Origin of the sequence: Thalassotalea sp. Y01, from assembly GCF_012932945.1 — a bacterium.
In the GTDB taxonomy this organism is placed as follows: Bacteria; Pseudomonadota; Gammaproteobacteria; order Enterobacterales; family Alteromonadaceae; genus Thalassotalea_A.
The window spans coordinates 403,699-519,041 of record NZ_JABBXG010000001.1 but is presented as its reverse complement, the minus strand read 5'-3'; the positions used below and the strand labels follow the sequence as shown (position 1 = coordinate 519,041).

Sequence of the window (115,343 nt, the reverse complement as noted above, 5' to 3'; positions counted from 1 at the left end):
TTAGTAGGCGGATGTAAACATAACCACGATAATTGGTAAATTTGTTGCGATAAAACTGTAAAATTTTATTCACCACCGCCTAACATCACTCTGTTGGCAGCGCATTTGCGTGACTCATCTATACTTTTTCTCAAGTGCCTGTGCAAGCCACGCTGATTTGGCACCTGTCTGATCCGTTTATTGATTTTTTATCGATGTATTGGGAGTTTTAAATGACAAATATTGAATCGTTGCAACAGCAAATTATAGACGCCTTTAATATGCGACATGCAACCAAGGTGTTTGATGACAGTAAAGTCATAGCTGAAGCGCAATTTACCACCATTTTAGAAGCCGCTCGCTTATCGCCCTCATCATTTGGTTTTGAACCTTATCAATTGTTGGTGGTGCAGTCCCCACAAAAGCGCGAGTTATTTAGAGACTTTACTTGGGGCGCTAATGGCGCCTTTAATGATACCTCTGGGCAGCTTGGCACCGCGAGCCATTTTGTAATTTTTCTGGCTCATACCCAAGTTAACATGCAGCACAATTCTGACTACCTGCAAACATTCCTCAAAGATGTAAAGCAATTACCTGACGATGTGATCGCTTTTTTTAATCAGGCGTATCAAAAGTTTCAGGAGCATGATTTTAAGGTAACCACCGACCGACAAATTACCGACTGGTGCGGTAAGCAAGCCTATATTGCCTTGGCCAACATGATGACTACCGCGGCGCTTATGGGCATTGATTCGTGTCCGATAGAAGGTTTTGAACAGGATAAAACTATTGCGGTGTTAGAAGAGCACTTTGCCATTGACCCAGCGCTATACAAACCTGCGGTTATGGCTGCCTTTGGTTATCGAGTGCAAGATCCACCACGGGGCAAAACAAGACGTACAATGGCGCAGTTGGTGACTTGGTATTAAACAACAAAAAGCCCTAGTCGATGACTAGGGCTTTTATAATCTAGCTTAGATTTATGCCAATTTAAAATACCATCAGCATTAACCTTCGATGCTACATTGCGGCAGCGTATATCGCTTTGATTTCATCGTGGGTCGCTTGAATTGGATTCGTTAAACCACATGCATCGTTCAAGGCGTTTGTTGCAAGCACATCAAAGTCGCTTTCTTTTACATCCAACTCTGTCAAACCTGACGGGATGTTCACATCTTTCGATAAGCTTCTAATGGCATCTAGTGCAGCTTGTGCGCCTTGTTCTGGGCTCATCGCAGAGGTATCAACACCCATAGCTTTTGCTACATCGGTTAACCGCTCTGGGCATACTTTGGCGTTAAAGTTTTGCACATGAGGTAATAAGATAGCGTTACAAACACCGTGCGGTAGGTCATAAAAACCACCTAATTGGTGCGCCATTGCGTGTACATAACCAAGCGATGCATTGTTAAACGCCATACCCGCCATAAATTGCGCATAAGCCATTTGCTCACGAGCGTTAATGTCATCACCATTACTTACCGCGGTGCGCAGGTTACCTTGGATAAGCTCAATCGCTTTTAAAGCGACTGCGTCGGTTAATGGTGTTGCCGCAGTTGATACATAAGCTTCTACTGCATGGGTTAATGCATCCATACCGGTTGCCGCTGTCAGTGATGCTGGTTTTTCAAGCATCAGCTCAGGATCATTTACAGAAATCAGCGGTGTGGTATTTTTGTCGACGATGGCCATTTTAATGTGGCGATCTTCATCAGTGATGATACAAAATAACGTCATCTCTGAGGCAGTACCGGCTGTGGTATTAATCGCAATTAGTGGTAATTGCGGTTTTTTCGACAAGTTGACACCTTCATAATCTTTGATTTGACCACCGTTAGTGGCAAGCAAAGCGATACCTTTGGCACAGTCGTGTGGTGAACCACCACCTAAACTGATTACAAAATCACAGTTATTTTGTTGAAGAAGAGCCAAGCCGTCATTTACGTTACTAACGGTTGGGTTAGGCTGGGTACCGTCGAATACAACTGTATCAACACCCTTGTCAGTGAGTAGCTGTTGAACTTTATCAACCATGCCAATATCGACAAGAACTTTATCGGTAACAATAATACCTTTTTTAAACTCTTGAGCCTCGATATTAGCGATTGCGTCCGCTAAACAACCAGCGCCCATTAAATTTATTGAGGGAATGAAAAATGCAGCCATGTGGTGCCTCCTAAGCAATTTAATGAATTGCCTAAAGCTTACACCTATTTTGTTAAAAAAGGTGTGATTGAAATGTAAAAGATATATTAATAATGTACCTCGCAGACTAGGTGTAGAGTGAAATGGTTGAAAAATATACATATAAGTGGAATTAGTCATAAAAACACTTGCACCAAAAAAAATCTTCCCTATAATGCCTTGCATCAACTTAACGTTGAGCACGTGTTGCCGGAGTGGTGGAATTGGTAGACACGACGGATTCAAAATCCGTTGCCTTTGCGGGCGTGCCGGTTCAAGTCCGGCTTCCGGTACCATTTATTCTTGTCATTACCACAGACAAGAAAACAATAAACCAGCTTAGAGCTGGTTTTTTTGTGCCTGAAATTTGTGATTACAGTAATTGGTCCTATTGATATTTTTGGTTGAAATTTTCGAAGGTCATATTAGTCATTTAATTATTCTTGGTTTGAATTAAATCTAAGATCAAGGTGGTTTTATCTGATTGTCTATATCTGGTAGTGGTTTATTGTACATACGTAATGAATTTGAAATGGCACATTCATTGTAGAGTATCCTCGTATTAACTATTTTGTAGCATTTCCTAGCGTATTATTGCGACTCCCAAACCTTAAGTTATTGAGAGAAACTTACAATGTATAAAAATACTTTATTAAAAAAGACTCTGTTGTCTATAGCACTTACTTCAGTTTTATTTGGTTGTGATGACGATACAGAAATTGTTGAAGTTGAAAAAGAGGTTATCAAGATTGTCGAAGTACCTGTTCAACCTACTGCACCTAAGATTCCAAATGTTGATGAAATTGACTTTAATCAATATAAGATCAGTTTACTAGCAGATACTCAAGGTGGAAGTGATGAAAATGGTCAAGCTCATGTCGCTCTTCATCCAATCGCTGCAGTCGTTAAACATCAAACCGACAACGATGTAGACATGATCATCGCGGTAGGTGATTTAACGAATAATGGTTCAGATATAGAGCTTGCTTTAATTAGTAAGTAACGATTCTATTTAATGTTAGTTAAACTGAATGTTTATAACTAATGCCGTTCACTTTAAGTAGGCGGCTTTTTTATAGGTTAGATTTTGCTTTACGTGCTGCAGAACTGCGGCACTTTTATTAACTGCTGTTTTTATTTCTAACTGGTTATACTTGGAAAAGTCGATTAATACTATATTGAGTATTAATCGACTTCTTGGTCTCTACAAGGATTAATTGTAATAACTTCAATGCTTTGCGTTGAATGATATGCTTGAGTAATTCAAGTGTGGAATGGAACATCCAATCAAGTAAGGTACTAACATGAATATTTTAAAAAAAATAATCTTATTCACAAGTTTCTCTTTCATAAGCCTTTCTGCCCATGCAATAAACAGTGTATTAACTCAGTGTAATAACTGTGTTTACTCTAGCGAGTACGAAAGTATCGCTAAATATGTGGCCGATGAAGAGGGGCATGCAAACGTCTATGTATTTATTGTCAATTTGGAACGAGAAGAATTGAGAAAGTATCAGGTAGTGACGATTAAATCATTTGAACCTGGAGTAGCTGATATTAGGAATATAGTAAGCCAGCATCCGTCATCTGAAGAGGTTGCGGCCTTTAATGATATGCTTGTTATTCATCAAGAGTTGATTAATTATTTACAATATAAAACGGATATACCTAGTGAAGACGTCGGTGTCGATAGTGCTTATGACCTATCTGGCTCATCTAGTGCAAGAAATAAGGTGTCGGACTATCTGGTAAATACTCGAACTTATATCGAAAAGACGGGCGATTTATTGGCTTCTGCCGCTCAAATTTCTGGAACAATGCAGCCTTTTCCTATTATTTTTAAAGTAGAGTTTGATGATGGTTCGTCTGCTTACTTTCAAGCTTTAGTAAGTGTCGGTGATTCACTGCCACTGACTTTAATAAAAGCTGTTGATGCGGATAGAAATGAAATACCGTTAAATCAAGAACAGTTTAGAACATCTCAATCATACCAATGGACAGAACAAGGGCAAGCAGGTGTAGATAGGTTTATGGCTGCAGCTAGTCGAAATGGTGTTTCAGTGGTTTTTGATGGTGCTTCTGAGGAGCCTGTTGATACAAACTGTGTCGGTAACAGTAGTGGTGGCCTGACATGTACAATCGTGACCAAACCAAAATAAATTACCATTGCAGACTTGGCTCTCGTAAACAATAAACCAGCTTAGAGCTGGTTTTTTTGTGCCTGAAATTTTATAAGCTGCTTTTTATCGATTGTATTTTGCGCAAAAAAATAGGCTTCCCGAATCATGTCGAGAAGCCTATTTCAGGGAGAGAAGGTTTACCTTGCGATGTTGCTACAAGGTAAGTTTCACTTTAGAACTTAGCGCGTACACCAATTGAGTAGCGACGATCCGCTTCTGTGTACAACCAAGGGCTACCTAGCTCAGATAGGAATATTGAAGGTTCGCCAGTCAAGTTAGTACCATTAGCAACAACGGTGAAGTTCTCGTTAATGTCCCAGCTTGCAGAGAAGTCTAACTGACCCCTGTCATCACGGTAGTTATTGCCGTAAACCGAATCTTCATCGCCAATAGAACCTGCAGAGTTGATACCTATTACACGCTTCTCATTCTCTGTATCAAGGTACTTATCACGATAGTTATAGGCTAAGCGCATTGCGAAGCTTTCGTATTCCCAAAACGCTTGTACGTTATAGGTGTTCTCTGAAATATCCAGTAGTGGGTTACCATTTGGTTGCTCACTGTCAGCATACGTGTAGTTTAAGTTAATACCTAAACCTGACCATGCACCTGGTAAGAAATCAAAGATTTGTTGGTAACCAATTTCGAAACCTTTTACTTCACCTTCTTCACCATTGGTATCTTTTTGCGTATCGATACCCGTTAGGCCTGCATCACGCAATCCTTCAACATGAGCGAAGCCTTCCGCATCAGAGAACTCAGTGGTGCTTGAATACACGAGTTGTGAGTTATCTTCGCCAGCGTTCTCTAGTTGACAAACACTGTACCATTCGGTCACGTTTTGACCTGAAGTAGATGGGTCTGCAACACACGTTGATGACGTGCTCAAGAATGACTCTACGTCTTTGTAAAATACAGCAAACGAGATCATGTTACCTTGACCGTAGTAGTGCTCAATTGACATGTCATATTGAGTTGCACGGTATGGGTCTAGATCGATCGCACCTTGAGTAGCCTTGGTGGTATCGTTGTTTACATCAAATGCTGGGCTTAGCTCGTTAAAGTCAGCACGACGCATAACTTTTGCTGCGGCAAAGCGAACTTGCGTTTGATCTGAAATGCTGTAAGTAACGTTCAAGCTTGGTAGAAAGTCATCATAATCGTTCTCACCAGTAACCTTTTCACCGTCACGCATAACCGCAGATTCAAGATCGGTCGTTACATAACGGCCACCAACGATGGCTGTCAAATCACCAAAATCTAAATACGCTGACAAGTAAACTGCTGCGGTATCTTCGGTGATGTCACGATAAGCACCTTCATTGAAGTCTTGGTTATCACGTAAGCTGCCGGTTGTTGCCATGTTCGTACCCGCAAGCAATTGTTGTAACTCACTGTAGGTGCGACCTGGGTTTGACAAACCGTTGTATGTAGCAAAGGTAAGTAAGTCGTTTTGACCTGTCTTGCCTAATTGATCAAATGAATGATCATGGCTCAACGTTGTAAAGCTACCGCCAAAGGCTGCGTTATAATCATCAATCCAAAGTGCTGCACTTGAACCGTCGTCATTGAACGCATTCTTATAGATATCTTTGATTTCTTCTTTGTACTCTTTGTATTCGTAATCTCGTTTGGTAGCACGAACACCGGCTTTAACTTTGCTTAACCAATCAATACTAAACGGCTCATCAATTTCGATATCAAAGCGTACAGCTGTTTCTTCATTATCGGTTTCTTTTAGTTCACTTTTAAACGTACGAAGTGCTAAGTTTTCTGCAGCAGTATAGGCGTTAGGATCTGAATGAATGATGCTAGGTAGTTTGTCACCTGATTGTGAAAATTCACCATCGTAAACGTGAGTCACTTGTGATTCATCAACCAACCATGGACCTTTCTCAATTGGACGCAAGGTAAATTCAGTATCTGGACGGGTACTTTCTGATGACGCGTAAGACACTTCACCTGAAATTTTAACTGAGTCAGACAGATTCCATTCCGCACCTAAGGCGTGAGAAAATGAATCCGTTTCACGGAAATCACTGTAGGTTTTTGGAATAGCGAAATCGTTAACTAAGGTGTAATTATCAATTTGGCCATTGCTATCTTGGGTGGTGCCTTCATTGGTTTCTAATGCACCAACAACACCTAAGATTGAATTACCTGCTTGTTCACCTTCGCGCTTAGTACCGCTTAAATCAAGGTAAACCATACCATCTGCTGATTCTGGTGCCCATTGGAATGATAGGTTCGCTGCGGTGCGTTCACGTTTCTCTACGTACTGCTCTACAGTATGCTGATCACGAACGATAAAGTTACCGCTTTTGGTGTTTGCTTCCATATCGTTAATATCGATATCTTGTGGCAATACGCGACTCATAAATTGGTCTTGACGGATTTCGCGATCTTGATAAGCAAGCATAGCTATCACACCAAAACTACCTGAATCACCTAGGTCCCAATTATTACCAATTGAGCCATTGAAGATAGGTGCCCAGTTTTCAGTTTTATCGGCGTATTCACCGTCTATAGAGATGTAGCTGGTCATAGCATCCAATTCTAGAGGACGCACTGTGCGCATACTTACTGTGCCACCTAACGCGCCTTCAATCATATCGGCAGTAGGCGTTTTAACAACTTCGACCGTTTTAAGGAAGCTTGATGGAAAATCTTGCAGGCTGATACCGTCACGAGAGTCACCAATCGTAGAGCGACCGTTTAACTCAACACGGTTTTGCGGTAAACCACGGATAGATACGCCATCACCAACACCAAAATCTGTAGTAATTGACACACCGGTAATACGTTGTAGTGCTTCGGCAATGTTATTGTCTGGTAATTTACCGATATCTTCTGCGACAACGGCGTCAACAATTCGACCGTCGGTTTGTTTTAAGCGAGCGGCTTCTTTCATACTGCCAAGCATGCCTGTTACTTCGATGACTTCCATATCTTCGCTGGCGGCAGTTTGCTCTTGTTCCGCAGCAAAAGATTGTGCGGACAATAGAGTGGTAAGGGCTGCGGCTAAAGCGGCATTATTTGTTTTAAATAAATTGCTCTTTAGTGCCGACGTTATCTTGTTGAGTTTCATTTTAATCTCCCCGTGAATGCGATAACAGTTGGTTGTTTTTATGTTTTATTATCAATTGTTTTATCTTGGTAAGGCCAATTTGTGTTTTTGTTTTTATTGGCACTTACCTTTGGTCACTTCAACATTAGATTATTTATTGTGCTGTTTCAAAGGTTATTTTTACATGTTCTTTACAATTGGTCATACAATCATGCTGTGGTTCTTTATTTTTAAGTGATCTCTGACTGGTATGATGAGTTGGTGTTGAGTGGTTGTTTTTTGATTGCTTTGGTTTTACCAAGTTAGATTTGATGGGGCAGAGATTGGTTAGAAAGAATGGTGATATGTTTTGCCTGTTGGTTGCGAATCAATACGTACTATAAGACGAGAAACTGTAGCAAGTTAGCGGCATAAATTAACCACATCAATATCATATTTGAGCGATATTACGAGCTTTACAACGGCTAAAAATAGGCTCGGCTCTGGTTGTCGATTGCTCGGTAATAGTGGGGCGATGTCTGGTTATAATGGAACGCAAAAAAGTAATACAAAAAGCCACCTTAATCTAAAGACTCAGAAGAAGGTGGCTTTCTATATTTAGTATGATGACAATTGAGCTGTCAATGCAGAAGGAGGCCGCTTATTTATGCCTGTCTTCTTATCGAGTACATATCTCGTTTTTCACTGCTTTCTTTTTTTATTTTTTCTAAGGCTCTGCTTTCTTCGGCTTCAAACAAGGTGTTAATCAAGCGATCGAAATGCTCGTGCATTGCCGTTCTCGATTGACTTGCGTCACGTGATTTTAGCGCATTGTAGATGGCTCTATGCTCAGCAATTGTTTTCGCATTATCTTTGCTACAAACACTGTCATAATCTTCGATGATTTCTTTTGAAGAAGCGCGCAATTCCCATAAGCTCGCCACCAAACTCTTCATTGCTTCATTGTGAGTCGCATCGGCAATTATTCTATGAAAGTCCTTATCGGCGGCTTGCATATTCTTGCCTTCTTCCATATCGGTGAGTGTTTGATGCAGTTCATCCAGCTCTTCCTCGGTGATGGCAGCAGCAGCCAGTGCGGCGACTTCACCTTCAACAACGGCTCGTGCTTGCGTCACTTCGAAGGCATTGATTTTTTTCGATGCCTTACCGGATTTCTGAGAATCTAGTACATAAACGCCAGAGCTTGTTTTAACTTCAACACGGCCTCTCACTTCAAGCGCAATAATTGCTTCGCGAATGGTTGGTCGGCTAACATTGAATCGTTGCGCAAGTTCTCTTTCTGGAGGTAAACGACTACCCGCTGGAAACTTTCCAGAATTAATAGATGTTTCGATTAAATCGACAATGCCCCAGAACAGTCTTTTTGCTGCCATATTTTCCCTACCTCAATAGACTGAAAATGAAAACTTAACGCCAATATTCAGGCTTTAAATTTTGTCCAATAAACACAATGTAATAATTACATATCATTTGTTAATGTTCAAGATGTTATATTACCAATTTTTTTTGGGGCTTTAGTTAATTTGACATCCTTTTTAATGTTTATTTAAAAATAAGTAGAAACTCGGTAAGTACGTTAAGCCCTTTGTTTTTATGTCTTTATTGGGTTTTTAAAAGGTGTGTATGTAGGTGTTTGTTTAAGTTTTGGTAAAACTACTGTTGCTCTTATGGTTATACCAATGTGAGTGCGTTTTGTGTTTCTGATGTTTCGAAGTGGTGTTTTTAAGCGGCGTTTACAAGCGGTGTTCTTTTTATTATTTTAATAGGGCAGAGCATTCGGTTGTTAGCCGGTGCTTATATTGTGCTGATTACCTGTTATTAAGGCTCCCCTACAACGCTTAGCGGGGCTATTTTTAGGTAAAAAAAGCGCCACATTAAGTGGCGCTTTTTACTTGAGGGAGAATGTCTATTTTGTTGCTAAGTTACTCAGTAGTGACGATAACTTCAGCAGAGTTTGAATGATAAACTGATGCATCATTGCTGTCAGGGTCTAGCGATACACCGTCAGTGTAGCTTTCAAAATCATCTTCAAATGCCACGGTTGTACCGGCCATGTCAGAATAGATTTTAACCTCATCAACAAAGTATGCAGCATCAACAACCGTTGAACCATTGTCACCTAGCTTAAATATAGCGTAACGAACACCGGTCATTACGTCACTTAGAGATGACGATGCTGAAGAGAACGCATCCGTCGTAACGCTGGTACCATTGATAGTAATGGTAACAAGAGGTGCTACTGCATCGGTCGCTGCTGAGGCATCCCAAGTCATTTCAACATCAGTCCAAACACCTGGTACAAATGGAATAGCAACATCGATGTCTTGGTCACGAATCACGAATTTGTCTTCTTGGATTCGTAAGTCAACAATAGCATTACTAGTGCTGGTTGATTCACCAAATAAACCTATATACGCGTCTTTCGCACCGTCAGGGTTGGTTGAGTTATCTTGTTTAAGGAACGATACGGTCAGTTTACCCTGAGCGATGGCGGAATCTAGCTTGTAGCGAAGTTCACCGGCATCGTCGGTCATGCTGTCAGTAATTTGCGCGATTTGGTTACCCGCACTACCAGGACCCGTCGTTGGTCCAGTGTCTGTGCCGTAAAGCGCAACAACAGCTTCGGCGGTATTCGAGTGATAAGGTGATGCACCGTTATCATCATCTAACGAGTCACCAACGGTATAACCTTCAAAATCATCTTCAAATGCCACTGTTGTACCGGCCATGTCAGAATAGATTTTAACGTCATCAACAAAGTACGCAGCATCAACAACCGTTGAACCATTGTCACCTAGCTTAAAGATAGCGTAACGAACACCAGCCATTACATCACTAAGAGATGACGATGCTGAAGAGAACGCATCAGTTGTAACGCTGGTACCATTGATGGTAATGGTAACTAGAGGCGCGATTGCATCGGTTGCTGCAGAAGCATCCCAGGTCATCTCTACGTCTGTCCATACACCTGGTACAAATGGGATAGCAACATCGATGTCTTGGTCACGAATCACGAATTTGTCTTCTTGGATTCGTAAGTCAACAATAGCATTGCTGGTACTGGTTGATTCACCAAATAAACCAATATAGGCGTCTTTTGCACCATCTGGATTCGTTGAGTTATTTTCTTTTAGGAATGATACGGTCAATTTACCTTGAGAAATGGCTGAGTCTAGCTTATAGCGAAGTTCACCGGCATCATCAGTCATGCTGTCGGTAATTTTTGCTACTTGCGTCGCAGCAACCATATCAGTACCTGTGATGGTAATAACAAGGACAGCGGTACTGCCATCGGTCGACATAATGGTAATGTCATCTGTTATGGTATCTGTAGAACTTGCAAGCGAAGAAACTGTCGCATTTGCGGTATCTAATGTGTATGTCCAATCGCCATTGTCTGCGATTGAAAATGTACCGTAGGTCGTCATCACATCAGTTTGTACTTCAGCCATGTCTTCACCGGCGTCATCGTCACTGATTGCAACGTTACCACTGATAGGGTTCATAGCATTATTAGCAACAGTTGCTGCTAAGTTTTCGAATGTTGCTGGCACATTGCCTTGGTTGGCAATAATTGCAGACGTTGGTTCTGATGTCGTCACTTCATCGTAGGCATCACCATCAACGTATGATGCGGTTACAGTGATCACTTTACCAACATCGGCTTCCATGATTATGTAAGTTGCCGCAGTTTCGCCGCTGATCTCTACGCCATCGGCATACCAAGTAAATACAACGTTTTCTAGATCAAAATTATTATCATCAAGTAACGTGGCTGTTAGCAGTTTACCTACTTCCATCGCACCAGAAATAGTGATTGAACCGATAAAGTTCATTAACGTTGAGCTTGTTTCATTTGAAGTGATTCGTTCTTGATAATCATCGTTATCAATATACGAAACCGTTACACTAATTTGAGAACCGGCCTGTGCTTCCGTTAACGTAAACGAATTAGATGTCGCTTCAGGTATTACTGTGCCGTCTGCCATCCAACTGTAGTTTATCGCTGATTCATCAACACCATTAGCATCAGCTACGGTTGCCGTTAACGTTTCCCCAACCCTTGCATCACCTGAAACGGTTAGCTGGCCAAATGAATTACCATTTTTGTCTGGCAACTCATCGGTATCACAACCAGCCATTGCTAACGCAATCGCTGCCATAGCAACCGATTTTCTCATTGTTATATTTTTCATTATTATAGTCCCATTGTTTTCCTGGTAAACCAATTGTTTTTATTTTGGTTTGGTTTTTATATTAAATTGTATAGCCAATTTGTCAACCATGCTGTTGTGATTAAATTAATTTAATAGCACATATTGTATTTTCACGAGGTTAGATGTGCGTTGGTAATGGTTTATTTGGTCATCCCAATTTGCCTAACCAAGAGTGTGTTTATGTTATTGTTTGGCAACAAACTCCACTGAGATTGTTTACTTATATTAGCCGCCCTCATGGTTTGTAATTTGTATACATATTAATCTTTTATAAGGCTTGTGTTAGCTAATCGTCAACCCATAGATAGCTCACTGATATGGCGAGATATTGTATTTAACTGCCTTTTTATCACTAAGTCTCTGAACTTGTGCGGGATGTTTTTATTGGCTTGCAGGAAAATTTATCAATTATATGGTTTGTTTTTCTATCTAATTCCTAGTTCCTGTCGCGCACGTCTAATACCTTAGTGTGGCAATTCACACTGCAAATAAAAAATCCCTCAATGTGAAGCGGCAATCGAAGATATTTACCGATGATATGAATTGGTCAAAATTAACCTTGTTTAACTGTCTTTGGTGACCCTTAGCCTGAAACCGTTATTGGTTAAGGGGTTGCGATCAATTGGTAAGTTTATAAATGTTATTTTATGTTAAATTGTTTTACCAAAATGGTTGACAATGTTTTTTTATGTTGCTTGAATAAGCACAAGCTGAATATAAAAAAATTAAAATAATCGGAATATATCAATGGCTACTAACAACAAGTTAAATAAGATTAGCTGGGCAATTCGCCAACAGGGCAGCTATCCACGAAAATTCTTATGTGCTTCAACATTGCTAACAATGCTTGCATTTGGTGCAACGGCACAAGAAAACGAAACCGAAGCTGAAGTAGAATCAGATATCGAGGTGATTGAGGTCAGTGGTATGAGGGGGACCATGACTCGTTCATTGAACGAAAAGAAAAATACCACCGCAATCGTCGATGCTGTTGCGGCAGCGGATTTTGGTGAACTACCAGGTTTATCATTATCAGACGTTATTGAAAATATTACCGGTGCAACCGGTCACCGTCTTAAAGGTAGTCAAAACGAAATATCAATTCGTGGCCTTGGTTCATATTGGGGTTATTCAACGTTTAATGGTCGCACTATTACCAATGCTGGTCCTGGTCGAGCAGTAAACTTTAAGAAATTCCCATCAGAACTTGTTGATAAAGTCGTCATTTACAAATCTCAACAAGCTGACCTTGTTGAAGGTGGTACGTCAGGTACCATCGATGTGAACTCGTTACGCGCGGTAGATTACGGTAAGAGCCAGTCTACATTCCAAGCTGCCGGTATTTACAACAGCTACTACGAAGATGTAGACGGTGATGTTGATCCTTGGGGTGCAAAATTTGTTGCATCTACGGTACAGCAATGGGAAACCGATGATTTTGGTGACATGGGTTTTACCCTTGGTTTTAACTACACAGATTCTTCTAACCCGGAAGAAAACTACGGCGGTAGTTCACAAATGGGTGTATGTGCCTTGCGCGCTGCTGATGGCACACCATTAACCGGTGGTAGTAACTGTGCTACTGGTCAACAAGGTGTTAGTGCCGGTCGTGTAGGTCGTGAACCTGAATTAGGTATTGATACCGACCTTGCCGATTATGATCAAAGCAGTATCTTTTATGTACCAAATGATGCCTACTGGCGTACAGGCGAAGATGAAGATGATCGTTTTGGCGCGGTATTTACGTTCCAATGGGTGCCAAATGATCAGTTAAACATTAACGTTGATTATGAGCATTCTGATTTAGAATACACCGAAAAACGTATGGAATTGGCGCTAGATACGCGTCGCGACGACCTTGCTGATCACATTATCAGTTCAGATCACACCTTATTGTATGCAACCGGTGAAGCCCGTCCTACATTACAAGGTGAAAACCGTAACCAAGAAGATGAATATCGCGGTGGTGGTATCGAGATTGAATACACGCCTACTGATGATTTAACTCTTAACTTAGATTTATCTTACTCAGAATCTTACCGTTACCGTACGCGTCATCGTACCAAGTTCCGTTCGACTGAGCGTTACAACTACTCACTTGATTTCCGTGGTCGTAATGTTCCAACCCTCACTTGGCTTGATAGCAATCGCTTAGGCCCAAGTGATCCTGGGTTCTCTTCTTGGGAAGCGTTTGATGCTAGCTACATGGGCAACTTTGTTCATGACGGCCACGCATACGTAGAATATCGTCGTACTCATGAAGAACGTAAAGATGATATTTGGGCTATTGATTTTAGCGGTCAATATGAACTGGATAATAATTACATTTCAAGCATTAAAGCCGGTGTTCGTTACTCAGTAGAACAATTGGTTGACTATGTAAACAATGATGTATCACTTGTTATTGCCGATGGTAGCCAACGTAATGGTGCCAGCGATAACGAAGATAATAGTTGGGATGAATTAAATCCAGAAGCAAACTCAGAATTGATCAATGGCATTATCGACAATTGTCAAAACGACCATGAGAACAACATTCAATTTACCGAAGAACCAGGTGAAGGTGGCGACGCAACGCGTTATGCAACCTATGATCACAAGTGTTTTATTGGTCAAATCTTAGGCCAGTTGCCAGGCGCAACAGGTACAGACTTTTATGACATTGGCGAACGTGAAGATGGCCGTGATGGTGGTGACCGTGATGTAGAGGAAACCATTACAGCCGGTTATATTATGGCCAACATTGATACCGAAATTGCTGATATTCCAGTGTTTGGTAACGTTGGTGTTCGTGTCGTTAAAACTGAAACTCACTCTGATGGTTGGGGTGACAAGGTGTACATCACATCAACAGAAAACAATGAAGGTGACATCACTTGGGATGCGGTAATTAACCCAACCGGTGAAATCGAAGCTGTTGACTTAGATTCAGATTACACTGAGTGGTTACCTAGCTTGAACTTAACCTTTATGGTTACCGACGAGTTCTTCATTCGTACAGCAGCTTATCGCTCACTTTCTCGTTTTCAAATGAATGCGATGTCAGCCGGTGTAAGCTATGAAACCTGTGAAGATGAAGATGATACGGTATGTGACCCAGATACTAACACGGATTACTCACAAGTTATCCGTGGCGGTGAAGCAAATGGTAACCATTTAGACCCATACACTGCGATGAACTACGACGTATCATTTGAATACTACCCGTCGCAAGACGCGTTCTTTAGTGCGGCATTGTACTACAAGTCGTTCGAAGGTGGTTATGAGACCATTACAGAACAACGTGACATCACTGTTGAACTAGATGGTGAAGATTCGCTTTACCCAGATGTAAGCCATCTTGTTAAACAAACATCTGATGATGACTCAGTCATTAAAGGTGTCGAATTTACCGGTCAGAAGCACTTTAGCGAATTACCTGCACCATTCAATGGCCTTGGTACCAAGTTCGCATGGAACTACGCGGATTCAAACTTCAATACAGATGAGCCAGCAAGTCCAGGTATTGTACCAGATGCCAACTTATTTGGTTTCTCTCGTAATGTTGCGTCAGCGTCAATTTACTGGGAAGGTGAAAATACAACGGTACGTCTATTGTGGAAACACAGATCTAAGTACCTACAACCAAACAGCCTACCGTTCCCTGATCGCTCACATCGTTATGTGCAAGACGCGAACTACATCGATATGTCAGCTAAATATAAGTTGAACTCAAATGTTAGTTTTTTCTTGAAAGGTCTTAACTTGACCAACGAACCACAAGTGTACACTCGTGGTAACGACACAACGATTGCTGATTACTCTCGTTCAGGAACTAAATGGGAGTTTGGTGTTAAAGCTAAATTCTAATAAGCAACAAGACTTTGACGAGCAGTTTATGCTGCTCGTCTAAACAAACAAGACGACGTTTTTAGCCGTATCTACGATTAGAACGTTGTCCATTAACAAAGTAACAAAATTAGGTGCCCCGTTATATAAGAATGCCTCGCAATTCATTCACGGCACGCACGAAACAGTAATTTAGGAGTTTAATATGTCAAAGCCAACGATTGGTTTTATCGGCCTAGGCCTTATGGGCGGCAACATGGTCGAAAATTTACAAAATAGAGGCTATGAACTGACGGTCATGGATCTCAACAAAGATGCCGTAGACGCATGTGTTGATCGCGGTGCAAAAGCGGCAAGCTCAGCAAAGCAATTAGCAGAATCTAGTGATATTGTTATGTTGTGTCTGACTACATCTGCCATTGTAGAGAAAGTTGTTTATGGCGATGAAGGCATTCTTACTGGAATCAAAGAAGGTTCTGTATTGGTTGATTTTGGTACGTCAATTCCTGCATCAACTCGTAAAATCGGCGCTGATTTAGCCGCTAAAGGTGTTGGTATGATTGATGCGCCTCTTGGCCGTACCCCAGCTCATGCGAAAGATGGTCTATTGAACATTATGGCGTCTGGCGATATCGATACCTTCAACAAAGTTAAACCTGTATTAGAAGAGCAGGGTGAAAATGTATTCCACCTTGGCGCTCTAGGTGCGGGTCACACCACTAAACTTATCAACAACTTTATGGGTATGACCACAGTATGTGCCATGTCTCAAGCGTTCGCTGTTGCTGATCGTGCTGGTGTTGATCGTCAACAATTGTTCGACATCATGTCGACTGGCCCGTCTAACTCACCGTTTATGCAGTTTTGTAAAAACTACGCAGTAGACGATGTTAGCGACTTAGGTTTCTCAATTGCTAACGCTAATAAAGACTTAGGTTACTTCTTACAAATGGTTGAAGACTTAGGCACTCGTTCAGAGATCGCAGAAGGTTCATCGGCTAACTTGCAAGCGGCATTTGACGCTGGCATGGGCAATGGTAACGTACCTGAGATCTTTGATTACTTTCGCACTTTAAACAAGTAATCTCGATCGGTTCGCGGTCTAAAGTCCGCGAACACATGCATATAAACTCGCTCGCTGCGTATTAGGTTAAGGCTTTTTCTGACACAGAGTTGTAAAAAGCCTTAATTCTTATCCACTGACAATCCTGATGTACGGTACACACATGAAAAATCTTGCCTTGACCTTTATATCTCTACTAGTAACAACTGAGCTCTGCGCTAAAGAATATTTAGTTGATTCACCAAAAGCCTACGCTGAGATAGCTTCTTCATTAGAAGCTGGAGATACGGTGAAGCTCGCCAATGGCACTTGGCAAGACTTTGAAATTTTGTTTACCGGGCAAGGCACAAAAGATCAACCTATCACCTTGACGGCAGAGACCAAAGGTGAGGTTATCCTAAGCGGTCAATCAAACTTGCGTTTAGCAGGTCAATATTTGCATGCATCAGGATTGGTGTTTAAGCAAGGTTACACTCCAAGTAATGAAGTGATTGCCTTTCGTCGCAATAAAACAGACTTAGCTTATCATTCACGCATTAGTGAAATGGTTATCGAAGATTACTCGAATCCAGATAAGCAAGAATCTGATTATTGGGTCGGTATGTATGGTCAGTATAATCGCTTTGACTATAACTACTTGGCGGGCAAGACCAACAAAGGCGTCACCATGGCGGTGCGTCTAAATAGTGAAAATAGCCAGCAAAATCATCATCAAATTGATCACAATTATTTTGGTCCGCGCCAAATATTGGGCTCGAACGGTGGTGAAACATTGCGTATTGGCACCAGTCACTATTCTTTAACGGATTCTTTTACTCTGGTTGAAAACAATTACTTTGACCAATGTAATGGCGAGGTGGAAATCATCTCAGTAAAATCTGGCAAGAATGTATTAAAGAATAATGTCTTTTTTGAATCTCGTGGCACACTAACGTTGCGCCATGGTAACGGCAACATCATTGAAAATAACGCGTTCTTTGGTAACGGAGTTGATCATACCGGTGGTATTCGTGTTATTAACAAAGACCAAATAGTTCGTAATAACTACTTGCAAGGGTTAACGGGTTACCGTTTTGGTAGCGGTTTCACCATTATGAATGGCGTGCCAAATTCACCCATTAATCGCTATCATCAAGTCGAGAATGCGCGAATAAGCAATAACAGCTTTATCAATGTTGATCATATTCAATTGGCGGCAGGTAGTGATGCTGAACGCTCAGCCGTACCAATTAGCTCTTCGCTTACTAATAACCTCATTGTCAATGAAAGCAAGCAACCATTTAGCTTGTTTGACGATGTGTCTGGGGTGAAGTTTGCGGACAATGTCAGTAATCAGGTCGCACCGCCTGAGCTTGCATATGGCATTACGCAACAAGCTATCGAGTTAGAAAAAGGTGATAATGGTCTGCTGTATCCAAAAGGTTTAAATATCGGTGTCGATAAAAAACTTACGCCGATTAAAAAGTCTCAAACGGGGCCAAGCTGGTACCCAAAACCAGCAACAGCAACAGCCTTTGATAGCGGTAAAAAAGTTGCCGTAAACGTTGCCGAAGACGCTTTATTCAACGCGGTTAAAAACGCCGAGGATGGTGACGTACTGCTTTTACAAGATGGTCGTTTTGATGAACGAAAAATTATCACGATTGATAAGACCATAACGATACAAGCACAAACTCGCGGTAACGCACAAATCACCTTCGAACGCGGTACCTTGTTTGAAATCGTTGATGGTGGCAGTATAAAAATCGATGGGGTGGTTATCGATGGCGTAAACAGTCCAGACTCGTCTGGCAATGTGATGATTCGTTCTAAGAAATGGGGTATGACGCAAAACTATCGTTTGCTGATGCAAAATTCCGTTATTCAAAACCTTGATGTGAATCATTCATTCCACTTTTTTGAATCAGGTAAAGGCGCATTTGCAGACCAAATCAGCTTGCTTGGCAATCGTTTTGTAAACGTCACTGGCGATGTGTTGCGCCTTGATAAAGAGCACGAAGACCTCGGCATATACAATGCTGAATACGTTGTCCTAAACGACAATGAATTTAATCAAGTGCAGGGTGCATTGGTTAAGTTATATCGTGGTGGTACCGATGAAAGTACCTTTGGTCCTCATTTTGTTATGAATAACAACACCATCAAAGACCTAGGTCTTGGCAAGCGCAACAAAGCCGATGCCAGCATTTTCTTACATGGTGTGCAAGTAACCAATATAGACAGCAATACGCTGCAAGACAGTGCGCCAATTGTTATAGAACACACGGTCGGTGAACCAATTTCTTCATTGAGCAACAACGAACTGAACCAACAACCAAGCATTGTTGAATTGCGTGTTGCGGGTGAGCATACCGCTCTATTAGACAACAACAAGATTGTTCAATAGGCCGATACTATGTTTGCATCAAAATCTTTTAAATCTATACCTTTTAAATCTATTGTTAGCTCCCTCGGTTTATTACTGGTGTCGGCTCTGCAGCTTATGATTAGTGCTAATGCAGCAACTGAACTTGAGTCTCGTCAGAGCCCTCACCTAGTAATATCCCACCAAGATATCGCTGATATGCGCGTTGCACTGCAAGGTGACGGTCGCTTTTCAACAGAATTTGCTGACAGAAAATCGTCTGTTGATTTGCAAATAGCTCAGCCTATCGATGTGCCATTACCTAAAGACTCCGGTGGTGGTTTTACCCATGAGCGTCATAAGAAAAACTATAAACTTATGTATAACGCTGGCGTGGTGTTTCAATTAACCCAAGACAGCAAGTACGCCGCTTACGTGCGAGATATGTTGTTTGCGTATGCGGATATGTATCCAACGCTGCCACTGCATCCCGCTCGTCGCAAAGATAAAAACAACCCAGGTAAACTGTTTTGGCAAAGCCTTAACGAAGCGGTTTGGCTGGTGTATACCTCTCAAGCCTATGACATGATTGTTAACAGTTTGAGTGCTGTTGAAAAGCAACGTATTGAGCAAGGCATTCTGCGTCCTATCGTTAAGTTCTTGTCGGTGGACTCTCCCGCAACGTTTAATAAAGTGCATAACCATGGTACTTGGTTAACCGCTGCTGTTGGTATGACAGGTTATGCGATTGGCGAGCAAGAGTGGGTTGAGCAAGCTTTATATGGTTTAGACAAGTCAGGCAAGGGCGGGTTTATGCGCCAATTAGACGAGTTGTTTTCGCCACAAGGCTACTATAACGAAGGGCCATATTATCAGCGTTATGCGTTGATGCCGTTTGTCACTTTTGCCAAAGCTATTGAAACCAACCAACCAGAGCGCAAAATATTTCAACATCGTGATGGTATATTGCTAAAAGCTATCACCACCACGATTGAATTGAGTTATGACGGTTTATTTTTCCCAATAAATGATGCCATCAAAAGCAAGGGTATAGATACCATCGAGTTAGTGCGTGGAGTTACTATCGCCTATGGTTTGACCCAAGATACGGGCTTGTTAGATATCGCCGAACAGCAACAGCAAGTCATCCTAACAGGTGACGGCCTTTCGGTCGCTAATGCGCTCGATGCGAAGAAACAAACGCCTTATCAATTTAGATCGTTAGCCTTTGGTGACGGTGCCGATGGCAAACAAGGTGCACTTGTGGTGATGCGTGAGCAAACCTTAGGTGACAGTGCTGTGGTATTTAAACCCGCTGCGCAGGGCCTTGGTCATGGTCACTTCGATAAACTGGCATGGCAATTTTATGACAATGGTGCAGAAATTGTTGCTGATTACGGCGCCGCCAGATTTTTGAATGTTGAAGCCAAATCCGGTGGGCAGTATTTACCTGAGAACGATAGCTACGCGAAGCAAACCGTCGCTCATAATACCGTTGTCGTCGATGAACGCAGCCACTTTGATGGTAAAGTTGAAGTCGGTAATGCCAATCACCCAGAATTGATTTTCTTTGATAGTAACGAGTTCGGAAGCATTAGCCGTGGTGATATCGATAGCGCCTATCCAGGTGTTAGTCTTAGTCGCACTATGGCTCTCGTCGCTTTGCCTGACAGCGAACAGCCTTTATTAATAGACCTGTTTGATGTCAAAAGTGACGCGCAACATCAATATGACCTACCTTTGCATTATCAAGGCCAGTTGATCGACAGCAATTTTAAGCGTAATGCGTTTAGCGAATCATTAACTGCATTGGGTAAAGGTAACGGTTATCAGCACCTTTGGTTAACCGCACAATCGGCACCAAAAGCGGGGCTAGCACAAATTACCTGGCTCAATAACAATGGCCGATTTTATACGCAATCAAGTATTGTCGATGGTGACACGCAATTGTTGTTTACCCGAGTTGGTGCCAACGACCCTGACTTTAACTTACGCAATGAAGCGGGTTTTATCTATCGAAAACAAGGTGTTAAAAATCACACGTTTATTAGTGTATTAGAGCCGCATGGTGAATATAACCCATCGAAAGAATTTACTATTTCAGCGCAATCAAACGTTTCACAATTACGTTTTGAGCAGATTGGTGAAATAGAAGTGGTTGAGGTAACACTCAACAATAGTGGCCGCTACCTATTGGCAATTAATAGCCAAGGTATTGGTATGACAACATTTAATTATAAGAACAACGAGTATAAATTTGAAGGAAGGTTTACCTTATTCAAATTGCATAATCAGCTGTAACACGAGGAATTACAATGAGCGAAAGTGCCCACTTTACATTTGCCAACGAAGCCGAGATTGAAGATATTGGTGGTGGCTTAAAACGTCAGATGCTTGGTTATAACCATGAACTAATGGCCGTTAAAATTTGGTTTTCTGAAGGGGCTATTGGTTACAACCATGCTCATAGACATTCTCAAGTTACCTATGTTGTTGAAGGAGAATTTCACTTCAATATTGACGGTGTCACCAAAATCTTAAAGCCAGGTGACAGCTGTTATATTCCGCCACATACCGACCATGGTGCTACGTGCCCAACCGGTGGCATCTTGATCGATACATTTAGCCCAGCACGCGAAGATTTTTTGGAGGATAAATAATGCAAGTTAAAGGATTACGTTGGTGGGTGATTGCATTAATCGCTCTTGCCACCATTATTAACTACATTGACCGTCAAGCGCTCAGCGTTTTATGGCCTGATATCGTTGAAGATTTATTCCCAGATGAATCGGCATTAGAGCGTAAACAAATTTACGCGAATATTTCGATTGTGTTTGTATTTGCCTACGCCTTTGGTCAGGCAATCTTTGGTAAGATTTTTGACTGGATTGGTACTCGTCTAGGTTTCGTATTATCGATTGGTGTTTGGTCACTAGCAACGGTAGCACATGCGTTCGCACAAGGTATCTTAAGCTTTAGTATCTTCCGCGCTATTTTAGGTGTCGCTGAAGCCGGTAACTGGCCAGGTGCGACCAAAGGTAATGCCGAATGGTTTCCAACCAAAGAGCGTGCCTTAGCGCAAGGTATATTCAATTCAGGTGCTGCTATTGGCGGTATCGTAGCGATACCGCTTATTGCCTTTTTGACGGTGTATTTTTCATGGCAAATGGTGTTCGTTGTCGTTGGCTTAGTCGGTCTATTATGGCTTATCCCATGGCTAGTATTGGTAAAAGCGCCACCGGGTTCACATCCGTGGATCACCGAAGAAGAGCGTCAGTATATCTTAACCGGTCAACGCCCTGAGCAAACTGACGATAGTGAGCCAGAAGAGGAATACAACCCATCGACAGGCGAGTTGCTATCTCGTAAGCAAAGCTGGGGAGTTATCATCGCCTCTGCTGCAATTGATCCTATCTGGTGGTTATTTGTTTTCTGGATTCCAATTTACTTAAACGAAGTGTATGCCATGGATGTTAAATCGATTGGTATCTATGGTTGGGTTCCATATGTAGGCGCAATGTTTGGTGCTTGGTTTGGTGGTTTGCTAGCGCAAAATCGACTGAAAGCCGGTTGGAACACAGATAAAACTCGTAAGCTGACCATTACCTTAGGTTGTTTGATTATGTTGCCATCGTTACTTGCTATGGCAAACCCAGGTGAACCAGTTACTGCGGTACTTATCATGGCAGTTATTCTATTTGGTTTCCAAACAGCTATTGGTAACGTGCAAACCTTGCCAAGTGACTTATTAGGTAAAAAATCTGTAGGCACCTTAGCTGGTTTTGCCGGTATGGCTGCGAAATTAGGCGCTGTAGGTTTAACCTCGTTAGTACCTTATTTAACCGCCGATGGTAACTATACCCCTGCGTTCGTTATTGGTGCGTCTCTTGCCATCATTGCTATGTTGGCGGTTTGGATTCTTATTCCAAAAGTTGAGCCACTTAAAAGCCCAGAGCAACTTGGTAAAATGAAAAAGGCCTAATGATGAAAAGCATTTATTTACTCGGCGAATGCATGATTGAATTGATGAACAGTTCATCTGACACCATGAAGCAATCATTTGCCGGGGATGTTTATAATTCAGCCGTTTATATGAAAAGGTGCTTTCCTAAGACGCATGTAGGGTTACTGTCTGCTGTAGGGGCAGACACTCTCAGCGACAAAATGCGTCAGCGTTTTGCCAGTGAAGATATCAATACCGATTTGGTGTTTACGCACCAACAAAAAGTACCGGGTATCTATCTGATTGAGACCGATGAGACCGGCGAGCGCAGCTTTACCTATTGGCGCAGTGATTCAGCGGCAAAGAAAGTGATGCAATTCGTCGATGCTGAAGTAACTGAGCAATTATCCGGTTGTGATATGTTGTTCTTCTCTGGGATATCTTTGGCTGTTATCGATGAAGAGTCTCGCCCAGCGTTTTGGCAGAAAGTCACACAGCTAAAACAAGCGGGTGTTAAAATTGTGTTCGATCCAAACTATCGTGCTCGATTGTGGAAAAATGAGCAGCAAGCTCAACAGCAGTTTAATAAAGCATTTGAATTATCTGATATCGCACTACCTGGTGTAGATGACTTTGTCTCGTTATACCAAATTGATAGCAGTGACGGCGTACAAGCCTTTTGTGAGTCGTTTGATATCGCTGAAGTGATCATTAAAAATGGTCCTGCATCGGTTATTTCTGTGTGTGACGGACAGTCGCAACAACATGTTATTACACCGGTAGAGAATGTCGTTGATACAACGTCGGCAGGCGATGCATTTAATGGCGTCTATCTCGGTGCTCGATTAAACGGTGACTCTATTAATCAAGCGATAAGCAAGGCAAGCAAAGCCGCTGGTATCGTTATTCAACATCCCGGTGCCATCGCACCCAAACACGCAATCAACGCAACCCTCATCTAACGATGGGGTTGTGCCCAATTTTGAGAATATATTCATGAACACGTTTCGTTCTTTAATGGCCGATCAGGTCTTATTACCTATTATTCAAGCCGATACGCCAGAGCAAGGTGTTAATATTGCTCGCGCAATGCAAGCTGGCGGTATTCATTTAGTGGAAGTTGTGTTGCGCACCGATGCATCTATTGAGGCATTAAAAGCCATTAAGCAGGCTTTCCCTGAGATGGTTGTTGGTGCGGGTACGGTTATTTGCGAACAAAGCCTAGCCAAAGCCATAGATGCTGGAGCCGATTTTATCGTCACCCCAGGCATGGACAGCGTGTTAGCTAAAGCGCTACAAAATTGCGGTGTCCCGGTATTACCTGGCGTTGCTAATGTTGCCGATATCTTAACCGCGCGTCGTCATGGTTTTCATGAGTTAAAACTGTTTCCTGCCTCATTATCTGGTGGAGCCAAATTTATTTCTGCTATGTCTGGCTTGTTCAAAGATACCGTATTCTGCCCAACAGGTGGTGTATCACAAGCCAATAAAGACGATTATTTAGGACTGGCAAATTGTTTTGCTGTTGGTGGCACTTGGGTTGCAAGCCAGCAGTTAGTTGATAACCAAGACTGGCAAGCGATTAGCAAGGCCTGCGCTGAGGTATAAGGAAGATAACGATGCTTTCAAATAATTTACCCGTCGGTGTGATAACTGGTGATGAGTTAACCGCATTGTTTGCTGATGCAAAAAAAAATAAATACGCTTTACCGGCAGTTAATGTGGTGGGCACTAACTCAATTAATGCCACATTAGCCGCGGCTAAACAGGTTAATTCTCCGGTTATTATTCAGCTATCTCATGGTGGCGCCTCATTTTTTTGTGGCAAGTCGCTAGAGCTTGATGGCCAGGCGGCAGCCGTTCTTGGCGCAACCGCCGCGGCGCACTATGTGCATCAAGTTGCTGGTGCCTATGGCGTGCCGGTGGTATTGCATACTGACCATGCAGCACGAAAATTACTGCCATGGATAGACGGTCTATTAGATGCGGGTGAGCAGAACTACAAAGCCACAGGTAAACCATTGTTCAGTTCACATATGATCGATTTATCAGAAGAGTCACTAATCGATAATATTGATACTTGTGTTGCCTATTTAGAGCGCATGAGCAAAATTGATATGACCTTAGAAATCGAATTGGGTTGTACTGGCGGCGAAGAAGACGGTGTTGATAATACCGGTTTAGATGCAGCCTCGCTTTATACCCAACCTGAAGACGTAGCGTACGCTTATCAAAGGCTTTCACAGATTTCAGACAAGTTCATCATTGCCGCGTCATTCGGTAATGTGCACGGCGTTTACAAGCCTGGTAATGTCAAACTGACGCCTAAAATACTGAAAAACTCACAGGCGTTTGTCGCCGATAAATTTAATCTAGCAAGCCAACCTTTGAATTTCGTATTCCACGGTGGCTCAGGCTCATCACCAGAAGAAATCAGTGAAGCCATTGAATACGGTGTGATCAAAATGAATATCGACACCGATACTCAATGGGCAAGTTGGCAGGGGGTGTTGGATTTTTACCAAGCGAATAACGATTACTTGCATAGCCAAATTGGTAACCCTGAGGGTGACGATAAGCCGAATAAAAAGTTTTACGACCCACGAGTTTGGTTGCACAAGGCAGAACAAAGTATGGCGCAGCGATTACAACAAGCGTTTAGTGACTTGAGCTGCATCAATCGTTTTGTTTAATCCATAAAGTACATAGAGACCTTATCCAATGAAAAGATTAATTCCGGTATTGCGTGAAGATGGCGTTGATAGTGATTTAATTATGGTCATTCGTACCATACTAGCCGCGTCGAAAGAGCTTGCCTTTCGCATCAGTCAAGGGGCGTTATCGGATGTCTTAGGTTCGACTTTGGATGAAAATATTCAAGGCGAAACGCAAAAGAAGCTGGATGTCATCGCCAATCAGTTATTCAAAGAGTTGTTGCAAGATGAGCGTGATGTTAAAGCCATCGCCTCCGAAGAAGAAGACGACATCGTTGCGGTAAACGAGTCGGGTAAATATATCGTTGCGTTCGACCCACTTGATGGCTCATCGAACGTCGATATTAATGGCCAAATCGGCACCATCTTTACTATTTTTAATGGCAAAGATGAGATACCAGCGAGCGACTGGCGACAGTTCGCACAAACTGGTAATGAGCAGATTTGTGCCGGCTATGTATTGTATGGTCCATCAACATTATTGGTGATGTCTACTGGCATAGCGACCCGAGTGTATACGCTTGATTTAACTCATGGTGGATTTTTGCTGACGATTCCAGAGTTGAAAGTTCCAGAGCAGACCGCAGAGTTCTCTATTAATATGGCCAATCAGCATGATTGGTTGGAGCAAACCAAACACTATATTAATGACTTATTAACCTGTAATGACAAGCGTTATAATATGCGCTGGAATGCGGCCATGGTAGGTGATATCCATCGCGTACTGACCCGAGGTGGCGTGTTCTTGTACCCACAAGATATCCGTCCTGGCTATCAGCAAGGTAAATTGCGCTTGTTGTATGAAGCGTTTCCAATGGCGTTGTTAATGCGTGATGCCGGGGGCAGCGAATCAACTGGGGAAGGCTCTATTTTACGTCAACCATTATTGGAATTACATCAGCGTATTCCTGTGGTGATGGGCAGTGAATCGGAGGTGGTTCAATACCAAAGTTTGGCCTCATTAAATGCCTGCTCTGGTGTCGAAAATGTAGGCACTGCAATGGCAATGACCATACCTTAAATAATGACCACATCTTAATTATAGCCATGCCTGTTAGCTTTTAGCTAAACGATAACAAAAAAACAGAAAGCCGTACGTTACGAGCGGTTTTTTGATCTTTGTTGCAGGCTTTCTGCATCACTTAATGCGCCAAAAGTCATTATTTTCACTATACTTTTTCTATCTGATAGATGGAAAGGTAGGCACTATGAAAGGCTTTGCAATGGCGTTAATGATGTTGGCAGCAATGATACAATCCCCGCTAGCGTTGGCGTCGGGGCAGTACGAGTGTTTGGTTAAGGCATCAGAAAGTGTCGCTGAATGTAAGGGCAATGATGCGACTGAGTGCGCAAAAGTGCTTAAGCAAGCGGATTGTAAATGCGGTGCCGATTGTAATCAATTTATCGATACCATAGCGCAATGTCATGCTGAATTTAATCAAGGTATACATTTATGTACCGAAGGCGATTTAGTCTGTGTTAATGGTCTTAAATCGGTGCGTACCAACTGTATCGATGAAGCGCAAGGTACTACGTAGCGACTTTATTAAAAAACGCTATCAGCACAAGTAAGTTCTTGATAAAACTCACGAACAAATATCGGTTTTTTGCTGTCAATTTTGACGATTGCTAAAGGTCTGAACAGGGCTGCTGGAAATGAGCATTCTAGGTCTTCTGTGTTGGTGAATGTATAGCGCACATTGACTTGAATAAAATCTGCTCTTTCTTTGACGTTTAATATTCTTACTTGGCTCGCGCTAGTGCCTTTTACTCCCCAGTCAATAATCACGACTTGTGATACCTGAAAATCAACATTAAAACCTGGAGAGGTACCGAGTCTAGTTGTGGCATCGCTATATGTGTTCCAATCATTTATCGTCAAAACAGTTTTAGGGCTGCCGTAATTTCCTGTATCACTGTCTTGTGGATAGATTATCTCAACATTTAAGTCATTCTTTTTCTTAGCAATTGCGTCGAACGAAAATAAGCTGCTGAAAAGTAGTATAAAAGTTAAAGGCAATAGAGGTTTCATAGGCGCCCTCCCTAGCTGTTACGTGGCATATGTCCTATTAATAACTCTAGTCCATGAATTTCACTAACGCTAAGAAATAAGCGACTTCTGTGCAGTTAAAACATATATTGCCAGGCAAGGGTGATTTGTTTTGACGTTTGCAATTGCACACCATCGAAATCTTCTTCTAATGGTTCACTGTATTCAAAAGATAAACTGTTACCCATAAGTGTTGGATTACTAAAGCGATAACTGATGCCTATGGCCCAATCCCATATTTTTGCGCCACGCATGTTGGCGTCGGCAACCGGTGACATCATTGGCTTTAACCTGTCGTCACGGCCAGAATAATTATCTATGTTGCTAAAGCTTATGCGCATGCTGACATTGAGATTGTTAGCAAATAAAAAGCTTACCCAACTGTGAACTTGCAATTGATCACCAGGTTCGTAATTAGCATCATTTTCATCTAACGCTGTTTGGTAGTTAAATTGTGCGCCTAACTGATAACTATTTTCACTAAATTTGATAGTGTAGGTGGCTAAAAGGTTGGTTGTTTCACTACCGATTTGCATTGGGTAGCCCATAATGACTTTGTTGCCCATCATATTCGTCCGCGATTGGTCAATATCACCAACAGGCAAGCCAACACCAAGACTGATATGACTATCAACTTTTGTCGAAGTATAAGTGCGGTACATGGCACGGATATGAACATCGGCTAAACCATCACTGCTCATCTCAACCTCTGTTGCCATTGCAGGCATCATGCCCATCATAGGCCGCATCAGCGAAGTCATCTCCTGATCGATAAAGTTTGCCATCACCATCAAGGTCAAATCATCTGAATAACCATACATGGCACCGAGCATATGCATATCCATGCTCATTTCATCTGGCACCATCATATAGGACTCGAGCGCATAATCAGATGAAATTCGATCCTTTCCTAACTGCAAGTCTTGCATATCCATGGTCATAAAATGATAGGATATCATCCAACCGCCTTGCTTATGTAAGTGACTGCCCATGATACTGATTGGCGCAACGGCTTGGCTCATGTCCATGCTCATGTCCATGTTATCGTGCTGCTGCTCGGATGCTATTGAGAAAGTTGAACAGACAATAGCGGATAACAGCAAGCAATGAGCGATCCTATTCATATATTTTCCTGGTTTTATTCTCTCGTTTATATTAGCTCGGTTATATTATCTAGGTTAGTTTAGCTATGGTCGGTACAACAAAACATTAAAAGACTATGGTCTTATTGCCGCGGATAATCACTCTATCTTGCAAGTGGTATCTGAGGCCACGAGCCAAAGCCATTTGCTCGACGTCTTTCCCTAAGCGAATCAAATCGTGTTTATCACAACTGTGATTTACCCTAATCACTTCTTGTTCAATAATTGGGCCTTCGTCTAAGTCAGCGGTGACATAATGGCAGGTCGCCCCGATTAATTTTACGCCGCGATCATGGGCTTTTTGATATGGGTTTGCGCCAATAAATGACGGTAAAAAGCTATGGTGAATATTGATAAGTCGACCGTGATATTTATGACACATTGCTTCCGGAATGATTTGCATAAACCTAGCTAAGACAATGGTGTCAGCCTGGTATTTATTAAGCAGTTTATCCATGTTGGCAAACGCATCGGCCTTCGTATCGGCAGTCATGGTTATATGATGAAAAGGGATCTGGTAGAAACGTACCAAAGACTCAAGATTTCGATGGTTGGAAATCACTGCGGCGATGTCGCAATCTAATTCGCTACTATGCCAACGGTGCAGAATATCAGCAATACAATGTGAGGTATGGCTGGCAAACAACACCACTTTTTGCTTTTTATTCATGTCTCTGACATGCCATTGCATGGAAAACTCTTCAGCAATAGCGGCAAATTGTTGTTCAAACTGCGCTTGAGAAATATTCATTTTACTGGTGTTGATCACATTGCGCATATAAAACCAACACTCTTCAATATCAGTATGATGATTCGATTCCATAACCGAACCATTATTACTGGCAATAAAATGACTCACTTTGGCAACGATACCAATAGTGTCTGGGCACGAGATAACCAAAGTCAGCATGCTATTTCCCTTATCTTCTTAAAGTCGATTATTTTTCTTAGCTTTCTATAACTTAGCTTATATTTTGCGGTTTAAAAAGTCAGCGATTTGTTGATGCTATTTTGTGCTTAGCTATAGCGCGATTGGATATCGCAATAACGCGATTTAATAGAAGCTAAGCTGACAAAATTCTGATTACGGCGGTTATTATTTGATCTAGATCAATTTCTAAATTATAGTAACTTCTGTAATGACAGAAATTACTAAAGGTCAAATTATGAAACTTACACCGTCTATGGAAAAGTTCATCATTCATTGGGGAGAGATGGGCTCTCGTTGGGGCGTAAATCGCACCGTGGCACAAATATTTGCCTTGTTGGTGTTGTCTGAATCGCCTTTAAATGCCGAACAAATTTGCCAAAGTCTTGGTGTCGCCCGTTCCAATGTCAGTAACAGCTTAAAAGAATTGCAAGCTCTTGGCTTGGTTAATATGACGCAAAAACTTGGTGATAGACGGGATTATTTTGAAGCAGTTAAAGATTGTTGGGACATGATGCTGGTGTTGGCAGAGCAGCGCAAGAAGCGGGAAATTGATCCCACCATTGAGCTATTGCAGCAATTACAGACACAAGCGAAAAGTGAATCTGATACCCCTGATTATGTGCAACAGCAATTTCAACAAATGGCTGAATTTATGACCACAATGGATCTTTGGTATCAACAGATGAAGGCGATGAACAGGCCAATGCTAAGACGATTTTTTGGTCTTGGTGGAAAATTAGTGAGCTGGCTTAAAGGCAATTGAGGCAATATTTTCCCACTAATTTCATTAACCCCTTTGTTAACAAACCTAGGTAAAGGACTTAATGAAATTAACTTCACGAGGAAAATATTATGATAAACACAGACAGCACCAAGGCAACGCAAACGGTGTTAAATTTACCGTCTATTGCACTTGGTTTAAAAGCTCTTTTTACCGGCTACTTATTGGTGATAGGCATAGGGCTTATGGTTGCTGGTGGGCAAATACTATTGACCCATGGCATGGCCGATGGCAAGTTTGGCTTATCTGTTGATGATATTGTTTATAGTTACTATGGCGATCGCAAAAGCAGTAAATTGGAAAACAAACTAAATGGCTCTATGCAAGATAAAGCCGAACGAGTCGTGCGCCAAGATATCATTAAGTGGGTTAGAGAGGGTGCCAGTGAAACTCAGTGGGACAACAAAATTGCCGCTCATTTTGCCAACAATTGCACTCAATGCCATGGTGTTATCCCGGGATTACCTGACTTTAACCAATATCAAGGAGTGTTGCCTGTCGCGCAAGTCGATAACGGTGCGAGCATAGATTCTTTAACACGGGTTTCTCACATTCATTTGTTTGGTATTGCCTTTATCTTCTTTTTTGTTGGTCTTATATTTTCTTTAGCGGTTGGGATTGCAAATTGGCTAAAAGTGGTCGCGATCAGCACGCCATTTGCGTTCTTAATTATCGATGTGTTGTCTTGGTGGCTGACGAAAATAAACCCTCACTTTGCTTGGTTAACGATTATAGGTGGTGTCGGTTACACCATCGCCTCCGCTTATATGTGGTGTGTATCAATGCAGCAAATGTGGTGGCGCAGTAACAGCAACCCTAATCGTCATCAACCCGCATGGTAATGGACCCATGCTTGGCAAATTTTAACATCGCTTAATGGTTGCGATTTCAGTTTACAACTGTACGCCAGCGTGCGAGAATCTAACGCTCACGAAGTTCAGTGAGCGTTTTTTGTAGTAACTCGATGTCGGCAAATTCATTACTTTTTCATAAAACCATTTTAAACCCCAATTCTGACCAATGGGTTGTTTTCGTGCATGGTGCTGGTGGCAGCTCATCAATATGGTTCAAACAATTAAAAGAATATAAACAACATTTCAATTTGTTGTTTATTGATTTGCGTGGGCATGGCCGTTCGGCACCGGTTACGATTCGACAATTGCTGACCAAAGGCTACACCTTCAAAGATGTCACCCAAGATATCATTCATGTGCTTGATCACCTGAAAATACGCACGGCTCATTTCGTTGGCATCTCGTTGGGCACCATATTAATTCACAAATTGGCGGAGTTAGCCCCAAGTCGGGTTAAGTCTATGGTCTTGGGCGGCGCTGTTACGCGTTTTGATTATCGCTCTAATACCTTGGTTAAACTCGGTGATTTTTTCAAACATGTTATGCCATACATGTGGTTGTATCGTTTGTTCGCATTTATTCTTATGCCGCAGAAAGGACAAAAAGAATCACGCCATATGTTTATTAACGATGCGAAAAAGTTATGCCAGAAAGAATTTAAACGTTGGTTTAAACTGGCAGCAGATGTTAATCCGCTGATGAAGTATTATCGCGAACATGAAAGCGGTAAACCAACTTTGTATTTAATGGGGCAGAATGACTATATGTTTTTACGCCCTGTTCGCGACATTGTTGCGCGCCATCAACAGAGTCACTTGGTGGAAATTGAAGACTGTGGTCACGTCTGTAATGTCGAGCAGCCAAAACAATTTAATCAACAATCGATTGATTTTATCAAACAACATTCCTAAAATGAGTTAACTTTACTGGTAAGACCACTCAGGTCTCATAATAAGTATAACTCAATCATGCACATAGATGACATTTTAAGCGCCGTTCAACAACAGTTGGCAAATGGTGCAGATAGAGCGACGATTCAAGTTGATAAATCCTGGTCGCAAGGACGAACCTTATTTGGTGGTATTTCAGCCGCCGTTACCTATCAAGCCATTGCCATCAAAGTTGGTGAAGGTAGATTGTTGCGTTCTCTGTCTACGAGTTTTGTTGGCCCCATTAGCGCAGAGCAGCCGTTGTCTATCGACGTCGAGATTTTACGACAAGGCAAAAATGTGACACAAGTCTTGGCTAAAGCGATGCAAGATGATGCGGTTTGTATTACCGCACTGGCCAGTTTCGGCGTTGAACGAAGTTCAAAAATAAAGGTAGATAACCTGCAATTTCATGACCATCAGCTTCCTAAAAGAGCCAACTTTATTCCACAAATCCCTAAACTTGTTCCTAAGTTTTTGCGTCACTTTGATATGGCAATCATTGAAGGCAAGATGCCCTTTATGGCCAATGACGCGTCCGCAATATTTGGTTGGATGCGATTTAGTAAAGCGCCAAAACAGATCACCGATGCTCACATCATTGCCTTAATCGACAGTTGGCCACCACCGGTTTTGCAAATGCTGCGTTGGCCAGCACCGGCAAGTAGTTTGAGTTGGAACTTAGAATTTATTCATCCACATCGCGATATTGCCACAACTGATTGGTTCGCTTACCAAGTTAAAACGCGGCAGGCGGCAGATGGTTATGGTCATACTGAGGCCAATATTTGGGATGCCCAAGGCGAATTGATTGCGATATCAAGGCAGGTTTTCACTGTATTTGATAGTTAGTGATTATTTGCTTTACACCATATAGCTAATGCCCAATAGGATCAGCACAGCACCAAGAAACTTGCTGATGATATCGCCTTTGGGCATCGATTTTTCAATAATGACGACGATGGTTAGTAGTAAAATCCAGGTTAGATTCATTACCCCGCTGACAAATAAAATCGCCATTAAAAACCAACAACAGCCGACACAATAAGCGCCATTTTTTAATCCCATCTCAATTGCCGGCCAGACGCCTTGTCGCCAACCGTTACTCAAAATCGTTAATGGCGAACGACAATAATTCAAACAGGATTGTTTTAAAGACGAGAATTGATATATACCTGCGACTAAAAAGATGGCACCGCTAAATAGCGTTGAGCCACTGTCCATCATTGGCGTTAATAGTTCTAGGTGATGCAAATAATACTGAATAAAGGTGATTAGTGCAGAGTACAAGGTCCAAGCAAGTAAATAGCCGAGGGCAAAAAATAATGTTGGTGTAACTGTTTGTTGGCGTTGCAGCTTTTGTCGGTTGACCTTATCAATCAACAGGATCACAGGTAGAGCAGATGGCAGCATCATGCCTGCCATCATTATTGCCCACATTACAAATAAGTTAAATATGTCAAGTGAGCTCCACGTCTGCACCGGATCCATGTTCATGGTCATGCCATAAAACATGTAGTACCAGCTTAGGTAAATAAGCAGGGCAATAGCCGATAATATGTATATGCGATTTATTGTTGTTGTCATACGCTGAAAATATTAACCAGAGGTTGTTTCGCATCTTATGATGTTTGTGACGCTAGCCTGTTGGCCAGTTCACCACCGCATTGGCTGCAAAGGTATCTGAATATTCAAAAGCAAGATTACCGTGATTAATCTTCATCAATTTGGTTTTACCTGCAAAGCCATCGTTCCACATAAAACCACCTTCAGGAAAGCCGATATGAACACGATTTTCTTCACCGGTAACTGGGTTTATATGAGGTTCTTGCGATACGTCAACCACGCCTTCAATTTGTATGGTTGAACGATAGTCCTGTCTATCTAGTGTAATGTCGGCCATTAGTGGCCCATCAAATGAGCTAAACAAGGTACCTAGCGCTTCTACAGGCATGCCGCCTGCTTGGCCTGACATAATGGTGGCTAATGCAACGACTTGCTCTTGTGATGCGGCGTTGTCGATAAACAATGCGCCAGAACCATTACCGTCATGCATAGCGCCTGGCCAATCTGCAGCAAACACCATTTTTAAGCCGGTCAAATCAAGACCTTTGAAGTGGCCTTTAATGACGATAAAGCCAAGCACCGCCTGACAGCCGCCATTGGCACTGGTTGGGAATCCTGAAAATTGACAACCGCAACCGTGACTGCAACTGCAATTTTCGATTTGATGCATGGACAAATGCCAATCATGATCTGAAGCCATACATTATCTCCTTAACACTATCCGTGGTGGCTCAAGTATAGACAATAAAAAGCGGCTTTTCCTTTTGCAAAAGGCATAAAAAAACACCGCTTCATTGACGCGGCGTTTTCACGAATAACAAGACACTATGATTGCTTAAATAAAGCTTTTAGCAAAATCCAAGTCTTCATTTTTGGCTTTGCTGCGATTCTCGGCAAACCAGAGATAGAAAATCGGTAAAACCACTAAGGTAAAGAAGGTACCGATTAACATGCCAGCGACCAAAATAATGCCGATACTGTTGCGAGCTTCGGCGCCCGCACCGGTGACCAGAACCAATGGGAAATGACCAAAAACAGTGGCGCCTGTGGTCATAAGAATAGGACGTAAGCGAGTTGTTGCCGCCGCTTTTACGGCCTCTAATTTATTTTTACCTTGCTCTTGTACATGGTTAGCAAATTCAACAATTAAGATACCGTTTTTGGCAATCAAGCCGACCAAGGTAACCAAGCCAATTTGTGAATAAATATTGATCGTCGTCAGCTCGATAAATGGTAACAGTAGAGCGCCGGATAAAGCTAACGGTACACAACCGAGTAATACCACTAAAGGGTCTCTAAAGCTGTTAAATTGCACCGCTAAAATCAAAAACACAATCACCAATGATATTGCTAACACGGTCATCAAGGTATTGCCTTCATTGCGAATTTGCCTTGACTCACCGGCATAATCAAGTCGATAAGAACTGGGTAAAATATCTTGTGCTGCTTGTTCAATTGTTGCTAATGCTTTTTCTTTGGTTACCCCTGGCAGTACACCGCCGTATATCTTAACCGAGTTTTGTTGACCAAAAGTGGTGAGTTGTCGTGGTCCGGTGCGCCACTCTAATGACGCGAAACTTGATATTGGAATGAAACCACCGGTTGGTGTTTTTACCGTTAGATTAAGAATGTTTTCTGGTACACCACGAACCTGCTCGTTAACCATAGGGATCACTTGGTAAGCTTTACCGTTTGAGTCAAAACGGTTGACAAAGTTACTCGATAAATACACCGATAATTGTTGATTTACGTCGTTTACCGTGAGGTTCAAATCCGCAAGTTTATCGCGGTCTAGCAGCAGCTCAAGTTGTGGTAAGTCGATCTTTAATTCCGAATCGGCAAACAAGAATTGCCCTGAGGCAAACGCAGCTTGCACCAGTTTATCGGCATATAACTTCATTTCTTGATAGTCTTGCGATGACTTAAGCACAACCTCGACATCAAACTGACCAGCGGTTGGTAACGAAGGCGGCAAAATTGGCAGCGAATCTAAACCCGAATTTTGCACTAGGTTCATGTAAACCTTTGGTACCATGGTATCGATATGAAAATCCCGCTCATGAGGTTTTGCAAAGGTAATGCCGCCAAAACCACCGGTTGGGAAGATCACTTGCCACATTTCTTGAGCATTTTCGATACTCAGTAAACCTTTGGTCATTTCTAACGTCGCCGCTTCATTGTAGGCAAGAGACGATTGCGGTGGTGATTGGACAATGACAATGACGCTGCTTTGATCTTCAATCGGCGCCAGCTCTTTTGCCGATTGCAAGTAAAATGGTACTGCCAGTATCGATATCACCACAGCCATTAAAGTTACTTGGTATTTCAAGGCAAAAATTCGCTCTAATGCCTTGCCATAAAACGATTGAATGTAGGAAAAACCATGGTTCACTTTTCTGGTTAACCAGCCTTCTTGGCCGCCTTTAGGGCATACCGATGCACTCATTATTGGCGATAGCGTGATAGCGACGACGCCAGATATAACCACAGCAATCGCTAACGAAAAGGCAAACTCTTTAAATAGCATGCCGGTTAGGCCAGCTAAAAAGCCTATTGGCGAATACACCGCGGCTAAGGTTAAGGTCATCGATATAATCGGCACCAACAGTTGTCGCGAACTCAGCAGCGCCGCTTGGCGACGACCCATGCCTTCGCGCATGTAACGAGCAACGTTTTCAACCACAACAATGGCGTCATCTACCACCAAACCGACGGATAGTACAATCGCCAATACCGTTAAAAGGTTTAGCGAAAACCCCATAAGCGACATAGCGGCAATCGCCCCAAGAATAGAGATAGGAATGGTTACCAATGGCACCATGGCGGTACGAAACGAGCCCATCAGCATCAACACTACTAGGCCAACGATGACAACCGTTTCTATCAATGTGGTGATGATTTCGGTTAGGGCATCACGCATATACAGCGTGCCATCGTAGGCAAACTCCATATCCATACCATCAGGCATGGCTTTGTTTATTTCATCGACGGCCAGGTATAAGTTATCACCGATGTCGATTTCATTGGCGCCGGGTAGCGGCCATACCGATACATAAATGGTGTTACGAATATTTACCCGTGCGGTCACAGATGGTTCTTCTGAGCCTAATGCGACCGTGGCGACATCTTTTAAATAAATGATGTCACCATCTATTTTTTTGATCACCAAATTCTCAAATTCATCGCTGTTAGACAGCTGTGAGTTGGTAATAATATCAATTCGTTGGCGATCATTTTGACTGTAGCCTAAGGTGGCGATGGCGTTGTTATTACGCAACGCTTGATAGATATCGTCAGTACTTAGGTTAAATGCCGCGAGACGGTCACTATCAATATTGATTCGCATCGCAGGAATGCGACCGCCTTCAAGCTGTACTTTCTGCACCCCTTCAACACTGGTTAACAAGGGGATAACTTCGCGGTTTAAATAATCCGATACTTGCGATGAATCGCGCTCACCGAAGTTGACGTTGAGATAAAATGCGGCATACGCTCTATCGGCACGAACCACGGAAACAATAGGGTCTTGCGCATCAGCAGGTAATTCATAGCTGATTTGCGATAACTTGGTGTTCAGTTCGGCTAAGGCACGGGTGCTATCTTGGTTTAATTTCAACCAAGCGGTCACCGTTGAGCTGCCGGCGGTGGTTTTTGAATCAACGTAATCAACACCGGGAATAGTCGCGGCGACGCGCTCTACTGGTTCGGTGATAAAGCCTTTGACAACATCGGCGGATGCACCGGTATAGTAGGTGGCTATTGTCAGTGATGAGCTTTCCATTTGTGGAAATTGAATCACTGGAATCTTCATTATCGCCGCTAATCCCGCCAAACAAATGACAATAGATAGCACTATGGCAATCACAGGTTTGCGGACAAAGACATCCATAACACTTGCTTTGTTGTAGGCTTGGTTGCTCATCGATTAACCCTGCAACTGCTTAATGAATACCTTCATACCGTCGCGCAGTTTAAAGGCCCCTTGCGTGGCGATAATTTGTTGCGCTTCAATACCTGAGGTGATGATGGCTTGCGCATTTTGTCTCTCAATGACTTGCACTTTAGTACGTCTGGCGCGGTAACTGCCATTATCCTGTGGCTCTAACACGAAGACATAATCACCAAATTGATCATGGGTTAGGGCAATGTCGGCAACACTAAATTGACTGCTGGCAGCAGACACTGGCACTTCGACATTAACCAATGATTGCGGTTTTAAATTCAATGCCTGGCGAGGTAATTTTGCTCGATAGCCAAGCTGTCGAGACTGTTTATTAAACACCGGCTCGCTGGCGATAATTTTGGCGGTGAATTGTTGACCCGTGCCTAGGGTATGTATTTGTATTGCTTGATCGAGCTTTAATGGTGAAAAGGTTTGTGGCAAGGAAAACTCTACCCATATGTTTTGGTTATCGCCAAGTAAGGTAACGATATCGCTGTTACTATCAAGATATTGGCCGACCACTAATTTATGCAAACCAACGGTGGCTGTAAAAGGGGCTTTGATCACTTTTTTAGCTATTGTCGCTTCCAATAAGGCAACCTCTGATTTGGCAATCGCCAACTCGGAAATGGCTTTATCGAGTAACTCTTGTGATATTTCGTTGCCTTGCTCCAACTTACGGTAACGTTGTACGGTTTGTTGAGCCAAAGTGAGGCGCGCTTTGGCGGCAATTAATTGCGCTTTTTCATTACTGTGATCGAGCTCAATCAGTAATTGGCCTTTTTCAACTTGCTGACCAAACGGCAGGTTTAGATAGGTAATGGTACCGGACAGTTGATTGCGAAGTTGCAAGGTGGCAATCGCCACGAGTTCGCCATGAACTTTACTGGTGCGTTGAAAATTGATTTGCTGTACCTTTTCAGCATCAACGGTTGCTGCTGGTTCAAATTGTTCCGTATCAGCATCCGCTGGCGCCGTTAATGCTTGTTTATACGAAAATAAGCCAAAGACTACCGCGCTTAACATGACTAGGGTTATCAGCCATTGCATCAATTTCATCTATTCTTTCCTGCCTAACTAAGGTGTTATCAAATTGAAGGGCGCATATTCTACCGTTTTTGTTAACATTTGTCAGATAACAGTCATATTTGTTTACACTTTGTCAGCGTTTATGGTTATAACTAAAGCACCATATTAATGATTGAGAAGTGCATGAGAACCATATTGACCGCGTTATTATTGGCTAACCTTTTCGCCTGTACAGGGGTACCAGATAAGGTTGAGCCGGTGAATGATTTTGCGTTAACGCCGTATTTGGGTACTTGGTATGAAATCGCCCGCTTAGATCATTCATTTGAACGGGATTTGCATCAGGTAACTGCTACCTATGATGTCGCAAGTGATGGCAGTGTCACGGTCACCAATAAGGGACTTGATAAGCAAGATGGTGAATGGCAAACAGCAAGCGGCACTGCGAAGTTTGTTGATAGCGAGACGGTTGGCCATTTGAAAGTGTCTTTTTTTGGACCGTTTTACAGCTCTTATGTGGTGTTTTATCTAGATAGTGATTATCAGCACGCGTTCGTCAGTGGTTTTAATCATAATTATTTGTGGTTGTTGAGCCGAACGCCTGAAATTTCTCAACAATTAAAGGCACAATTTGTCACTATGGCAAAAAGCAAAGGGTTCGATACTAAACAGCTAATTTGGGTAGAGCACACGTCGAAACCGACAGCAAAAAACTGAAGATTGTTTTTAGTTGCCTTTAGGTCTAATTTTTTTATAAATATTTCAAAGCTTTAAAAAGTTTGATCCCTTTCAAAAATCTCCTCGTAGAGTTTACTGCGACATAAATTCTGAGAGGAAAATATAATGAAAAGGATCATACAGATCATTTTACCTGTGTTTTTATTAAGTGTCATCAGTGCATGTGGTGGAGACAATGATAGCGACGGCGTAAGCGCTGCGGCACAACCTGCAACAACGGTTGTTGATGCGGCAGTTGATGCCGGCAATTTTACAACTCTTGTTGCTGCGTTAGAGGCCACCGGCCTTGATGAGGCGTTAGCCGACCCAGACGCAAGCTATACCGTTTTCGCACCAACTGACGCAGCGTTTGCGATGTTGGGTGACGAAACAATCAATGCCTTATTGGCAGACCCTGATATGTTATCAGCCATCTTGTTGTACCATGTTATTGATGGACAAGTTGATGCCGCTGCAGCCGTGGGCGCAGCAGGTACAACAGTAGCCACCGTAAATGGCGCCTCTGTTGGTTTGTCATTGAGTGGTGACGACTTGTTAGTGAACACGGCGACCGTGATTACCACCGATATCGTGACCGATAACGGTATTATTCATGTCATTGACGCGGTGTTATTACCACCGGCGGAGATGGGTGAGCCAACGGCTAATGTCGTTGATACAGCGATTGCTGCAGGTAGTTTTACCACCCTAGTGGCAGCCTTGCAGGCGACGGGCTTAGACTCTGTGTTAGCAGATGAGTCACAGTCGTTTACCGTATTTGCACCAACGGATGATGCCTTCGCACTGATTGGTGCCGATACCATCAATGCCTTGCTAGCAGACACTGATGCGTTGTCAGCGGTGTTATTGCAACACGTTATTTCAGGTGCCGCGGTTGATTCAACAACAGCTTACTCGTTAAACGGTTCAATGCCAGCGACCGCATCAGGTGCTGAAATCAAACTGATGATTAATCCATACAGCGACATGCTAATGTTTGGCGCTGCCAACATTGTTATGAAAGATATTTATACAACCAATGGTGTGATTCACGTTATCGATGCGGTGATTTTGGCTGACGCTGAGTTGCCTGCACCGGCAGCAAGTATTGTTGATGTTGCTGTTTCAGCTGGCAGTTTCAATACTCTAGCAGCTGCACTGCAAGCAACTGGTCTTGACACGGTATTGGCTGACTTAGATGGCTCATTCACCGTATTTGCACCAACAGATGCTGCGTTCGCTAAATTACCAGACGGTACAGTAGAAGCATTATTGAACGATACCGATGCCTTGAGCAATATTTTGCTATACCACGTTGTTGGTGGTGAAGTATTGTCTGATGCCGCAATCGGTGTTGCCCGTTCGATGGAAAATCAAGTGATGACGGTTAACGGTAGCAATGCTGCACTGTCTTTTGTTGATTCAAGCTTATATGTCAATGGCGCTATGGTTAGCGCTGCAAACATCACTGCGGCTAACGGCGTTATCCATGTTATTGATAACGTGATTGTACCGCCTATGATGAATGAGCCTAGCGGTACCATTGTTGACGTTGCTTTAGCGGATGAAAACTTCTCAACCTTAGTTGCGGCTCTATCTGCTGCTAACTTAGTTGATGTGTTGGCAGACGAAGGTGCAATGTTTACCGTATTCGCACCAACGAATGATGCGTTTGCGATGATTGATCCAGATGTTCTCGACCAATTACTTGGCGATACCGATGCATTGACTGCGGTTCTGCTACAACATGTTGTCGCTGATGCCAGCTTGTCATCAGTGGATGCCTATGCCGCGAATGGCAAAATGGTTGAAACTGCATCTGGTGCGAAAATTGGCGTAAGCGTCATGCCTGACACTGGCATGTTAATGTTTGGTGGCGCTAATATCGTTATGAAAGATATTTACACTACCAACGGTGTGATTCACGTTATTGATGCGGTTGTGACCGGCGACCTTGAATTACCAGAGCCGCGTATGAGTCTTGTTGATGTTGCTGTTGCAAACGGTAATTTCACGACCTTAGTTGCGGCATTGCAAGCGACAGGTTTAGATGCTGTATTAGCCGACCTAGACGCAAGCTATACCGTGTTTGCACCAACGGACGAAGCATTCGCGAAGCTGCCTGATGGTACCGTTGAAGCCTTACTTGCTGACACCGACGCATTGAGCAATATCCTGCTTTATCACGTACTTGCTGGTAGTGTCGACTCAACTGCGGCAGTATCTGTTGCCACATCTATGAGCAATCAAGTTGAAGCGGCAAATATGTCGAACCTAGCTCTTTCTTCTATGGACGGCACGTTATATGTCAACGGCGCCATGGTAACGGCACCTGACGTTATGTCTGATAACGGCATCATTCACGTTGTTGATACTGTGATTGTACCGCCAGAAATGACCGATATGATGGATAAAACAATTGCTGAAATCGTGATTGCCGACAGCAACTTCTCAACCTTGCTAGCTGCTGTATCTGCTGCAGGTTTGGCTGATGCCCTTAATGATGAGTCAGCAACGTTCACCGTATTCGCGCCCACCAATGATGCGTTTGACGCATTACCAGCGGGTACAGTGGAAGCCTTGCTTGCTGACATTCCGGCACTAACAGACATTCTGGAGCTACATGTTATCAATGGTGCTGCGTTATCAGCTACCGATGCGTATGCAGCGAACGGCATGATGGTAGAAACCTTAGGTGGTGAAACGGTCGATATTGGTATCGATATGGAGTCACGAATGATCACCGTTAGTGGTGCCAAGGTTATCGTCACCAATATCTATGCGAAAAATGGTGTAATTCATGTGATTGACGCCGTCATCACTGAGTAACACCGAACAGTAGCTGTACACATCACTTTCTGCCATACAAAGTGATGTTCCAAGCCCCCGAAAGGGGGCTTTTTTTTGCACAGGGATGTGCTTATCCTCCCGAGCCATGGATGGTGGATAGGGAGGGTTCGTGCTGGGATGTGCTTAGTCGCTATTTGACATCCTGTCACCGCGACATACATGGCATCCATGCCAATATCCTCCCGAGCCATGGATGGTGGATAGGGAGGGTTCGTGTTGGGATGTGCTTAGTCGCTATTTGACATCCTGTCACCGCGACATACATGGCATCCATGCCAATATCCTCCCGAGCCATGGATGGTGGATAGGGAGGGTTCGTGCTGGGATGTGCTTAGTCGCTATTTGACATCCTGTCACCGCGACATACATGGCATCCATGCCAATATCCTCCCGAGCCATGGATGGTGGATAGGGAGGGTTCGTGTTGGGATGTGCTTAGTCGCTATTTGACATCCTGTCACCGCGACATACATGGCATCCATGCCAATATCCTCCCGAGCCATGGATGGTGGATAGGGAGGGTTCGTGCAGGGATGTGCTTAGTCGCTATTTGACATCCTGTCACCGCGACATCCATGCCAATATCCTCCCGATTTATGTTTGGCAGACAGGGGATAGTGAATAGGGTTTCGTAGCACAGCGTGCTTAGTCGCTGTTTGACAACTAGTCATCGAGACCTCAGTTTGGTGCCGTCAAAATGACAAGACTCATACAAATTGACATTTAGCAATTGATTGGTTGCAAGATGTGATCAGCAACTACGCTGCTATCGTATAACTAAACAGAGAATTTAATAAATACCGAAGAGAAACATTTATAACGATGAACATACCCGTGTTTCCATTACCTATATACTTGCTGCCTGGCGGTATTACTCGATTAAGAATTTTTGAGCAACGTTATCTCAATATGGTTAAAAATGCCCGCAATACTGATGGCTTTGTTATCAGTTTATATAGAGCTGACAAATCAGAATATGTCGGTCGTTGGGGCAGCTGGGTAGAGATAATTGATTTTCAATTAGGGCAAGATAACGTTCTCGTTATCGATGTTAAATGTAATGAATTGGTATTGATTGATAATTTTCAGCGAAACGATGAAAATTTATTATTGGCACGTAAACAAAGTATGCAGCATTGGCCAAAAACCAAGCATACCGTTGAAACTCGAATCTTCAGCGAGCAATTGAAACGATTCTTTTCCGCCAATAGCGATTTAAATGAGTTATACAAACAACAGTTTGTTGATCAGCCTAATTGGGTCTGTGCACGTTGGTTAGAGTTATTTCCTATCAGTATTGAGGACAAGAACCATTTTGCTGAAGCGCAAAGCGTTGATGATGCTATCGAGTTTTTAACTGCGGTTATTATTGACGAGAAACGTATTGAAAAATATCTGTAAATTATGATCCAAAGTAAATACGTGCTCGTAATATAGAGTGAATTGTAAGACTAATTAGGGTTTTCAATGGGCTTAACTATGCTAACATCAAGGTCATTACAGCAACGAAGTAATTCAAGACTGGTAACGATGACAAAAGAAATAGATCACAAGCAACTGGTGCAATGGTTGTTGGCGGTGGCTGAAAAGCGAGATAAGTTGGCGTTTACTAACTTGTTCAAATTTTTCGCGCCAAAGATCCAGCGTATCGCTGCAGGAAAGTTTACCAATCAGGCGATGTCGAATGAGGTTGTGCAAGAAACCATGACCAATGTTTGGCGCAAAGCCCACCTTTATAGTGCCAACAAAGGTGCCCCAACAACCTGGGTATATACGGTGATGCGGAATGTAACTTTCGACTTATTGCGAAAGCAAAAAGCGAAGAAAGAAGATAATTTGAGTGACGACATCTGGCCGATGGTAGAAGGGCATACAGCTGAAGAACATCAGTTTGATGACCACCTACAAAGCAAGAAGATCCTTGATTATCTCGATACGTTACCGGAGAACCAAAAACAAGTGATTAAAGGTTTTTACTTTATGGAGATGTCGCAAGAGCAATTGGCTGAGCATCTCGACTTACCGCTAGGAACGGTTAAATCCCGTTTACGACTGGCATTAAATAAATTAAGGCAGCAGATTGGAGAGCAGTTATGATTAAACATCATCCAACCACTGAATTGTTACAGGCCTTTGTAGGAGGTGAATTACCTGCCTCAATGTGTGCCGCTGTAGCAATGCATAATGAAATGTGTCCATTATGCCAAACCAAAGTTGCAACCATGACTGAGCTCCAAGCGGAAGACAGTTTTGAGTTACCGGCTGTTGATAATAGTCGCAACGAAGATGACGTTTTAGCGGGCTTTGACATGGAAGCGATGATCGGTGATATCACCGCCAGCGACGAGACTGCCTCTGAAACAGAAGAAGTACCGGTGTCGATTACCGTCAAAGGCAAAACCTATCAGTTGCCGCGAGCGATGCAACATATGCCACTTGGTCGTTGGAGCAATATTGGTAAATTGACTCGCTCTCGAATGGAATTAGGCGAAGGTGAGTTACATTCTAGTTTGTTGCAAATTGATGCGGGCGGTTCAGTTCCTGAGCATACCCACAAAGGTTATGAAGTGACATTGTTATTAGATGGTAGTTTCAAAGACGAGATGGGCGAATACGTCAAAGGTGACTTTATTTTGCTCGACGCGTCTCATAAACATCAACCTGTGACAGAAGACGGTTGCTTATGTTTCACCGTGGCCAATGATGCATTGCATTTTACCCAAGGTATTAACAAGCTACTGAATCCATTTGCTAATTTGATTTACTAACAGATTGAGCAATTGATAAAACCCGCTATTAGCGGGTTTTTTTGTGGCTAAATTTTTCAAATAGTAATCTTAATCAGCATTGCTGCCGTATCTTATAGCAATACCAAAACATATTGAGGTTGTAAGTATGGCTACTCCCATCACTATCGGTATCAGCGCTTGTTTAGTTGGTCAACAAGTCCGTTTTGATTCCAGTTCAAAAACATCACACTTCTGCGTTAAAGAACTAGGCAAGCACGTGCAATATAGAGCATTCTGCCCCGAAGTTGCCATCGGTTTACCCGTGCCTAGACCGACCATCCGTCAAATCAAAAAAGACGACATGATTGTTGTATCTCGACCTGACGGTAGTGGCGATGTCACTGAAGCGTTGTCTGAGTATGGCAAACGTGTTGCCAAGCTTGCGGAAAGTTTTAGCGGCTACATTTTTTGTGCGAAAAGCCCTAGCTGTGGAATGGAGCGCGTAAAGGTTTACCGTGAAGATGGTAAGGGATCAACATCGGATGGTGTTGGCGCATTTGCACGCCAAATCATGGAAGCCAATCCATTATTACCATGTGAAGAGAATGGCCGCCTTAATGATGCAAAAATTCGTGAAAATTTTGTTGCCCGAGTATTCGCCTATCGCGATTGGCAACTGCTGCAACGCAAAGGGCTGAGCAAACATTTATTGATGACATTTCATGCTCGATACAAATATACCTTGATGAGTCATGATCTTGTTGCCTACAAAAAATTGGGGCGCTTATTGGCTTCTTCGAATGTTAGCCTTGAAGATATGGCGGAACAGTATATCTATGGTCTGATGATGGCTATGAAGAAAATAGCGACGCGTAAAAAACACGCCAATACGCTGCAACATCTGCAAGGTTATTTTGCTAAAGAGCTAACCGCTGAGCAAAAACAAGAATTGTGTCAACAAATCAATCATTATCGTCAAGGGGTATTGCCGTTAATTGCACCTCTGACTTTGATCAAACACTACTTATTGGTATTTCCAAAAGAATATCTGGCACAACAGTTTTACCTGGACCCATACCCGGTTGATTTAAGGTTACGCTATGGCTACTGATATCTTGCTTTGGTTTCGAAATGACCTGAGGTTGCAAGATAATCCTGCTGTTAAATACGCACTTGATAATGGCCTGAGTAAGGCCATTTATTTTACCACTCCAGGACAATGGCAAGCGCATAACCTGTCAGCCATTAAAGTTGATTTTATGTTGCGCCACGTTGCCTTATTGCAGCAACAACTCAAAGCATTCGGCGTATCGTTGCAGGTAGTCGAAGTTGAGGACTTTGCCGAACAAGAGTTATTTTTACGAGATTATTGCCTACGTCATGACATATCTCAGGTGGTTGCAAATGCAGAGCTTGAAATTAACGAGAGACGTCGAGACCAACAATTAAAACAATCGGGGATGGCATTAACCTTGTTTGAAGCCGATGTTATCGTCAACAAAGGCGCTATTCGAAACAAGCAAGGAGAGATGTATAAAGTCTATACGCCATTTCGCCGTGCTTGGCTCGCACATTTGCTAAATCAGGGCTTCAATTATCAACCGCAAACATTGCAACTCGCTGCCATAACCGAGCAACAATTGCTGCCAATTGATACGGCTTTTAAAAGGCAGTGTTCGCTTAAATGGCCGTTGGCAACTGACATGGTGCAACACATTCTGCCAAGCTTTTTACAAGAAAAGGTCAGCGATTATGAGCAGCACAGAGACATTCCATCAGTGAAAGGAACCTCCGGGTTATCTGCCTATTTGGCGATAGGGGCAATCAGCCCTAGATACGTCTTGGCGTTGTTGTTGAGCCGCGATCCGGATTTACTAAGCCGGCAATCGGGTGGCACTTTCACCTTTTTAAATGAACTGGTTTGGAGAGAGTTTTACCGTCATCTGCTGCATCATTTCCCTAAACTTGCCATGGGTGAAAACTTTAATGGTAAATACGACAGCTTGGCTTGGCACTTTGATGAACAAAAATTACGTGCTTGGCAACAGGGTAAAACAGGGTATCCGATTGTCGATGCGGCTATGCGTCAGTTACTGCAAACTGGTTGGATGCACAATCGCTTGCGAATGATTGTGGCCAGCTTTTTAACCAAGCATTTACTGTTAGATTGGCGGCTTGGTGAAAGGTTTTTCAGTCAACAATTGATAGATGCGGATCTCGCAGCCAACAATGGTGGTTGGCAATGGGCGTCTGGCACAGGGTGTGATGCGCAACCGTACTTTCGTATATTTAATCCTATCAGCCAAAGTAAAAAGTTTGATCCGGATGGCAATTTTATCCGTAGATATTTACCAGAGCTAGCGCATGTGCCTGATAAATATATTCATTTTCCACACGATTATATAAAAGAGCAGGGCCTGACATGTTACTGGCCTGCCATTGTAGAACACAAGCAAGCACGTTTGTCGGCACTGCAATTTTATAAGCAAGCGGTTTAGTAAGCGACCAACATTTCCTAGACCAAGACGATAATTCCAATAACCGCAGAGTAGGCTACTTTTAAGTATTCTTTGTGGGCTAAGCATGTTCGTACTTTTGTTGAACATTGACTTTTGCTCATATTTGATTGTTTAGCTGATATAGCGCATTGTATTGAAATGATATTGTGAAACAATGTGTTATCTATACTAAGTTAAAGTAAGCAGTTTGCGCATAAGCTAATAATTTTGGATAAAATTATGGATAATTCAGCAACACATCAATCGCTCGACACACAAGGCGGTTACCCAGGTTGGTTAAACAACTTTGTTGAGGTATACCAGCAGTTGTCTACCGACAACCTCGACTTGCTTGAGCGCATATACCATTCAGACGTATTGTTTGAAGACCCTATGCACAAGGTACATGGTTATCAAAACCTCAATCAATATTTTGCGACTTTGTATAGCAACTTAAGTGCGTGCACGTTTCGCATCAATGAGGTCATCCCCGGTGATGAGCAAGCCGCAATCTATTGGCAAATGCAGTTCTCCCACCCAAAACTCAATGGTGGCGACTCGGTCAGCGTAGACGGTCACAGTCACATTAAGCAAGCCCAAGGAAAGGTTATTTATCATCGTGACTACCTCGATGTGGGGGCGATGTTATATGAACACATCCCTGTCGTTGGCCGCATTATCAAAGCCATCAAGCAACGAGCTGGCCAATGAAAGTACTGATCACTGGTGCAACTTCAGGTATCGGATTATCGTTAGCAAAGCTGTACGCCAAGAATGACCATTATGTCGTTGCTTGTGGTCGCAATCAGGACGTATTGTCACAAATTGGTGAGCATACTCATATCGAAGGCTTATGTTTTGATGTCACCGATGAACAGCAAACCGAACAGGCATTGTCGACTATTGATGATCTCGATTTGCTGATAATTAATGCTGGCAATTGCGAGTACATCGATGATGTTAAAAGCTTCAGCGCAAACTTGTTTCGACGTGTGCTGGAAGTAAATACCTTATCGGTGGCGACTATTTTACAAACATTATTACCTGGCTTATCGTCAGGTACGCGTATTGTTTTTGTCTCATCCAGCGTGACCAAATTGCCATTGCCAAGAGCAGAAGCATATGGTGCCTCAAAAGCGGCGATGGATTATTTGGCCAATAGTTTACGTCTTGATCTGCATCAGCACGGCATCGACGTAACTCTCGTTCATCCAGGGTTTATCAAAACCCCTTTGACCGACAAAAATAACTTCGCTATGCCGTTTTTAATGACTAGCGATGAGGCAGCAACAAGAATTTATAATGGGGTTAGCCAAGGTAAGCATTACTTGCAGTTCCCTAGACGTTTAACCTGGCTTTTGTCGTTATTATCGTTATTACCGACAAAACTAAGGACCAAAATTGCTTGCAGGAGCTAAAGCAAATGAAAAGAATCGCCGTTATTGGCTCAGGCATATCGGGCTTAACCAGCGCCTGGTTGTTATCGCAAAAACATCACGTAAGTGTGTTTGAAAAAAATAATTATATTGGCGGGCATACAGCCACTGTCAACGTCGAAGTTGAAGGACAATCATTCGCTATTGATACCGGATTTATTGTTTGCAACGACAAAACCTATCCTCATTTTTTAAAGTTGTTGGCCAATATAGGCGTCGACAAACAGGAAACAGAGATGAGTTTCTCTGTGCACAATTGCCAAAGCAAACTTGAATATAATGGCCATAATCTCGATACCTTGTTTGCGCAACGACGCAATATACTGAGACCTAAGTTTTGGTCTTTGATTCGCGAGATTTTGCGGTTTAACAAAGCATGTAAATTGGCCTTTGAAGACAATCAGCATGGTATGGAACTGACACTGGGTGAGTTTTTACAGCAACAAGGTTTCAGTGAGTTCTTTGCTGAGCACTATATTTTACCTATGGGTGCCGCAATTTGGTCAAGTTCTCTTGAGCAAATGAATCAATTCCAATTCCACTTTTTTGTCCGCTTTTTTCATAACCATGGATTACTGAATATCGCTGACCGACCGCAATGGTATGTCATCCCTGGCGGCTCACGCAATTACATTGAGCCACTTATTGCACCGTTCAAAGATAATATCCATCTTAATGCCGATATTGATTCGATTAAGCGACAACAAGACAGGGTGACATTGTTGATGGCGGATGGCAGCGAGCAGGATTTTGATGAGGTTATATTAGCCTGTCATTCTGACCAAGCGCTGGCGTTACTAGCCGATGCCAGTGATGATGAACAAAGAGTACTTGGCAACATTCCATATAGCGCCAATGATGTGGTCTTGCATACAGACCGGGCGCTGCTGCCAGACCGACGCAAAGCCTGGGCCAGTTGGAACTATCAATTATCCGCCAATAGGGATAAACCTGCCAGCGTCACCTACAATATGAATATATTGCAGGGGCTAAAAACAGACATTACATTTTGTGTCACCCTAAATCAAAATGACGACATTGATGAGGCTAAAATCTTGCGAAAATTTGTTTACCACCATCCGGTGTTTAATGTTGATTCAATGCAAGCACAACAGCAACGAGACAGCATTTGTGGGAAAAATCGCACCCATTTTGCCGGCGCTTATTGGTATAATGGCTTTCATGAGGATGGCGTAAGAAGCGCCGTGGATGTTGGTCAACGATTTGAGTGTTATTTGTAACATGATTGGGGAAAAGATGGCGCATCGTTTGCCACTTCAAAGTCAGATTTTTCGTGGCAATGTTCGCCACCGTCGCTTTGTACCTAAATCACATCATTTTAACTACACCTTATACATGCTCGGACTCAACGTTAATGAGGTTATGTGCAAGAAAAAATTTGGCCGTATTTTTGGCTATTCATGGTTTAACCCGGTTCGTTTTGTTGAAAGCGATTATGTTTGCGGTGAACCAGGTTCATTACGACAACGTATAAGCCATAAAGTGGCACAATTGGATGGTGTTATGCCTGATGGCGAGGTCATGATGTTAGTGCAAGCACGTTGTTTTGGTTTGTATTTTTCTCCAGCAAACTTTTACTTTTGTTACGACAAAAGCGACCATGGTAAATGCCGATATATGCTGGCCGAGGTGAGCAATACGCCATGGAACGAACGGCATTATTATTTAATCGATTTGCAGCAAGAAATGATCAGCGACAAGGATTTTCACGTATCACCGTTTATGGATCTTGCCATGCAATATCATTGGCGTATCAAAGCGCCATCACAAAATAGTAATAATTTACTGGTACATATTGAAAATAAACGCAGCCACGGCGAACACGTATTTGATGCAACTTTGGCACTCAAAGCAACGTCATTAAACGCCAAACATATGTTGGCGGTATGGTTGCAGTTACCGGCCATGACCGTAAAGGTGGTTGCAGGAATTTATTATCAAGCCCTGAAATTATTTTTAAAGCGGATTAAATTTGTTCCGTATCAACAGGGTAAACAACAAGCGTCAGCGTCTGAAAAACAAAATGATAAACAAGCAGATGCACAGACGATGACAAATAAATAAAGGTAGGATGAATAGTGGAAGGCATAGTTTCTAGAGAGTCAACAGCATCGTTAACCTGGATTCAAAAACGCTGTCGAAGTCTGGTATTTTCGATTTTACAACGACTCGATGTAGGCCAACTGGTGGTCATTGAAGGCGACGAAGAATATCAGTTTGGTGACAACCAAGGGCATCACTATCCTGAAACGCTCAACGGTATTGTACATATTCACGACGGCGCCGCTTACCAACGCTTTGTCAAAGGTGGCAGCATTGGCGCGGCAGAGGCGTTTATTGAGGGAATGTGGTCAAGCCCGAACTTAACAGAGGTGATTCGTTTGTTTGCCCGAGCGCAATCACAAACCGATCAACTGGAACAGAAAATGGCCTGGTTGAGCCGGATAAAAAACAAGGTAATCCACCGCAATAATCGTAATTCTCACTCAGGTTCGAAACAAAATATTTTAGCGCATTATGACTTAGGAAATGAGTTATATAGCCGCTTTCTTGACCCGTCGATGATGTACTCTAGCGCTATTTTTAGTGAAGGCAGTATGGACTTGGATCAGGCACAACAAAATAAACTGCGTGCCATTTGCGATAAATTAGCCTTAGAACCAGGTGATCAGCTTCTTGAAATTGGCACTGGCTGGGGCGGTTTGGCGATTTTCGCTGCAAAGCATTACGGTGTGCATGTTACCACCACCACCATTTCTGAAGAGCAATACCAATACGCTAAGCAACAAATTGCCGCGCAAGGATTGCAGCAACAGATTACCTTGTTGAAGCAAGACTATCGGGACTTACAAGGACAGTTTGACAAATTAGTATCAATTGAAATGATCGAAGCGGTTGGCTATGAGTATATGGACAGTTTTTTCAGCCAATGTAATGCGCGTCTAAAACCCGGCGGCAAAATGCTCATTCAAGCGATAACCATTGCTGATCAACGATTTGAATCGTATCTCAACAATGTTGATTTCATTCAGCGTTATATTTTTCCGGGCGGCTTTTTACCATCGGTTGAATTGATGAATAAGAAATTGAGTCAACGCACCAATATGGTATTACATCAACTTGATGATATTGGCTTAGATTATGCGAAAACCTTGCATTGTTGGCGTGAGCGATTTTTAGCGAGCTGGAACGAGTTGCTTAACTATGGTTATGACGAGCGCTTTAAAAAGCTTTGGCTATATTACTTAGGGTATTGTGAAGGTGCGTTTATTGAGCGCTCTATTTCAACGGTACACTTTGTTGCTCGTAAGGCACATTAATCGCCGAACATGTCATTGTGGCGGTGAGATACAAATTAATAACAAAAGCGTGATTACGGTCGCGCTTTTTTACATTTATAATAACGGCAATAATGTGCTAACCTTGGCCCACTCAAATGCGCTTATGCTGGCTCATTTAGGAATTAAGCGAATTACAGCAGGATAAACGAGATGATCATCAAACCAACAAAAGTATTAACTTTAGCAGCTTCGTTAATGTTTTTTTCGACACAGGCCTGTGAAAACCATGGCGCTGGGTTTGATCCAATGTTTGGTCATATCGATGCCAGTATGTATAACGATCCAATGTTTGCTAAGCCAACCATCACTCTTGATTACAAACAGCAAATCCGTTTGACCCCTGATGTTCCTGGTGATGTCAAAATTGGTTACCGACTGCCTGCAGATAGCGAAGATGTTAAAGTGTTGGTAAATAGCAGCAGTAAGCTAACCTTACTTGCCGACGAAGTGATTGATGTTGCTGATAAAAACGGTACGTTAAATATTGCGGTTATGCCAAAAGGTCAAGGCTATCACACCCTGACCGTAGTTGTTGAAGCGCTGATTGCGGGAGAGCGTCAGACGCGCACGCAGAACATTTACATAAATTTGTAGGGCTACTGGTGAAGCTACTTGAGGAGAGGGTGGCCTTCAGGCAACTGTTTGGCGATCCATAATGCCAATTTGTGTTTCATCATAGGCTGGTCTGCTTTATCTTCCGGTACCGGTGTAATCAGCTTGTCATTAACCAATAAGCGATACAAGGCTTCAACTTTTTGCTTTGCCGAATCGGTACCAGAAAATGCACTATAACCGCGCTTAACAGCATACCCTTCGCCAACCCTTAAAGCGACTTTCAATAGTTCCGCTTCGTGCTTTATCTTTTTCATTGCCATAATCGGCTCCCTTAATGCTTTTGCAGAGTATGGCACAAATCGATTAACAGGGTCTAGCCTTTCAAAAATTCACTGCGCGAGGCCATATTTTCTTTAAAGCAGCCGCTTAATGCCGTGGTGACGGTACTGGAGTTGCTGTCCATGACACCACGCGCTTTAACACAATAGTGAGTAGCGTTGATGCTTACCGCAACATGCTCGGTATTGAGTAGCGCTTTTAAGGCGATAAGAATTTGTTGGGTCAATCGTTCTTGCACTTGGGGGCGTTGTGCAAAAAAGCGCACGATGCGATTAATTTTACTTAAACCAATGACTTTTTTGTTTGGGATATAGGCAACCTTAGCGAAACCGTCGATGGTGACAAAATGGTGTTCGCAGGTGCTTATTAAATCGATGTCTTTGACCATCACCATTTCATCGATTTGCATCTTATTATCAATGGCGGTTATTTTGGGAAAGTTTTGATAGTCCAAGCCACTGAATATTTCACTGACGAACATCTTGGCGATGCGATGCGGGGTTTCTTGCAAACTGTCATCACTTAAATCGAGTCCCAGCGTTTTACAAATTTCAGTATAACTGTCTCGAATGCGACGATACTTTTCCTCGCTGCTGAGGGTATTGTCTTTGACTGGTGTTTCCAGACCGGCTTTGATCAAGGATTTTTGCACAAGGATCGCTTCATCGCTGATCGTTGTGTTTTGTGAAGCAAGTGCCAAACTATTATGTGATTTGCTCATAGGTAATTCCCTGACTAACGTATGTGTCGACCACCGTCGATGGATATGGTGCGGCCGTTTAGGTATCGGCTATTAAGCACATATTGCAGTGCTTCAACCCCTTCAATCTCACCTGGAACGACACCAAGTAATGACTTGTTGATGGTTTTTTGCCGATAAGCGTCGTCATCCCACTCATTAAATGACATTAAGGATGGAGCGACGCTATTTACTTTAACCTTAGGCGCTAACTTTTTAGCAAACGATAAGGTTAGGTTGGCGAGCGCTGCTTTGCTCGCTGCGTATGCAATATGCTTACTGCTACCTGTTTCTACGATGTAATCGGTGAGATGGATTATATCGGCACATGTTTGTTTTGCGTCGGCATAGCTAAAAAGTGCATCTTGCAAGGCTAAATTAATTTGATACGGTGCATGCACATGAACTTGCATCATGTTGTTCATCAAGATATCTGGCGCCAGTTTTTGGTTTTCTGGGTGCCAGTCTGAGGCATTATGAATAATAGCTCGGATTTGCGAATAACGCGCTTTAACCGTGGCAATAAAATTCTGAATACCTTGGGTATTGGCAAAGTCGGCTTGAATACAATCAGCACCTAGTGCATTGAGTTGTTCCACTCCCGGCTTATCACGTCGGTAGCTAATGACCAAATGATACCCTTGCTCGATCAGGTGTTTGGCCGTCTCTAACCCCAAGCGCTGGGCTGCGCCTGTAATGATGATGGTGTCTTTGTTCATTGTCGTTGCTCTACTTACGACTGGCGCTTAAAGTCAGTGATACCGAATCCGCGAAGCGCAACGCGTGCGGCTTTTCTACGGTTACCTTGGCAAAGTTCACTTGCTTGTGCTCCATGCAAATTTCCAATAGATCTTTGGTGAGCTTTTCAAGCAGCTTAAAGTGACCATCTTCGACATGATGGATCATAGCCTTGGTAATGGTTTTGTAATTGAGTGCTTGTGTTTCTTCGTCGGTTTGGCAGGCATCTACCGCGGGATATTTGATTTGCGCATTGATAACAATATCTTGCTGCTTAGTCAGTTCATCTGGATTAAAGCCAATAAAAGTTCTTAACCTAAGGTTAATAATGTCGATGGTAGCATCATCGAGTTGCAACTGGCTTTGACTGTTTATTTCGGACAGTTTTGACACGTTTTCCATAGCTTTTCCGTTTCATTATTTTATTCAGTATAACAGGATCATATACGCTTAAAACAAGTACCTGGATGACACTTATCTATGCTTTTGCTACAAAAGTTGCCTTTTGCCGCCATAAGGTCAACATTTAAGAGGAGCTTAATTCGATAAAATAGTTGGCAAGCACCTTTTTATATGTATAATACTTGAGGATGTTTAGACGTCTAAACATCCAGTTAAATAAACGATTAACCAAATGTTAATCTGTCGCTAAAAACTTCGCTGTGTGGAAAATTAATAATGCGCTTATTCGATATTCTTGGGGTGCTTTACGAGCCAATTAATGTGCTCGATAATCACGAACATTTACTGACGTATATTGAGCCTAAACTCAATGACGATGGTACCTGTCCAATTTTTAAAGAGCCGGGTCGCACCTATAACCTTGAACAATATGTTGACGATGTACATGGCATCACGGCTGCAGAGCATAAGCATAATTTATTGGATTTATTGGCGCGTTTGAATCGTTTAGTGCGCTGGATACATGCAAAAACCGATGTGTTGTGGTTTGGCATATATTTGCGTCATGGCGATAAGCTGGTCAAATACGTTTATAACGGTGAAATGAGTAAAGCTGAATTTGATATATCAGAGGAATACTTGGAGAAGTCGATCAATACCCGCGTTATAATGGAGAAGCGCCCATACTATATCGCCGATGTTGATAGCCATAAAGGTCCGTATTACCGTTGTGACGCAAAAGTGAAATCAGAATTATGTTGTCCGATTTTTGCCCCTGATGGTCAGGTTATCGGCATTTTTGATAGTGAGGATCATCGCAAAAATTTCTTTGATGATAAAATCGATTTTATTTCGATGAAGGTGCGTCGCGCCATAGAGATATTTTTGGAAGATCATCCCTACATTACCCATTCCAATAACTTCACAATAGAAGAAGATAATTTCTCCAAAGATATGGACACCTCTAATTTGCTGGTTGAATAAACCAGCAAATTGATCAGCGATAGAGTTGCTCTATATAGGCGGTAATGCAAGTTTGCCATAAAAACCGTTCGGCTTTGGCATTAACGCACATTTTTGCGAACGCAGCTTTGTCTTGCTGATACATCTCAACCGCTAATTCTATTTTATCCATCAGATCACATACTTGCGCATTGATACTATCACCAGAAAATAAAAATCCGGTGTGCATATGGCTAATGGTGTCATTTAATCCGCCAATTTGATGAGCAATGACTGGCATCGCTGCGCGCATCGCCAACATTTGTGAAATACCGCACGGTTCAAATGAGCTTGGCATAAAAAATATGTCGCCGTTAACGTACAGTTGTTCGGCAAGGCCGGCACAAAAACCATTAATGAATAATAGGTTTTCATGGCGCTGCATGATTTGGGTGATCTTGCGTTCTAGGCTCTTATCACCCGAGCCCAAAATGATCATTCGACCTTTGTAATGGGCTAATTGGTGCATAATATCATCCAGCACATAACCACGTTCGCTGGTTTCAAAGATCAACCGTACTTTTTGCTCGGTTAGACGACCAACACTGATCAGCATCGGTCCAGAAAATGCCTGTTCAGCCCAAGATTGGCATCGCTGTTCAGCGACAAAATGTGAGGCTTTAATGAAATTATCCGAGCCATGCAAGCCGCGAATTTGACGACAAATAAGTGCTAACAGCTCTTTGTTAGACAGCATTACCGGGCTTTCGACGGAATAATCACAGCCATTTAATATGCCAATAAATCGCCCTTGCTGATCCGCTTTTTGTAAATCTTGCTCTAAACCTTCGCCACCGATAAAACCATGCTCAGGGGCACTGGCTTTCATCACTTCGAGGCGATAGGTTGGTGATACAACATGCACCATGTCCGCAAGATTGATAGCCGCCCGCGTGGGATTAATACAATTATCGTATCTTGGGTCAACGAGCAGTGATTTATCGTATTGCAAGGTTGGAAACCATGCTTGTAAACTTGACTCGGTTTCCGTTAGAGGGCGAATGCCTTGAATGCCTAAATTATGGATCGAATAAACGCTGCGTATTGTCGCAATACTTTGATAGCGAGGTGCATAACGGCTCAATATTGGGATAAACGCGCTGTGCCAGTCGTGTAGGTGCAGCACCTGAAAGCGGTCTTTCCACTCACCGATTAGTAGCTCGCAAACACTGGCGCAAAATAAGGCAAATTTGTTGGCATCGGAATAAAAAGGGTTGTCGGCACCGTCATCAACATAAATTTGCCCTGGGCTGCCTTGGCAAAATAGTTTGCTTTCTAGCACATACTGGCCAATCTTTGCTGAGCTTTGTTGCTCTAGGTAATACAGTTCGACTTTTTCAAAGCCGTTTCGAAACGGTACATCAATGCTCGTGACGAGACGTGAAGGATTTGCCATGGCGTGATATTGATAGCCGGGTGTAATCACATCGACTTCAACATCTTGCTCACTGAGGAACTTAGGGATGTCGCGAATGACATCACCTATACCACCGACTTTGCCGTTTTTTAACGCGTCATTTTCAGACGCAACCATTAATACCTTCAAGGGGCAGCCTTATGTTTCTTGTTGCTTTTTCAGGTACGCGCTGACCATTTCTCGAGTAACCAATACGACGCCTTTGTCGGTTACCCTAAAGCCATTGGCTTTGTCTTGTTCGTGATCGACGCCAATATGTATGCCTTCAGGTACATTAACACTACGATCAATGATGGCTTTTTTAATGGTGCAATTACGACCGATAGTGGCACCAGGTAGCACCACGGATTGTTCGATATAACAGAATGAATTAACCCGTACATGAGAGAATAACAAAGACTGTTTGACAGTTGAACCGGAAACGATGGCACCACCGGCAATGGTGGAGTTAATAGCCAAACCACGACGGTTTTCTTCATCAAAAACAAATTTAGCAGGCGCCGTTTGCTCTTGGTAGGTCCAAATAGGCCAGTCAGCATCGTACATATTAAGTTGTGGCTCAGGCTCGACCAACTCCATATTGGCTTCCCAAAACGAATCTAGGGTACCGACATCGCGCCAATATGGCTGACCACCGGTGTCTGGATCGATAAATGGAAAGGCAAAGACTTTATGGGATTTGATGATGTCTGGAATAATATCGTGACCAAAATCTTTGCTAGACGATTCTTTTTCATTATCACGTTGCAGTTGTTCAAATAAAAACTCGGTATTGAACACATAATTACCCATTGACGCCAACGTCAGACCCGGTTTACCCGGAATGTCTGATGGGTTTTCTGGTTTTTCATCAAAGCGTTGTACTTGGTTGTTTTCATCAACGGTCATGACACCAAATGCGCCTGCGGCCTCTTCACAAGGTACCTCAATACAACATACGGTCATGTCAGCACCAGTTTCAACGTGTTTGGCCAGTAAATTACCGTAATCCATTCGATAGACATGATCACCGGATAAAATCATCACATATTTAGGCAGCTCATGACGGATAATATCGATATTTTGAAATACTGCATCGGCGGTACCGGCGTACCAACCTTCACCATAGCGCTGTGACGCTGGTAGTATTTCTACCGACTCACCCAGTTCTTTCTTGAAATGTCCCCATGCTCGGTTGATATGGCGGATCAGTGAATGAGATTTATATTGCGTGGCGATGCCAACTCGACGAATGCCGGAGTTAATACAATTGGATAAAGGAAAATCGATAATACGAAATTTGCCGCCAAAAAATGTCGCTGGCTTGGCTCGCCAATCAGTGAGTTCATGTAATCTTGAACCTTTACCACCGGCGAGAATTAATGCGTAAGTATCTCGGGTTAGGTTACTGATATAACGATGCGAAGTGAATGGCATGGCGGCGTCCTTTGTTGTTAGGTTAGTTCAATACTAGGGCAAGTTGAACAAAAATGCATCAATAATACTCGCCCAATATGGTATGGTCGGATCAGCAAGTTCATTATCTTGCTGCCAATATGTTTTGAATGGGCGGACAGGCAGTAAATCACAGCCTGTCCGTATCGGCTATATTGCTGCGGCAATGAACTGCTATACCGCGTTGTTATAGGCTATACACTGGTGCTGACAATAGAATTATCACTGCCAAAGTCATTGGCTAAATAACAATCAGCTTTGTAATCGTTTTCCCACTCTTGACCGTTTAGCAGGTAGCGAAATTGATACTCCGAGTCTTTTGGCAAACGTACTTTGGTTTTAAAGCTGTTACTTGATTTAACAAACTTCATTGCAATCGGTTGCCAATCATTGAAGTCAGCATAGAGCTCCACTGACGTGACATCTTCACGAGCAAAATCAAAGGTGATTTCAGCTTCGTCTTTGGTTTTAAAAAACTTTTTGCTTAACATAATTATCTCCCTAAATGTATGTCTTGCGCCAAATTAGTGCGGAAAAACCGCTATTGCGCACAACCATGATGCGTTACCGATGTTTCGCAGCGGCAACATAGATAAGTTTGCACGTTTCGTGCCTAAGTTAATATGAAATAACAAAAAATTCATTTAATGTTCATTTTGGCAGGGTCAAGGTAAAGCGCACGCCACTGTCATCAATTAGGTTTTCGGCAATGATTTTGCCTTTATGTTGTTCTGCGATTAAGCGGCAAATATACAAGCCAATGCCTAAGTGCAATTGTTCGCTTTCTGCGTTAGATTGTTGCAGAGTGCGAATCGACACCATGGCATCAAAAATACTGAGCATCATATTGTCTGGTAATAATGGCCCTTTATTGCTGACCGATAATTGCACCTGCTGTTTGTCGTTTTGCAGTTGAATATCAATGGCGCTGCCATCAGAAAACTCTACCGCGTTGGCAATCAATTTATCAAAAAGCTGGGCGATGTGTTCGTCACTGCCGATAAATAGCGTGGGCTCTTCGCTTATGCGGACATGAAAAGATTGCGGCTGATAAATTTGTTGGTAACTGTTACTGCAACCCTTTACCAACGCGGCCAGATCAAAGGATTCAAATTCACTGTGCTCGATGGTTTGTTCAAGCCGAGTTGCTTCACTCATGGCCAACAATATTGAGTGTAAGCGGTTGATACCTTGTTGCGCCCGTTGCACAAATACCGATTTATTGGCATCGGTTTCGGTTAGCGCTAAATGCTCGAGTGAGGAGCGCACCACGGCTACTGGGGTTTTTAGTTCATGGGAAAGACGTGATGACATGTTTTGCAAATAGTCATTGTACTGGCCAAGCTGTTGAATGATGTCGGTAAAACTTCGTGATAAATCACCGATTTCATCTTTAGCCGTTGCCGCGGTCATCATGCCACGTAGACGGCCATTGTCATCGATTAATGCGTCGGTTTGATTACGCAATTGTCGAATACGATAGGACAAACGCACGGTATAGAGAAACAGTGCCAGTACCGAAATGAAAATAAATAAACTGGTGAGTAGTACACCTTCAACGGCAGCATTACGAATGTTACGAATGCCATGCGTTGTTTCCTCGACAACCACTGCTCCCATAACCTTATCATCAACATAAATAGGGTGCGCCGCAGACAAGATAACCGCCTTGTTATCCGGTGTGGTCCACCATATTGAGTCGAGTCTACCGCGCAATAAGGCATTATTGACATGGCGATTTTGATGGCGACGATTATCAAATGCTTGGATCTGGAATTCTTTCGGTGGCCTGGTAAGCAGGTACTGATAAAACGGTTCCAGAACCCATTGTTTGAATTGACTTATCCAGTTGCCAGAAAAGCCAGCACTGTAGGTGTTTTGTTGTAAATCTAATGGCTCAAGATAATCACCGGTTGCGTTATAAATGCTGCCTTGATGTTTGAGAATGCGCGAGTGTTTATCGACCACGGTTATCGCTGAATGAGTACGACCCATAGCAGCGATAATCGCCTCAATTTCGGGAGAAGGTACGGTAAAGGTACCAAGGTCTTGTGCGTCGTGGGTGTTGGCGGTGCCTACGGCAACATGTTGAATGGGTTTTTGCAGGCTGTCGACATCCAATATCTGGAAACCAACTTTGTCTCCTAACATGTCTTCTTTAAGACGAATTTCAATGTTGTAACCGTTTTCAGTAATTGCTAAATGACCTTGTATACCCGGTTCATTTTGCGGCGTTGCACCGGGCACATCACTGACTTTGAATGCGCTTACCCATCCAGCTTTGTGATTGGATATGATATAGCGTTGTAATTGACCTAGGTAATCAATGGTGGCGATTTCTAGGTGATCATTATTACTGATCGAAATGGCATTTTCAGGGCGCAAAATCAGTTTATCGTCAGTCACGTTAAAGAACGCATACACAAAGCCTTTATAGCGGCCGATATTGGCGCTGTATTCAACACTGACTTGCTGCTTGGTTAACTTGCTGCCAATTTGGTTTTGATAGTCATAGCGATTGATATTTCGTGTGGCACTGTATTGTTGCCAATCTTCATCTTTGCCATCTAATAAAATGGCATCATTAATTTCAGTGGGGAAAAAGTCTTTGCCTTGTTCTAAGGTGTCTTTATAACTGGCATGGGGATTAAACAGGTTGGGGCGATTATGTAATGCCGTGGCCAAAGCTTTGGCATTATTTTTTAGCGTCTGTTCCTGACCAACACGCAAGTATTTTTCCATATCCCAAATATAGTAATAACCGATAAACGGTATGGCCAATAACACACTGGCCACCATCATAAGCTTTACGGTAATACTGATGCGCACAAATCTATCCTATTTAGCTTCTAGCCAACGATAACCCATGCCATATACGGTATCAATGCAGTTGAAATTGGCATCGACCTGCATGAACTTTTTGCGAATGCGTTTTATATGGGCGGTGACGGTGTTGTCATCAACGACAATATTTGCATCCTGCATTAATTGATCCTTACTTTTAACGTGACCTGGGTTTAGCGCCAAAGAGTGAATCATCCAAAACTCGGTAATGGTGAAGTTTACCAAGTCATTGTGCCAACGGATAGATAGTCGATCCTTATTAATGGTTAACGCGTGTCGCTGCAAAATGTTCTCAACAACCGGGGTTTCAATGATTTTTAAGTAATTAAGAGTGGCATGAATACGAGCGCTAAGGTTATCAAAACTCATGGTTTTGCTGACGTAGTCATTGGCACCAAGACGCAGGCCACTGATTTGATCGATATCGCTATCGCGTGCGGTTAAAAATATAATGGGTAACGTGGCTGACTTTTCTCGCAAATAACGACATATATCAAAGCCGCCATCAAATTCTTCTTCAAGGCCGACATCAAGAATGGCCAGATGTGGCAAGCTTAATTCAAACGCCGACAAAGCCGTACTCTTATTCCGGTAGGTCTGTACAACAAAGCCCTGTTGACGCAGAGCTTGCGCGTAATTCTCTCGAATGGCTTCATCATCCTCAACTATGGCAATGCGTTTACTCATTATGTTCTCGTTTTGATTTTGTTATTAAAGCCACTATACCCGATTGCATATCTGATTCTAGCGAAACAAAGCAATTTTCATAATTGGTCATAATCTATTTCACAAGTATCAGTTTTTGACGAAAAAAAAGTCAATTTTATTTTGTTTAATGAATTCATCGGCAGGGCAGCAACGCTTCGACGCAAGTCACTGTTGATCTGCACAGTTATTTTAATTGACGAGGAATCATTATGAAAAAGACCATGACTACACTAGCTATTGCGACGATATTAAGCAGTTCATTTATTAACATTGCCCAAGCTGACGAGCAGCCACAAGCGAAAACATTGGTCGAGCATATCGACGAAATGCCAAGCGAAGAAAAATGGGGTATCAGCATTGGTGCGGTGATTGGTGGCATCTTTGGTGGTCCACCAGGCGCTTTTATCACGGCCTTTGCCGGTGATTACTTTGCCAAGCATTTGGTATCAGAACGCGAAATTGACAGCTTGGAGCAGCAACTGGCCAGCGAACAAATGCAACGTAAAAACTTAGCTCATAAGCAAAGCAGTGAGCTAAAAAATCTCGAGTTGCAGTATCAAAATGAGGTGATGAATATCGCCAAGGCCTATGAAAACAGCGAAAAAGCGCAAGTGGAAAATATTCTCGTTAGCTTAATGTTTCGAACCGGTTCAAGTGACATTGAAGCCCATTATCAACAGCAAGTTATCGCTCTAGCAACCGTGTTAAAGCGTTCGCCACACTTATATATCGACCTTGAAGGTTACACCGACCGTCAAGGTGATGAAACCTTGAACCTAAAATTGGCGCAGCGTCGTATCGACAAAGTAAAACAGCTGTTAGTCGCACAAGGGGTCGGTGAAAATCGTATTTATGCCACCGCATTTGGTGAATCTTTGCCATTGCAACCAGAGCAACAACAAGAGGTAAATTACTTTGACCGTCGCGTTGTTTTAAAATTAAAAGTCGACAGTGAGGAGGTGGCCAAACAAGCAAATTTATAACCCTGTTTATTAAGGACTTTTAGTCCTAAATCTCCCACCAAAACAAAGACGATATCGGCCTCTAGTTATCGTCTTTTTTTCATTGCAGAATATGATTTATCGTTTGTAATGGTGATTTTATCTCCTATAGTTAGGTTACAAAGTGTGTCACTGTGCACAGTTTGTTACGTCTTGATTTATTTGTGTTTTTGCTCTGTAGAGTATGACAAATAGGCGTTTTAAGGAAAATAACCCCGGTTGTTCCAGTGGTTTGTCAGGCGATTATATAATCAGCGACAAATTTACTTACATTTGGACAAAGTTAGAGGGTTGTTTGTCAGGCAATTGCAGGCTATCTATAAGTCGTTAGCAATTAGTTAAGTCATTGGCTCTAATCGCATTTTGGCTTTAGTGACATTTAAGGAAGAAACTATGAAAACCAGTAAAAAACTCTCATTTATCGCCATGGCTATGGCACCAATGTTGGCTTTTAGCACCCAAGCTTTTGATGAGCAAGAAAGTGCTGAAACGGTCGACCCAACGGCTTGTGGCATCGTTAGCGTTTACAAGCGCCCGCCAGAAACAAAGCGACTGTATCATGTGGTTATCAATACCATTGATGGCGTGCCGGTAGGCAGCAACAGCCATTCGTTTGTCTTGTCGCCAGGTAAGCATAAAATCAAAGTAATGGAAAATATTACCGACAGCTACTTTACTCGTCGACGTGGTGAAATGCTTAATTATAAAGTGATCGAAATTGATGTTGAAGCCAACATGCGATACTACTTAGGTGCTAAATATAATCGTAAGCATAAGTCAAAATTAAAGACTGGCGAATATTGGGACCCGGTAGTTTGGAAGACTCAAGAAAAAGAATGTGAAGTATAAGATTACTGCTAGTTAGCGGTATCTATCACACGCAATGGTGTAACTTTGCAATGGGTGCAGTAAAAATATTTTCATTTACTGCATCCATTTTCATTATTTAATTCCTCTTAACGATAACACTATAGAAAAAGAGGAATGTAATGATGGAAGAACTAGTCCCTATCGTATTATTTGTGACCACAGGTGTCGTTGCTTGGTTGTTTTTATTTTATGCTTATAAAAATAAAATGGCTCTGCAGCAAACCATTCAAAAAGCTCTGGATAATGGTCAAGCATTAAGCCCAGAAAGTATCGAAAAAATACTGCACGTGCAGCGTAATCCGAAAGCGGATTTTAAACGTGGCATCCTGTTAGTCTCATTAGCCGTAGGTATTGCCTTGTACGCATGGATAAGTACGGCGGATGCGGATATGGCCGGCATTGCTATGTTTCCGTTGACCATAGGGGTTGGCTATTTATTGGTCTATCGATTCGCCGATAAAAGCTGATACAATAAAGCATATATGCTTAAACGTTTAATCGCTCATTTTCAAAGCACGCAAAACCGACAGACATTTGACCGCATCGTCACAACATGTCAGTCGGACTTGCGTGGTTATTGTCGGCGATTAACCGCTGGCGATTGCGCATTGGCCGATGACATCGCACAAGAGAGCTTGTTGATTGCCTATCAACAATTGGGCAAGTTACAAAACGTCAACGCATTTAAGTCTTGGTTGTATCGCATTGCGTATCGTCAATATTTGCAGATGCTAAAAGCACGCGGTGAGGCACAGGTCATCGATGAGCAAACCATGCTTGATGAGCAGAGTACCGAATTAACCGAACAACTGGCTCAAGAACAGTTAATCTATCGTCTTATGGCACCGCTCAGTGTTGCGCAGCGAGCAGTTATCACCATGCACTTAACCTTGGGTTATAGCCATTCTGAAATTAGTGAGCTGTTGCACATGCCACTTGGCACGGTGAAATCGCATTGCAATAGAGGCAAAGAAGCGATGCAGAAACATATACCATCTTGTTATAAAGGGGTTGCCTGATGAACGACAAAACCGAAATAGAACAACTGCTAAGTAAACCTATGCCGTCACTCAAAGCGGGTGATTTTGTTGATAATCTGGTAAACCGTTATCAGCAAATGCAGCAATACCGAGTAAAAGTGTTAACCATTAGTTTGGTTTTAGCCTTGTTGTCTTTGTTATTGTTTTTACCGATGCAAGGCTTAGCAACAACATTAACTGAGATCAATCAAGCGATTAGTTTTGCACCATTGGCGGCGTTGAATCTCAACCAAGCGGATCTTTGGTCGCTGATTCCGCTATTTGTATTGGCCTTGACGTTTCTATTCATCAAAGATGATTTTGCCTGATAACCAGCGATAAATGCTGGCATGTCATAATTGGTCATAATTAATCTCTGACTTGTCACTTTGGCTTTGCAGAAAGGTCAGGGTTTATTGTTTTACTGCACTTATAACTTAATGGAGATATGTTATGAGTGTAAAACCTACCGCAAAAACTCAACTCAATAATGCATTAGCATGGCTATGTTATCTAATGTTTGGCAGTGCATTAGTGTTCAGTCACGTTGCCAACGCGAGCGTTAATCAAACATCATTTGAACAAACTATTGATTATAACGCGATTAGCTCGGGAACTATGTTTCTCAAGCAGCCGCAAGGCTATCAAATAGGCATCATCAGTAACAGTGACTATACCGTTAATGTGACTGGAATGATGGCGCGAATCACCTTGAAACAGTCATTTGAAAATCCATCTCAACAATGGGCTGAGGCGATTTATGTGTTTCCATTACAAGATGGTGTCGCTGTCGATGATATGCAGATGCGTATTGGCGAGCGCATTATTAAGTCGGAAATTAAACCGCGAAAGCAGGCTAAAATTATCTATCAACAAGCTAAGCAGCAAGGTAAAAAAGCGGCGTTGCTTGAACAAGAGCGAGCCAATCTTTTTACCACCTCAGTGGCCAACATTCCACCGGGAGAATCAATAGAAATTGAAATCAGCTTTTTGCAACAATTGCATCTGCAAGACAGTCATTTCGCTTTACGTTTGCCATTAACCATCACCCCTAGATACATTCCCCAGCAGTTAAAAGACCAGGCTGAGCAACAATACCAGTACGACATTGAACAACAATTGCAAGCGCAGCAGTTGCAACCTTTGGCTGCGCAATCAGGCAGTGGTTGGGCACTTGATAATAATCAGGTAATTGACGCCTCGCGCATCACTCCGCCACAGGAGCACAAGGGGGCAGGGCAATTGGTAAAAATAAACGTTTATTTAAATCAAGGTTTGCAGCTGGATAAGATCAGCAGCCAATACCACCTCATCACTCAGCAAAAAGATTATAACGCCGACAATGCCTATCAGATTAGCCTACTGCAACAACAGGTTGCCATGGACCGAGACTTCGTTTTACGTTGGCAGCTATCCGATGCAAGTATGGTAAGGGCGGCATTATTTACTGAGCAAGATGATAAATATCAGTATGGCTTGTTGATGTTTATGCCACCGAAAATTGCCGCCTCACATAACCATATTGCCAAGGAAATGATTTATATCATCGATACATCAGGGTCAATGGGCGGGCGTTCAATGGAACAAGCCAAACAGGCCTTGGCGTTTGCGTTATCGCAATTGACGGCAGCTGACCGATTTAACGTAATTGAGTTTGATTCCAGTATGCGTGCTTTATACGGTACGCCTCAATACGCAACACATGCCAATATTCAATATGGGCAACGCTTTGTTCAATCCTTACAAGCCGATGGTGGCACGGAAATGTTGCCGGCGCTAAATGCCGCAATGCATATGCCAGTACTGGATAACATGTTACGCCAAATTGTGTTTATCACTGATGGCGCAATTGGTAATGAACAACAATTGTTCCTCGCAATCAATAATTCGTTAGCGGATGCCCGCTTACATACGGTAGGTATCGGCAGTGCACCCAATAGCTATTTTATGCAACGCAGCGCCGAACTTGGCCGTGGCAGTTACACCTATATTGGTGACATCAATGAAGTGCAAACACAAATGCAGACTTTATTGAGTCGCTTAAATCAGCCGCAATTAACGGATATTACTATTCAATGGCCAACTCAACCGCATGGCATGTTTCCAAATAAGGTTGCTGATGTCTATATGGGCCAACCACTGTTGGTGAGTGTGCGTTGGCCTGTAGGTGAAACCGCTGCGCAACATATAGAAGTGTCGGGTAAAGTTGCTGAGCAACAATGGCAACAATCACTCAATACCATAACAGGGCAACCACACAGCGGTATTAAAACCTGGTGGGCAAGGCAAAAAATCAAACAACTAGAGTATCAAAAACTTCGCACCAGCTCGCAATCAGAGCGCCAAGCGTTAGTCGAAGACATCACTCTTTTGGCCTTAGATAATCGCTTAATGAGCAAATACACCAGCTTTGTAGCGGTTGATCATACGCCGGCGAGAGCGATGCAAGATATATTGCATCAGAAAAACGTAGCCAACGCCATGCCACACGGTTCAACGTTAGCCGATAGTAAAACGCCAAACACAAACAAGCTCAGTGCCACCCAAATGCCGTTATCGATTGGGCAAACGGCAACCATGTCAGCTCGGCACTTACAAACCGGTCTGTTATTACTGCTGATTTGCGCGTTATGGCAACTGTCGTTGCGATGTCGTGACCGCTTTAAACGAGACCATATAGATACCAGCGACAACCAACAAAATTAAGGAGGGCAGGGATATGAAATATCAACCAGTCGTCGATATTCGCTCACTAACACTGAGCACTGAGAATGGCACGAATGAGTGCAATCAAACAAACGCAAGCTCGAGCACAAGCACAGATACCACAGCTCATACAACAGCTAATACAAAGGCAAAGAAAACCAAGCAGGCAACAGCGAGCGCAGCGTCATCTAGGCGCCCTTATGTTCGTTGGCTGGTATTTGTTATGGCCTTGGCGTTTATCGGCAATAGTTTTTACATCCATGCCAAGGCGTATGCCGCACAATATTTACTGCAAAAAGCATGGCAGAAAAGTGATAGAGAACACCAGCATAAGCCGTGGCCTTGGTTTGATTCATTGCCAATCGCCAAGTTGATTTTGCCAAGTTTACAGGTTGAACATATCGTCTTGGCAGGGGATTCGGGGCAGGAATTGGCCTTTGCACCTGGTTTACATGGTCAAGCGGCTAAACCTGGTGAGGCGGGTACGGTTGTTATAAGTGCCCATCGAGATACCCACTTTAATGCCTTACAGCACCTGAACCCGTCGGAACCTGTGCTATTGCAAGACTTAGCCGGAGATAAATACGCCTATCAAATTACCGATATTCGCATCGTTGATATTGAGCAGCAGCAACTTTACTTAGGCGATCGAGGTGGCTTGTTATTAATAACCTGCTATCCATTTGATAGCACGGATGCGAATACGTCATTGCGCTATGTTATCGAGGCTGAACCTGTGCAAGGTAGCGTTGCATCGCAACAGCAGTTGGCTTGGAATCGTTTTGACCAACGTATTCGTAGCCAACCGCGGCACTTTTAAGATGAGGTAGAGGAAACTGTCGTTAAGGCTCTGATGAATACAGAGCCTTGACAGCTGAGCCTTAACTAAAGCGCCTTGACTAACAGCTTGGCGAAATCGATGGCGTTGAGTTCTAAACCAACTTGGTCGAGACGCCAGTTAATGCCAATACCGACATTGTCTTCATTAAGATCGCCAACCCATTCTTCAAGAAATTGCTCAAGCGAAATTTCGCCTACTTGATAATCCTGCCATTGTTCGACACAAAAGCTTTTTGCTTGTTCAGCATCCGCCCATAAAGGCATTACATCGTTGAAGTCCTGATCCGAGTCACATACGACCCAATCACCCTCACTGGTTGTTAAGGCATAAAGACGTTGTTCTTCGTTAATAGTATCTAAGTAGGTATCCAGGTCTTGTTCAGTCATGGTTGTCCAGATCGTTATTTGCTATGGTTACCCATATTGTAATAAAAAACTTAAACAATTACTTTAGCGCTATGTTATTAATGCAAAAGTTTTCTCGTAATGGTGGCAATTCACTAGGCTTGATGGTGCTGTTGTTTTTGCTGGTTTTATTATCGAGTGCTTGCCAGCCAACACAACCTGCACAACAAGCACAACCCGCGCTGTTGTGCACACCAAGCTGGTATCTGCAGGTCGATAAAATCATCAGCAGCGGTGATGGCCAAGGCCATGGCCCAGATGTTGGCTCGGATGAATGGATGTCTGTGGTTGAATTTAAACTGGGGATTCGCGGTAAGCAAGGCATTCCGGCGCGCGGTAGTGAAAAATGGTGTGCCTACATCGATGAAATACTTAGCCAGTGAGATAACCAACCTTAGCGTGAGTGATATCCATAACTTTAATAACTAAAGCCTTAATGACGATAGCCCCAATAATAATAGTGGTCGATGATAATTTGATATGAAAAGATTTCAATTACAACAAAAGCTGTTTTCCCTTGCCGAAAACTTCAAGGTAACCGATGAAAATGAGCAAGTCGCTTACCAAGTTAGCGGTAAGCTTTTCTCGATTGGCAAACGTTTTACCTTGTTTGATACGCAAGATCGAGAATTAGCTCAGATTAAGCAAAAGCTAATGGCATTTCGGCCAACATTTTTTATCACCTTCAATGACGGACTAAACATACGCGTGAGAAAAATGTTCACGCCGCTGTTTAAGTCACGTTTTGTTGCCGACTTTGAAGATCGAGAAGTGACTATCATGGGGAATTTCCTCAGCCACGAATATCAATTTACGGAGCTGCAGCAAAAGAAAGAGCAGCAATTGGCGCAAGTTAGTAAAAGTTGGTTTTCGATGACGGATTGTTATGGTCTTGAAGTAGAAAACGATGACTTTAGCGCTATCGCCCTGGCAATTGTGATTGTTATCGATGCGATTCATCACACCGGCGATGATGGTTAACAAATACGCGATTGATTCAGCGTCCCTTGTAATTTGCCTGGTATACCCACATTTTATAGATAAGAGTTAATTTAACGAGAACACATATGACACAAGCAACCGTTGCTCTGACCCCAGAGAATTTTCAGCAAGTGGTGTTAGAAGAATCACAAAAAAAATTGGTATTGGTCGACTTTTTTGCCGAACAGATGCCGGAAAGTATTGAGCTAAGAGATATGTTAGCTCGCAAGTTAACGGGTTTTGAACAATTTATTACCTTGGCTACCGTTGATTGTGCAACTCAACAAGCGATTGCACAACAGTTTGGTATTCAGTCTTTACCTACGGCGGTTATGGTAAAGCAAGGCCAGCCAGTCGATGGCATTGCCGGTACTCAGACAGAACAACAACTTGATGAGTTTCTTGCCAAGTTTTTACCTAAGCCAGAAGATACATTATTGGCAAATGGCTTGCAGGCACTTGAACAAGGGCAATTAGGCGAGGCGCTATCGGCCTTGACCCAAGCCAAAGCGTTGGATCAAAAGCGTGCGGATATTACTAAAGCGTTCGCTGATGTTTCTATTCAAGTTGGTAAGCTAGAACAAGCCAAAGCATTGCTTGAAAGTGTTCTAATGGTTGATCAAGATTCTTACTATCAATCATTGCTATCAAAACTTGAATTGGCTGAAAAAGCCGGTAATTCACCGGAAATTCAAGCACTGGAGAAAAAGATGCTGGAGCAACCAGATAACGTCGAGATAAAGCGTGAATTGGCAGTACAATATTCTCAAGTGAATCGCCAAGAAGAAGCATTGCAATTGCTTTATAGCTTATTACTCGCGGACTCAAGTGATGCCGACAGTAAAAAATTAATGCTAGATGTCATCGCCGGACTTGCCGAAGGCGACAAATTGGCGACAACCTATCGTCGCAAACTCTTTGCGATGATGTACTAGCGGTTTATCGTCGCTGCAGATTTAGCACCTATTTTATAAACCCTCTGCTGTTACGGTTAGAGGGTTTTTTATGGTCGCGATTTATATAAAAACTTATATTAAAAGCTTATGTTGACCGCTTATTGTATCAACTTAGGGTTTTAGTTTGTCACTAAACAGGTGCGCTAATTTTTGTAACTTAGGGGCGATAATTATCTGGCAGTAAGGCTGATATGGGTTGTTATCAAAATAGCTTTGATGTGCATTCTCAGCTGGGTAAAACGTTTGTAACGGTTCGACAGTGGTAACAATGCTGCTGTTAAAAAAACCATTGTTGTCGAGTTCCTTAATCATCTTTTCCGCCATTGCCTGTTGCTCGTTATCAATAGGGAATATAGCGGAGCGATATTGACTACCAACATCGTTACCTTGGCGATTGAGTTGCGTTGGATCGTGAACGGTAAAAAATACCTGCAATAACTCTTCAAAACCTATGATGCTCGGGTCATAGGAAATTTCTACGACTTCCGCGTGGCCAGAACGCCCTGAGCAAATGTCACGATAACTTGGGTTGGTAACATGCCCACCCATGTAACCCGAGATGGCATGGTGTACACCTTTAAGTCGAATCAATGGTGCTTCAATACACCAAAAGCAACCGCCTGCAAGATAGGCTTTCGTTAAAACCGTGGTCATTTGTGTCTCTTAAATTAATGCTGTTATATTAATCATACGATGAAACCTTTATATTAGCGCATTCCTTTTGCGTTTAACTCTATAGATTATATGAATCAACAAACTTTACTTGAGGCGATTAATACGACAATGCCGTTTGGCAAGTACGCAGGTCGTAAACTTTTGTTATTACCTGAGCCTTATTTGGTTTGGTTTAACGGTAAAGGTTTTCCTAACGGCAAACTTGGCCAACAATTGGCGCTTATTCATGAAGTTAAAGTTAACGGCTTAGAGTCGATGTTAATGCCATTGCTTAAAGATTAATCTATATAGGTGCTTTTGTAGATATTTTTAGATGTAAAACCATATTTTTAATAGTTTTTTATGATGAGTCTTGGCGTGCTGAGGTTGAAAGTCTTCGCTAAAACATTTCACCCTATCAATTTAACATGATGTTTTTATTACAGATAAATGACGTTTTTAAGGCTTTAGTGCAATTAAAACTGGTGAATAATCAATAAATATCAACAAAAAATCATAAATTATTGTACTCAATGACAACATTTTGCGTGTCTTTGATTACATAAAAGGGCTTGCGTCGGAGTTTTAAATACGTCTATATTAGTTATGTCGACGCAGTAATTTCGACCACTTCCAAGCGGTGTCCCTGTAACCGCTGATCTTCAAATAATAGAGGAATCATTTATGAAAAGACAGAAGCGTGATCGTCTAGAACGAGCTCATTCTAATGGCTACCAGGCAGGCCTTGCCGGGAAACAAAGAGATAATTGTCCTTATCAAACGGAAGAAGCAAAAATGCAATGGCTAGGCGGCTGGCGTGAAGCGATTAACGATCGAAATTTGGGATTATTCAAGTAAAACTAAGGTAACGAATTCAAATAAAAATGCCCTCTATTGAGGGCATTTTTATTTGTCTGTCGACAATGATTTATAAATGCCTTATCGCCGAGGCTTTAAATTGAATATAAACCTCTGAACCAATCTGCAAATTCAACTTTTCGACCGAGTAGCGTGAAATATTTACCGCAAATCGGTTGCTCAATACGTCGACATAAACCAGCGCAAGGTTTCGACTCAGGCGACGAATTTCACTAATGTTACCGGCAATAATATTGTTAATCGAACTGTTCTCAGATTTGTCTAACGTAATCGATATGTCACTTGCCATGACATAGGCACGGGTAAAGCTGCCTAACGGCTGATTGATAACATTGCTAAATAGATTGATGTGCTGTTTTCGGCCCTGTTGATCATGGCTGTTGTTATCAATTAATGCCAATTGCGTTAAACCAAAGTTTATTAAATGTTGCTGAACTTTAAGTGACAACGATGTTTGCTGGCTAAATGATGAAGCAATTGATTGATCAAGTTGATTAATAACTTGATGCACATGGCCCATTTGAATAACTTTGCCTTGTTCCATGACCAACACGTCATCCGCCAATTGTTGGATCTCAGCCACGCTATGACTGACATATAACATGGGTAAAGACAATTGCTGGTGGATGTCTTTTAACAAGGTGATCATTTCCCCACGACTCTTGTTATCGAGCGAGCTTAACGGTTCATCTAAAAGCAAGAGTTTAGGGGCACTCAACAGAGCTCTGGCTAAGGCAACACGTTGCTTCTCTCCTGCAGACAGTTTATCGACACTGCGTGTTAATAAGGCGTCAATTTTGGTCAGTTTACTGATTGTTGCCAGCGATAAGCCTTTATTACGGCTGCGCTTTAACGCAAATGCCAGGTTTTGTTCGACATTTAGATGTGGAAACAAGCGGGCGTCTTGAAACACAAAGCCAATCTGCCTTTTGTCGGCGGCGATAAATGTCGAGTCATCTTGAATGACTTGATCAGAAAAAGTTATCTGCCCATCTGCGTCATCATTAAGGCCCGATATTATGCGTAATAAGCTGGTTTTACCGGAGCCAGAATGACCTAAAATACCGGTTATGCCATCAACCTTGATGTGCTGGGCAAAATCGAGCTTAAAGCCTGGATAGCTGAGCGATATATCAATAGCTAACATTAGTTGGCCACCTTAATCTTGCGTTCAGCACGGTAATTTAACAGATAGATAAACGCCAGTAATAGCAGTGAACCAACTAATAACCCGCCGGCTAAATAATGCGCCGTCTGGTAATTCATCGCTTCGACCTGATCAAATAGGGCGATGGATAAAACCCGTGTTTCGCCTTCAATATTGCCACCTATCATTAACACCACACCAAATTCTCCGATTGTATGGGCGAAACCGAGGCTAGCAGCGGTGATAAAGGTTGCTTTGGTCATTGGCACGACAATATTAAAAAACCTGTCTAAAGGGCCTGCACCGAGCATAATGGCCGCTTCAATATGAGTATCACCTAACTGTTCAAAAGCTTTTTGTAATGGTTGCACCACAAACGGCAGAGAATAAATGATTGAGCCAATGACAATACCGGTAAAAGAAAATGCCAATGACGAGCCCGTAAGGGATTGTAAAAAAGAACCGCTGGCGTAATTAGGCGAAAATAGTAAGAGCAGATAAAAGCCTAACACCGTTGGTGGTAAGACTAATGGTAGGGCGACTAATGCTTCTAATATCACCTTGAAACGTGACTGCATTTGTGCCAACCACCATGCCAATGGCGTACCAATAATTACCAATATAATGGTGGTTATTGCTGCCAATTTTAGGGTTGTGGCCAGGGCTAGCCATTCATTGTAATAATCCAAACCAAGCTCGACCTTTTATTGTGTTTTTCTAGTTTGTGTTGCTGGTTTTGTGACGTTACTCGGTGGTAACGAATCAGCTTGATCGCTAACAGGTGCTGCATCGGTGGCCTTGTCAGCCGTTAGATAACCAAAATCGGCAATAATTTGCTGGCCTTGTTCTGACAGCACATATTGATAAAACTTACGCGCCAATTCGAGGTTGGCAGCATTTTTTAACACCACAACCTGTTGTTCTAATGGCGTATGCAGGCTGTTGTCGATCAATACCCCATGACCTTGGGTCGATGTGAGTAGTTGCGAGTAAGAGATAAATCCATAGTCGACGGCGCCTGTCAGTGTCTGCTGATAGGTTTGATTAATGTTGTTGCCAGTTATTAACTGTTGATGAAAGTATCGCCATAAGTTTCGCTTAACCAGCACTTGTTTGGCGGCATTACCATAGGGGGCAAGATGGGGCGCCGCCATGGCGATTCGGCCTTTGTAATCTTGTAAATCGGCTAAACTAATAGGTCCTTTTTGGGTATTAGACCAAAGCGCTATTTGGCCTATTGCGTATGTTTGTCGATGATGCTCTTCAATCAGGCCTTGCTGCTCTAATAATTGCGGGCGACGAATGTCAGCAGCGAAAAATATATCAAACGGTGCACCATGGCGCAGCTGTTGATACAGCACGCCAGTCGATGCGACAGAGATCATTGGTCGATGTGGATATTGTTTGGCAAATTCGGCCAACAATGTTTCTACGGGTTTGGCAAAATTGGCGGAGCTCGCCACTCTGAGTGTGTCGTTGTTGAAAGCGATACTGTGGGTACTAGCAAAAGTTGCGATACACAATAACAATAACCTAATGGTTACCATTTATTAGCCTCTTGATTATCTGAATGTTTGGCACTTACCCAGCGTTCACCGCGGGATGTGTTTTCTTTTTTCCAGAATGGCGCGTTTACTTTGAGATAATCCATTATAAATTCGTTGCCTTGGTAGGCATCTTTTCGGTGTTTGCTGGTGACGCCAACAAAAACAATTTTCTCACCTACCGCTAAGTCGCCAACTCGATGAATGATGGTAATGCGACCTAGCTGCCAACGCTGGCACGCTTGCTCGGCTATGTGCTGCAAACATTGTTCTGTCATGCCAGGATAATGCTCCAAGGTCAATTGACTGATTTGTTCACCATCATTGTTGTTGCGGACTCGACCGACAAAAGTAACCAGTGCGCCATCGCTCTGGTTATGCGCCTCTAAAGTATCAACTTCTGAGGCGAAATCAAAGTCTTGTTGTTGCACTTTAATAATGATATTAGCCATACTAGCCACCAGTGACCGGTGGAAAGAAAGCCAAGGTATCACCGCTATTTATGACCAGACTGTCGTCATTCACCATTACCTGATTAACCGCTTGCATTAAATTACGGTCATTAAATACTTTCTGCCAAGCCTCGCCACGTTGCGCCAATTGTTGCTTTATTTGCAGCAAGGTTTGTTGTTCATCACCTAGCTCGAGTTGCAGTTGTGGGCAATCTAATGATTCTCTTACTGCGGCAAAAAATAACACATCAATGATCATCATCTTCTCCTAAGGCTGAGCTTGCCAATGGCCGGTTTTGCCGCCTTGCTTTTCTAAAACCCGAGTGCCATCGATCACCATAGCAGGATCAACCGCTTTACACATATCAAATAAGGTCAGAGCAGCAACACTGGCAGCGGTAAGTGCTTCCATTTCTACGCCTGTTTGGCCACTTAGGCGGCACATGGTTTCGATCCGTACTTGATTGGTTTCAGAAAGGATTTGAAAATCGACTTGTACTTTGGACAACATCAAAGGATGGCATAAAGGGATCAAATCACTGCATTTCTTTGCTGCTTGAATACCGGCAATTCGAGCTACAGCAAACACATCGCCTTTGCGGTGCTCACCTTTACTGATCAGTTGTAACGTTTGTTCGCTCATACTGATATACGCTTCTGCTCGCGCTTCACGAGCACTGATAGGCTTAGCACTAACATCGACCATGTTGGCTTCGCCTTGCTTATTTAAATGACTTAGCTCTGCCATGGTTAACCTCGCGTTTGACACGCATCAGACAAATTTAAATGCGGTGCAAAATTACAAGGTTTATGCTCTGCATCCAATTGTTCCGCTATGATTTTGTCCCATGCGGTTTTACATGCGTTGGTTGAACCTGGTACACAAAAAATGACGGTTTTATTAGCCATGCCAGCAAAGGCTCTTGATTGAATGGTCGAGGTGCCAATTTCTTTATATGAGATATAGCGAAACAGCTCGCCAAAGCCTTCAACGGCTTTATCAAATAACACACTTATCGCTTCGGGGGTATTGTCTCGTTGACTAAAGCCTGTGCCACCTGTTGAGATAATAACGTGGATATTATCATCGGCTATCCAGTTCGAAACCGCGGCTCTGAGTTGATATACATCATCTTTGACGATGGTTTTAGCGGCCAATGTGTGACCGGCGCGCTCTAACCTGTCGACTAAGGCTTTGCCCGAGGTGTCGGTTTGTTCATTACGGGTATCTGATACCGTTAAAACGGCAATGTTAAGTGCTGTAAATTTTTCGCTCGCATGAGAAGACATACGCTTTGTCCTTGTTCTTGTTTTATTCTATTGGTCTAGAAAAGGCGGATTTACCAAGCATTTTTTTTGCCTGCTCAAACTCTTGTGGCGTATTGGTGTTAAACAATAGCTTGCTATCTTGTAGCGCGATAGATTGACTGCTGACTTTTGAAAATGCTTGTCTTAATGAGGGCGCTTTACTGTTCGCTTTAAACTGGCTGCGGACGAAGCTATCATTGAGAAAGTCAATAAATGGTGCGCTAACGGGGATGTACGCCGGTAGTGCGCTTTCATTGAAATAACTGATCTTGTTGGCCAATGCACCTTTAATTCGTAGTTGTTGCAAATGCTTGGCGTCCATCATTGGCATATCGACGGGCAATACCAATATGGTTGCTGGTCGATAGGTGTTGATGATCGAATAAATTCCGCCAAGCGGGCCGGCGTTGCTGATCAAATCAGGCGCTCCGCCGCTGTTTGCGCCGGATACCACGACTTTGTCGACGCCGCATTGTTGTAATAGATTAACGCTGCGTTGTTTTAGCGTACTATCTTCAAGGTTTAATAAGGCTTTATTTTGCCCCATGCGCTGTGATTGACCGCCAGCAAGGACGACACCAAGGCATTCGTATTGAAATTCCATGCTATTAAACTTCCATCCTAATTTACTCGCTTTTGCTACTAACCGCCCAGCATAGACAGATGCTTGGTCGCACCGGTAAAACCGTCATGCAGTAAGTGACTTATTTTTTTATCCTGCAAGAGTGCTACTAAGTTTTGTTCAAATTCACGGGTGTCATCAGTTTGTAGGTATTGACGAATAGGTAACCCTTGTTCGCTAAATAAACATAAATGTAAATTACCTAAACTGGACACGCGAAGTCGGTTGCAGGTTGCACAAAAATCTTTGTCATATGGCATGATAAGGCCGATTGAACCTTGATAATCACTGTGTTGATATACTTCCGCAGGGCCCGCTGTTTTAGTGCGGACTTGCGGTATCCAACCATTGACTAACAGTTGATTCTTGATGTGTTGACCACTGACATGTTGGGCATTATAAAAATCGCGATTATCGCCGGTTTGCATTAATTCGATAAAGCGTAAGCTGATTGGCTTGTCTTTAACATAACGAAAAAACTGCTGTAAATCGTGACCATTGTACTCGCGCATTAAAACCGTATTGATTTTGATTTGTTGAAAGCCATCGCACAAGGCATTATCTATGGCTGACAAAATACTGTCGAGCTTATCTTTGCCCGTAATCGCGGCGAATTGGCGTGGGTCAAATGAATCAATAGAGACATTCAAGGCATCTAGGCCGGCATCCATCCAGTGTCGATATTGGCTTTGCATATTAAAGCCATTGGTGGTCAACGCCACAGTTTTAATACCAGATGTTTGTTTACACAGCTCTATTGCTTGCGGTAAATCTTTGCGCAACGCGGGTTCACCGCCGGTTATGCGGATTTTTTCTGTACCTAAACGGGCAAAGCCACGAGCGACTCGAGAGATTTCATCAAGGGTCAGGAATTGGCGATCATGCTCACACTGATAACCATCAGGCAAACAATACTCGCAACGAAAGTTGCATACATCGGTTATGGATAGCCTCAGATAATAAAATCTGCGGCCAAATACGTCTTTTAACATTTCACCTTTCCAAAGTCGGGAGGCCAATCGGTTTCCCTTTTGACCCTGGCAGCGAAAACATAACGAAATATCATGCTTGGCTGCGGCCAGACACCCATACCTGATAGTCAGGGTTAGCGTGCAAGGCTCGGCGTGCTTGTATTACATGTGTCACTTAAGGTTAACACCAAATCGCAAAATACACCAAATTATGATGCACAAAAATGCCTTGCGAAACGATAAGTTAGCTTATAAAAAACGGCCAATTAAAAATTCATTGGCCGTATTAATTTGAATCTTGTAACTCAGTACCGATCAATTATTGGCTGAGTTTTGATTCAGTTGCGACTAATAAGCGGCGCTCAACATCAACCAAAGTTTGGTGGTGTCCGTTGATAAGTCATCGGCATTATATTGTGCCGCTTTAACCAACACTGAATAGTGCTTATTAATGCCATAAGAGGCTGTGAAATTAATTTCATCGCCATATTCGTCATTGCCTGAATCGGCTTCAAGAATGTGGTAACCGGCAGCCAAACCAAAACCTGCAAACTTGGTCGATGCCTTGATATAAGTATCTACCACACCATCAGCAGGTGTATTTAAGAACTTATCGGTAAAACCTTGAAACGCGTGCAATGTCGCTAATGGTGTACTAAAGCCAACGCCATTATCGCTGCCTAACGATTCTTGACCTAGGGTGACGGTAAAGCTGCCAAGTTTGGCAGCCACTTGTGCGAGATAATAATCCGCTTCATAGTTGTTTGGATTGTCACCTTCATCTTCTTGGGTTGCCGCAGCAAACTTTAACATCAAGCCAAGGCCACCGATATCGACTTGCCCTTGATACAAAGCACCTATGGTGTTGCTTGACGCTGTTGCAGCGTTGTCAAAATCAAGGTAGTAGTTGTACCCCGTAATACTATGTTTTTTATTGAAATTGAACTTAGCATTAAGTAAGTAGATATCGCCATGGTAATCGGAATTGGCACTATCTTCGCCAAATATTCGGTTTACGTTGTAAACATAACTGCCATCAAGTTTTAAGCGTTTAAAAGGGCTGAATTGTACTCGGTAACCGTCAAAGGTTTGTTCATTTTGACGCCAAGCAACACCACCAACAAAACGTTGATCATCAAGTACGATACGCTGACGACCACCACTGACGGTAAGTATTTTATTACTGTATTGCACAAAGGCTTGATTGATTTCACTGCCGTCTGGATCGGCGACGACAGGGTAGTCGGTTTTGCCATTGACGGTTGAGTTAAAGGCGTCATCGCCAATGTTCGTGACATCATCTACTTCGACTTTGGCCGAAAAATTGGCAAATTTACCTGTGGTCACGGTGAGCCTACTTTTTAACGTAGATGCAAGCGCATCCTCATCTTTGCCGTCTTCATCGACCGACTCGACTCGATATCTTAAGTTTACATCAACTTTACTGTCTTTAACGGCTTTGCTGATTTTGTCGCCTAAATCAGCATTGGCATAAAAACTTGTGCTAAGGCCAAGTACAGCGGCACTCAGTGGTAAAAGCTTTTGATATTTCATAAGCAGTTTCCTCGGACTATTGGGCTTATTAATTTGCAATAAATCGTTATTATTTGTTTTGTCGCTGTTGATTCTATTGCATCGCACACTAAGTTTAGTTGATTTTGATCAATGTAGTGGCAACATTAATGTAACACCTGATTAACAAAGGGGTTGTAATGTTGCTAATCTTCAATAGAGTAGATAACAGAAGATATAAACGCGTTTTATAAAGGTTGTAGATATAATGAGTGATTCATGTGCGGTTCCAGGACTACTGGAATTTGAACAAGCCAAAAACATGTTGCTTGATATTGTTAAGCCCGTCATTGAGATTGAAGACATCGCAATAGAGCAAGCAGCAAGTCGAGTGATGGCTAAACCGGTGTTGGCGAATATGGCTGTACCGCCTCACAATAATTCAGCCATGGATGGTTATGCCTTCGCTTGGCACAAGGATTTAAACAGCGCCGTAGAGCTTGATGTAATCGGCCGCTCTTTTGCTGGCGAACCATTTAATGGGGATGTCGGCTTTGGCCAATGTGTACGTATAATGACCGGCGGTAAAATGCCTGCCGATTGCGATACTGTGGTTATGCAAGAGCATACGCAGCACGATAATGGCAAACTGCGCATTGATACGTTACCAGCGAAAGGGCGTAACGTGCGCCTAGCTGGTGAGGACATAGCCCATGGCAGTCAAATATTCGACTCTGGACATTGCTTAGGCCCTGCAGATATTGGCTTATTAGCGTCAATCGGTGTTGCCAGTGTAAGCGTGTACCGTCCGCTAAAGGTGGCGTTAATCGCCACGGGCGATGAGCTAAAAACACCCGGTAGTGAGCTCAAAGATGGCGATATTTATGAAACAAATCGGTTTGTCCTAAAAGCAATGCTTAACAAATTAGCGGTCGAGGTGATTGATTTTGGCATTGTCCCCGATGATAAAGACGCCTTGCGCCAAGCATTTTTACAGGCTGATCAGATGGCCGATATCGTAATTTCAAGCGGTGGTGTGTCCGTTGGCGAAGCAGATTACACTAAAGATATATTAGAAGAACTCGGACAGATAGATTTTTGGAAAATCGCCATGAAACCAGGTAAACCATTAGCGTTTGGACGCTTATCTGACAGTGTCTTTTTTGGTTTGCCGGGCAATCCCGTATCGGCGACGATTACCTTGTATCAACTGGCTTTGGCTGGCATTGAAAAAATGCAAGGTAAGCCACAACGTCAACGTGCTAAGTTTTTAGCCACCTGTTTACATGATCTAAAAAAGTCACCAGGTCGCATGGAATTTCAGCGGGCTGTTTGGATGGTAAACGATGATGGCTCCATTGTTGTTGATAGCACCGGCTCACAAGGCTCGGGCATATTATCAAGTATTTCCAACGCCAATTGCTTCATAATCTTATCACGCCAACAAGGGCGGGTATGTGCCGGTGAAAAGGTTTGGGTGGAGCCATTCGATTCCTTGTTAAGCTGCTGATATTGAAAGTTTTTCATAATTTGCCAAACTTAAGGTTAATATACTGGCTTAGGCATTGACAACGATTCACCATAAGCAGCCAAAACAACCAATGCTGAGCCTAAACGAGAAGAGAAAACAATATGATGAAATATCTAATTACCAGCGTCTTTTTATTGTTAACGATAACCCCTGTTACGCAAGCGCAAGCGCAAGAGCAAGAACAACAACTTGATGAAAAGTTAACTTTGTTTGGCAAATATCTTGGTAACTGGGAGGCGGTATTTGAATCTGTAGATGGTAAACCTAGTGTGGTTGATGTCGCTCATTGGGAGCGAGCATTAAATGGTAAAGCAATCCGTACCCTGCACTCCATTAATGATGGCGTATATGGTGGTGAGTCATTGATCTTTTGGGATAAAGAAAAGCAAAAAGTGGTATTTTATTATTTTACCACCGCTGATTTTTATACTCAGGGCTACATTGAAATTGTCAGTGATAACAGTTTTATTGCCTATGAGGACGTAACAGGTAATGAGGACGGTATTACCAAAGTACGCTCAACCAGTGTGCTTGAAAAGGACAAATTAACGGTCAGCACCGCATATTTTAAAAATGATGAATGGACACCTTCGGAATCGAGAAGTTATACCCGTTCTAACAAGAAAGTCATTTTTAAGTGATAGGGTATCTTTAGTTGCCTAGTTAAGCCGCTAACGTTGTTAAAATGAGCAACTAAAGCAGGACTAGCAAAACAGCACAAGAAAACGGCATAAACAAGCATAAAATCAGACATAAAAAACGCCAGATTATCTCTGGCGTTTTGCGTTTTATCAAACATTTACTTTTACGTCATAGACTCTTGCTTTACGTACCTGAGCTTTATGTATCGAAGCTTTATGTATCTAAAATTTATGTATCTAAGTTTTATATACATTAGCCTTATAGCGGGATACTAAACCACATGATCAATAAAGTCGGTACTAAAATCCTTCGACACCTTGCATATCAGGCAGCTCGTGAGCAATGCCTTTATGACAATCAATACAGGTTTTCTCGCCACTTGCTAATGAGGTCGAATGTTGGTCAGACGCTCGGCTGCTTTGAGCGGTAAAGTCCATGTAATCGAAGTTGTGACAGTTTCGACATTCCAATGAATCATTGGCTTTGAGTCGAGCCCACTCATGTTCGGCAAGTTCTCGCCGCTTAGCAAGAAACTTTTCACGGGTACTTATGGTACCGAAAATCTTACCCCAAACCTCTTTAGATGCTTGCATTTTTCGGGCAATTTTATCTGTCCAGTTATGCGGCACATGGCAATCAGGACACGTTGCCCGAACACCAGAACGATTGGTAAAATGAATGGTCGGTTTTAGTTCTTGATAGACATTGTCACTCATTTCATGGCAACCGGTACAGAATTCCTCTGTATTGGTGACTTCTAACGCGGTATTAAAACCACCCCAGAATATAATGCCAGCAACAAATCCACCTATTACTAAAGTACCTAGACTGTAATGCACACTCGGACGCTTGAGAGTGTGCCAAATACGCATAATAGTATCTTTCATAGCACATCCTTAGTCATTTGTGTCGCCGTCTTTTTTACTACTTTCTAATTGTTTTGCCTGTATCAGTTTGTTCATATCAACAAACTGATTTTCTACCAGCGCTTTTGTGTCGTATTGAACCACGTGGCATTGATTACAGAAATAACGTCTTGGTGAAATTTCTGCAAGAAAATTGCCGTCTCTGTCCATGTAGTGGGTTACGCTAACCATAGGCGCTTGTGAATCTTCTGTCCTGTTTCTTGAATGACAGGACATACACTTATTGACATTAAGATCGACCTGATAGTTGTCAATTTTGTGCGGTATTAATGGCGGCTGCATCGGATAGGCACGACTGCGTCTGACATCATCGTTGTTAACCTTAGGAATAACCTCAGGCTCTTGTTGAGTGTCAATGGCGGTTGCGTCTCGCAACGTTGCTATTTCATTGGCGGTTGCAAATAAGGCTAGAAAAGCCAATACGCAACCTAAGCCGGTGAAGGTGAGTTTTGAACGGTTCATACTGCCTCCTTAAGCTTTCTCGATGCGAACTGCGCATTTTTTAAAGTCGGTTTCTTTTGACATCGGATCGGTGGCATCCAAGGTAACCTTGTTGACCAAACGACTTGCATCAAACCACGGCATGAATACCAAACCAACTGGCGGTTTATTACGACCTCGGGTTTCAACTCGTGTTTGCACTTCACCACGTCGAGACACGATTTTAACCAAGTCGCCACGACGGAACCCGCGTTTTTGCGCATCTTCTGGATGCATATATACCACGGCATCTGGTACGGCCTTGTAGAGCTCAGGAACACGTTGGGTCATCGAGCCTGAATGCCAATGCTCGAGTACTCGTCCTGTTGATAACCATAAATCAAACTCACCATCAGGTACTTCCGCTGGTGGCTCGTACGGTAGGGCGAAGATAATGGCTTTACCGTCTTTGTGACCATAAAATTGGAAGTCAGTACCCGCTTCAACGTATGGGTCACTGCCTTCTTTGAAACGCCACAAGGTCTCTTTGCCGTTAACCACAGGCCAACGCAACCCGCGCTCCTCATGGTATCTCTCAAACGGTGCTAGATCATGAGCCTTACCACGGCCAAATGACGCATACTCTTCAAATAAGCCTTTTTGCAGGTAAAAGCCAAAGTACCGTGCTTCGTCATTAAGTCGGTCGTCCGGGATCTCATCCAGTTTAAATTTATCCACTTGACCATTAGCAAACAATACGTCAAATAGCGTTTTACCTTTCACCTCAGGTTGCTTGGCAATCAAATCTGCCGGCCAAACCTCTTCCACTTTAAAGCGTTTGGAAAACTCGACTAGCTGCCATAAGTCGGAATGCGCTCCTTCAGGTGGTGGTACTTGTTGATACCACAATTGGGTACGGCGCTCGGCATTACCATAGCCACCTTCTTTTTCTACCCACATTGCCGTTGGTAGTATCAAATCCGCTGCTTGCGCAGTTACTGTTGGGTATGGGTCTGACACCACAATAAAGTTGTCTGGGTTTCGATAGCCAGGGTAACCTTCCTCATTCATGTTCGCTGCCGCTTGCATGTTGTTGTTTACCTGAACCCAATAAAAGTTGGTTTTACCATCTTTAAGCATACGGTTTTGCAATACCGCATGATAACCCAGTTTAGGGTTGATGGTGCCCGGAGGCAGTTTCCAAAGTTTCTCGGCTTTTTTACGATGATCAGGGTTATTTACAACCATATCTGCTGGCAATCGATGTGCGAAGGTACCAACTTCACGTGCCGTACCACACGCCGATGGTTGGCCGGTCAGTGAAAACGGACTATTACCCGGAGTGGAAATCTTACCGGTTAATAAATGAATGTTGTAAACCAGGTTATTTGCCCAAACACCACGGGTATGTTGATTGAAGCCCATAGTCCAAAACGAAGTAACCTTGGTATTTGGATCAGCATACATCTCAGCTAATTCTTTTAGCTTGTCGACAGAGACACCTGATAACTTCGATACATACTCGGCAGTATACTTGCTAACGAACTTAGCATATTCGTCAAACGTAATTGGTTTTGAGCCACCAGCTTTTGTGGCATTTTTTGCTTTTTTCTCTAGCGGATGCTCTGGACGTAAGCCGTAACCGATATCCGCATTACCAATTTTAAAATTGGTATGTTTATTAACAAAGTCCTTGTTTACTCGATCGGTTTCAATAATGTAATGGGCGATATAGTTAAGAATCGCTAAGTCAGTTTGTGGAACAAACACCATGCCATTATCTGCAAGTTCAAAACTGCGATGCTCAAAAGTAGACAGTACAGCGACTTTAACATGCGGTGCACTTAAACGACGGTCGGTCACTCGAGTCCAAAGGATAGGGTGCATTTCCGCCATATTTGAGCCCCACAGAACGAAGGCATCGGCGTTTTCAATATCATCATAACAACCCATCGGCTCATCAATACCAAAGGTACGCATAAAGCCAACAACCGCAGATGCCATACAGTGACGGGCATTCGGGTCAATGTTGTTGGAGCGGAAACCTGCCTTATACAATTTTGCAGCGGCGTAACCTTCCATAATTGTCCATTGCCCAGAGCCGAACATACCGACACCGTTCTCGCCATTTTTCTTCAGCGCTGCTTTGGCTTTTTCCGCCATAATATCGAAGGCTTGATCCCATTCGATAGGGGTAAAATCACCATTTTTGTCGTACTTGCCATTTTTCATTCTCAGCAAAGGCTGAGTCAAACGGTCTTTGCCGTACATGATTTTAGACAGGAAGTAACCTTTTACACAGTTAAGGCCTTTATTCACCGGTGATTTAATATCACCATGAGTGGCAACGACCTTACCATCCATAGTGGCGACGTTGACACTACAACCCGTGCCACAGAAACGACAAGGCGCTTTGTCCCACTTTAACTTGGTTAAGTCTGAACTGGTGATTAAATTAGAGGCACTGGCTGGAACCGCGATACCGGCCGTAGCAGCAGCAACGGCTACCGCATTTGCTTTAATAAATTCACGACGATTGAGTTTCATGGTCGCTCCCTATTCTTCAATATACTGATGGTAAACCGGCGATAGGGTAAGCATACCCGGTGCCAGTTTGAGTTGATCGGCGCGTTGCCCTATCACACCTTGATTATCGGCCTCAAGGGTAAAAACCACTTTGCCTTGTTCATTACTTGCATGAATTTCGGCGCCGGGTGTGTCGGCAATGGATTGCATTGCTGCGTCTTTTTGCGAGACGTCAATTTGACTGATAAAGCTCGCAATATGGTATTCTTGTGTCTCACTCATCACTTACCTCCGAGACCGCGATTAACTCCAGCGATTGGCTGGGGCATGCATTTACACACGCACCACAACTGGTGCACTGAGATTGATTGATGCTGGGTGTCGGTATCGAGCTTTTATAGTGAAACTCTATCGCTCTGGTGTCGCAGACATCCTTACAGCTTTGACAATAGATCTGGTTACTGGCCAGACAGTTGTCTTTTATATTGAGGTGAGCAGACCAAGCCTGCTCATCGGTATTTTTGAATAATGGTTGCTCACAGACGTCAACACACTTTTCACAAAAGGTGCACTCACCTAAATTGAAATCTACCGATACGAACCCATCGTCACTTTTCACAAGAATGTTTTCAGGGCACGCAGAAAGACAGTCGCCGCACTGAGTGCAACCATCGAGAAAGACTTTTTCATTAATAACCCAGGGAAGCCTGAGTTTGGGTTGTTTAATCCATTGCCGGCCACGCAAAAAATTGCGCCGCGAAACATCGGCAACGCGACTTGGTTGTGTCATCTAGCTTACCCCTGGAGGACCAAAAATTATTTGGCTTATCCAAATCGCAAAACCCAAGCCACCTACGATGGCGACAGATAAAATCGGTGCTAGAAAAACCGCCAAAAAGATAAAGGTATTACGCTCATCTTTCTTCTGATTTTCAATATCGATATGTTCAGTCATAGCGCTGCTCAGTTGTTTAAATTGTTAAGCAATTGTAAACGGTTATCTGGTTGAAATGTAAACAAGTTGCTTAAAACTTGATCTTGATCATCTAATTAGTTTAGTTCACCGAAAAAAGTTAGCCACTTATAGACCAATAAAATATGAAAAATTCTAAATGCTCTGTGGGTTTGCTAGAATGCAAAATATTCTTTATTTGATAATGGCTTAGGATTATCACTGTGCAACGATATATCGCCGAAAAAATAATAAATCTAAAAACCAGCGAACAGCGTGGTGTGTTGATTTGTGTCGGTGAGCAGGTTTGGTTGCGACAAACGTTGGCGATTGTTGATGACTTAGTCAACTCCGAACAGGTTTTACGTTTTAATTTAACCGCGCCTGAAAATGACAGCCAAACCACTAAGCAAAACAACAAACAAAATCAAAAACAAAATAACAATGTGGACAGTAAAAGCTATCGCCACCAACTGGGTCGTGAATATGGCTATTTATGGTTTAACGGTGGCGGCATAAGCGCTTGCCAAGATATGTCCAATACAGAATCGTCATTAACCGCATCGTTTCATGTGGATGCGTTTGCTGCGTTAACAGGAACCTTAGTTAAAGGCGCATTGAGCGTTGTCTTTTTGTCTGCTGAACAAGTTAGTAATAGCCTGTTTTTAAAGAGAATGCTGGCTATTTCGGCAAGGTTCTCTGAGATCGACGTGATAGAACAGCATCAAGCCCTAGATATCGATAAGCTGCGGACTAATTGTCATACAACACTAGCGTCTAATACCTCTAAAGCAGCGCCGGTTAAGTTGCCCTTTAGTTGTAAAACCGAAGAGCAAGTCGACGCCGTCAATACCATTGAGCAGGTACTGCTTGGACATCGAGATAGACCGTTAGTGATCAGCGCCGATCGAGGTCGCGGTAAATCCACCGCATTAGCCATCGCGGCTGCCAAGATATTAACCAAGGGCGATAAACACATTGTTGTAACCGCACCTCATCCAGACAGTTTGCAAATATTTTATCAACAGCTTAAGCAGCATTTACCTGATGCTAGACAAAAGCAACACGGTATTGAATATGGTGATAGCCGCATTGAATTTATTCCTGTCGATGTGTTGCTTAGGCAAAAAGTGTCCGCCGCAATGGTGTTAGTGGATGAGGCTGCAGGGATCCCAGTGCCTCTACTTGTGCAGCTACTGGCGGATTATCATCGTATCGTGTTTGCTTCAACCATACATGGTTATGAAGGCGCAGGTAGGGGGTTTAGTCAAAAATTTATGGCGCTATTGCGACAGCAAAAACCGCAACATCGTCATTTGCATATGCAGCAACCGATTCGTTGGCGTGACGACGACATGTTGGAAAGGTTCAGCTTTGATAGCTTTCTATTGGCGGCGACATTGCCAGAGGTAGCAGACGATTTTACTGAATTAACTTACCACCATTATCAAGCCAAACAGTTGTATCAAGATGATGAGCTGTTGAGTCAGATATTCTCTTTGTTGGTGTGCGCACACTATCAAACCAAACCCAGCGATTTAAAACTTTTGCTCGATGATGAACACGTTCATTTATTGGTGGTAAAAGCCGATAACTTGGTGTGCGGTGTCAGTTTGATGTTGGCTGAAGGCGAGCTTGATGATGCGCTAATTAGGCAAATCAAACTAGGCAAGCGTCGACCGAAGGGGCATTTATTACCGCAATCTTTGTTGGCGCATGGTGGTTTCGAACAAGCATTCGAATACCGTTATTTACGTATTGTTCGCATTGCGGTACTGCCGTGTTGGCAAAATCGAGGTATTGGCGCGAATCTGCTGGGCAAATGCCTTGATTACAGCCGGAACCAAAGCTTTGATTTTTTATGTTCAAGTTTTGGCGTTAATGCGCCATTGCTGAAGTTTTGGCAAAACGCTGGTTTTTCCATGGCTCGCTTGGGCTTTAGCCGAGACAAAGCCAGTGGTGAACATTCTGCCATGGTTCTGCAGGCATTGAATAAGCGTAGCGAGGAATTTGCTGCACAAATTAGTAGCGAGTTTTATATAAACTTTCACTATTATTTGGCAGAAGAGTTTAGCGCTTTAGCAAGCGAGCTGACATCGCAAATTTTGGTCAACAAGCGACCCCATTCCTCTGTTGATATATCGCCGAGTCGTGATAATCAAATCGTCGCTAAATTTGTCGTTGGTGCTATGGTTTATTCTAGTTGCGCCGCCAGTTTGTCGCGTTGGTTAAAGACCAATTTTGCTGATATCCATAGCGATAAAATCACTGTAATTAGTGACCAAGACAAAGCATTGTTGATGGGTAAACTCTGGCAACGGCGCAGTTTCTCAGATATTGCCGAACAGATAGGACTGACTGGTAAAAAAGCCGCATACAAAAAGCTGCAACAGGTGATACGTAGCTTGTACTTACACGTTGATTCTCTCGATGAGTCAGCGCCAGACGAGATGATAGCGAGAAAACGACATGAAGATGAGTTGTAATGGCGAAACATAACATACTGACGGTAAATAATCTGATTAAACACTACGGTCAGGTTAAAGCGGTCGATGGTATTAATTTTAACGTTGAACAAGGCATGTGCTTTGGTTTACTTGGCCCAAATGGCGCGGGAAAAACCACCACCATTGAAATTATGGAAGGTATATTGACCGCAGATTCTGGCGATGTGGTGATTAACAGTGATAGCGATAAACCGTTTAATGAGCTTATTGGTATTCAGTTTCAACACACAGCGTTACAGGATTTTTTAACGGTTCGTGAAACATTAAATTTGTTTGCCAGTTTTTATGAACAGCACTTAGCCATTGAAGAGCTATTAGAGCTCTGTCAGCTCAATGAGTTTATCGACAGAGACAGTCGCTTACTGTCTGGTGGTCAACGACAACGCTTGCTATTGGCGCTAGCACTGATTAATGATCCAAAAATAGTCTTTCTTGATGAACCAACAACCGGTCTAGATCCGCATTCGAGACGGCAGTTTTGGCAGCTAATAAAGCGCATTAAAGGGCAAGGTAAAACGGTGATTTTAACCACTCATTACATGGATGAGGCTGAGCAATTATGCGATCAAATAGCGATTATGGATCAAGGTAAAATCATAGAGCAAGGGGCACCGCAAGCGCTGCTCAATAGGCATTTCCAACAAGTGTTTATGTACTTGCCTTTAGATAATGTTAGCACTGAAATTATCGACGTAAATCAGTGGCAGATTCGCGATAATCGGGTTGAGATAAAGTCCACCGACGTTGAAAAAACGGTATCACAATTGTTGGCTTTAGCTATCCCACTTACGGGCTTGCACATAAAGTCGGCCAACCTCGATGATTTATTTTTAAAACTCACAGGCCATAGCCTTGGAGGCGAATATGATTAAGTGGTCAAGGCTATGGGCAGTATTTAAGGCCCGTAATTTGGAGTTTTTTCGCGACCGGTCGTCGTTGGCTTGGAACATTGCTTTTCCGGTGTTGTTACTGGTGATTTTTTCTATCGCTTTTTCTGGTGATGGCCGCGCGGTATACAAGGTTGGTGTCATGGCCAAAGCTGAATCGAGCCACCCATTTTTACAGACTCGATTTATTGATTTTATCGATTATCAACACATTGATAAAGCAATGATCAAACTCGATCAACACGAAATAGACTTGATTGTTAATGATGCGGGTAAAGCCTATTGGGTAAACGAAAATTCACCCAAGAGCTATATGGTGGAAAAAATATTTCTTGCCGACAGTTTAAATTATCAACGCCAGGTTACCCGTGGTGAGCCAATTCGCTATATCGATTGGGTATTGCCGGGGATTTTTGCCATGAACATGATGTTTTCTTGTTTGTTTGGTGTTGGTTATGTCATTGTTCGCTATCGAAAAAATTCGGTGCTTAAGCGATTAAAGGCAACGCCATTATCGGCGCTTGAATTTGTCGGTGCACAACTGTTGTCGCGATTATTTATTGTGTTGTTTATGGCAGCGGTGGTTTACATTGGTTGTAACTGGATTTTCGATTTTATCATGCTTGGTAGTTACCTCGACTTGTTTTTAATTGCTGTTATTGGCGCAGTAAGCCTTATTAGTATGGGTCTGTTGATTGCAACGCGCAGTAAATCTGAGGAGTTGGTTGGCGGTTTGTTAAACATGGCGACCTGGCCAATGATGCTATTATCTGGGGTTTGGTTTTCTTTAGAAGGCGCACCTGATTGGGTTAAAACCGTTGCCGATATTTTACCATTGACGCATTTAGTGGGGGCCGGTCGGCGTATTATTACCGAAGGCGCAACACTTAATGATGTCGGTTATTCGATAATCTGGTTGTTAAGCTTTACCCTGATTTGCTTGTTATTGAGCTCGCGCCTATTTAGTTGGGATGCTGATAGGTAAACCCCCGCCACGGCGGATAAAAAACGCCTGCTTAGCAGGCGTTTTTTATTTAACACTGACAATTAAAGGCTATTGCTGCCCTTTGAGACAATGCTCTTTGGCCACTGCAATTAACTGCATCGCAGTTTGCTCACAGTGCTGTTGTTCTTGCTGATAATCGTTTATCGGGGTAACGCGTTCACCCCATTTGATGTAGGTTGCAGCCCAGGTTAAGCCGGCACCAAAGGCAGCAGACATGATATTAGCTCCCGGTTTTACCATGCCTTGTTCAACGGCTTCGCACAGTGCCAGAGGGATGGTTGCCGCTGATGTATTACCGTACTTATTAATGTTGATCATCACCTTATCATCATCAACTTTCAGCTTTTGTTGTAAGGTTTCAATGATACGGGCATTGGCTTGGTGTGGAATTAAAACGTCGATATCATCGACGGCTAATTTAGCGTTGCTGAGCACAGCTTCTGTTGCTCGGCCCATACCACGTACTGCGCGTTTGAAAATTTCAGGTCCTTCAAAGTCAATATCCAATGCGCTCGGTGGGCTTACATAGCGATCCATGTCGGTACCGAAATTGCTGACTTTTAGGATATCCCTAGCGGATGAGTCACAACCAATTTTAGACTCTAACATGCCCAGTGGCTGATCTGTCGCTTCTAGCACGACCGCACCGGAACCATCACCAAATAATACCGCGGTATCGCGTTTCGCCCAATTGATAAACCAGGTCATGCGTTCTGCACCGATCACCAAAGCGCGTTTGACCATGCCCATACGAATTTGTGCTGTTGCTGATTGCAAGGCATAAATAAAACCCGAGCAGGCTGCACTGACGTCGTAGCAAGCTGCCTGATTGGTGCCTAATAACTGTTGCACTCTAGAGGCTGTATTCGGTACCAGCAAATCCGGAGTACAGGTGGCAACGACGATCATATCGATATCATCGGCTTGGAGTCCGGCTCGCGCTAACGCTTGTTTTGCAGCTAGAGTCGACATTTCAGCGGTATTAATATGTGATATACGGCGGTTTCTAATACCGGTACGAGTCGAAATCCACTCGTCATTGGTATCCATGAATGTCGCGAGGTCATCATTGGTTAAAATACTTGGTGGCGTGTATTTGCCCCAGCCGGTAATTTCTGCGTACTGCATAGTCAATCCTGAGATACTCTAAGTTTCGCTAATTAATATAATGTAAAACGGACTGTTTTACATTGTAAATGGTGGTGTTCATTGTTCAATCAACCTGGCTATTTATCTATTATTCAATGACATAGAGATAGATAGCGAGAAAATGACAGATGCTGCCAGCAAGTACAAAGACGTGCCATATGGCGTGATTGAAAGGAATTTTTCTAAATGCGTAAAATACCGCGCCTAAAGTGTAGGCTGCGCCACCACTGGCCAGCAATATCAAACCACCGACAGCAACGTTAGCTAACATTTGTGGTGCGGCGATAACGACCAACCAGCCCATGGCTAGGTATGTTAACAACGACACTTTAGGAAATCGTTGTTTGAATATAAGTTTGAAGCTGATGCCAACGATGGCTAACGTCCATACTACCGACAAGAGCGAATAGCCCCAAGCACCTTTTAAACTGATCAACATAAATGGCGTATAGGTACCGGCAATTAATAAATAAATGGCACAGTGGTCAAGTAGCTTTAATACTTGTTTAATTTGCGTATGTGCAATGGCGTGATACAAGGTGGAAGCGAGAAATAAAATAACCATCGAACTGCCGTAAACAATGGCACTGGTCATCTGCACCGCATCATTAGCAACCATAATCATTAAAGTAAGTGCGGCAACACTTAAAAGAGCGCCTATGCCGTGGGTAATGGCATTTACTAATTCTTCTGCCAATGAATAAGCAGGGTTAGTATTCGAATCTGTTTTGCTGTTCATGTTACGCCATTTTGTTGCTAAATCGGTAAACGCCTTAATGTGTAGGCTTGAGCAACAAGTATGACCAGTTGCTGCGTAAAATTCAAATATAAAAAAACCTGTTATCGAAACAGGTTTTTTAATCTCTTGGAATATAGCGCATTCTATTTATCAGGACTCTTCAAGTAGATGTTCCAGAGAGCCGTTGTAAAAATCAATTTCTTTTTCCAGCTCCATTTTTTCTCTAAGTTGCTCAATCTCACGCCATTTACGCTTTTGTTTGCTTTTTGACTTCGATTTACCTTCAATGACTTCCATGATGCTATCAATTGGATCCATGACAAAGCTCCTTATTTTTTATTTTTATTGCCAGCGAGAATGAACTCGTCGACTTACAACGTCACCTTCTTGATACCATAGTAAAAATTAAAATAAAACACTTTTTTCACAATTAAATAATAAAAAAGTCGAATTTGGCGACTTTTTAATCAATTAGCAACTTTTGCTTAAAAAAAGTGTGCTTCTGGTACTTTAACTGAACTAACTATGGCTAATTTATAATAGCTCGCTTAATTTTTGTTCTAGTTTAATTTGATCTGCGGTGAAACCACGGATGCCTTCAGCCAATTTTTCGGTGGCCATAGCATCTTCGTTCATTTGCCAACGGAACGTCGCTTCATCCATTGCAACTAAGCGATCTTGGCCGGTTTGCGCGGCAACTAACTTACGCTTAACAGCGCCTTCACCTTGCTCTAGTTCAGCCAATAGCTGCGGGCTAATGGTTAATCTATCGCAACCGGCTAATTCAAGAATCTCTTCTTTATTTCTGAAACTGGCGCCCATGACAACGGTGTTATAACCGTGTTGCTTGTAGTAGTTGTAGATTTTGGTTACCGACACAACACCTGGATCTTCATGCGCCGGATAGCTTTCACGACCTTCTGCTTTTTTGTACCAATCAAGGATACGGCCGACAAACGGTGAAATAAGGTATACCCCAGCTTCGGCACAAGCTTGTGCTTGAGCAAAGCTAAATAATAAGGTCAAATTACAATTGATGCCTTTTTGCTCTAATACTTCAGCGGCACGAATGCCTTCCCACGTTGAGGCCATTTTGATCAGGATACGGTCTTTGCTAATGCCTTGTTGTTGATACAATTCAATCAATCGTTCTGCTTTGGCGATGGTCGCTTGTGTATCGAATGATAGTCTGGCATCCACTTCCGTCGATATGCGACCAGGGACGACTTTTAATATTTCCACACCTATCAATACCGATAGCATATCGCCGGCGTCCATAATTTGCTGCGATGAATCGTTTGATTGTGACTTAGCGTAATCGACAGACGCTGTCAGCAAGCTTTGGTAATCATCCAAGTCAGCTGCTTTCAATAACAAGGAAGGATTGGTGGTCGCATCGATCGGTTTGAATTGGGCAATAGCACCGACATCACCGGTGTCGGCAACAACCGTTGTCATTGCTTTCAATTGTTCTAATTGGGAAGTCATAAATACCGCATTCCTTATTATCTATGTAATTATGTTTCGTAATACTTTTCAAAAAGTTAGCTTTGATACAGGTTTTCAACTGTAAGTGTTGTAAAATTACCAAAATTTATCAATAGCCACCAGCTCTTGTTAGAACTAAATACGCTTGTTCACTAAAAATTCATCTAAAGGAGGTCGTCGCTTTATTATTTTTGTGCACAAGGCTCTTATTTTGCTGTTGTTTTACGTGTTATAGTTTTGCTTCATCGAATTTTTTAATTACAAAAAGATAGAGCAAAACCATGTTAATTGTTGTATCCCCTGCTAAGAACCTTGATTACGAATCTGAGCTAGTTACTGAAAAGTATAGTCAACCTGATTTATTAGAGTATAGCCAAGAATTGATTGATCGCTGTATTGAACTTACACCAGCGCAAATCGGTTCTTTGATGAGTATTTCAGATAAGCTTTCAGGCCTTAATGCGGCGCGTTTTGCCGAGTGGTCTCAGCCTTTTAGTCCTGACAATGCCAGACCTGCGGTATTGGCTTTTAATGGTGATGTTTACACCGGTTTGGACGCAAAATCATTTACTGAAACGGACTTTGATTTTGCACAACAGCATCTGCGTATATTGTCTGGTTTGTATGGCTTATTAAAACCTTTGGATTTAATGCAAGCTTATCGACTTGAAATGGGTACCAAGCTCGATAATAAGCGTGGCAAAAATCTGTATGAATTTTGGGGCACGGTGATCACTGACAAACTAAATCAAGCCATTGCCGCCCAAGGTGACGATGTATTGATTAACTTAGCCTCTAATGAGTACTTCAAATCGGTAAAGAAAAAGCAATTACAAGCGAACATTATTACCCCAGCCTTTAAAGATTGGAAAAACGGTCAATATAAAATGATCAGTTTCTTTGCTAAAAAAGCCCGTGGTCTTATGGCGCGTTACATTATCGACAAACAAATCACTGACCTTGAACAATTGAAACAGTTCGATGTCGATGGTTATGGCTACAATGACGCAATGTCGACGCCGACTGAACCCGTGTTTACGCGCAAATTGGTAGAATAATAACAGCACCAGCAAAAGGGATTGTCATGCTGACATTACTGGCTAAATTTTTTAAGGCGCTCAATTCTGAGAGCTCCCCTCGACAAATAGCCTTAGCGGTAGCGCTGGGGATGATTGTTGGCTTAACACCGACATTGAGTTTGCATAATGTCTTACTGTTATTAATTGCGTTCCTAATACGCATTAATTTAAGTGCATTCTTTGTCTCTATTGCGGTGTTTTCAATCTTGTCTTTATTACTGGCAACGCCGATGGCGTTGCTCGGTGACAGCTTATTGTTATCGCAACACTTGCAGGCTTTTTGGCAAAGTCTGTATCAAGTTGATGTGCTTAAACTCGCTCATTTTCATAACACGCTAACCTTAGGTTCTTTGGTCAGTGCCATCATAGCGTTTATCCCGGTGTACTTGTTAGCGACGTTATTGGTGCAACGTTACCGACATCATATGATGCAATTTATAGAACGATTTAAAATTGTGCAAATGCTTAAAGGTTCGCGTTTTTATAAGGTTTATCAGAGCCTAAGTGGTGAGGGCAGCTTGTAATGAATCATTATTTTAGATGGCAAGGACTTGCAGGCTTTTTCGCTACGTTGACCGCGTTAGCGGCTATCTTATGGGGGTTGGCACCGAGTATTGTTAAACTGTCGATTGAGCAGGGCGGCAGCTGGTATTTTGGTGCTCAAGTGAATGTTGAGTCGGTTGAAATCGACTACACACCATTCAAAGTTGATGTCAGTGACCTGGCCGTAACGGACAACAGCAAACCAAGTCATAATCTATTTAGCTTTGAGCACGCCAGCGCCAGTGTCGATGTTTGGCAATATGTATTCGGGCGGGTAGTGATCGACGATTTAAATATCACTGGTTTGGCATTTGACTCACAACGAGCTTCTGCTGGTGAGGTCTATAGGGACAGCAATACCAGTATTGCGCAACACACTGGACAATCACTAAAGCGTCAATTGCCTGCGGTCGAACAATCGCTGCCGAATGTAAAAGACATTCTCAATGACAGTGATTTGCTCAGCGTCAAAGCGTCCAAACAACTACAACAACTGTATCATGATGAAAAGCAAAAATTACTTGCCTTGGAGTCCCAGCTACCGGATGACGAGCGCCTTAAAGCTTATGAACTGAAAGTCAAAAAATTGGTCGATAGTAAGGTTAAGTCGCTCGACGACGTGGCAAAAGTAAAAGCTGAGCTGGATCAACTGAAGTCGCAATTTAAGCAAGACAAGAAGCTGATAAAACAAGCCAAAAATCAATTAACACAGAGTAAAGATGTTATAGCTCAGGCTGTTAAAGATGCACATCAGGCACCAGAAAAAGACTGGCAGTATCTGCAAACCAAATATCAGTTAGACAAAATTGACAATGCTGACTTTGCGCACATTTTGTTTGGTGAGCAGGCGCGAGAATACTACCGAGCGGCGGAAACGATTTATAATAAGTTAGCGCCGTATCTGCAACAAAAATCACAGCAGAGCGCTGAGCAAAAAGCACAACAACAGCAGAGTTTAGCTGCCGGCCGATTTGTTCATTTTAATGACAATAACCCTTTACCTGATTGGTTGATTAAAAATGCTGAGTTCAGCTTAAAACTGCCACAAGGGACCTTTCAATTCTCTTTGCAAGAAGTTACCGCGCAGCATTGGATACGCAATAAACCGACCTTGATGACCGTCGCAACAAGAGATTTGTTAAAAGGTGGAAACGGTCAGTTGCAGGCTAATATTTTTAATCATCCAGATAGCTATAAGGTTGATGGTGATTACCTGTTTGAGCAGGTACCAGTAAATAACGCCAAATTGCGTGAACAAGACAGTTTTGCTTTATCGCTTGATACTGCCAATATCGCTGGTGTCGGGCAATTTGCTATTGAGCCTCAAGGGGTGGTGAACGTTAATCAATTTAAATTAGTCGACGCGCACTATTCGGGACATGCTGACTCCAGTATCGGTCAAGCCTTGCTTGCCAGTGTCAGTGATATCGATAACTTCGACTTATCGGTTGAATTAAGCGGTGATATCAGTGCGCCAGATATGCGTGTTGCATCGGATCTTGATGGCATCATCGGCCAAGCGGTCAATAAGCAATTGCAAGCCCAACTCAATCGCTTTCAAACGGATTTGCAAACCGGTTTAAATGATAAGGTCGCAAGTGCACTGAATAGCTCACAAACCGATGCGGCACAGATTGCCGATATGGAATTACTATTAACGGATACCGACCAAGCATTGGATAAACTATTAAAAGCCAATGTCACCAACAATAAGAAAAAAGAGTTGGAAGACAAGTTAAAGAAAAAACTTGGTAAGCTGTTTGGTTAACCAGTATAAAAGGTTTAAAGACGATTAAAAAAGGAGGCTCATGCCTCCTTTTTTATTGATTATTGACTGGGCGGGCTGTAACAACCTTCGCTTGCCATTTGCTCAACCTTGTATAGTTGTAGGTATTGCTTGCCATCGTATTGCCAAATGCCTTTATTACTGCTTAAGTAGGTTTGCTCATCATGGTGTTCAATACCGGTTAACATACCTATTTCTGCAGGTAGCTGATACTCCGTTAGCGTCATGGTTGACGGTTTCAGTCGCCAGTTTTTAGCTCCATCGGTGAAAATCACACTATCCTGGTGCACGTTAAAGTGAAGCAGATTATCGATGCTTAACTCTTGTTCTATCGACAAATCATCCTGTTTTAATTTTTGAATGCCCTGATTACGCATAAACAACAACGTATTGTCGACATACACTAGACGTAAACCATTGACATCTTCTTGCATCAGTTGCCAATCGTCCTGATGATATGTCAGCAAAAGATTGACCGTACCGGATCCCGTATATGCGTCAAATAAGGTCACCAATGTATCCCGTTCATAAATGTATTGCGCATCTTGCAAAAAGCGAACGTTTATAGGTAATTCATTTTTATCGACATATAAATCATGCCATTGATTTAAATCCGTAGAATAACTAACTTGCTCTTCCCAGAACGATTCTATGATAAAGCTTTGCTCGGAGCTGGCACTGAGATAATAGGGTTCGCGTTCATAGCCTTTGGCAAAGTTTTCAACCAAGTTATAGCCTTGATAAACCTCACCATTAGAAGTGAATAATTTGTCGTCGACAGAATAGACGGATGTAGAGCTGATTTGCCCCATCCCGTTGTGCTCAAATGTGTGGCCAAGACAATACACGGCATCGAAATTCATGTCTTCAACCATATACAGAGACTGCTTATGGACAAAGTAAAAATCGCCATCAACACTGGCTAATGAATTGATATTGCCTTCAATAGGGAAGGGCTGCCTAGGAATATGCTCATCGACTTCATTGTCAGGGCCTCCACCGCAACCGAACAATAACATTGAAGAAAGCATGTAGATAGGCCGTTTGAATTTACTCATAACATTCCTTTGCATTATTAGTGCTGAAATTACGACTGTGATTGTCTTATATAGTTCAACTAAGTTTCTAAATTATATGCTTTTTTTGGACATAAAAAAGGTGAACCTGGATTTGAGGTTCACCTTTAAGAAGCATTGCAGCAGGGCTGAAAGGGCTTAGGATTTTTGCGATTTCTTACGGGCTTTCTTATCTTTCTTACGCTTTTTCGCCAGCTTTTGCTGGCGCGTTAAGCCGGCATTTTTTTTGACTTTTTGCTTTGGCTTTTTCTTACTTGGTACTCGTGCTTCTTTATGCAGAGGACGCAAGCCGTCGATAACTCGACGTTGCAAGCGTTGATCAGTGAAGCGTTCAATTTTTGCGAGATAAACGACATCATGAGCTTCGACTAAGGTAATTGCCGTGCCTTTTTTACCGGCTCGACCGGTGCGACCGATACGGTGCACATACACATCCGCTTTGCGTGGTAAGTCAAAGTTAATAACGTGGGTTATATCATCGATATCAAGACCTCGAGCGGCAACATCGGTGGCGACTAGGATATTAACCTCGCCATCTTTGACGCGTGCGACGGCGTTGTTGCGCTTATCTTGTGGCATTTCGCCTTCGAGCCATGCATTAGATAAATTTTCACTTTGCAGCTTGCCAGATAAAAACTGCACGGTTTCGCGTTTGTTTGCAAAAATAACCGCACGTTTGACGCTTTCATCATTAAGCAATGCAACCAACAGGTCAATTTTATGCTCTTTGCTATCAGCAAGGTGCACCCATTGGTGTATTTTGGCTTTTTCTTTGCGTGATGGATCCGACTCTAAATAGACTGGCTCTTCGAGGATCTCTTTAGAAAAACGAATGATACCGGCACCAGCTAAGGTCGCCGAAAACAACAATGATTGTTTACGCCATCTCGCTTCACCAGCAATGCGGTGAATATTATCGCTAAAACCCATGTCTAGCATGCGATCGGCTTCATCCAATACCAAGATTTCGACTTCACGGGCATCAAACTGCTCGTTATCGATATACTCAAGCAAACGCCCCGGTGTGGCAATTAAGATATCGGTAGTTTTGGTCAAGATTTCCTTATGCGAGCCATAATTAACACCACCTGTAATCAGGCCAATTTTAATATCAGTAAGTTGTGTTAATAACTCTGCCTGCTGAAAAATTTGTGTCGCCAATTCACGAGTGGGCGCCAAAATAAGTACTCTTGGGTAACCTGGCTTGGTGCGCGGATAATCCAGTAAATGTTGCGCACACGGCAATATAAATGCTGCAGTTTTACCTGTGCCGGTAGGCGCTGAAGCAAGCACGTCTTTGCCGGCCATAGCTTCTGGCAATACCAGCTGCTGAATTGAGGTTGGCTTTTTAAATCCGGCTTTATCACAGCCACCAACTAACGCATCATCTAAATCAAATTGTGCAAACATGAAGGGGAGACCTTAAACCACTGTGGGTATTTATTTTTTACAAGTATATCGTACTTTTAATGATTAACCTTGTTTTGCAAATACTTGCATTGCCGCAAGGTGAAGTGCAATAGGGGGTTAATCGTTAAGCAATTGCTGAATTTCAGTGAGGATCTGCTCGCACCATTGTTGTATGCGATCATCCGTCTTATCGTATTGGTTTTCATCGTCAAGAGATAAGCCGACAAAATAGTCACCGTCTTCGCTTAACGCTTTTGAATCTTCAAATTCATAGCCTTGGTTTGGCCAGTAGCCAACTATGTCGGCACCACAGGCAATAACCACATCGTGCAGCATGCCAAGCGCGTCTTGAAACCACTGACCGTAACCTTCTTGGTCACCAAGACCAAATAAAGCCACTATCTTGCCGTTTAGGTTTAGCGCTTCGGCGTCCGTCCATTTTGATTCCCAGTCTTCTTGCAATTCGCCAAAATCCCAAGTGGAAATACCAAAAATGATGATATCATAGTCTTGGCAGTCGCTAAGAGGTGCATCTTTTATATTGAAAATATCCACCAAGTCCGCGCCCAAAGCCGCCTGAATTTTTTCAGCCGCCATTTCGGTGTAGCAGGTTGTTGAGCCGTAAAACAAGCCTATTTTCATCGTAAAACTGTACCTTAATAATTTGAGCCGCGATTCTACCGCAAATTGCATGCAGATCCTATGATCTCAGTAGAGAAAAAATGCCAGTTTGTTAATGTCGGCTATATAACTCATATTTTCCCCCGTTTAACGGTTTTTAACGACATTATTAGCGACTTTATAACTATACTTGGTAAACAGGCTGTTAAAACTTGGCAAAAGCGGCAATTCATTGTTTTTTTTCTGGTGTTTACCTTGCATTTACATCAAAAGGGCAGTAATTTTATGCGCAGTTTTCTGGTCTGTATGTTGCAGGTGTCACGAACAGTGTCGACGAATAGGTTTTACAGTTGGTCTTTGACATGGTGCACATTATTTCAACATTAAAAACATATGGACATATAACGTCAATGACTGGCGTTTATTGCAGCAAGGTTTAAATTATGAAGTTAGCAAAATTATTAATCACTATTGTGTCTGGCGTATTGTTATCTATGTCAGTGCATGCCGAAGACGCGAACAGTAAAATTGAAGCGAATTTGGCAAAAATTGGTCTTGAAGTTGAGAGCATTAAAGCATCAAAAATGGACAATGTTTACGAAGTGTTTACCAACCAAGGGCTGTTTTATAGTTCTGCGGATGGTTCATTTTTGATTCAAGGTAAGCTTTATCAAATTCAAGAAGCCGGTATCGCCTCGCTAACCGAAGAAGCATTGGCTGAGCAACGTGTTGCCGGTATGGAGCGCTTCTCTGAGTCGATGATTGTTTTCCCTGCCACAGAAGAAAAATACCAAATGACGGTATTTACCGATTTGACCTGTGGTTATTGCCGTAAGCTTCATAATCAAATGCAAGCTTATAATGATATGGGTATTACCGTGCGCTACCTTGCGTTCCCTCGTGGTGGCTTGAACAGTAAGTCGTACACCGATATCCGCAGCGTGTGGTGTAGTGATGATCAACAATCGGCCATGACTCGCGCTAAAGGTGGCTCGCAAATCGACCAGAAAATTTGTAAGCAACCGGTTGGTGAGCAATACGAATTTGGTAAAAAGATCGGTGTATCAGGCACACCAGCAATTATGTTGGATGATGGTCTAATGGTTCCAGGTTATAAAACGCCTGAACAAATGAAGCAAATTCTTGAAGCCTATAGTGCGCAAAAAGGTTAATCGATAACCTAATGTTTACCGATAAAGGCGCCGTTGGGCGCCTTTATTATATGTCATGCGATTTCAATCAAAGTGATCACTCACCTGTCTCTTCTTTTGTTGGGCATTTCGCGATACTCTAAATTTCTTTATAGCTATGCAACACCTGTTTAATGACACACAGGTGGTCATGGTTTGATTAACTTTCATTACGGATTGGTATGGATAAGCAAATTCGTCGTCGTCAACAACCGTCAGATATTGGTTTTGGTGAAGATTTACACCCTATATTAAGACACATCTATGCCAGTCGTGGCATTACCAAGCAAGAGCAGCTTGAACAAGCGCTGACGGTTATGTTGGCGCCGAAACAGTTGCTAGGCATCGAGCAAGCCGCAGATATTTTAATTGATGCAATAGACAATAAGCAGCGCATCATTATCGTTGGTGACTTTGATGCCGATGGCGCAACAAGTACGGCATTGATGATGCAAGGGCTTGGTTTATTAGGCTCGGCGAATCACGACTTTATTGTCCCCAATCGATTTGAATACGGATATGGCTTAACGCCGGAAATTAGTGACCTAGCCAAACAGGCTGGCGCTGACGTTATCGTTACCGTCGACAACGGCATAAGCTGTTATGAAGGTGTTGAACGCGCTAAACAACATGGTTGTACTGTGGTTATCACCGACCATCATTTACCTGGGGCGAAATTGCCGCCGGCTGACGCGATTGTTAACCCCAATCAAAAAGGCTGTAACTTTGCCTCAAAAGCATTGGCTGGGGTAGGTGTCGCGTTTTATTTGATGCTAATGATGCGCCAACGTATGCGTGAGACAGATTATTTTGCCGAGCATAACCTGAGCGAACCTAACTTGGCGGTTTTACTTGATTTAGTTGCCCTTGGCACGGTTGCTGATGTGGTCAGCTTAGATCAAAACAATCGCATTCTCGTCGCTCAAGGGCTAAAGCGTATCCGCGCTGGCGCTACGCGCCCAGGGGTAGAGGCATTGATTGAAGTGGCCGGTAAGAACCAGCAAAAATTACACGCCAGCGATTTTGGTTTTGGCTTAGGACCAAGGCTGAATGCCGCTGGACGACTTGATGATATGAGCTTGGGCATTAAGTGCTTGCTGGCTGATGATATGTATCAGGCCAGAGTCATTGCCGCGCAATTAGATGACCTCAACAAAGAACGTCGCCAGATTGAGCAGGGCATGCAGGTTGAAGCAGAACAAATCTTACAGAAATTAAATTTTGCTCAGGATAATCTCCCCGGCGCATTAGCCTTGTATCAAGACGATTGGCACCAAGGGGTGATAGGCATTGTCGCTGGGCGAATAAAAGAGAAATATCATCGCCCAACGGTGGTCTTTGCTCAAGGTGATGAAGGCACAATTAAAGGCTCGGCTCGGTCAATTCCTGGCCTGCATATTCGCGATTTGCTCGAGTACATGGACAGCCAACATCCAAGGTTAATTGCTAAGTTTGGTGGTCATGCAATGGCTGCGGGCTTAACCATTGGCGAGCAAGACTTTGTTCGCTTTCAACAATTATTCAGCCAATACGCTGCAGAAAAGCTAAGTGATGACTTACTGCAAGGGGTGGTGCTATCCGATGGTGAGTTGCAGCCCAGCTACCTCAACCTAGATTTTGCCGAGTTATTAAAACAGGCAGGCCCTTGGGGACAAAATTTTCCAGAGCCTGTATTCGACAATACCTTTACCTTAGTGCAACAACGTATTGTTGGTGACAAACATTTGAAATTGGTGGTGCAGTTAGGAGACCTTGTCGTAGACGCTATTGCCTTTAACGTTGATTTAAGCCAGTGGCCGAATCATCAGTGTCAGTCACTGCATATCGCGTATAAGCTTGATATAAATGAGTTTCGAGGCCGGCAAACAGTGCAATTGATGGTGGAACATTTACAGGCGCTATGATCTTGCTTGGTCGGCTCAACAAGATCCCAGTCATTTGTAACTTTTTTAGTGAAAAGCCCGTGCCAATCTGTATTCTGCGGTGCAGATAAGCTACAATGCGCGACTATTAATTACTATGCGACTTTTGTAACTTTTGATGTTTGAAATCAATCCTATACTAAACCAGATAAAGGACATTCGTGAACGTACCCAAGTACTTCGCACTTATCTGGATTACGAGCAAAAAGCAGAACGTTTGGTTGAGGTTAGCCGTGAGTTAGAGCAACCCGACGTTTGGAATGAACCAGAACGTGCTCAAGAGCTAGGTAAAGAGCGCAGTTCGTTGGAGTTGGTAGTTAAAACCATTGACGATATGGACTCGGGCTGCGAAGACATTCAAGACTTGGTTGAGTTAGCGGTTGAAGAAAGCGATGAAGAAACCTTAGACGAGGCTGTCGCCGAATTGGCTGATTTAGAACAGCAATTGGCAACACTTGAGTTTCGTCGCATGTTTTCCGGTAAGCAAGATGAAAACGATTGTTATCTAGATATTCAAGCGGGATCTGGCGGTACCGAAGCACAAGATTGGGCCAATATGTTAATGCGCATGTACCTACGTTGGGGTGAAGCGCATGGCTTTAAAGTCGAAGTGATGGAAGAAACCGACGGCGATGTGGCAGGCATTAAAGGCTGTACCATCAAGTTTTCTGGCGAATATGCCTTTGGTTGGTTGCGTACCGAAACCGGCGTGCATCGTTTGGTACGAAAATCGCCATTTGATTCTAACGCTCGTCGTCATACCTCGTTTGCATCGGCATTTATTTACCCTGAGATTGATGACAATATCGAGATTGATATAAACCCTGCGGATTTGCGTGTCGATACCTTTAGAGCCTCTGGCGCCGGTGGTCAACACGTAAATAAAACCGATTCAGCGATTCGTATTACCCACGAGCCTACCGGTGTTGTGGTGCAGTGTCAGGCTGACCGCTCTCAGCATAAAAATAGGGCGCAGGCGATGAAGATGCTTCAAGCAAAATTATACGAACTGGAAATACAAAAGCAAAACGAAGACAAGCAAGTCATGGAAGAAGGTAAATCGGATATTGGCTGGGGCAGTCAGATCCGTTCCTACGTGCTTGATGATAGTCGCATTAAAGATTTACGAACCGGTGTTGAGTCGCGCAATACGCAAGCGGTACTTGACGGCGCTTTGGACCCATTTATTGAAGCCAGTTTGAAGTCTGGCCTGTAATTTACGAGAAACGACAATGACAGAACAAGTTAAAGACGAAAACAAATTAATCGCTGAACGTCGTGGCAAGCTGGAAAGTATTCGCAGCAATTGCCCGGCCAACGGTCATCCGAACGACTTTGATCGCGAGCATTACGCAGGTGATATTCAAGCTGCGCACGGCGAAAAAGATAAAGAGCAATTAGAGCAAGACAAGCTGGTTTTTGCTGTTGCTGGTCGCGTGATGGCCAAGCGTGGTCCTTTCTTAGTATTGCAGGACATGTCTGGTCGCATTCAAGCCTATGCGGATAAAACCGTACAAAAAGACATCAAGGCGCGTTGGGGCGTATTAGATATCGGTGACATCATTGGTGTTAAAGGTGAGCTAAGCAAGTCGGGCAAAGGCGATTTGTATATCAACATGCAAGATTATCAATTGCTGACCAAATCATTGCGCCCGTTACCTGAAAAATATCACGGTTTATCGGATCAGGAAATGAAATATCGTCAACGTTACGTTGACTTGATCATTAACCAAGAAACTCGCAATACCTTTGAAGTCCGTTCAAAAATTGTAAATGGTATCCGTAAATTTTTGACTGATCGCAACTTTATGGAAGTGGAAACGCCAATGTTGCAAACCATCCCAGGTGGTGCAACAGCGAAACCGTTTGAAACCTTCCACAATGCCTTGGACATCGACATGTTCTTGCGTATTGCCCCAGAGCTTTACTTAAAGCGTCTTGTGGTGGGCGGCTTTGAGCGTGTATTCGAAATCAACCGTAACTTCCGTAACGAAGGTTTATCGACACGCCATAACCCAGAATTTACCATGATTGAATTCTATCAAGCTTACGCCGATTACAACGACTTGATGAACTTGACCGAAGATATGTTACGTACTTTGGCTGAAGATATTCTTGGTGATGCCGTGGTACGTAATACGGTGAAAAACGCTGAAGGCGAAGTCATTGAAGAGAAATTCTATGACTTTGGTAAGCCATTTGCTCGTTTATCGATGATGGACGCTATTTTGACCCATGCACCAGAGCTGGATGAAGCGGTTATTCGCGATCCAGAAAATCGCTTTGATGAATTACGTGCGATTGCCAAGCAAGTTGGCGTGAAAGAGCCGGAAGGTGAAAACGTTTGGGGTGCTGGTAAATACTTATGTGAAATCTTTGAAGAAGTGGCTGAGCATAAACTGGATCAACCAACCTTTATCACTGAGTACCCGTGGGAAGTATCACCACTGGCTCGTCGTAACGATGATAACCCGTTTATCACTGACCGATTTGAGTTCTTTGTTGGTGGCCGTGAACTTGCCAATGGCTTTAGCGAGCTAAATGATGCTGAAGATCAAGCCGCTCGCTTTAGAAAGCAAGTTGAAGAAAAAGACGCTGGTGATGATGAAGCAATGCACTTTGACGAAGATTACATTACCGCGCTTGAATACGGTTTACCACCAACAGCGGGTGAAGGTATAGGTATCGATCGCTTAGTGATGCTGTTTACCGACTCACCAACGATTAAAGACGTCATATTGTTCCCGCACATGCGTCCTTTAGCTGAGTAAGTCTACTAGGTATTGGAAAATCCCGGTTCGCCGGGATTTTTTTTGGTTAATGATAACGATCGGCTATAATCAGCCGCCAGACAGTTGATAAAGAACACCTAATATATGGTAAAACAAGTAGGTAGCCGCACTTTGATGGGCTTTGACTTTGGTACTCGACATATCGGCATTGCCATTGGGCAGGAAATAACCCACAGCGCTCGAGGTTTGAAAGCCATTAAGGCACGAGATGGTATCCCTAATTGGGATGAAATTGGCAAACTGGTTAATGAGTGGCAACCGGATGTGTTGGTCATTGGCTTGCCTTTGAATATGGATGGCAGCGAACAACCTTTAACGGCACGGGCGCGAAAATTTGCAAACCGCCTGCATGGTCGCTTTGGCATTGCCATTGAGTTGCAAGATGAACGATTAACTACAGCCGATGCGAAAGAGCAGTTGTTCAGTGATGGCGGTTATCGCAACCTACAAAAAGATAATATTGACTGCATGTCAGCGGCCTTGATCCTGGAAAGCTTTATGGACAGTTAAGGTTGATAGCGTTACTTAAAGGTGTAACGCTGCATCTGCATATACTCAAGGATATCTTTATCTTGGGTTTGATTAGGTAGTTGCATTCGGTGACGATATTGTACCGAGGTATTACCCCATTCTAACTTGGCAAAATGTAGTGCTTTTTCTGCATGCATCAAAATTTCTTGCCAATCAAAACCACTAAAGCCGGTTTCGGTAATCCCCGCACTAACGGTTAGCTCAACGTGAAAGCCTACGCTATCTTTGGCATCGGTTTCAGCGATATATTGACGAAATTTTTCAGTCATATTATAAGCGCGTTGCATACGACAATTAGGCAATAAAATCGCATATTCATCGTTTCCTAGCTCACCAATAACCGCGTTGTCTGGAAAATGACTGCGGATATGTTTGACCACGTGGCGTAACATACGATTGGCAATATCCATACCATGGATATGATAAAACTGACGGAACATGTCGATGTTAACCACAACCATCGCGTGGCGCTGCTGCTGTTGTTCGGCACTTGCTAATCGGCGTTGAACAATCTCAATAAACGCTTCACGAGTGTATATACTGGTTATGGTACTGACTCTGGATTTTTGGATTGCTTGGCGCAAATAGGCTTTAGCGGTGCGAGTCATGCCGTGTACCCAATGGATATACTTAAACATCAGTAAAATCCCTACCCAAATCGCACCGGCAAAAATATAACCCCACCAGATCTCTTGCTTCACTTTTTCGGTAACTTGTAAGTCGGTTTTATTACGAGCAATAAAACTCTCAACACTCATCCACTTCTTTTCAACCGTGTGGCTGATTGCCTGATATAGTAGCGACTTTTCATTTTCGCTGTCGATAACACTGCGTTCAAATTGCATCAGCGCGGTTTGTCTTTCAAAACGAGATTTTGCGCTTAGGTAATCCGATAGAGCGAGATCCAATTTCATAGCGTTAAGCATTTGCGGGTGTTTTTTATGTCGTTGCATAAACGATAAGGCGATATCAACATATTCGCGAGCGCGTTGTTCGTCGCCCTCTTTGGCATAGACATTGGCTAAGTTTGCGGCATAGCGCAATATGTTAAGGCTGAATTCGCTGTTATAAACTTGCGGCCAGTATTGCGTTAATAAGCGCTTACCAATAGTAACTTCGCCATTACGGATATGCGCTGCGGCTTTAATGGCAACGATGTGCTGAGTAACCAAAGGCTCTTGTGCGACATTACACATACGTAGGGCTTCGACGAACTCTTGAGCGTTAGGATCAAGCTCGTTTAAGGCGAAAGCGGATTTGATTCGTTCACGATTAATAAAACACACTTGTCGGGCGGTCGGTAACTCACCTTTTGAGTTGAGCATTTTTTTAAACATGGCGATCGCCTGTTTATACTCGTGCATATCATTGTAGAATATCATGAATGTGATTAATGCATTGATATATATTGAGTTTCTACGGTTTATTGGCGCCAACGATTGCTTGGTAATGATGTACATCGCTGCCGCCATTTTATAATCTTCCTGCAATAAATGAATGCGCAACATATTGGCATTAGCACGTAAGCGAAAATTAAGGTTGGTTGAGCCGGCATTTTTGGAATGCATATCAATGGCTTCTTGATACTTACCTTCGATGGTTAACAAATAGGCTTGGATATAAACGTATTGCTCGGACTGACTGACGGTCATCCGATGGTTGTTCTCGTGTAAAATACTGAGAATTTCTCGACTACGTTGTAAATCGTTACTGCGAATTTCCAAGGCTTCGCGAATTAAGTCATCGAGTTGTTCTTTGTAGTAAATCGACGATATGGCCGAGGCGGCCTGAGTTTGTGGGCTGATACCGATACATAGGATCAGCGCCAATAACCATGATGTGAGTAACGCCTTAATTGGCGATGAATGCATTAACGCCATACTTGTTCCTCCTTAGTAGGGAAGAACACGCGGCGATCAGTCCAATCAACGCGGAAGGTGACAATGTTTTTCTCACCCCATTCCGCACGGGTCATCGCCATGCTCATATCGGTAAAGAAATATTTAGGGTTAAAATCACTGGTGATGCTGTCGGTAAGACCAATATATAGCGCTAAATCATCTTTGGAGTAACCCATAGATACCATCATATGCTGATACTGACGGTCAATTTTATGGGCAATTTCCTGCATCGCAACAATCAAGATATCGTGACGCACTAGGGTGAACTCATTACTACCAGTGCGTCCCACATGATGCTTTTTACATTGGTGTTGAAGCAGCAGTTTGGCGACCATTTTTAACACTTCGTCGCCTTGACGGTAACCGTAACGACGATTAAACCGGCGCATGCCTTTAAGGCGTAATTGCATTCCTGCGTAGTTAATCTTGTCGACTTTGATATTGACGTATGAACTGTATATCTGTTCGTGCAAATAACGGCGCGAAAGCAGCCCCGTTAAGATGTCTTTTTTCCACGCTTGTCGTTTGACCTTACCTAGACTGCGCAAGCGCACTTGACGAATATAAATCAGCAGGGCAATCAAACCGAGACCGAATAAGATGCCACCATAGCTAATAAGGTCATCATTGAATGAGTAAAATTCATTTGAGACTTGTTCAAATTTTTCGCGGGTATCCATTAAAACGTTGGCTTTACGGTCAGACAGTACTTGCATGGCATGAATATTTTGCATCACTTTGGCAAGCTGCAGTTCCCGCTGCAATAGCATGTTTAATTGATCTTCTTGGGTGGCGAGGTAACGTTGCTGTAGATCTAGGGCAAGATCAAATTGCTGCTGTTGATAAGCAAAGTCACTTAATTGCTTGAGCACTTTTTCCAAATCTATGGTGATATTGGGGGCCTGCAGCAAAAGCTCAAGCGTGTTATCAGCCATGGCTTGTGCTTTATCATATTGTTGTTTCTGCTGATAAATGCGCGACATTTCATTGTAATAAATAATGCGATGATCAATCAGGTTATGTTTGAAAATGGCGTCTTTATATTTATCTAATAATGATAGGGCTTGGTCCGCTAAGCCCATGTCATTAAATAGTCTTGCAGACACAACCGCTAATGAACTGGCAAAGATATATTCGCGCTGGCTGATGCAATAATCTGCGACTTGGGAGATGCTTTGTTGATCGTACTTGGCAAAATAAAAATGCATATCGGTTATTTCGATATTGACTTGCAGCGTGCACTTTTCGCGAGCATTAAAATGGTTGCGATCCAGTAACCGTTGATACAGAACAGCCCCTTCAAGGTTGCCAACACTAAACATGAAGTAGGCAATCGTGGCAAACATGTCACTGCGCTCACGCGGGCTAAGTTCCTCTTCGCCAAGCTGGGTCAGTAAGTCGACAACCTTTGAGCCTGCATGAATGTTGCCAGTAAGTAGGGCGACATTAAGCTGTTTCGATAGGCTTTCAACCTTGATATCATGATTTTCTGAGGCTTCGATAAAGCGATATAAACGCAAGGCATTGTATATCTCTTGTTCATGCAACAATAAGTTATAGGCCGATAATAAGGTCTTTCTTTCTCGCTCGTAATCATTAAGGGTGCCGTTGATATCACGCAGTTCCAGTTCGGCAATAATCGCCTGTAATAATTCTGGCGAACGGCTACGGTTAGCTTCGGCAAGAACATGCAAATCATCAACAGTTAGATCGGGTAATTGTTGTATTATCTCTTGGTGGTCCTGCTCCGCTGTTGTTTGAGCGAAGGCGGCTGTATTTGAGGCCAATAGCACACTGCATAATAGCAATGCACAACAGGTCTTTACCAGCGCATATGCCGATAGAGATCGCTTTAAAAATGTGAGATTGCCAAAAATAACCATTGAGTTGATGTCGTCAAATCCTGACGTTATTATTTTACGTTCCTTGTTATATCATAAACAAAAACGATCACCGAAGTGATCATTTTTTTAATAACTTTGCTGAGCAGGGCAGATTAGCTTGCTCGACGAATGCGCTCTTGTTGCTCATCATCATTGTCTGGCACATCGTCCGGGTCGTCTATGTTGATGCAAACCGCACTGTCTATACCTTGCTGTTTTTCTATTGCTTTAACATCACCCGCTAACAAGGTTTGTAACTCGGCTACTGATAGACCGTGTTTGCTAGCCAGTTGTGCGATGCCTTGCTGATCTGTGTTGCTTAGCGTCGCGTCACTGGCCAGTTCGGCTAATATATCAATTAAACTTGCCATCTTAACTCCTTTTTGTTGTTGGTTTTAAAGGCAAATTCTATCTTGCGATGGTTTTTATCTTTTTACAACAGCTATTTACGCAAATCTGTTAAGTTTATTATTAAGCTAGATGCCGACCCTTACGAGTCGTTGGTTATGGACGTTAATGATTGCTTCAATTTGCTTTTATCAAGAGATAACAGCCGTTTTTCAATGATTTCATCTTTGCGCATCTTGTATATAGGCGTCACTACTAAGGTTGACTCGGGGTATAGTTTCACATCGAGCAAGTGATGCAATGGTATGTGTTCGATACGGGGCTGCTCAGTGGCAATGGTCGCGGCTTGATAAATGATGATAGGGTGATCGTCTGGGTAATTACGCTGCAGCACCTCAATAAGCAATGCGCGATATTCTTTATCTGTGGCGAACTTAGTGAGTCGGGTGTCACCAATCACACTAACTTGCCATAACAACAAGTAGGCACTGGTGTCAATTTGTTTGCGATAACGGATAAATTGACTGGCCTCAAAACTGGCGCTGCCCGTGCGTCCGGGATCGATTCCGCAATCTGCTATCAGACAATCTTCAGCACTGATGCCAGGCAGCATTTTCGCTTGGTAACCTTCTTCTTTGGCTTGGGCGATGGCTTTATGACTTGGGGTAACAAATACGCCTGGATGACCATAAAAAGCGGCAACGACTTTTTTGCCCGCGCGCACTGGCTCCAGCAATGCGTGCTGCATTTGCTGATAACTGAGAGAGCGAGGTTTTCCTTGCTGGTAATAAGATTGCAAATCAATGATATTACTGTTGATACCAAGCAGCCATTGTTTCATTAAGCCGGTATTGCCAAGGCTGAAGACAACATCGGCCTGTTCAATGTGACTACGGGCGATTGGCGTTAAGTGAGCCCCGAGGGTTATCCCTACACCGACACAGGTTAACGTGCCGTTTTTATTTGATGTCATGGTAATACACTAAATTATCGATTGAATTAAGTTTTATGCCGCTAATTTTTGTCGAGCTAATTTGTATCGAGCTAAGTAAGAAACTACCCTAAAGCAAATTGATATGCCAGCCAATATGGTGTTTTAAAATATGTGGGTGGCTATCGTCACGGCTGAGCGTTTCTAATGCCTGCCGTTCAAATAAGGATTGCAAAAACCTTATCGTCACCATGTTGTGTTTATCTGTTTGCGTAAGCAGACTGTGCAGTTGCAGAGAGTGTTTGGCAAAAGCAATACTGGCGATCAAGGCTTCGGCTGCAATACCTTGGCCTTGAAATGACGGGCTAATCATAATGCCCCACTCAACCCCTGATCGGGTTTTACTCCAGCTAAAGGTTAAGATACCGACTGACTGGGTGCGGTCGGTTATCACATATTGCAACACCCGTTTATTGCCTTGCTTTTGCAAGAGTATGTCGAATCTGTGTTGCACCTGCTCGGCTGTCATAGGTCCTCCCATATAGCGCATCACTTCAGGGCAAGTGTAGAGCTGCTGATAGAAGGTTATGTCGTTATTGTTAATAAGGCGCATAACAAAACGCTGACTTGAAAATGACGTCAGCGTTTTTGATTGGTGATAATTTGTTTGTTGCTTTGTCACTAGTGAATTAGGCGAGCGCGAATCGTGCCATCGATTTGGCGTAATTCTTTTAACGCCATTTCACTGTCTGTTGCTTCGACATCAATCACCACATAACCAATTTGATCATCGGTCTGTAGATACTGCGCATTGATGTTAATATCGCGCTCAGCAAAGGCACGAGTGATTTGGTTCAATATACCTGGTTGGTTTTTATGGATATGGAATAAGCGTGAGCTGCCGGTATGTGCCGGTAACGATACTTCCGGAAAGTTTACCGCAGACAAGGTTGAGCCATTATCTGAATATTTGACAATTTTACCTGCCACTTCACGACCGATATTTTGCTGCGCTTCTTTGGTTGAACCACCAATATGCGGCGTTAACACCACATTATCAAAACCGCGCAATGGTGAAATAAATTCATCGTCATTGGTTTTTGGCTCTACCGGGAATACATCAATAGCGGCGCCGCCAACTTTTTTGCTTTCCAGTGCTCCTGCCAATGCATCAATATCAACCACGGTTCCACGAGAGGCATTGATAAAAATAACGCCGTCTTTCATTTGTTCAAATTCTGCTTCGCCGATCATGTTTTGCGTTGCGCGGGTTTCAGGCACATGCAAAGAAATCACATCGGCGGTATTTAATAGGGTTGTTAAGCTATCAACTTGCTCGGCATTACCTAATGGCAATTTGGTTTCAACATCATAAAATTTAACGCGCATACCAATGTGTTCGGCCATAATGCCTAACTGGGTACCGATGTGACCATAACCAATAATGCCCAAAGTTTTGCCTCGAGCTTCTACTGAACCTGTGGCGGATTTTTGCCATACGCCACGGTGTGCTAAGGCGCTTTTTTCCGGTACACCACGAAACAGCAGCAATAATTCACCAAGTACTAACTCGGCAACAGAGCGGGTATTTGAAAATGGTGCATTGAAAACAGGAATACCGCGAATTTGTGCCGCTGGCAATTCAACTTGATTGGTACCAATGCAAAAACAACCGATGGCGGCCAATTTATCGGCGTGCTCAAGAACTGAATCAGTAATTTGTGTACGAGAACGAATACCTAAGAAATAGACCCCTTTGATCTTTTGTTTGAGCTCTTCATCTGTCACCGAACCTTTAAGGTATTCAATATTGGAGTAACCACTGGCTTTTAATACTTCAAGCGCCGATTGATGTACGCCTTCAAGTAACAAGATTTTGATTTTATCTTTGTTTAGTGATGTTCTGCTCATGGTCTCTCTCTAAGGTGGTGCTGCCGTGGGCCATTGGTTCAAGGCAAAAGGGCAAAATTTTATTTTTCTGGGGGTTAGCAACGCGATGTTAAAGGCCTTGCTAAAAAAGCCTAAATTAGCATATAGAGTTAAAACTCGAAAGTATTATTTTTTGTTGTCTTATAACCTGTTAGCAGCGGATGAGTAAGCTGTGTATGGAGAGGTAATTATCATCGGAAACTGTGTGTAATACCGTTTTAAATATCGATGAATTTATATGTGGTCG

At 42.9% G+C, this 115,343-nt stretch carries 108 protein-coding genes, 1 tRNA gene and 1 riboswitch; of the genes, 58 read left to right on the top strand and 51 right to left on the bottom strand.

Annotated features, from left to right (window positions below; all coding sequences use genetic code 11):
* Positions 1-212 precede the first annotated feature (212 nt).
* On the top strand, positions 213-908 hold the full coding sequence (locus HII16_RS02075) for an NAD(P)H-dependent oxidoreductase (RefSeq protein WP_169127031.1): 696 nt from the start codon (positions 213-215) through the stop codon (positions 906-908).
* Positions 909-999: 91 nt separating this feature from the next.
* Here the strand turns inward: HII16_RS02075 and yiaY are convergent, their stop codons facing one another.
* The gene (gene yiaY / locus HII16_RS02070; protein ID WP_169127029.1) at positions 1,000-2,145 is read right to left on the bottom strand and encodes an L-threonine dehydrogenase; all 1,146 of its coding nucleotides are present in this window, start codon (positions 2,143-2,145) and stop codon (positions 1,000-1,002) included.
* Positions 2,146-2,372: 227 nt separating this feature from the next.
* Here yiaY and HII16_RS02065 point away from each other — a divergent pair.
* From HII16_RS02065 to HII16_RS02055, 3 genes are all read left to right on the top strand, one after another.
* Positions 2,373-2,459 (top strand) — tRNA-Leu (locus tag HII16_RS02065).
* A 338-nt stretch (positions 2,460-2,797) separates the two neighbouring features.
* A complete protein-coding gene (locus HII16_RS02060) occupies positions 2,798-3,166 on the top strand; it encodes a hypothetical protein (RefSeq protein ID WP_169127027.1) in 369 nt (122 codons plus the stop codon).
* Between the two features lie 301 nt (positions 3,167-3,467).
* On the top strand, positions 3,468-4,322 hold the full coding sequence (locus tag HII16_RS02055; protein ID WP_169127025.1) for a hypothetical protein: 855 nt from the start codon (positions 3,468-3,470) through the stop codon (positions 4,320-4,322).
* Between the two features lie 193 nt (positions 4,323-4,515).
* Here HII16_RS02055 and HII16_RS02050 read toward each other — a convergent pair whose 3' ends face one another.
* The 3 genes from HII16_RS02050 to HII16_RS02040 all read right to left on the bottom strand — a co-directional run bounded on the left by HII16_RS02050 (position 4,516) and on the right by HII16_RS02040 (position 11,606).
* Entirely contained in the window at positions 4,516-7,431 is a 2,916-nt protein-coding gene (locus HII16_RS02050; RefSeq protein ID WP_169127023.1) for a TonB-dependent receptor, read from the bottom strand.
* A 623-nt stretch (positions 7,432-8,054) separates the two neighbouring features.
* Complete coding sequence (locus HII16_RS02045) at positions 8,055-8,783, bottom strand: FCD domain-containing protein (RefSeq protein ID WP_169127021.1); 729 nt, start codon at positions 8,781-8,783, stop codon at positions 8,055-8,057.
* Between the two features lie 549 nt (positions 8,784-9,332).
* Entirely contained in the window at positions 9,333-11,606 is a 2,274-nt protein-coding gene (locus HII16_RS02040) for a VCBS domain-containing protein (protein ID WP_169127019.1), read from the bottom strand.
* Positions 11,607-12,374: 768 nt separating this feature from the next.
* Between HII16_RS02040 and HII16_RS02035 the strand changes: the two genes are divergently transcribed.
* From HII16_RS02035 to HII16_RS01985, 11 genes are all read left to right on the top strand, one after another.
* Positions 12,375-15,476, top strand: coding sequence for a TonB-dependent receptor (locus HII16_RS02035; RefSeq protein ID WP_169127017.1), 3,102 nt, complete (start codon positions 12,375-12,377; stop codon positions 15,474-15,476).
* 184 nt (positions 15,477-15,660) lie between these two features.
* Positions 15,661-16,539 (top strand): NAD(P)-dependent oxidoreductase, encoded by an 879-nt coding sequence (locus tag HII16_RS02030; protein WP_169127015.1) that lies wholly within the window; start codon positions 15,661-15,663, stop codon positions 16,537-16,539.
* 142 nt (positions 16,540-16,681) lie between these two features.
* Positions 16,682-18,904 (top strand): polysaccharide lyase 6 family protein, encoded by a 2,223-nt coding sequence (locus HII16_RS02025; RefSeq protein WP_169127013.1) that lies wholly within the window; start codon positions 16,682-16,684, stop codon positions 18,902-18,904.
* A gap of 96 nt (positions 18,905-19,000) precedes the next feature.
* The gene (locus HII16_RS02020) at positions 19,001-21,163 is read left to right on the top strand and encodes a heparinase II/III family protein (RefSeq protein ID WP_169127011.1); all 2,163 of its coding nucleotides are present in this window, start codon (positions 19,001-19,003) and stop codon (positions 21,161-21,163) included.
* A gap of 14 nt (positions 21,164-21,177) precedes the next feature.
* Complete coding sequence (locus HII16_RS02015) at positions 21,178-21,522, top strand: cupin domain-containing protein (RefSeq protein ID WP_169127009.1); 345 nt, start codon at positions 21,178-21,180, stop codon at positions 21,520-21,522.
* Positions 21,522-22,844, top strand: coding sequence for an MFS transporter (locus tag HII16_RS02010; protein WP_169127007.1), 1,323 nt, complete (start codon positions 21,522-21,524; stop codon positions 22,842-22,844). The genes HII16_RS02015 and HII16_RS02010 overlap by 1 nt, the downstream gene beginning before the upstream one ends.
* 2 nt (positions 22,845-22,846) lie before the next feature.
* Complete coding sequence (locus HII16_RS02005) at positions 22,847-23,767, top strand: sugar kinase (RefSeq protein WP_169127275.1); 921 nt, start codon at positions 22,847-22,849, stop codon at positions 23,765-23,767.
* 34 nt (positions 23,768-23,801) lie between these two features.
* Positions 23,802-24,413, top strand: coding sequence for a bifunctional 4-hydroxy-2-oxoglutarate aldolase/2-dehydro-3-deoxy-phosphogluconate aldolase (eda, locus tag HII16_RS02000; protein WP_169127005.1), 612 nt, complete (start codon positions 23,802-23,804; stop codon positions 24,411-24,413).
* A gap of 11 nt (positions 24,414-24,424) precedes the next feature.
* The gene (fbaA, locus tag HII16_RS01995; protein ID WP_169127003.1) at positions 24,425-25,498 is read left to right on the top strand and encodes a class II fructose-bisphosphate aldolase; all 1,074 of its coding nucleotides are present in this window, start codon (positions 24,425-24,427) and stop codon (positions 25,496-25,498) included.
* Positions 25,499-25,526: 28 nt separating this feature from the next.
* Positions 25,527-26,540 carry a class 1 fructose-bisphosphatase gene (locus HII16_RS01990; protein ID WP_169127001.1) on the top strand — a complete coding sequence of 338 codons (1,014 nt, stop codon included), beginning with the start codon at positions 25,527-25,529 and terminating at the stop codon, positions 26,538-26,540.
* A 187-nt stretch (positions 26,541-26,727) separates the two neighbouring features.
* Complete coding sequence (locus tag HII16_RS01985; protein ID WP_169126999.1) at positions 26,728-27,057, top strand: hypothetical protein; 330 nt, start codon at positions 26,728-26,730, stop codon at positions 27,055-27,057.
* An 8-nt stretch (positions 27,058-27,065) separates the two neighbouring features.
* Here HII16_RS01985 and HII16_RS01980 read toward each other — a convergent pair whose 3' ends face one another.
* The 3 genes from HII16_RS01980 to purU all read right to left on the bottom strand — a co-directional run bounded on the left by HII16_RS01980 (position 27,066) and on the right by purU (position 29,621).
* Complete coding sequence (locus HII16_RS01980) at positions 27,066-27,551, bottom strand: hypothetical protein (protein WP_169126997.1); 486 nt, start codon at positions 27,549-27,551, stop codon at positions 27,066-27,068.
* Positions 27,552-27,646: 95 nt separating this feature from the next.
* Positions 27,647-28,693: a hypothetical protein gene (locus HII16_RS01975; protein WP_169126995.1), complete on the bottom strand. Its 1,047-nt coding sequence runs from the start codon at positions 28,691-28,693 to the stop codon at positions 27,647-27,649.
* An 85-nt stretch (positions 28,694-28,778) separates the two neighbouring features.
* Positions 28,779-29,621, bottom strand: a complete 843-nt coding sequence (purU, locus tag HII16_RS01970; RefSeq protein ID WP_169126993.1) for a formyltetrahydrofolate deformylase — start codon at positions 29,619-29,621, stop codon at positions 28,779-28,781.
* 256 nt (positions 29,622-29,877) lie between these two features.
* Here purU and HII16_RS01965 point away from each other — a divergent pair, with 256 nt between their 5' ends.
* The 4 genes from HII16_RS01965 (at position 29,878) to HII16_RS01950 (ending at position 33,058) form a co-directional block, all read left to right on the top strand.
* Positions 29,878-30,405, top strand: coding sequence for a MarR family transcriptional regulator (locus HII16_RS01965; protein ID WP_169126991.1), 528 nt, complete (start codon positions 29,878-29,880; stop codon positions 30,403-30,405).
* An 89-nt stretch (positions 30,406-30,494) separates the two neighbouring features.
* Entirely contained in the window at positions 30,495-31,265 is a 771-nt protein-coding gene (locus HII16_RS01960; protein ID WP_169126989.1) for an elongation factor-1 alpha, read from the top strand.
* A gap of 122 nt (positions 31,266-31,387) precedes the next feature.
* Positions 31,388-32,188: an alpha/beta hydrolase gene (locus HII16_RS01955; protein ID WP_169126986.1), complete on the top strand. Its 801-nt coding sequence runs from the start codon at positions 31,388-31,390 to the stop codon at positions 32,186-32,188.
* Between the two features lie 57 nt (positions 32,189-32,245).
* Complete coding sequence (locus HII16_RS01950; RefSeq protein ID WP_169126984.1) at positions 32,246-33,058, top strand: thioesterase family protein; 813 nt, start codon at positions 32,246-32,248, stop codon at positions 33,056-33,058.
* Between the two features lie 12 nt (positions 33,059-33,070).
* Here HII16_RS01950 and HII16_RS01945 read toward each other — a convergent pair whose 3' ends face one another.
* From HII16_RS01945 to HII16_RS01930, 4 genes are all read right to left on the bottom strand, one after another.
* Complete coding sequence (locus HII16_RS01945) at positions 33,071-33,793, bottom strand: DUF2182 domain-containing protein (RefSeq protein ID WP_211183363.1); 723 nt, start codon at positions 33,791-33,793, stop codon at positions 33,071-33,073.
* A 52-nt stretch (positions 33,794-33,845) separates the two neighbouring features.
* Positions 33,846-34,472, bottom strand: a complete 627-nt coding sequence (locus HII16_RS01940; protein ID WP_169126982.1) for a DUF1326 domain-containing protein — start codon at positions 34,470-34,472, stop codon at positions 33,846-33,848.
* Between the two features lie 135 nt (positions 34,473-34,607).
* Positions 34,608-37,694 carry an efflux RND transporter permease subunit gene (locus tag HII16_RS01935; RefSeq protein ID WP_169126980.1) on the bottom strand — a complete coding sequence of 1,029 codons (3,087 nt, stop codon included), beginning with the start codon at positions 37,692-37,694 and terminating at the stop codon, positions 34,608-34,610.
* 3 nt (positions 37,695-37,697) lie between these two features.
* The gene (locus tag HII16_RS01930; RefSeq protein ID WP_169126979.1) at positions 37,698-38,774 is read right to left on the bottom strand and encodes an efflux RND transporter periplasmic adaptor subunit; all 1,077 of its coding nucleotides are present in this window, start codon (positions 38,772-38,774) and stop codon (positions 37,698-37,700) included.
* Positions 38,775-38,927: 153 nt separating this feature from the next.
* Here HII16_RS01930 and HII16_RS01925 point away from each other — a divergent pair, with 153 nt between their 5' ends.
* The 13 genes from HII16_RS01925 (at position 38,928) to HII16_RS01865 (ending at position 52,930) form a co-directional block, all read left to right on the top strand.
* Positions 38,928-39,461, top strand: coding sequence for a lipocalin family protein (locus HII16_RS01925; protein WP_169126978.1), 534 nt, complete (start codon positions 38,928-38,930; stop codon positions 39,459-39,461).
* 126 nt (positions 39,462-39,587) lie between these two features.
* Positions 39,588-42,290 (top strand): fasciclin domain-containing protein, encoded by a 2,703-nt coding sequence (locus tag HII16_RS01920; protein WP_169126977.1) that lies wholly within the window; start codon positions 39,588-39,590, stop codon positions 42,288-42,290.
* Between the two features lie 843 nt (positions 42,291-43,133).
* Positions 43,134-43,712: an LON peptidase substrate-binding domain-containing protein gene (locus HII16_RS01915; protein WP_169126976.1), complete on the top strand. Its 579-nt coding sequence runs from the start codon at positions 43,134-43,136 to the stop codon at positions 43,710-43,712.
* A gap of 66 nt (positions 43,713-43,778) precedes the next feature.
* Positions 43,779-44,408: a sigma-70 family RNA polymerase sigma factor gene (locus HII16_RS01910; RefSeq protein WP_282434714.1), complete on the top strand. Its 630-nt coding sequence runs from the start codon at positions 43,779-43,781 to the stop codon at positions 44,406-44,408.
* Entirely contained in the window at positions 44,405-45,079 is a 675-nt protein-coding gene (locus HII16_RS01905; protein WP_169126974.1) for a ChrR family anti-sigma-E factor, read from the top strand. The genes HII16_RS01910 and HII16_RS01905 overlap by 4 nt, the downstream gene beginning before the upstream one ends.
* Before the next feature lie 127 nt (positions 45,080-45,206).
* Positions 45,207-46,151: a DUF523 and DUF1722 domain-containing protein gene (locus HII16_RS01900; protein WP_169126972.1), complete on the top strand. Its 945-nt coding sequence runs from the start codon at positions 45,207-45,209 to the stop codon at positions 46,149-46,151.
* A complete protein-coding gene (phrB, locus tag HII16_RS01895; RefSeq protein ID WP_169126970.1) occupies positions 46,141-47,538 on the top strand; it encodes a deoxyribodipyrimidine photo-lyase in 1,398 nt (465 codons plus the stop codon). Before HII16_RS01900 ends, phrB begins: the two co-directional genes overlap by 11 nt.
* A gap of 240 nt (positions 47,539-47,778) precedes the next feature.
* Complete coding sequence (locus tag HII16_RS01890) at positions 47,779-48,249, top strand: nuclear transport factor 2 family protein (RefSeq protein ID WP_169126968.1); 471 nt, start codon at positions 47,779-47,781, stop codon at positions 48,247-48,249.
* Entirely contained in the window at positions 48,246-48,956 is a 711-nt protein-coding gene (locus HII16_RS01885) for an SDR family NAD(P)-dependent oxidoreductase (protein WP_169126965.1), read from the top strand. Before HII16_RS01890 ends, HII16_RS01885 begins: the two co-directional genes overlap by 4 nt.
* 5 nt (positions 48,957-48,961) lie before the next feature.
* On the top strand, positions 48,962-50,215 hold the full coding sequence (locus tag HII16_RS01880; protein WP_169126963.1) for an FAD-dependent oxidoreductase: 1,254 nt from the start codon (positions 48,962-48,964) through the stop codon (positions 50,213-50,215).
* 16 nt (positions 50,216-50,231) lie between these two features.
* The gene (locus tag HII16_RS01875) at positions 50,232-51,059 is read left to right on the top strand and encodes a DUF1365 domain-containing protein (protein WP_211183362.1); all 828 of its coding nucleotides are present in this window, start codon (positions 50,232-50,234) and stop codon (positions 51,057-51,059) included.
* Between the two features lie 14 nt (positions 51,060-51,073).
* On the top strand, positions 51,074-52,315 hold the full coding sequence (locus HII16_RS01870; RefSeq protein WP_169126961.1) for a cyclopropane-fatty-acyl-phospholipid synthase family protein: 1,242 nt from the start codon (positions 51,074-51,076) through the stop codon (positions 52,313-52,315).
* A 216-nt stretch (positions 52,316-52,531) separates the two neighbouring features.
* Complete coding sequence (locus HII16_RS01865) at positions 52,532-52,930, top strand: hypothetical protein (protein ID WP_135437915.1); 399 nt, start codon at positions 52,532-52,534, stop codon at positions 52,928-52,930.
* A 14-nt stretch (positions 52,931-52,944) separates the two neighbouring features.
* Here the strand turns inward: HII16_RS01865 and HII16_RS01860 are convergent, their stop codons facing one another.
* Genes HII16_RS01860 through folX form a run of 4 tightly spaced genes read right to left on the bottom strand, consistent with a single transcriptional unit; the run spans position 52,945 to position 55,109 of the window.
* Positions 52,945-53,205 (bottom strand): DUF5062 family protein, encoded by a 261-nt coding sequence (locus HII16_RS01860; RefSeq protein ID WP_135440400.1) that lies wholly within the window; start codon positions 53,203-53,205, stop codon positions 52,945-52,947.
* A 59-nt stretch (positions 53,206-53,264) separates the two neighbouring features.
* Positions 53,265-53,951, bottom strand: a complete 687-nt coding sequence (gene folE / locus HII16_RS01855) for a GTP cyclohydrolase I FolE (RefSeq protein ID WP_169126957.1) — start codon at positions 53,949-53,951, stop codon at positions 53,265-53,267.
* 14 nt (positions 53,952-53,965) lie between these two features.
* The gene (gene folM / locus HII16_RS01850; protein WP_169126955.1) at positions 53,966-54,688 is read right to left on the bottom strand and encodes a dihydromonapterin reductase; all 723 of its coding nucleotides are present in this window, start codon (positions 54,686-54,688) and stop codon (positions 53,966-53,968) included.
* Positions 54,689-54,698: 10 nt separating this feature from the next.
* Entirely contained in the window at positions 54,699-55,109 is a 411-nt protein-coding gene (gene folX, locus HII16_RS01845; RefSeq protein WP_135437912.1) for a dihydroneopterin triphosphate 2'-epimerase, read from the bottom strand.
* A 276-nt stretch (positions 55,110-55,385) separates the two neighbouring features.
* Here folX and HII16_RS01840 point away from each other — a divergent pair, with 276 nt between their 5' ends.
* A complete protein-coding gene (locus tag HII16_RS01840; protein WP_169126953.1) occupies positions 55,386-56,093 on the top strand; it encodes a GAF domain-containing protein in 708 nt (235 codons plus the stop codon).
* Between the two features lie 13 nt (positions 56,094-56,106).
* Here HII16_RS01840 and HII16_RS01835 read toward each other — a convergent pair whose 3' ends face one another.
* The 5 genes from HII16_RS01835 to pdsR form a co-directional block, all read right to left on the bottom strand.
* The gene (locus HII16_RS01835) at positions 56,107-57,657 is read right to left on the bottom strand and encodes a glycogen/starch synthase (RefSeq protein ID WP_169126951.1); all 1,551 of its coding nucleotides are present in this window, start codon (positions 57,655-57,657) and stop codon (positions 56,107-56,109) included.
* A 9-nt stretch (positions 57,658-57,666) separates the two neighbouring features.
* On the bottom strand, positions 57,667-58,944 hold the full coding sequence (glgC, locus tag HII16_RS01830) for a glucose-1-phosphate adenylyltransferase (RefSeq protein ID WP_169126949.1): 1,278 nt from the start codon (positions 58,942-58,944) through the stop codon (positions 57,667-57,669).
* Between the two features lie 212 nt (positions 58,945-59,156).
* Complete coding sequence (locus tag HII16_RS01825) at positions 59,157-59,453, bottom strand: isoamylase early set domain-containing protein (protein WP_169126947.1); 297 nt, start codon at positions 59,451-59,453, stop codon at positions 59,157-59,159.
* Positions 59,454-59,613: 160 nt separating this feature from the next.
* Entirely contained in the window at positions 59,614-61,791 is a 2,178-nt protein-coding gene (gene pdsS / locus HII16_RS01820; protein WP_169126945.1) for a proteobacterial dedicated sortase system histidine kinase, read from the bottom strand.
* A gap of 9 nt (positions 61,792-61,800) precedes the next feature.
* On the bottom strand, positions 61,801-62,493 hold the full coding sequence (pdsR, locus tag HII16_RS01815; protein WP_169126943.1) for a proteobacterial dedicated sortase system response regulator: 693 nt from the start codon (positions 62,491-62,493) through the stop codon (positions 61,801-61,803).
* Positions 62,494-62,723: 230 nt separating this feature from the next.
* Between pdsR and pdsO the strand changes: the two genes are divergently transcribed.
* The 7 genes from pdsO (at position 62,724) to HII16_RS01780 (ending at position 68,930) form a co-directional block, all read left to right on the top strand.
* Positions 62,724-63,497 carry a sortase-associated OmpA-like protein PdsO gene (gene pdsO, locus HII16_RS01810; RefSeq protein WP_169126941.1) on the top strand — a complete coding sequence of 258 codons (774 nt, stop codon included), beginning with the start codon at positions 62,724-62,726 and terminating at the stop codon, positions 63,495-63,497.
* A gap of 411 nt (positions 63,498-63,908) precedes the next feature.
* A complete protein-coding gene (locus tag HII16_RS01805) occupies positions 63,909-64,364 on the top strand; it encodes a hypothetical protein (RefSeq protein WP_169126939.1) in 456 nt (151 codons plus the stop codon).
* Between the two features lie 140 nt (positions 64,365-64,504).
* Entirely contained in the window at positions 64,505-64,852 is a 348-nt protein-coding gene (locus HII16_RS01800) for a DUF6249 domain-containing protein (protein ID WP_169126937.1), read from the top strand.
* A 15-nt stretch (positions 64,853-64,867) separates the two neighbouring features.
* Positions 64,868-65,404, top strand: a complete 537-nt coding sequence (locus tag HII16_RS01795; protein WP_169126936.1) for an RNA polymerase sigma factor — start codon at positions 64,868-64,870, stop codon at positions 65,402-65,404.
* Positions 65,404-65,733: a hypothetical protein gene (locus tag HII16_RS01790; RefSeq protein ID WP_169126935.1), complete on the top strand. Its 330-nt coding sequence runs from the start codon at positions 65,404-65,406 to the stop codon at positions 65,731-65,733. The genes HII16_RS01795 and HII16_RS01790 overlap by 1 nt, the downstream gene beginning before the upstream one ends.
* Positions 65,734-65,857: 124 nt before the next feature.
* A complete protein-coding gene (locus HII16_RS01785; protein ID WP_169126934.1) occupies positions 65,858-68,110 on the top strand; it encodes a marine proteobacterial sortase target protein in 2,253 nt (750 codons plus the stop codon).
* A gap of 13 nt (positions 68,111-68,123) precedes the next feature.
* On the top strand, positions 68,124-68,930 hold the full coding sequence (locus tag HII16_RS01780) for a class GN sortase (protein WP_169126933.1): 807 nt from the start codon (positions 68,124-68,126) through the stop codon (positions 68,928-68,930).
* Between the two features lie 65 nt (positions 68,931-68,995).
* Here the strand turns inward: HII16_RS01780 and HII16_RS01775 are convergent, their stop codons facing one another.
* Entirely contained in the window at positions 68,996-69,337 is a 342-nt protein-coding gene (locus HII16_RS01775) for a DUF2750 domain-containing protein (RefSeq protein ID WP_169126932.1), read from the bottom strand.
* Positions 69,338-69,408: 71 nt separating this feature from the next.
* On the opposite strand from HII16_RS01775, the gene HII16_RS01770 reads away from it, so the two are divergent.
* The 3 genes from HII16_RS01770 (at position 69,409) to HII16_RS01760 (ending at position 71,271) form a co-directional block, all read left to right on the top strand.
* The gene (locus HII16_RS01770; protein WP_211183361.1) at positions 69,409-69,738 is read left to right on the top strand and encodes a hypothetical protein; all 330 of its coding nucleotides are present in this window, start codon (positions 69,409-69,411) and stop codon (positions 69,736-69,738) included.
* Positions 69,739-69,835: 97 nt separating this feature from the next.
* A complete protein-coding gene (locus tag HII16_RS01765) occupies positions 69,836-70,336 on the top strand; it encodes an LURP-one-related family protein (protein WP_169126930.1) in 501 nt (166 codons plus the stop codon).
* An 86-nt stretch (positions 70,337-70,422) separates the two neighbouring features.
* On the top strand, positions 70,423-71,271 hold the full coding sequence (locus HII16_RS01760; protein WP_169126928.1) for a tetratricopeptide repeat protein: 849 nt from the start codon (positions 70,423-70,425) through the stop codon (positions 71,269-71,271).
* 132 nt (positions 71,272-71,403) lie between these two features.
* Here HII16_RS01760 and msrA read toward each other — a convergent pair whose 3' ends face one another.
* The gene (gene msrA, locus HII16_RS01755) at positions 71,404-71,946 is read right to left on the bottom strand and encodes a peptide-methionine (S)-S-oxide reductase MsrA (RefSeq protein WP_169126926.1); all 543 of its coding nucleotides are present in this window, start codon (positions 71,944-71,946) and stop codon (positions 71,404-71,406) included.
* Positions 71,947-72,036: 90 nt separating this feature from the next.
* Here msrA and HII16_RS01750 point away from each other — a divergent pair, with 90 nt between their 5' ends.
* Together HII16_RS01750 and rmf are read left to right on the top strand one after the other, a co-directional pair.
* Positions 72,037-72,249, top strand: coding sequence for a DUF3820 family protein (locus HII16_RS01750; RefSeq protein WP_169126924.1), 213 nt, complete (start codon positions 72,037-72,039; stop codon positions 72,247-72,249).
* Between the two features lie 381 nt (positions 72,250-72,630).
* Positions 72,631-72,804 carry a ribosome modulation factor gene (rmf, locus tag HII16_RS01745; protein ID WP_135437892.1) on the top strand — a complete coding sequence of 58 codons (174 nt, stop codon included), beginning with the start codon at positions 72,631-72,633 and terminating at the stop codon, positions 72,802-72,804.
* A 70-nt stretch (positions 72,805-72,874) separates the two neighbouring features.
* On the opposite strand, the gene modC is transcribed toward rmf, so the two are convergent.
* The 10 genes from modC to HII16_RS01695 form a co-directional block, all read right to left on the bottom strand.
* A complete protein-coding gene (gene modC / locus HII16_RS01740) occupies positions 72,875-73,972 on the bottom strand; it encodes a molybdenum ABC transporter ATP-binding protein (RefSeq protein ID WP_169126922.1) in 1,098 nt (365 codons plus the stop codon).
* On the bottom strand, positions 73,972-74,661 hold the full coding sequence (modB, locus tag HII16_RS01735) for a molybdate ABC transporter permease subunit (protein WP_169126920.1): 690 nt from the start codon (positions 74,659-74,661) through the stop codon (positions 73,972-73,974). Before modB ends, modC begins: the two co-directional genes overlap by 1 nt.
* A 15-nt stretch (positions 74,662-74,676) precedes the next feature.
* A complete protein-coding gene (gene modA / locus HII16_RS01730; protein WP_169126911.1) occupies positions 74,677-75,519 on the bottom strand; it encodes a molybdate ABC transporter substrate-binding protein in 843 nt (280 codons plus the stop codon).
* Entirely contained in the window at positions 75,513-75,968 is a 456-nt protein-coding gene (moaE, locus tag HII16_RS01725) for a molybdopterin synthase catalytic subunit MoaE (RefSeq protein WP_169126909.1), read from the bottom strand. The genes modA and moaE overlap by 7 nt, the downstream gene beginning before the upstream one ends.
* A gap of 1 nt (position 75,969) precedes the next feature.
* Complete coding sequence (moaD, locus tag HII16_RS01720; RefSeq protein WP_248289468.1) at positions 75,970-76,230, bottom strand: molybdopterin converting factor subunit 1; 261 nt, start codon at positions 76,228-76,230, stop codon at positions 75,970-75,972.
* 6 nt (positions 76,231-76,236) lie between these two features.
* On the bottom strand, positions 76,237-76,716 hold the full coding sequence (gene moaC, locus HII16_RS01715) for a cyclic pyranopterin monophosphate synthase MoaC (protein ID WP_169126907.1): 480 nt from the start codon (positions 76,714-76,716) through the stop codon (positions 76,237-76,239).
* 2 nt (positions 76,717-76,718) lie between these two features.
* On the bottom strand, positions 76,719-77,258 hold the full coding sequence (moaB, locus tag HII16_RS01710) for a molybdenum cofactor biosynthesis protein B (RefSeq protein ID WP_169126905.1): 540 nt from the start codon (positions 77,256-77,258) through the stop codon (positions 76,719-76,721).
* A gap of 22 nt (positions 77,259-77,280) precedes the next feature.
* Positions 77,281-77,880 carry a molybdenum cofactor guanylyltransferase gene (locus tag HII16_RS01705; RefSeq protein WP_169126903.1) on the bottom strand — a complete coding sequence of 200 codons (600 nt, stop codon included), beginning with the start codon at positions 77,878-77,880 and terminating at the stop codon, positions 77,281-77,283.
* Positions 77,881-77,918: 38 nt separating this feature from the next.
* Positions 77,919-78,890: a GTP 3',8-cyclase MoaA gene (gene moaA / locus HII16_RS01700; protein ID WP_169126901.1), complete on the bottom strand. Its 972-nt coding sequence runs from the start codon at positions 78,888-78,890 to the stop codon at positions 77,919-77,921.
* Positions 78,877-79,035: riboswitch (molybdenum cofactor riboswitch) on the bottom strand. Its footprint overlaps the gene before it by 14 nt.
* A gap of 182 nt (positions 79,036-79,217) precedes the next feature.
* Positions 79,218-80,423: an alginate export family protein gene (locus tag HII16_RS01695; protein WP_135437883.1), complete on the bottom strand. Its 1,206-nt coding sequence runs from the start codon at positions 80,421-80,423 to the stop codon at positions 79,218-79,220.
* A 226-nt stretch (positions 80,424-80,649) separates the two neighbouring features.
* Between HII16_RS01695 and glp the strand changes: the two genes are divergently transcribed.
* Together glp and HII16_RS01685 are read left to right on the top strand one after the other, a co-directional pair.
* Positions 80,650-81,891: a gephyrin-like molybdotransferase Glp gene (glp, locus tag HII16_RS01690; RefSeq protein ID WP_169126899.1), complete on the top strand. Its 1,242-nt coding sequence runs from the start codon at positions 80,650-80,652 to the stop codon at positions 81,889-81,891.
* 125 nt (positions 81,892-82,016) lie between these two features.
* Positions 82,017-82,553 carry a hypothetical protein gene (locus HII16_RS01685; protein ID WP_169127267.1) on the top strand — a complete coding sequence of 179 codons (537 nt, stop codon included), beginning with the start codon at positions 82,017-82,019 and terminating at the stop codon, positions 82,551-82,553.
* Positions 82,554-82,853: 300 nt separating this feature from the next.
* On the opposite strand, the gene HII16_RS01680 is transcribed toward HII16_RS01685, so the two are convergent.
* The 6 genes from HII16_RS01680 to napE are packed head-to-tail and all read right to left on the bottom strand — an operon-like array spanning position 82,854 to position 87,381.
* Positions 82,854-83,441, bottom strand: coding sequence for a cytochrome c3 family protein (locus tag HII16_RS01680; RefSeq protein ID WP_135437881.1), 588 nt, complete (start codon positions 83,439-83,441; stop codon positions 82,854-82,856).
* Positions 83,442-83,450: 9 nt separating this feature from the next.
* The gene (locus HII16_RS01675; RefSeq protein WP_169126897.1) at positions 83,451-83,942 is read right to left on the bottom strand and encodes a nitrate reductase cytochrome c-type subunit; all 492 of its coding nucleotides are present in this window, start codon (positions 83,940-83,942) and stop codon (positions 83,451-83,453) included.
* Positions 83,943-83,951: 9 nt separating this feature from the next.
* Complete coding sequence (napA, locus tag HII16_RS01670) at positions 83,952-86,447, bottom strand: nitrate reductase catalytic subunit NapA (RefSeq protein ID WP_169126895.1); 2,496 nt, start codon at positions 86,445-86,447, stop codon at positions 83,952-83,954.
* Positions 86,448-86,456: 9 nt separating this feature from the next.
* The gene (locus HII16_RS01665) at positions 86,457-86,708 is read right to left on the bottom strand and encodes a chaperone NapD (protein WP_169126893.1); all 252 of its coding nucleotides are present in this window, start codon (positions 86,706-86,708) and stop codon (positions 86,457-86,459) included.
* Positions 86,701-87,216 carry a ferredoxin-type protein NapF gene (napF, locus tag HII16_RS01660; RefSeq protein WP_169126891.1) on the bottom strand — a complete coding sequence of 172 codons (516 nt, stop codon included), beginning with the start codon at positions 87,214-87,216 and terminating at the stop codon, positions 86,701-86,703. The genes HII16_RS01665 and napF overlap by 8 nt, the downstream gene beginning before the upstream one ends.
* Positions 87,217-87,381: a periplasmic nitrate reductase, NapE protein gene (gene napE / locus HII16_RS01655; protein WP_135437876.1), complete on the bottom strand. Its 165-nt coding sequence runs from the start codon at positions 87,379-87,381 to the stop codon at positions 87,217-87,219.
* A gap of 221 nt (positions 87,382-87,602) precedes the next feature.
* Here napE and HII16_RS01650 point away from each other — a divergent pair, with 221 nt between their 5' ends.
* From HII16_RS01650 to HII16_RS01640, 3 genes are read left to right on the top strand one after another with little or no spacing between them, the layout of a single operon-like run.
* On the top strand, positions 87,603-89,864 hold the full coding sequence (locus tag HII16_RS01650) for a GNAT family N-acetyltransferase (protein WP_169126889.1): 2,262 nt from the start codon (positions 87,603-87,605) through the stop codon (positions 89,862-89,864).
* Positions 89,864-90,757: an ABC transporter ATP-binding protein gene (locus HII16_RS01645; protein ID WP_169126887.1), complete on the top strand. Its 894-nt coding sequence runs from the start codon at positions 89,864-89,866 to the stop codon at positions 90,755-90,757. Before HII16_RS01650 ends, HII16_RS01645 begins: the two co-directional genes overlap by 1 nt.
* Entirely contained in the window at positions 90,750-91,757 is a 1,008-nt protein-coding gene (locus tag HII16_RS01640; protein ID WP_169126885.1) for an ABC transporter permease, read from the top strand. The genes HII16_RS01645 and HII16_RS01640 overlap by 8 nt, the downstream gene beginning before the upstream one ends.
* 69 nt (positions 91,758-91,826) lie before the next feature.
* Here the strand turns inward: HII16_RS01640 and HII16_RS01635 are convergent, their stop codons facing one another.
* The 4 genes from HII16_RS01635 to tal form a co-directional block, all read right to left on the bottom strand.
* Complete coding sequence (locus HII16_RS01635; protein ID WP_169126883.1) at positions 91,827-92,906, bottom strand: ketoacyl-ACP synthase III; 1,080 nt, start codon at positions 92,904-92,906, stop codon at positions 91,827-91,829.
* Between the two features lie 109 nt (positions 92,907-93,015).
* Complete coding sequence (locus HII16_RS01630; protein ID WP_169126881.1) at positions 93,016-93,666, bottom strand: hemolysin III family protein; 651 nt, start codon at positions 93,664-93,666, stop codon at positions 93,016-93,018.
* 150 nt (positions 93,667-93,816) lie between these two features.
* Positions 93,817-93,984 (bottom strand): DUF3545 family protein, encoded by a 168-nt coding sequence (locus HII16_RS01625; RefSeq protein ID WP_169126879.1) that lies wholly within the window; start codon positions 93,982-93,984, stop codon positions 93,817-93,819.
* Positions 93,985-94,200: 216 nt separating this feature from the next.
* Positions 94,201-95,154 carry a transaldolase gene (gene tal / locus HII16_RS01620; protein WP_169126877.1) on the bottom strand — a complete coding sequence of 318 codons (954 nt, stop codon included), beginning with the start codon at positions 95,152-95,154 and terminating at the stop codon, positions 94,201-94,203.
* A 281-nt stretch (positions 95,155-95,435) separates the two neighbouring features.
* Here tal and yaaA point away from each other — a divergent pair, with 281 nt between their 5' ends.
* Genes yaaA through HII16_RS01605 form a run of 3 tightly spaced genes read left to right on the top strand, consistent with a single transcriptional unit; the run spans position 95,436 to position 98,544 of the window.
* Positions 95,436-96,212 carry a peroxide stress protein YaaA gene (gene yaaA, locus HII16_RS01615; protein ID WP_169126875.1) on the top strand — a complete coding sequence of 259 codons (777 nt, stop codon included), beginning with the start codon at positions 95,436-95,438 and terminating at the stop codon, positions 96,210-96,212.
* A gap of 26 nt (positions 96,213-96,238) precedes the next feature.
* Positions 96,239-96,757: a TIGR03546 family protein gene (locus tag HII16_RS01610; RefSeq protein WP_169126873.1), complete on the top strand. Its 519-nt coding sequence runs from the start codon at positions 96,239-96,241 to the stop codon at positions 96,755-96,757.
* Positions 96,757-98,544 carry a TIGR03545 family protein gene (locus tag HII16_RS01605; RefSeq protein ID WP_169126870.1) on the top strand — a complete coding sequence of 596 codons (1,788 nt, stop codon included), beginning with the start codon at positions 96,757-96,759 and terminating at the stop codon, positions 98,542-98,544. Before HII16_RS01610 ends, HII16_RS01605 begins: the two co-directional genes overlap by 1 nt.
* 59 nt (positions 98,545-98,603) lie before the next feature.
* On the opposite strand, the gene HII16_RS01600 is transcribed toward HII16_RS01605, so the two are convergent.
* The 3 genes from HII16_RS01600 to fldB form a co-directional block, all read right to left on the bottom strand.
* A complete protein-coding gene (locus HII16_RS01600; protein WP_169126868.1) occupies positions 98,604-99,620 on the bottom strand; it encodes a hypothetical protein in 1,017 nt (338 codons plus the stop codon).
* Between the two features lie 156 nt (positions 99,621-99,776).
* Positions 99,777-101,048 carry an ATP-dependent RNA helicase SrmB gene (gene srmB / locus HII16_RS01595; RefSeq protein ID WP_169126866.1) on the bottom strand — a complete coding sequence of 424 codons (1,272 nt, stop codon included), beginning with the start codon at positions 101,046-101,048 and terminating at the stop codon, positions 99,777-99,779.
* Positions 101,049-101,165: 117 nt separating this feature from the next.
* Positions 101,166-101,690 carry a flavodoxin FldB gene (gene fldB / locus HII16_RS01590; RefSeq protein WP_169126864.1) on the bottom strand — a complete coding sequence of 175 codons (525 nt, stop codon included), beginning with the start codon at positions 101,688-101,690 and terminating at the stop codon, positions 101,166-101,168.
* Between the two features lie 422 nt (positions 101,691-102,112).
* On the opposite strand from fldB, the gene dsbC reads away from it, so the two are divergent.
* From dsbC to ruvX, 5 genes are all read left to right on the top strand, one after another.
* Positions 102,113-102,841 carry a bifunctional protein-disulfide isomerase/oxidoreductase DsbC gene (dsbC, locus tag HII16_RS01585; RefSeq protein WP_169126862.1) on the top strand — a complete coding sequence of 243 codons (729 nt, stop codon included), beginning with the start codon at positions 102,113-102,115 and terminating at the stop codon, positions 102,839-102,841.
* A 200-nt stretch (positions 102,842-103,041) separates the two neighbouring features.
* Entirely contained in the window at positions 103,042-104,763 is a 1,722-nt protein-coding gene (gene recJ, locus HII16_RS01580) for a single-stranded-DNA-specific exonuclease RecJ (RefSeq protein WP_169126852.1), read from the top strand.
* Between the two features lie 136 nt (positions 104,764-104,899).
* The gene (gene prfB, locus HII16_RS01575; RefSeq protein ID WP_169126850.1) at positions 104,900-105,997 is read left to right on the top strand and encodes a peptide chain release factor 2; all 1,098 of its coding nucleotides are present in this window, start codon (positions 104,900-104,902) and stop codon (positions 105,995-105,997) included.
* Between the two features lie 16 nt (positions 105,998-106,013).
* On the top strand, positions 106,014-107,552 hold the full coding sequence (lysS, locus tag HII16_RS01570) for a lysine--tRNA ligase (protein ID WP_169126848.1): 1,539 nt from the start codon (positions 106,014-106,016) through the stop codon (positions 107,550-107,552).
* Positions 107,553-107,657: 105 nt separating this feature from the next.
* Positions 107,658-108,083, top strand: coding sequence for a Holliday junction resolvase RuvX (ruvX, locus tag HII16_RS01565; RefSeq protein ID WP_169126846.1), 426 nt, complete (start codon positions 107,658-107,660; stop codon positions 108,081-108,083).
* A gap of 11 nt (positions 108,084-108,094) precedes the next feature.
* Here the strand turns inward: ruvX and HII16_RS01560 are convergent, their stop codons facing one another.
* The 6 genes from HII16_RS01560 to serA form a co-directional block, all read right to left on the bottom strand.
* Positions 108,095-109,984, bottom strand: a complete 1,890-nt coding sequence (locus HII16_RS01560) for a GGDEF domain-containing protein (RefSeq protein WP_169126844.1) — start codon at positions 109,982-109,984, stop codon at positions 108,095-108,097.
* A complete protein-coding gene (locus tag HII16_RS01555; protein WP_169126842.1) occupies positions 109,975-111,792 on the bottom strand; it encodes a diguanylate cyclase in 1,818 nt (605 codons plus the stop codon). Before HII16_RS01555 ends, HII16_RS01560 begins: the two co-directional genes overlap by 10 nt.
* 209 nt (positions 111,793-112,001) lie before the next feature.
* Entirely contained in the window at positions 112,002-112,259 is a 258-nt protein-coding gene (locus tag HII16_RS01550) for a hypothetical protein (protein WP_169126832.1), read from the bottom strand.
* Between the two features lie 119 nt (positions 112,260-112,378).
* Positions 112,379-113,209, bottom strand: a complete 831-nt coding sequence (locus HII16_RS01545; RefSeq protein WP_169126830.1) for an SAM-dependent methyltransferase — start codon at positions 113,207-113,209, stop codon at positions 112,379-112,381.
* An 88-nt stretch (positions 113,210-113,297) separates the two neighbouring features.
* Positions 113,298-113,780: a GNAT family N-acetyltransferase gene (locus HII16_RS01540; protein WP_169126828.1), complete on the bottom strand. Its 483-nt coding sequence runs from the start codon at positions 113,778-113,780 to the stop codon at positions 113,298-113,300.
* Between the two features lie 68 nt (positions 113,781-113,848).
* Positions 113,849-115,078, bottom strand: coding sequence for a phosphoglycerate dehydrogenase (serA, locus tag HII16_RS01535; RefSeq protein ID WP_169126826.1), 1,230 nt, complete (start codon positions 115,076-115,078; stop codon positions 113,849-113,851).
* Positions 115,079-115,343: the final 265 nt, after the last annotated feature.

Coding starts and splice junctions, on each gene's coding strand:
- HII16_RS02035 (WP_169127017.1), top strand. CDS start 12,375: ATGGCTACTAACAACAAGTTAAATAAGATTAGCTGGGCAATTCGCCAA.
- HII16_RS01785 (WP_169126934.1), top strand. CDS start 65,858: ATGAGTGTAAAACCTACCGCAAAAACTCAACTCAATAATGCATTAGCA.
- HII16_RS02055 (WP_169127025.1), top strand. CDS start 3,468: ATGAATATTTTAAAAAAAATAATCTTATTCACAAGTTTCTCTTTCATA.
- HII16_RS01600 (WP_169126868.1), bottom strand. CDS start 99,620: ATGAGTAAATTCAAACGGCCTATCTACATGCTTTCTTCAATGTTATTG.
- HII16_RS01890 (WP_169126968.1), top strand. CDS start 47,779: ATGGATAATTCAGCAACACATCAATCGCTCGACACACAAGGCGGTTAC.
- HII16_RS01985 (WP_169126999.1), top strand. CDS start 26,728: ATGAAAGGCTTTGCAATGGCGTTAATGATGTTGGCAGCAATGATACAA.
- HII16_RS02015 (WP_169127009.1), top strand. CDS start 21,178: ATGAGCGAAAGTGCCCACTTTACATTTGCCAACGAAGCCGAGATTGAA.
- rmf (WP_135437892.1), top strand. CDS start 72,631: ATGAAAAGACAGAAGCGTGATCGTCTAGAACGAGCTCATTCTAATGGC.
- HII16_RS01780 (WP_169126933.1), top strand. CDS start 68,124: ATGAAATATCAACCAGTCGTCGATATTCGCTCACTAACACTGAGCACT.
- modA (WP_169126911.1), bottom strand. CDS start 75,519: ATGGTAACCATTAGGTTATTGTTATTGTGTATCGCAACTTTTGCTAGT.
- napE (WP_135437876.1), bottom strand. CDS start 87,381: ATGACTGAACATATCGATATTGAAAATCAGAAGAAAGATGAGCGTAAT.
- moaB (WP_169126905.1), bottom strand. CDS start 77,258: ATGTCTTCTCATGCGAGCGAAAAATTTACAGCACTTAACATTGCCGTT.
- lysS (WP_169126848.1), top strand. CDS start 106,014: ATGACAGAACAAGTTAAAGACGAAAACAAATTAATCGCTGAACGTCGT.
- HII16_RS01975 (WP_169126995.1), bottom strand. CDS start 28,693: ATGAATAGGATCGCTCATTGCTTGCTGTTATCCGCTATTGTCTGTTCA.
- HII16_RS01800 (WP_169126937.1), top strand. CDS start 64,505: ATGATGGAAGAACTAGTCCCTATCGTATTATTTGTGACCACAGGTGTC.
- HII16_RS01680 (WP_135437881.1), bottom strand. CDS start 83,441: ATGAAAGATACTATTATGCGTATTTGGCACACTCTCAAGCGTCCGAGT.
- HII16_RS01765 (WP_169126930.1), top strand. CDS start 69,836: ATGAAAAGATTTCAATTACAACAAAAGCTGTTTTCCCTTGCCGAAAAC.
- HII16_RS01775 (WP_169126932.1), bottom strand. CDS start 69,337: ATGACTGAACAAGACCTGGATACCTACTTAGATACTATTAACGAAGAA.
- HII16_RS01640 (WP_169126885.1), top strand. CDS start 90,750: ATGATTAAGTGGTCAAGGCTATGGGCAGTATTTAAGGCCCGTAATTTG.
- HII16_RS01840 (WP_169126953.1), top strand. CDS start 55,386: ATGCGCTTATTCGATATTCTTGGGGTGCTTTACGAGCCAATTAATGTG.
- fbaA (WP_169127003.1), top strand. CDS start 24,425: ATGCTTTCAAATAATTTACCCGTCGGTGTGATAACTGGTGATGAGTTA.
- HII16_RS01750 (WP_169126924.1), top strand. CDS start 72,037: ATGAATCAACAAACTTTACTTGAGGCGATTAATACGACAATGCCGTTT.
- HII16_RS01980 (WP_169126997.1), bottom strand. CDS start 27,551: ATGAAACCTCTATTGCCTTTAACTTTTATACTACTTTTCAGCAGCTTA.
- HII16_RS01760 (WP_169126928.1), top strand. CDS start 70,423: ATGACACAAGCAACCGTTGCTCTGACCCCAGAGAATTTTCAGCAAGTG.
- HII16_RS01825 (WP_169126947.1), bottom strand. CDS start 59,453: ATGTTAAGCAAAAAGTTTTTTAAAACCAAAGACGAAGCTGAAATCACC.
- HII16_RS01880 (WP_169126963.1), top strand. CDS start 48,962: ATGAAAAGAATCGCCGTTATTGGCTCAGGCATATCGGGCTTAACCAGC.
- tal (WP_169126877.1), bottom strand. CDS start 95,154: ATGACTTCCCAATTAGAACAATTGAAAGCAATGACAACGGTTGTTGCC.
- HII16_RS02050 (WP_169127023.1), bottom strand. CDS start 7,431: ATGAAACTCAACAAGATAACGTCGGCACTAAAGAGCAATTTATTTAAA.
- HII16_RS01925 (WP_169126978.1), top strand. CDS start 38,928: ATGAGAACCATATTGACCGCGTTATTATTGGCTAACCTTTTCGCCTGT.
- moaE (WP_169126909.1), bottom strand. CDS start 75,968: ATGGCTAATATCATTATTAAAGTGCAACAACAAGACTTTGATTTCGCC.
- HII16_RS01905 (WP_169126974.1), top strand. CDS start 44,405: ATGATTAAACATCATCCAACCACTGAATTGTTACAGGCCTTTGTAGGA.
- HII16_RS01990 (WP_169127001.1), top strand. CDS start 25,527: ATGAAAAGATTAATTCCGGTATTGCGTGAAGATGGCGTTGATAGTGAT.
- folM (WP_169126955.1), bottom strand. CDS start 54,688: ATGAACAAAGACACCATCATCATTACAGGCGCAGCCCAGCGCTTGGGG.
- HII16_RS01930 (WP_169126979.1), bottom strand. CDS start 38,774: ATGAAATTGATGCAATGGCTGATAACCCTAGTCATGTTAAGCGCGGTA.
- msrA (WP_169126926.1), bottom strand. CDS start 71,946: ATGACCACGGTTTTAACGAAAGCCTATCTTGCAGGCGGTTGCTTTTGG.
- HII16_RS01560 (WP_169126844.1), bottom strand. CDS start 109,984: ATGGCGTTAATGCATTCATCGCCAATTAAGGCGTTACTCACATCATGG.
- yiaY (WP_169127029.1), bottom strand. CDS start 2,145: ATGGCTGCATTTTTCATTCCCTCAATAAATTTAATGGGCGCTGGTTGT.
- HII16_RS01940 (WP_169126982.1), bottom strand. CDS start 34,472: ATGGCTTCAGATCATGATTGGCATTTGTCCATGCATCAAATCGAAAAT.
- HII16_RS01695 (WP_135437883.1), bottom strand. CDS start 80,423: ATGAAATATCAAAAGCTTTTACCACTGAGTGCCGCTGTACTTGGCCTT.
- HII16_RS01915 (WP_169126976.1), top strand. CDS start 43,134: ATGAACATACCCGTGTTTCCATTACCTATATACTTGCTGCCTGGCGGT.
- phrB (WP_169126970.1), top strand. CDS start 46,141: ATGGCTACTGATATCTTGCTTTGGTTTCGAAATGACCTGAGGTTGCAA.
- pdsR (WP_169126943.1), bottom strand. CDS start 62,493: ATGAGTAAACGCATTGCCATAGTTGAGGATGATGAAGCCATTCGAGAG.
- HII16_RS02020 (WP_169127011.1), top strand. CDS start 19,001: ATGATTAGTGCTAATGCAGCAACTGAACTTGAGTCTCGTCAGAGCCCT.
- HII16_RS01875 (WP_211183362.1), top strand. CDS start 50,232: ATGGCGCATCGTTTGCCACTTCAAAGTCAGATTTTTCGTGGCAATGTT.
- HII16_RS01545 (WP_169126830.1), bottom strand. CDS start 113,209: ATGACATCAAATAAAAACGGCACGTTAACCTGTGTCGGTGTAGGGATA.
- HII16_RS01705 (WP_169126903.1), bottom strand. CDS start 77,880: ATGGAATTTCAATACGAATGCCTTGGTGTCGTCCTTGCTGGCGGTCAA.
- HII16_RS01945 (WP_211183363.1), bottom strand. CDS start 33,793: ATGACAACAACAATAAATCGCATATACATATTATCGGCTATTGCCCTG.
- HII16_RS01865 (WP_135437915.1), top strand. CDS start 52,532: ATGTTTTTTTCGACACAGGCCTGTGAAAACCATGGCGCTGGGTTTGAT.
- HII16_RS01960 (WP_169126989.1), top strand. CDS start 30,495: ATGATAAACACAGACAGCACCAAGGCAACGCAAACGGTGTTAAATTTA.
- glp (WP_169126899.1), top strand. CDS start 80,650: ATGAGTGATTCATGTGCGGTTCCAGGACTACTGGAATTTGAACAAGCC.
- HII16_RS01860 (WP_135440400.1), bottom strand. CDS start 53,205: ATGAAAAAGATAAAGCACGAAGCGGAACTATTGAAAGTCGCTTTAAGG.
- HII16_RS01685 (WP_169127267.1), top strand. CDS start 82,017: ATGAAATATCTAATTACCAGCGTCTTTTTATTGTTAACGATAACCCCT.
- HII16_RS01790 (WP_169126935.1), top strand. CDS start 65,404: ATGAACGACAAAACCGAAATAGAACAACTGCTAAGTAAACCTATGCCG.
- folX (WP_135437912.1), bottom strand. CDS start 55,109: ATGGAAAACGTGTCAAAACTGTCCGAAATAAACAGTCAAAGCCAGTTG.
- glgC (WP_169126949.1), bottom strand. CDS start 58,944: ATGCCATTCACTTCGCATCGTTATATCAGTAACCTAACCCGAGATACT.
- HII16_RS02025 (WP_169127013.1), top strand. CDS start 16,682: ATGAAAAATCTTGCCTTGACCTTTATATCTCTACTAGTAACAACTGAG.
- HII16_RS01920 (WP_169126977.1), top strand. CDS start 39,588: ATGAAAAGGATCATACAGATCATTTTACCTGTGTTTTTATTAAGTGTC.
- eda (WP_169127005.1), top strand. CDS start 23,802: ATGAACACGTTTCGTTCTTTAATGGCCGATCAGGTCTTATTACCTATT.
- pdsO (WP_169126941.1), top strand. CDS start 62,724: ATGAAAAAGACCATGACTACACTAGCTATTGCGACGATATTAAGCAGT.
- purU (WP_169126993.1), bottom strand. CDS start 29,621: ATGCTGACTTTGGTTATCTCGTGCCCAGACACTATTGGTATCGTTGCC.
- HII16_RS01900 (WP_169126972.1), top strand. CDS start 45,207: ATGGCTACTCCCATCACTATCGGTATCAGCGCTTGTTTAGTTGGTCAA.
- dsbC (WP_169126862.1), top strand. CDS start 102,113: ATGAAGTTAGCAAAATTATTAATCACTATTGTGTCTGGCGTATTGTTA.
- HII16_RS01965 (WP_169126991.1), top strand. CDS start 29,878: ATGAAACTTACACCGTCTATGGAAAAGTTCATCATTCATTGGGGAGAG.
- serA (WP_169126826.1), bottom strand. CDS start 115,078: ATGAGCAGAACATCACTAAACAAAGATAAAATCAAAATCTTGTTACTT.
- HII16_RS01675 (WP_169126897.1), bottom strand. CDS start 83,942: ATGAACCGTTCAAAACTCACCTTCACCGGCTTAGGTTGCGTATTGGCT.
- fldB (WP_169126864.1), bottom strand. CDS start 101,690: ATGAAAATAGGCTTGTTTTACGGCTCAACAACCTGCTACACCGAAATG.
- HII16_RS02060 (WP_169127027.1), top strand. CDS start 2,798: ATGTATAAAAATACTTTATTAAAAAAGACTCTGTTGTCTATAGCACTT.
- srmB (WP_169126866.1), bottom strand. CDS start 101,048: ATGTTTGCACAATTTGATTTAGATGATGCGTTAGTTGGTGGCTGTGAT.
- HII16_RS01770 (WP_211183361.1), top strand. CDS start 69,409: ATGTTATTAATGCAAAAGTTTTCTCGTAATGGTGGCAATTCACTAGGC.
- ruvX (WP_169126846.1), top strand. CDS start 107,658: ATGGTAAAACAAGTAGGTAGCCGCACTTTGATGGGCTTTGACTTTGGT.
- HII16_RS01635 (WP_169126883.1), bottom strand. CDS start 92,906: ATGCAGTACGCAGAAATTACCGGCTGGGGCAAATACACGCCACCAAGT.
- moaD (WP_248289468.1), bottom strand. CDS start 76,230: ATGATGATCATTGATGTGTTATTTTTTGCCGCAGTAAGAGAATCATTA.
- HII16_RS02005 (WP_169127275.1), top strand. CDS start 22,847: ATGAAAAGCATTTATTTACTCGGCGAATGCATGATTGAATTGATGAAC.
- HII16_RS01630 (WP_169126881.1), bottom strand. CDS start 93,666: ATGAACAGCAAAACAGATTCGAATACTAACCCTGCTTATTCATTGGCA.
- HII16_RS01645 (WP_169126887.1), top strand. CDS start 89,864: ATGGCGAAACATAACATACTGACGGTAAATAATCTGATTAAACACTAC.
- moaA (WP_169126901.1), bottom strand. CDS start 78,890: ATGTTAAAAGACGTATTTGGCCGCAGATTTTATTATCTGAGGCTATCC.
- HII16_RS01665 (WP_169126893.1), bottom strand. CDS start 86,708: ATGAGTGAGACACAAGAATACCATATTGCGAGCTTTATCAGTCAAATT.
- HII16_RS01625 (WP_169126879.1), bottom strand. CDS start 93,984: ATGGATCCAATTGATAGCATCATGGAAGTCATTGAAGGTAAATCGAAG.
- HII16_RS01795 (WP_169126936.1), top strand. CDS start 64,868: ATGCTTAAACGTTTAATCGCTCATTTTCAAAGCACGCAAAACCGACAG.
- HII16_RS02030 (WP_169127015.1), top strand. CDS start 15,661: ATGTCAAAGCCAACGATTGGTTTTATCGGCCTAGGCCTTATGGGCGGC.
- HII16_RS02075 (WP_169127031.1), top strand. CDS start 213: ATGACAAATATTGAATCGTTGCAACAGCAAATTATAGACGCCTTTAAT.
- HII16_RS02010 (WP_169127007.1), top strand. CDS start 21,522: ATGCAAGTTAAAGGATTACGTTGGTGGGTGATTGCATTAATCGCTCTT.
- HII16_RS01910 (WP_282434714.1), top strand. CDS start 43,779: ATGGGCTTAACTATGCTAACATCAAGGTCATTACAGCAACGAAGTAAT.
- HII16_RS01805 (WP_169126939.1), top strand. CDS start 63,909: ATGAAAACCAGTAAAAAACTCTCATTTATCGCCATGGCTATGGCACCA.
- modC (WP_169126922.1), bottom strand. CDS start 73,972: ATGTTAGCTATTGATATATCGCTCAGCTATCCAGGCTTTAAGCTCGAT.
- HII16_RS02045 (WP_169127021.1), bottom strand. CDS start 8,783: ATGGCAGCAAAAAGACTGTTCTGGGGCATTGTCGATTTAATCGAAACA.
- HII16_RS01935 (WP_169126980.1), bottom strand. CDS start 37,694: ATGAGCAACCAAGCCTACAACAAAGCAAGTGTTATGGATGTCTTTGTC.
- HII16_RS01955 (WP_169126986.1), top strand. CDS start 31,388: ATGTCGGCAAATTCATTACTTTTTCATAAAACCATTTTAAACCCCAAT.
- HII16_RS01610 (WP_169126873.1), top strand. CDS start 96,239: ATGCTGACATTACTGGCTAAATTTTTTAAGGCGCTCAATTCTGAGAGC.
- prfB (WP_169126850.1), top strand. CDS start 104,900: ATGTTTGAAATCAATCCTATACTAAACCAGATAAAGGACATTCGTGAA.
- HII16_RS01540 (WP_169126828.1), bottom strand. CDS start 113,780: ATGCGCCTTATTAACAATAACGACATAACCTTCTATCAGCAGCTCTAC.
- HII16_RS02040 (WP_169127019.1), bottom strand. CDS start 11,606: ATGAAAAATATAACAATGAGAAAATCGGTTGCTATGGCAGCGATTGCG.
- HII16_RS01950 (WP_169126984.1), top strand. CDS start 32,246: ATGCACATAGATGACATTTTAAGCGCCGTTCAACAACAGTTGGCAAAT.
- HII16_RS01550 (WP_169126832.1), bottom strand. CDS start 112,259: ATGGCAAGTTTAATTGATATATTAGCCGAACTGGCCAGTGACGCGACG.
- yaaA (WP_169126875.1), top strand. CDS start 95,436: ATGTTAATTGTTGTATCCCCTGCTAAGAACCTTGATTACGAATCTGAG.
- recJ (WP_169126852.1), top strand. CDS start 103,042: ATGGATAAGCAAATTCGTCGTCGTCAACAACCGTCAGATATTGGTTTT.
- napF (WP_169126891.1), bottom strand. CDS start 87,216: ATGACACAACCAAGTCGCGTTGCCGATGTTTCGCGGCGCAATTTTTTG.
- HII16_RS01885 (WP_169126965.1), top strand. CDS start 48,246: ATGAAAGTACTGATCACTGGTGCAACTTCAGGTATCGGATTATCGTTA.
- moaC (WP_169126907.1), bottom strand. CDS start 76,716: ATGGCAGAGCTAAGTCATTTAAATAAGCAAGGCGAAGCCAACATGGTC.
- napA (WP_169126895.1), bottom strand. CDS start 86,447: ATGAAACTCAATCGTCGTGAATTTATTAAAGCAAATGCGGTAGCCGTT.
- HII16_RS01605 (WP_169126870.1), top strand. CDS start 96,757: ATGAATCATTATTTTAGATGGCAAGGACTTGCAGGCTTTTTCGCTACG.
- folE (WP_169126957.1), bottom strand. CDS start 53,951: ATGAGCAAATCACATAATAGTTTGGCACTTGCTTCACAAAACACAACG.